The sequence below is a fragment of the Vibrio sp. KUL70 genome (genome assembly GCF_059725515.1).
The window spans coordinates 2,995,613-3,110,955 of record NZ_AP045834.1 but is presented as its reverse complement, the minus strand read 5'-3'; the positions used below and the strand labels follow the sequence as shown (position 1 = coordinate 3,110,955).

Genomic DNA, 115,343 nt, shown 5'->3' with positions numbered 1-115,343 from the left:
TGCACTATTCATCAATACCCATCTCCTTCAACTCAGAGAGGATCTTTTCCGGCCAGAAGGCGAAAAAACGATGATCAAACTCAGTACCATTCTTCTTTTCGATAATCCGAAGTGTTCCCCTACGATCTTCATTGGTTTCAAACCACCCTTTATGAATTAAAGGGCTCAATTGACTCTTGTATTGACGCCGCAGTCGTAGCTGCTTAACAAACTCTTGTTTGTGGATAAGCCACTGGACGTCATCACCATCCTGCCGCCAGTAACCAAACTTTGACGGTCTGCTTGTACAGAATTCAGGAAGCTTATTTTCCCAATGGCTAATCGCTTGTTTCAAAGCACTCAGAACCTCATACGTTTCTTGATTGTGCTGGTGTCCTCTGTGAGCTAACCAACGACTAAAAACGCTATATACAGAATACAGCGACTCTTCTTCAGGCCATGGCACTAACTGGTTTCGTGACGCAACAGACAACGCAACACCAACCAGGACAAAGCGCTTCAAGACCCGATGAACCTGGCCGGAATAATTGCTTTTAGACCAATGCTGCCTCAGCGTTTCGATTTCACGCTGTAAGACAACATCCAGATCGGGCTTATCTGAAATAAGCGTCATCCAAGCCGTGAACAAAGTGCCAAAGTACTTTTGAGTCTGCTTTTCCAAGTGCTCAGCAAACTGAGATGGTGAGGAAAATCGGTGTAGATCCGCAAAACAACCGAAACGCTCTTCCGCTGGAATTTCGATAACTCGAATGAGCTGACCTGCTTTCACTTGATAACCAGAGGACTCCATCAGCTCTGTCAGGCCAACCTCTCCATTGCTCAATGTCAACGTTCGCCAATTGGCAATATTCGCCAGGCCGCCTGTTTCTGTGGCTCGCAGCTTCCCACATCCGTTTACGATTTGATAAGCCGCAGAACTGGCTTCTTCCGCCGAGCACAACCCTAGCTCATCTAACACAAGCAACATGTCGTGATGTTCTGATGCAACCGCCTCAATACCGTTAGCGGTTGTTTTCCAAGACTTGATATAAGACTTATCAGCATAAACAGACGCCGCAACAAACGATGTGACAGATTTCCCCGACGAAGACGGCCCCATGATATGAAATGCCGCACTTTCCATTCCAACAGGCTTGAGAAGCGGCGCGGCCAACGCAACACCAACAGAAAATATGAGCAGAGGATTGCCGACCAACAAAGAACCGACTTCACTTTGCCATTCCGCTAAGCTGCCTTCTGCCAAACAGAGTGAATCAGCCATACCACCAGAAAAGTAGTAAGACTCATCTGACCGTCCGAAACTTTTCTCCGGAGTAACGAACACCTTGTTATGCCAACCTGTTCTTGTGACACAAAAGGCCGTTTCTGCCGCTTTGAGCTCTTCCCGCAAATAGCGCTGGACCATACTCCATGCAGTTTGCTCAGGTTCTAGCCAAAAACCGGTATCAAACAATTCATCTCTTAGCTGATAGTTGGTCCCTCCCATAATCTTTCTGGCAGGCACTATCATTCGGATCATCTGCCTGTCCATATTGATTATTTCAATGCAAGCACTGAACCCTGACTTCCGATCAGGCGAACGCGTTCTAGCAAGAACTTTGACCGAAGAGCTTAACGAACGCCAGCCTCGCTCACGGCAGAAATACTGTAGTTGATCATGATGATGACGAAACTTCATATGACCTCCCTATCACAGGCTCAGCAGCCACTTCTGCACGTCTTCAACACGAAATCTCACACTTCGAGCACCAGGCGATAAATTCACTGGAGAAGGAAAAGAACCATTTTTCACATAACGGCGAATGGTTGCCTGAGACAACTGAGTTAACTGACAAACTTCTTGATAGCTTAATAGCTGATTTGATTGTTTTTGTTCGGTCATAACTACTCCTGATAGCTAATGGATAATCAAGAAATAGTTTGCAAGGTGAGCAACGCAAAGGCGCGCGGTGCTCAGGCCCATTTTGGGCAGTTTGGCGTGAAAATATGCCTGTCGAATTCGTAGTTTAGGGTTACAGAAGCAGATAATGAGGCGGTAACGTGAGTAGGCATTGCTTCACTGTTATTCACCAAGCCACAAAGCGCTATGCGTTAAGCTATTCATCATGGTTAACGCATAGTGCATAGTTACTAGAGACTCTCTTTCACATGTGAAAGTAGCAAAACATGATGCTTTGAACGGACAAAACAACTAAGTGTACCGCTTTTGTTCGGTACACCTAAAACGGTACAGCCAAACCAACCACCTGACTCAAATTATTGTTATAAAACACTTTCTTTAAATTATCCCGTTATCAAACTGTACCGATTTGACGAAAACGGTACACCTCCCTCATCCAAAGCAATCACTACACCCCTTTCTTCTCGCTTTTTTGACCCAAGCACTCGCCACTACACACCAAACCCGCTAAGATACAAAAATTACAATTTGTAGGTTTTGTGAGTCATATGAAAGCAACCAAGATAGACCCTCAACTTCTTGAAAAAGCAACGAGTCTCTTTGCTGAATTAGGTTTACCGATTGAGCAGGCCATCAACGTATTTCTAGCAAAGTCCGTTCAGGCCAAAGGCTTTCCGTTTTCTGTTGCCCTCGAAAATGAAGCAGAAGCGCAGGAGGCCTCACACAGCCAAGCACAAAACAAAATCAGCAATGCCGAGATAACCGAAGCTATCCAAGACCTGGTTGAGCACGCTCTACCACAGAGTGAAATAGAAAACCTCACCCAGCTAACCTATTGTCGCAACACCTTCGGGTTGTCATTCCCGGTGCTTAAACTGGCTAAATCACCACGGCCAGAAGACATTCGCAGTGCAGCCAAAGATGCCAAAGAGCGCAACCGCTACTCCACCACGAAAGTGGCCCAGCGAGATGAAAAAACTTACGTGATTTGCACCCAATGGACAGACAGGCACCGCAATGCGTTTTGTCGTTGGCAAGCCATCTTTAGCTAGCACGCAAAAAAACAACCAAAAAAAACACTGATTTTTAACGATTTAACTATATTTAGGCAGTATCAATGAACTTACAAGACAAAGAACAAAGCGCCAAACTCTCCAGTGCTATTTGGCGTATGGCAGACGACCTATGGGGTGATTTCAAACACACCGACTTTGCACGAATCATCCTGCCCTTTTTGCTACTGCGTCGTATTGAATGCGTGTTGGACCCCACCCGTGAGGAAGTGCGCAAGTTCTATCTGGCCGAGAAACAATCGGGCATTGACCTTGGTTTAGTGTTGCCAGAAGTCGCGGGATTCGCCTTTTACAACACCAGTGAATACAGCCTCGAAACCTTAGGCGCTTCAGATACAGGCGACAACCTAGAACACTACATCAGCCAGTTCAGCAAAAACGTTCGTACCATCTTTGATGAGTTCAAATTTGGTCAAACCATAGAAGACCTGGAAAAAGCCAAGCTGCTCTACCGCATGGTGAGCTACTTTGCCAATCTCGACCTACATCCTGATGTGGTGTCTGATCGCGTATTGTCAGATGCCTATGAAGAGCTGATTTTCAAGTTCGCCAGCTCGGTTAATGAAAAGGCGGGGGAATTTATGACCCCACGCGATGCCGTGCGTCTTGCCACCAAACTGGTACTGGCGGCAGATGAAGATATCTTTAGTGAAAAGGGCGTGATCCGCACCATCTATGACCCAACCTGTGGCACGGGCGGCTTCCTTTCCGATGCTATTAGCCAAATTGAAGAGATGGGCAGCAGCGCCAAAGTGGTGCCTTTTGGTCAAGAGCTCGACCCCGCGACTCATGCCATGGCGCTGACGAATATGATGATCCGTGGCTTTGATGCCAACAACATCAAGCAAGGTAATACCCTATCAGACGATCAATTACGTGCCGACAAGTTCCACTACGGCCTAGCCAACCCGCCATTTGGCATTAAGTGGGAAAAAGCTAAAAAAGAAGTGGAACGTGAGCACAAACAGCTCAAATACGCAGGGCGTTTTGGGCCTGGTCTGCCGGGTATCTCTGATGGCTCCATGCTGTTCTTGCTGCACTTGGTATCAAAAATGGAAACACCGGAAAATGGTGGTGGCCGTGTGGGCATTGTACTTTCTGGCTCACCATTATTTACTGGCGACGCAGGCTCAGGCCCATCAGAAATCCGCCGCTGGCTGCTCGAACAAGACTTGGTAGAAGCGATTGTTGCACTGCCAACCGATATGTTCTTCAACACCGAAATAGGTACCTACATCTGGATTTTGTCTAACCATAAAGAGCCAAGACGCAAGAACCAAGTACAACTGATTAACTTGGCGGGTATCTGGACGCCCATGCGTAAAAAGCAAGGAGATAAGCGCAAGTACCTCAGCGATGAACAGATTGACGATATTGTGCGTGCTTACGATGGCTTTGAAGCTAGTGACTACTGTAAGCTCTTTCACACTACTGACTTTGCCTACCGAAAAGTGACCATTCAACGTCCGCTGCGCGCCAAACTCAACATCACTGAGGATGGTATCGCTCGGCTGAAAAGCTTAGCAGCGTTCCAAAAGCTCAAACCAGAACAACAAACTGCTTGGATGCAACACCTCACTGATAACCTTGGCCTCCGGCCATATGAATGGGCGCGTTTGGCAGCGAAACACAATCACAATAAAGGTGACTTTGGTAAGTGCCCGAAGGCACTGGCTACGGCCTTAACTACGCACTTTATGTTGATAGATCCGCAATTCGAGCCAGCACTGGATGAAAAAGGCCAAAAAATTGCTGATCCAAAACTCAAAGACACCGAAAGCATTCCCTTTGATCGTGATGTTGAAGATTACTTTACACAAGAGGTGCTGCCACATGTACAGGATGCCTTTATCGATCACTCAGTACGTGATGAAAAAGATGGCGAAGTGGGCATTGTCGGTTATGAAATTAACTTTAACCGCTATTTCTATCAGTACGTGTCGCCACGTGAGTTGAGTGTAATTGACAGTGAGCTAAAGGCATGTGAAGTACGCATTCAGGCACTACTCAATGAGGTGGCTGAATGATCACACCTTATCCAAACTATGTTGGTAGCGATATTAAGTGGGTTGAGGCTGTACCTGCGGATTGGAAATCAGTTCCTTTCTACACTGTTGCCTCTGAATCAAAACTGTCAAATAAGGGCATGATAGAAGATAACCTTTTATCGTTGAGCTTTGGCCGTATTAAGCGAAAAAGTATTGATACAAAAGGTGGGCTTCTACCTGCATCATTCGAGACTTATCAGATAGTTAATGAAAATGACATTATTTTTAGACTAACGGATTTACAGAATGATAAGCGCAGTCTTCGCTCTGCCCAATGTATGGAACGAGGCATTATCACGTCGGCATACGTTGCGGTCACCCCAAACGCGATTAGGCCAAGATATCTTCATTATTTGATGCGAGCATATGATGAAAGCAAGGTTTTTTACAACCTTGGGGCAGGCATGCGTCAATCTCTTAAATATGACGAATTAAAGCGCTTGCCTATTTTATTGCCACCTGAATTAACGCAACAAGCGATTGAAAAGTTCCTCGACCGCGAAACCCAGCGCATCGACAGTCTGATCGAGGAAAAGCAGACCTTTATTAAGCTGCTCAAAGAAAAACGCCAAGCGCTGATCAGCCATGTGGTCACTAAGGGGCTTAACCCCAATGTGGAGATGCAGGATTCTGGTATCGAGTGGATTGGGCAAGTGCCGAAGCATTGGAGTGTCGTGCAACTAAAACGCCTTATTGATTCAATCGAACAAGGCTGGAGCCCTGAGTGTTTAGCTACCCCAGCCAAAAACGAAAGATGGGGAGTGCTAAAGTCTGGTGCAGTTAATGGGGGTGTTTACAGTCAAGATGAAAATAAAGAGCTTCCTGAAACACTATCTCCAAGACCAGAAATCGAAGTAAAGGTTGGCGATCTCATAATGTCTCGAGCCAGTGGTTCAAGAGAGTTAATAGGCTCTGCGGCTTATGTCTACGCGACAAGAGAACGACTAATGCTCTCAGATAAGTTATTCCGGCTACATTGCAAAGAAGACGTGGACGCTGAGTTCGTAGCAATTGCTTTAGGCTCATTTCCATTGCGACGCCAAATTGAGCTTGCTATTGGCGGTGCTGAAGGCTTAGCAAACAACCTATCGCAAGCAAATATTAAAAAACTACTTATTCCTAAACCACCAAAAACTGAGCAGGAAGCGATTACTTCTCACATAAAGTCAGTAAGTTCAAAAATTGAAGATTTAATTATTGAAACAAATAACTCTATTGCTCTTTTAAAAGAACGTAAGACTTCCCTTATCAGCGCAGCAGTAACAGGGAAAATCGACGTCAGGGAGACGGTGTAATGGCAGCACATCATGAAGTGCATTTTGAACAATATATTACCGAGCAGTTGGTGAGCAATGGCTGGAAAGAAGGCCATTCCAGCCACTATGACCAGCAGCGCGCTATTTACCCGCAAGATGTTATGGATTGGGTAAAGGCCACCCAACCTGATGCCTGGCACAAACTGAATAAACTGCATGGTGCGAATGCCGAGCAGGTGCTACTGGAGCGCTTAGAAAAAGCACTTGCCAGTAAAACAGGTGGCACCATTAATGTGTTGCGTAAAGGCTTTACCATTGCAGGCTGCGGCACCATTGCCATGGGCCAGCGCAAACCCGAAGATGCGCGTAATGAAGAGCGTATTGCCCGTTATGAGCACAACATTTTGCGCGTGGTGCGCCAACTGAAATATTGCCCGACCCGCGAGTGGGAAATTGACTTGGTGTTCTTTATCAACGGCCTACCCGTTGCCACCGCCGAGCTAAAAACCGATTTCACTCAGTCGATAGAATCAGCGATAGCGCAGTACAAGCAAGACCGTTTGCCCATTGACCCAAAAACCAAGCGCAAAGAGCCGCTGTTAACCTTTAAACGCGGTGCTGTGGTGCACTTTGCTATGTCAGATACTGAAATTGCCATGGCGACCAAACTGGCGGGAGAAAATACCTATTTTCTGCCCTTCAATAAAGGCCATGATGGCTCTAGCTCTGATTTGCCCGTGCATATCAACTTGCCCGGTGAAGATGGAGAGTATCCGGTCAGCTATTTCTGGCAAGAAATCGCCCAAAAAGATAACTGGCTGCGTATCTTCTACAGCTTCGTGTATGTCGAAACCAAAGAAGTCGCCGATAGCAATGGCAAGGCTGCGCGTAAAGAGACGCAGATTTTCCCCCGTTACCATCAGCTTGATGCGGTAAACAAGATGATTGACGATGCCCGCCAGAACGGTGCAGGCATGCAGTATCTTTGCGAGCACAGCGCTGGCTCAGGCAAAACCTCCACCATCGCATGGACAGCCCATGATTTGATTCGTTTACGCAGCACCGATGGTAAAGCGGTCTTTAAATCCGTGATCATTGTGACCGACCGCACCGTGCTGGATTCGCAGTTGCAAGATGCGGTGCAGCAGCTAGATCATCAATATGGGGTGATCAAGGCGATTGACCGCGAAAAGAGTAGCGAGTCGAAATCAAAACAGCTGACAGAAGCACTGCTAACAGGCACGCCGATCATTGTGGTGACGATTCAAACCTTCCCATATGCATTAGAGGCAATTCTGACCAATCAATCTTTGGCGCAAAGTAACTTTGCGGTGATCATTGATGAGGCTCATACCTCGCAAACTGGCTCTACCGCCAAAGGTTTACGCGCAGCGCTTACGCTAAACCTGAGCCCTCAAGAGTTGGAGCAAATGAGTATTGAGGACATTCTTACTAAGGTGCAAGAAGCGCGTGCCATGCCCAAGAACGTCTCGCACTTTGCTTTTACAGCAACACCCAAGCACAGCACTAAGATGCTGTTTGGTCGCCCGAAAGACCCTAGCCAGCCAGTGTCAGATGAAAACAAACCAGAATCGTTCCACCTCTACACCCAACGTCAGGCCATTGATGAGGGCTTTATTCTCGATGTGCTGGAGAATTACACCCACTACGATACGGCTTACAAAATTGGTGAGAACAATCTGGATGAGAAGCGCGTAGACAGCAAACAAGCCCGTCGCGCTTTGGCTCGTTGGATGTCACTGCACCCAACCACTGTCAGCCAAAAAGTCGAATTCATTATTGAGCACTTCAAAGCCAATATCGCTCACCTTCTGGAAGGTGAAGCCAAAGCCATGGTGGTCACATCTGGCAGGCCGCAGGCGGTGAAATACAAGCTTGCCTTTGATAAGTACATCAAAAAGCATGGTATCGAGGGTATTCAAGCCTTGGTTGCCTTCTCAGGCAAAGTACCCGGTAAAGACTTGGGTGATGAAGACAACCAAGACCCACTGGGGATTGATTTCGACAAAGAGTACACAGAGTACAACTTAAATCCCGACACACATGGGGCTGATCTGCGCCACGAGTTCGAGAAAACCGAATATCGCGTCATGCTAGTCGCCAACAAGTTCCAAACAGGCTTTAACCAACCCAAACTGGTTGCCATGTATTTGGATAAGAAGATCTCAGATGTAGAAGCGGTACAAACCCTGTCCCGCTTAAACCGCACCTACCCAGGCAAAGACACCACTTACGTGATTGATTTTGCTAATGAGCCGCAGACCATTCTCAATGCGTTCAAAAAGTACGACAAAGGCGCACAACTCAACGAAGTGCAAGATGTAAACGTCATCTATGACATCAAAGAGATTCTGGATGAGCAAAGCATCTACAACCATCAAGATTTAGAGTTGTTTAAGCAAGCACGCGGTAAATCGATTCTCGGCCAAGCACCCGACAAAAAGTCACACGCGCACAAAAAGCTGCTTGCTGCCACACAATGCCCTACCGATGTGTTCAACGTTAAGCTGAAAGAGCTGGTTGATGCCGCAAACCATTGGGATCAGCAATACAACAAAGCGCACCTTGCTGGCGATGAGAAAGCAGCGAACTATGCAGAGTCGCAACGCAGTGAGTTCACCAAGCAGCGTGAAGCTCTGATGCGTTTTAAGTCAGATTTGGCTCGATTTGTGAAGCACTACAGCTATATGGCGCAATTGATTGAGTTTGGTGATCCTGAACTGGAAAACTTTGCCGCGTTTGCCCATTTGCTTTCGCGTAGATTGAAAGGGGTAACACCAGAAAACATCGACCTCAGTGCACTGGTGCTAGAAAAGTTCAAAATTAAGTATGACAAAGAGCCGACTCCAGAAGCGATTAATCAGGTACTTGAGCCTATCCGGCCCAACTACAACGACCCAACCGACCGTGAACAGGCATTTCTTGCCGATATCATTCGCCGCCTAAACGAACTCTTTGGTGATGTCGGCGATGAGCCAGGCCGCCGAAACTTTGCCAACGGTACGATAACCCGTGTAACGGAAAACCCGATTGTGGTTGAGCAGGTAGAAAAGCACGACAAGTCGATAGCCCTCAAAGGCGACTTGCCTCAAGCGGTGAAGCAAGCCGTTGTACAAGCTCTGCTCAAAGAAGGTGATATCGCCCGAACGCTACTCAAAGACCCACAGGTAATGGCAAGTTATGTTGAGCTAATTTTTGACATGATGAAGCAAGGTACAGAACAGGTGGAGGCGAAATGATGAATACTGCGTTTCGAGTATTACTTACTTTCAATGCAACATCACTACTAGTGATTATCTTTGCAGTACAAAAAGGGTACTCACTCGGATATTTCTTTGGTGATTTAGCTTGCTTCGATTGGATAGCAGCACTTCCGAACGCAGTATCATATTTACTCTATTTTCTTATCCCAGTTTTATCGACTGGATTGAGTATTTGGCTGAGTAAATACTTGGGGAGAGACGAGTTTAAAGCGGGTGAAATAGCAAGTATTGAGCATGCCAATAACAGCTTCCTGCCAAGTTATTTAGGTTACTTTTTTGTTGCATTGAGCATTGGTAACTGGGAAACCTTGTGGTTTGTTTATGGAGTTTTGTTTGTTTTTACTCTCTTATCGCAAGCACTCTATTTTAATCCATTGTTTTTACTATTTGGTTATGAGTTTTATAACATTACAACCAAAAACGGAACAGCCATTTTTCTGATTAGCCGAGAGCGCTACAAGAAGCCAGATGACATCCAAATACCATTGGCTTATCGAATCAATAATTACACATTTATCGAGCGAGGATAATGATGGACCATGTACTGGCACATATAAAAACTAGAGCAAAAAAACGCATTTTCAAATTGGTTTCTGATCAATCTCTTTTTGACGGAGTCGCAGTCGACTTAAATGCGTGTGTTCCTTACAACCCAGATCATAACCTTGATGAAGATTCATGGTTTAAAATTGAAGGCTTTAGTCAAAAAGAGTTTTGTATTGAGCTACTAAAAAAAGACTATGATTCAAAAGACTACGATGATTTAACCAAAGATAACTTCTCAAAGATTGCCTACTTATTTGCAGTTCAAGGTAATGATTTTTATTTTCAAAAAATCACTCCAAGCCTATTTGTAAAACGCAAAACGCTCGTTTTTGGTGAAGTAGCAGAGATAGAGAAAAGCCAAACACGTTTAGTGATAAACGCTTTACCAGATGCTCTGTACTTTAAAGCGGCAGATACCTTGATATTCAAAAATCTGGCAACAATATCGAGCATTTTTAAAGGCATTGATGAGTTATACAAAGAAGCAACAAAAGAAGAGGTTGAGCAGTTTTTAGATGCACAGTTTATAGAGCTCGGTAACGACTACAACGTAGATAGCGTCTCAAAACCCAATAGAAAACGTATTGGCCTTGCTATGGCAACACTTGATGCTATGTCTGCTGATGATAAAGCCAACATGCTTGATTATATCGACGGTTACTGCGGTGAACAGAAACTTAAATTCGATAAAGAAAATCAGAAGTTTGAAATATCTAATGACGATGAGTTGAAGTTACTGCTTTATGGCATTGAACAACGCTTTTATACGACCCCATTTGGCAAAGAAAAAAGGCTCGCTAACTCTGTAACCGCTATGGATAAAAAATAGCCCCTTATAAGTAACGTAAGAAGGTTGACTCAATGACCAAAAACACCCCACAAGCTCCGCATGGTGAATTTGTCCTGTTTACCAGTGCCGATGGTAGAACTCGCGTAGAGTGCCGCTTTGAGTCAGATACCTTGTGGCTTTCACAAGCAATGATTGGAGAGCTCTATGGTAAGGCAAAGGCGACTATTAGCGAGCATATTAAAAATATCTTTGCTGAAGGTGAATTGGACGAAAATTCAGTTGTTCGGTTATACCGAACAACTGCGGCTGATGGTAAGTCATACAACGTTCAATACTTTAGCTTACCACTAGTATTAGCTGTTGGTTACCGCGTCCGTTCAAGCCGTGGTACTCAATTCCGCCAATGGGCAACACAAACCTTGGAAGAGTATCTGATCAAAGGCTTCGCAATGGATGACGAGCGTCTGAAAAACCCGCCCGTTGGCCATTCTGCGGTTCCTGACTACTTTGACGAGATGCTCGAACGCATTCGCGACATTCGAGCCAGTGAGCGTCGTGTTTATCTGCGAGTCAAAGAAATCTTTACCATGGCAGCCGATTACGAGCCATCCAACCAAGAAACTAATCGCTTCTTTCAAACCATTCAGAACAAGCTGCATTATGCCTGTACGCACATGACGGCTGCTGAGCTGATTGCTAGCCGTGTGGATGCCAGTAAGCCAGATATGGGATTAACCAGTTTCAAAGGTGACGAAGTACGCAAAACAGATGTTACCATTGCCAAAAACTACCTGCGCGAAGATGAGATTAAAGAACTCAATCGCATCGTCAATATGTGGCTCGATTTTGCTGAAGATCAGGCGCTTCGCCGCAAGCAGGTATTCCTACAGGACTGGGCCGATAAGCTAGACCAGTTTCTAAGTTTTAATGATCGGGACGTATTAAGCGGAGCGGGAAAAATCTCCAAAAAGGATGCTGATAATAAGGCGAAATTGGAGTTTGATCGCTTTGCTGAGCAACGCCGCCGTTTAAAAGAATCCGAAGGTGCACTTGCTAATATTGCAGCCCTCAAGGCAATACTCAAAAAAGACAAATAACGCGACTAACTAAGTTGAACCAGCCATGGTACCGACATCAATGTCGGTACCATCGTTCTCAGGTCTGTCATTTATCCTGCCAAAACACCATCTAAAAACCACTTTGAGGTTTCAACTGGCTGTCTCATAAAATTAGCGTATCGAAAAGCAACCTTAAAACGACCTTATGACCTTTATCAGCTCAACTTACTGGCGCTGCGTTCAATAAATCCTATGGGTTTTAACATCTAAAAGTTCATCAGCCTGCAAGTTCTACAAAACAGGCCACATCCCACAATAATCTAGAAATTTACCGTCACAATCCCATCAGAAGAAATAATGGACGTTCAGGTCCCACAATGATTGGACTATTATTCCCTACATCCCCGCCAAAACAATAAAGCGACGAAAATAATCCTTAGCTACGTCCCACAAAGATAGGTATCTGGAAAGCACAAGGATAGGTCCCAGGAGAGGAATCGCTGCCATGCTTGCCAGTGAGCGGTGGGACACGAGGAAAATTACGCACCCCAAAAGGGCAATTTCAGATGCGTAAGTAACAGTACGTTTGCGCTACCTTGAGCAAAACAAACAAGGAGCCACTATGACTGTATTAAATGAACATTCCGCCGCCTATCAATGGCATCAACGAGCCCAGCAGCGACACCCCGAAAGTGAACAAGAGTGCTTTGAACTAGCGCTTTGCCAATCACTAAAAGCCCTTGCTGATATCGAGAACTTTGCAATGCAGGAGCCCTATCTACTTGAGTTTTTAGCCAGTTGCTACGCTAACCAGTTTTGGCGAATCCATCGAGCCTATAAGGACACTTCACCAGGCCGCTACGGCTGCCGTGTTCGTGTTCGCAACCATCGCTTTGAAGCAGCTTGGTACTACAACTGGTATCTCAGTGCTAATCAAATGTCACTGCGAAACAACAAAGAACAGCGTGTTCGCTCAAAGCATTTAGCCAAAGGCAAAGGCTTTCGTTACCCACCTGGCCGCTTTTCAAAAGCCAACGCGGAATGGGAATCCGATCTTATTGAGTACACAGAAGATGCCTTCGCACTGATCCGCGAAGTGCGGCATGAAATCCTCACCATCAAACAAAAAGCGCAAATCTGTACAAAACGACTTCACAAGCTTCGTGAACACTTTCAAAAAATGGAGAAGCAGAATGGCTAAGAAAACCACGCCAAATGTTGGCATCACAAACTATTGCGGAGAGTTAGACCTGTCAGATTTTGATATTGCACTGCCAGAACAATCACCGCTGCCAGCATTAATCAAAGACTTACCTATTTATGTCACCGATGAGTCTAAGAAGCTAATGGTTGCGGCCAAAGACCTTAAAGGTCGATTAGAGGAGTTGAGCAAAGCTTTAGCAACTGAGTACGATGTAGAGCACCCTATGCGATATACATTCAAAGTGAAAAATTCAAAAGGTTTACCGAAGATCACTTGGTATCGCCTCATTCTTTATCGCTATCCAAAAAAAGAACTCGAAGAAAAAGAAGTATCCGATGCCGTTTTGCGACGTTTTTCAAACGCAATGAGCTGGGAGATCCCGCTGTATTTGCATTTGCTCGATGAGTTAGAAAAGCTCGATCAGCGAGTCATCCGCATGAGCACACTAACTAAAGCAGTTAAAGATCTCACCAAAGCCATAGAAAAATATAATACTTAATGTATTTGCTTGCTCCATTCCTCTCGGCATGGAGCTTTTCCGCTTGAGCTTGCATTTTCAAAATCGGTGGTAAAATTTAGGTAGTAGACACTTAGGAAAGCTAAGCTAAAGATAAACAAATGATCGAGGAGGTCTTATGGAACTTTGGATATGGTTGTGCGGCTTACTATTGACGGTAGCGGCTGTAGGTGGCGTCTTCTGGTACGCAGGGCGGGAGAAGTAGAACTAAGCGTTATCTGACTTATCCAACTCTTGCTTGAGCTGAGTGATGAGTGCTTGTTTTTCCTTTTCATTAAGCTGTTCTATTAGGCAAGCCAGCTCAGCTGAACTATCAGAGTCAGAGAAGAAAAACGCAACAGGCACACCAAGCTCCTGAGCAAGCTTTTGTAGCGTACCGATATCGGGCATATGACGCCCTTTTTCATAATGATTCATACGGCCACTCGCTGAACTTGGGTCCATACCCAAACGGATACCAAGCTCCCTCTGGCTGATACCAACGCGATTTCTTGCCTGTTTAAGGCGCTGTGGAAATGGATTTGTTTTAGACAAGTGAGAATCATCATCAACCTACGATGCTTAGATTTTCTAAGTTTTAATTATACCTGTATACTTAGGAAAACTAAGTACAAAATGGAGACTAAGATGAAAACACTAAAAAAGTTCGCACTATTTTTTTGCGTTTTTTGTCTTGGTGCGTTAGTGACTGTATATCAAAGCTGGGGAGTGATGTTGATGGCCTTCCCAAGCGTTATTTGGCTACATAAGCCTTTGGTTGTTATCCACACAAATAAGTACATCGCGTTGTTATTTTGGTTTGTACTCTTTTATATAAACTGGCTATTCGCCACTGCCGCCGCCCTCACCTATTTCTTTATTCATGTCTGGCATTTGCACCAACAGAACATTCCGCTCAATGACTCGTATTGCACCAAGCGAACGCCTCGCCGCATCAACCCAAGTACAGGTTTGTTGATGAAGAACAGGCACTTTGATATCGCAGGTAATGCTTATGGCTGGAAGAATGATTGATATGGCTAGGTGATGATCACTTTCGCTCCTACTGGGAAGGATCGTAATAACAAAATGATCCACGATCCATAGCAAAGCCCCCCGAACAATAACTGATGAGTTTAATGATCAAAAGATATCTCCTGCTTATCCACAATGAGTCAACTTGGTGATCAACCGATAAATAACTGCAAAATCAAATTGTTTTGAAAAGGAAATTTCTCATGAAATCGAAGGCTAGGTTCACTCAGTTATCGTTACTCATTTTGCTCACTGGATGTGCCTCTACATCAACTCCTATCCAATATGACAACAGCCACAGACGTGCTCATAACATTGCTCATGCAGGTGGGCTCTACCAAACAGAAGACAAAGTCATTCCAATGAGAGACTTTGAGGCATTTAAGCTCGCGAAAGCTGCCGCAGGAAATACATTGTTGCTCACGTCTTCAGTAGGTGCGGGACTTGAGTTAAGTGAAGGACTAGGCCTTGGTTTGCTAACGTCATTGCTGGAACAGCCTGATACCGCTTCGCGAAACAGCATTATTGCTTGGATGCCTATACAAGAAGCGACATTCGCTCGAGATGCACAGCAAAAGTTGCTCTACCACTTCAACGCAGCCATCGAAACCGTGCTTCAAGAACAATCTATTAACTATGAGCGCACGAATGGCAATTCAGAACAAAAGATAGAGTTCTACTTTCATAGTGCAGACTACCAATGTCCAAAATACCAAGCTGGTATGACAAACCAGGACCTATGCTATATCACCGCAGAAGTTTTCGAACCGAGAAGAACGATGTCACCGCCTTTCGTCAACGATGGACAGGAAAGTTTTGCATTTGAATCCAACCATCACGTCTACTACCAGAGATTTAGAATTTCGCCAGGCAAGAATAGTAACATCCCTTCTGATGCACTTTATGCTGCTATTAGTAGTAAGTTGCCCGATTGGATCTTCATTTATATAGCAAAAGGGAAGATTCACTTTGGTAAGGAAACGATAATCGCACCTTACCTGCTAGAGAGTGGAAAACCTCTCTTGTTTGTCGTTGCTGAAGAGAAAGATAGTGAAAGCTGATCCGGTTTCCCACCATTCCCACTTTTCCCATCCTGATCTATGATGGAAGTCATCTTGGGAAGTAAGAATTTGACCATAAATTGCAATTTGGTCCCCAATCGGTCCCCAAGACGTCGCGCGAGGCCAGCTATTATGGGAAACTTCACTTTCTGTATCGGTAAATAAAAACTAGGGTGAGCATGGCTCGCCCTTTTTATGAGGAAATATCCATGATCCACATTATTACGGGCAGCACGCTCGGCGGGGCTGAATACGTTGGTGATCACTTAAATGATCTCCTCGAAGAACAAGGTCAGACGATCACGCTCCACAATCAACCTGAGTATGCATCGATCCCGCAGCAAGATACTTGGTTGATCGTGACATCAACCCATGGTGCAGGTGAATTCCCAGACAATATCAAGCCATTCATTGCCGATCTGACCGAGCAAACACCTCAACTCGATAAGGTTCGTTTTGCTGTGATTGCGATTGGTGATTCAAGCTACGATACCTTCTGCGCTGCAGGCCAAGCCGCCCATGAGTTATTAACAAATCTTGGCGCACACGCGATTTCTGACTGTTTTACCATCGATGTATTGGAGACTCCGGTACCCGAAGACGCTGCAGAAGAGTGGTTTAACGATCATAGTGAGCAGTTTTAGAGCTCAATCATCGATAAAAAAGCGGCTTTCGCCGCTTTTTTTGTACCCAAAACCACCAGCTGTGAATAACTTTTACCAATGAAATGGCACTTTTTTCTCATTTATTGCCATTTTTCTTGTGGATAAGATCATAGAAATACAGTGATTAACCTATAGTTATCCAAATAACAACTTAAGATCACTTTTTGGGGTGTGTATAAGTAGCCTTTTTGATCCCAGCTAATCCTCATCCTGATCAAAATTAGATCACACCATTTGATCCAAAAAAGATCCATGATCTTGTTGATCATTTTTGAGTTATCCACAGAACCTCTCGATCCTAATAATAGATCCAATAAAAGATCTCTTTAAAGATCTTATCTATATTAATTAAAAATAGCGTTCCTGAAAAATTCCAAAAACGTTTTCTCGCGCTATGAAAACAGGTAGAATATCGCTCCTTTTTATCTGTCTAGAAATCGTTTGAATACCTGAGGTCGGTTCATGCTTTATCACGAAAAATTTGACGTCATCGTAGTCGGTGGCGGCCATGCAGGAACGGAAGCCGCACTCGCATCTGCGCGTACTGGTCAAAGTACGTTACTCCTTACTCACAATATCGATACCCTGGGACAAATGTCTTGTAACCCAGCGATTGGTGGTATTGGTAAGGGACACTTAGTAAAAGAAGTCGATGCAATGGGTGGATTAATGGCTCAAGCCATTGATCATGCAGGTATTCAATTCCGTACTCTTAATGCTTCTAAGGGACCAGCGGTTCGTGCTACACGCGCTCAAGCTGACCGTGCCCTGTACAAAGCGTACGTTCGCAGCACCTTAGAAAACACACCAAACCTGACTCTGTTCCAACAGTCAGTGGATGATTTGATCGTAGAACAGGATCAAGTCGTCGGTGTTGTGACGCAAATGGGACTAAAATTCCATGCCAAGGCTGTGGTATTAACGGTTGGTACATTCCTAGGCGGTAAGATCCACATCGGTATGGAAAGTTCATCCGGTGGTCGCGCGGGTGATCCACCATCGATCGCCTTGGCTCAGCGTCTGCGTGATCTTCCTTTCCGTGTTGATCGCCTAAAAACGGGTACGCCACCGCGTATTGATGCTCGTAGCGTCGATTTCTCTGAACTTGAGGTTCAGCATGGTGACAACCCGACACCTGTTTTCTCATTCATGGGTAACCGTGCGCAGCAGCCACGCCAAATCCCGTGTTATATCACGCACACTAACGAATCTACTCATGAAGTGATTCGCAACAACCTAGACCGTAGCCCAATGTATGCGGGTGTGATTGAAGGTATCGGCCCACGTTACTGTCCTTCAATCGAAGATAAGGTGATGCGTTTCGCAGATAAGAACAGCCACCAGATTTTCATCGAACCAGAAGGCCTAACCACGCACGAGCTATACCCTAATGGTATCTCGACCAGTTTGCCGTTCGATGTTCAGGTGCAGATTGTTCGCTCAATGAAAGGTTTCGAGAATGCACACATCGTGCGTCCAGGCTACGCAATTGAGTACGATTTCTTTGACCCACGTGATTTAAAACAGACTTACGAGACCAAGTTTATCAAGGGTCTGTTCTTTGCGGGTCAAATCAACGGTACCACGGGTTACGAAGAAGCGGCGGCGCAAGGTTTGATGGCCGGTTTGAACGCAAGTCTGTTTACTCAAGGCAAAGAGGGTTGGAGCCCACGTCGTGATCAGGCTTACATGGGCGTATTGATTGACGACCTATCAACCATGGGTACTAAAGAACCGTACCGTATGTTTACTTCGCGTGCTGAATACCGTCTGTTACTGCGTGAAGACAACGCCGATATCCGTTTGACGGAGAAATCTCGTGAACTAGGTTTGATTGACGATGCGCGCTGGGCGCGTTTCAACGAGAAAATCGAGAACATGGAAAAAGAGCGTCAGCGCCTGAAAGAGACTTGGATTAACCCGAAATCTGAAGACATCGATGCACTTAACCAGATCCTAAAAACACCAATGTCGCGTGAAGCGAGCGGTGAAGATCTTCTGCGTCGTCCAGAAATGACGTATTCACAACTGACGGCTCTGGATCGTTTTGCTCCAGCTCTAGATGATCAACAAGCTGCAGAACAGGTTGAAATCCAAGTGAAATACGAGGGTTACATTCAGCGTCAGCAAGATGAGATCGAAAAATCGCTGCGCCACGAAAACACCAAGCTGCCTGTTGATCTTGATTACAGCCAAGTGAAAGGTCTATCCAACGAAGTGGTGCTTAAATTGTCGACGGCGAAGCCAGAGTCGATTGGTATTGCTTCTCGAATTTCAGGTATTACGCCGGCTGCAATTTCTATCCTGCTGGTTTACTTGAAGAAACATGGCCTACTGAAGAAAGGTGAGGAAGCATAATGAGCGCACTACGCGAAAAACTGGATCACCTGATCAGCCAGACCGACCTAGAAGTATCAGATAAACAACGTGGCCAACTGGTTGGTTACGTTGAACTGCTTAATAAATGGAACAAGGCGTATAACCTAACGTCGGTTCGCGACCCGATGGACATGATGGTGAAACATATCTTAGATAGCATCATTGTCAGTACTCACTTACAGGGCAAGCGTTTTATTGATGTCGGTACGGGCCCAGGCCTTCCTGGTATCCCACTCTCAATTATGAATCCTGATTGTGAGTTTTTCTTGTTGGATAGCCTTGGAAAGCGTATTCGTTTTATCAAGCAAGTCGTACATGAACTGGGTATCGACAACGTGACGCCTGTTCAAAGTCGCGTTGAAGAGTTCCAGCCAGAAGAAAAGTTTGACGCTGTGCTCAGTCGTGCGTTTGCATCAATGACAGACATGGTTGAGTGGTGTCATCATTTACCTAAAGAGCAATCCGGTGTATTTTTGGCTCTTAAAGGACAACATCCTAGAGACGAAATGGACCAGTTACCGAGCTGGTGTTCAGTAACTGACATCAAAGCTTTGCAAGTTCCAGAGCTTGATGGAGAGCGTCATCTAGTAACGTTATCGCGTCAAGGATAATCAGCGAGGCCATAGTGGGTAGAATTGTAGCAATTGCCAACCAGAAGGGTGGTGTAGGAAAAACAACAACTTGCATTAATTTGGCTGCCTCTATGGCCGCCACAAAGCGCAAAGTTTTGGTTGTCGATCTCGATCCACAGGGTAATGCCACTATGGCAAGCGGTGTCGACAAGTATCAGGTTGAAGCAACTGCTTACGATTTATTGGTTGAAGACACACCTTTTGATGAGGTAGTTTGCCGAAGTACGTCGGGAAACTACGATCTCATCGCAGCCAACGGTGATGTTACCGCGGCTGAAATCAAACTGATGGAAGTGTTTGCGCGTGAAGTAAGGCTTAAGAATGCCCTTGCGTCAGTTCGTGATAACTATGATTTCATCTTTATTGATTGCCCCCCTTCTCTAAACCTTCTTACAATTAATGCGATGGCTGCGGCGGACTCTGTTTTGGTTCCGATGCAGTGTGAATACTTTGCGTTAGAGGGTTTAACTGCTTTGATGGATACCATCAGCAAACTGGCAGCTGTTGTGAATGAGAATCTGAAGATCGAAGGCTTACTTCGTACTATGTATGATCCTCGCAACCGCTTGTCGAATGAAGTATCTGATCAACTCAAGAAGCATTTTGGTAGCAAGGTCTACCGAACTGTGATCCCTAGAAATGTACGTCTTGCTGAGGCTCCAAGTCATGGCAAACCAGCGATGTACTACGACAAATACTCCGCTGGAGCAAAAGCCTACTTGGCGCTTGCGGGTGAGATGTTACGTCGTGAAGAAGTCCCAGTTTAAATCAAACCAAAGGAATTCGCTCAATGTCTAAACGTGGTTTAGGAAAAGGGCTAGATGCATTGCTTGCAACTAGCTCAATGGCTCGTGAAAAACAGCAAGTTGCTTCTCATAGTCAGGCGCTCTCTGCCGATGGTGAGTTAACTGAGCTTGCGATTGGCAGCTTGAAGCCAGGTGTCTATCAGCCACGTAAAGACATGGCGCCAGACGCGCTTGAAGAGTTAGCGGCGTCGATCCAATCTCAAGGTATCATCCAGCCGATCGTTGTTCGTCCACTGTCGCAAGATCACTATGAGATCATTGCTGGTGAGCGTCGTTGGCGTGCAGCCCGTCAAGCTGGCCTAAAGCAAGTGCCATGTTTGGTGAAAAAGGTTGAAGATCGCGCGGCAATCGCGATGGCTCTGATTGAGAACATTCAGCGTGAAGACTTGAATGTCATCGAAGAGGCGCAAGCGCTAGAGCGTCTACAGAACGAGTTTGAGCTAACGCATCAGAAGGTCGCTGAAGTGATTGGTAAATCACGTACTACAGTGAGTAACTTGTTGCGCCTCAACCAGCTAGCAGCGCCAGTTAAAGAGTTAGTGGTGACTAAGCAGCTTGAAATGGGGCATGCTCGCGCATTGTTGGCGCTTGAAGGTGAACTGCAAGTGGAGACAGCGAACACCGCTGCACGCAAGCAATTGACGGTCCGCCAGATCGAACAACTTGTCAAAAAGTGTCTAAAACCAGAGGTTGAAGCGGAAACTCAGCCGCAAGACCAAGAAGCCATCGAACTTTCACGAAGACTGACGGAAAAATTGCAAGCAAACGTTACAATTGTCCGAACTGGTACAGGTAAGTCAAAAGTGACGATTACACTTGATGAGCCTCACAAATTAGAGCAACTTATTGCCAAGCTTGAGGACTAAATGAGATAATTAACTTAGGTCAATAATGTAATAAACAATAATTTTCGTACGAAAGTTGTCGGTTTGTATACAAAAATGTAAATGATTGCTGCGTTTTTATTGCAATCAGTTTGGCTGAACGTATAATTTTCGCCAATTTCTCAGCACGCTTTTAAGCGGTGGTAAGTGGGCTTAAAAGAGGAACGAATACATGGTAGCGGCGTTAGCAAGACCAGGACGAGTGCTTGCAAAGCAAATGTTATTGATCGAGCTTAGCGCGGTTATATTAGTGGCGGTGGGGTTAGGTTTAGCTGTTAATCCTGATTGGGGTTTTGCTTCACTGGTGGGTGGCGGTATTTTTGTCATTGCCAATGTGGTGTTTTGTGTGTGTGCTTTTCTCTTTTGTGGGGCGCGTGCGACAAAACTGGTTGCAGCGTCGTTCTATGCAGGCGAAGCATTAAAAATCTTAATCACAGTTTTACTATTCTCTATTGTCTACATGTATATGCAGGTGGAATTAATTCCCCTCAAACTGACCTATTTACTGGCTCTCGGTATTAATATCTTTGCGCCAGTGCTTTTCATTAACAATAAGAAATAGGACGAGTTATGGCTGCGGCAACAGCATCCGGATACATTGAACACCACTTACAGAACCTGTCTTTAGCCAAGCTAGGTTTTGTAGAGGAGACAAGTTTCTGGAACGTACATATAGACAGTCTGTTCTTCTCTGTACTAACTGGTGCGTTATTCCTTTGGGTATTTCGCTCAGTAGCAAAGCAAGCAACAGCAGGTGTACCTGGTAAGCTTCAGTGTTTTGTCGAAATGGTAGTGGAATTCGTTGGTGACAACGTTAAAGAAACTTTCCATGGTCGCAACCCGCTGATCGCTCCACTAGCACTGACTATATTCTGCTGGATTATCTTAATGAACTTGATGGACCTAGTGCCTATTGATTTCTTACCATATCCTGCAGAGCATTGGCTAGGTATCCCATACCTGAAAGTGGTTCCTACAGCTGATGTTAACATCACCATGGCAATGGCTTTGGGCGTTTTCGCTCTGATGATCTACTACAGCATCAAAGTGAAAGGGCTTGGCGGGTTTGCTAAAGAATTGGCTCTACACCCATTCAATCACCCAATTATGATTCCATTCAACTTGGTACTTGAGGTAATTTCGTTACTAGCGAAGCCACTATCTCTAGGTATGCGTTTGTTTGGTAACATGTTTGCGGGTGAGGTTGTATTCATTCTTATCGCAGCGATGCTACCGTGGTACTTACAATGGGTAGGTGCTCTACCTTGGGCTATCTTCCACATCTTGGTTATTTTGATTCAAGCATTTGTTTTCATGATGTTGACAATTGTTTACCTATCAATGGCCCATGAAGATAGTGATCACTAAAAAAAATTTTTAAGCTTTATTCTAACTATTAATGTTAATCGGAGAACGTAAATGGAAACTGTACTAAGTTTTTCAGCAATTGCTGTTGCTATTATTGTTGGTCTTTGTGCCGTAGGTACTGCAATTGGTTTTGCAATTCTTGGTGGTAAATTCCTAGAAGGTGCTGCACGTCAACCTGAAATGGCTCCTATGCTTCAAGTTAAGATGTTCATCATCGCAGGTCTACTGGATGCGGTTCCAATGATCGGTATCGTAATCGCACTTCTATTCACTTTCGCAAACCCATTCGTTGGTCAACTAGGTTAATCACTTTTAACTTCAGACAAACTCCGGTTTGTCATTGATTAACACTAAGTCCGAATAGAGGGGTAGCTGTTGTGAATATGAACGCAACTCTGCTAGGTCAAGCGATTGCTTTTTCTATGTTTGTTTGGTTCTGCATGAAATATGTATGGCCACCAATCATGCAAGCAATTGAAGAGCGTCAGAAGAAAATTGCTGACGGTCTACAAGCAGCTGAACGTGCTGCTAAAGATTTGAACCTGGCACAAGCCAACGCTTCTGAACAACTGAAAGAAGCGAAGCGCACTGCAACTGAGGTTATTGATCAGGCAAATAAGCGTAAAGCACAAATTCTAGACGAAGCTCGTGAAGAAGCTCAGGCAGAACGCCAGAAGATTCTTGCTCAAGCCGAAGCTGAACTTGAAGCTGAACGTAAACGTGCACGTGATGACCTGCGCAAACAAGTCGCAACTCTGGCAATTGCTGGTGCTGAGAAAATCCTTGAACGTACTATCGACCAAGAAGTACACAAAGATGTTCTTGACAACATTACTGCAAAACTTTAATGCAAGGGGCTGAATATGTCTGATTTGACTACAATCGCACGCCCCTATGCTAAAGCAGCCTTTGACTTTGCGGTTGAGAAAGGTGAGCTAGACCAATGGGGTCAAATGCTTACTTTCGCAGCCGAGGTCGCAAAAAACGATGATATTGTTAGCCTACTGAACAGTTCAACAACTGCCAGCAAGCTAGCTGAAATTTTCATTGTAATCTGCGGCGAACAATTTGATGCACATGGCCAAAACTTTATCAAAGTGATGGCAGAGAATGGCCGACTTAAGGCTCTTCCAGATGTATGTCACGAGTTCTTCGCTCTGAAAAAAGAGCACGAGAAAGAGATCGACGTTGAAGTAACTTCAGCAGTAGAACTTTCTAAAGAACAACTGGCAGATATCAGCAGCAAATTGGAACAGCGCCTAGAGCGCAAAGTTCAGCTGAATTGCAGTATAGATGAGACTCTACTTAGTGGAGTTATTATTCGAGCCGGAGACCTAGTCATCGATAACTCAGCTCGTGGTCGTCTAGACCGCCTGAGCGATGCATTGCAGTCTTAATGGGGATTGGAGCATGCAACTTAATTCCACGGAAATTAGCGATCTAATTAAACAACGTATCGAATCTTTCGACGTTGTTAGTGAAGCTCGCAACGAGGGTACTATCGTATCGGTAAGCGATGGTATTCTTAGCATTCACGGCCTAACGGACGTGATGCAAGGTGAAATGATTGAACTACCGGGTGGCCGCTACGCGCTAGCACTTAACTTGAACCGTGATTCGGTTGGTGCTGTTGTAATGGGCCCATATGCTGACCTTCAGGAAGGCATGAAAGTTACAGGTACTGGCCGCATTCTTGAAGTGCCAGTAGGTCCAGAACTACTTGGTCGTGTTGTAAACACACTAGGTGAGCCAATTGATGGTAAAGGTCCTATCGAAGCGAAACTGACTTCGCCTGTAGAAGTAATTGCACCAGGTGTAATCGACCGTAAATCGGTAGACCAACCTGTACAAACTGGTTACAAGTCTGTTGACTCAATGATCCCAATCGGTCGTGGTCAGCGTGAGCTAGTAATCGGTGACCGTCAGACTGGTAAAACAGCGATGGCGATCGATGCGATTATCAACCAAAAAGATTCTGGTATTTTCTCTATCTACGTAGCAATCGGTCAGAAAGCATCGACTATCGCTAACGTAGTTCGCAAACTAGAAGAGCACGGCGCGCTAGAAAACACTATCGTTGTTGTTGCATCTGCTTCTGAATCTGCAGCGCTACAATACCTAGCGCCATACGCAGGTTGTGCGATGGGTGAGTACTTCCGTGATCGCGGCGAAGACGCACTGATTGTTTATGATGATCTATCTAAGCAAGCGGTAGCTTACCGTCAGATCTCGCTACTACTTAAGCGTCCACCAGGCCGTGAAGCATTCCCAGGTGATGTATTCTACCTTCACTCTCGTCTACTAGAGCGTGCTGCTCGTGTAAGCGAAGAGTACGTAGAAAAGTTCACTAACGGTGAAGTGAAAGGTAAGACAGGTTCTCTAACTGCTCTTCCTATCATCGAAACACAAGCTGGTGACGTATCTGCATTCGTACCGACGAACGTAATCTCGATTACCGATGGTCAGATCTTCCTACAAACTGAGCTATTCAACGCGGGTGTACGTCCAGCTGTTGACCCAGGTATCTCAGTATCTCGTGTAGGTGGTTCAGCGCAGACTAAAATCATCAAGAAGCTATCTGGCGGTATCCGTACAGCTCTAGCACAGTACCGTGAACTTGCGGCATTCGCACAGTTCTCGTCTGACCTTGATGAAGCGACTAAGAAGCAGCTAGACCACGGTCAAAAAGTTACAGAACTAATGAAGCAGAAGCAGTACGCTCCAATGTCTGTATTTGACCAAGCACTAGTAATCTTCGCTGCAGAGCGTGGTTACCTTCAAGACGTAGAGCTTTCTAAGCTTCTAGACTTTGAAGCTGCTTTACTATCGTATGCTCGCAGTCACTATGCCGATCTTGCAACGCAGATCGACAAAACGGGTGTTTACAACAATGATATCGAAGCTGAGCTGAAGAAGCTTGCTGACGATTTCAAAGCAACCCAGACCTGGTAATTGGTGGGTGGCCTTAGGGTCACCTCATACCATTAACGGAGAGTAACGATGGCCGGCGCAAAAGAGATACGTAATAAAATCGGTAGTGTTAAAAGCACACAGAAGATTACGAAAGCAATGGAAATGGTAGCAGCTTCAAAAATGCGTCGTTCTCAAGACGCAATGGAAGCTACTCGTCCATATGCAGAAACAATGCGTAAAGTGATCGGTCATTTGGCTAACGGTAGCCTTGAGTATAAGCATCCTTATCTTGAGGAACGTGAAGCCAAACGTGTTGGTTACATCATCGTTTCTACAGACCGCGGTCTATGTGGCGGCTTGAACATTAACTTGTTCAAGAAAGCTATGTTAGACATGAAAGACTGGTCTGAGAAAGGTGCTGACGTTGAACTGGCAATTATCGGTTCAAAAGCAACAGCATTTTTCAATAACAGCGGCGCGAAAGTGGCGGCTCAAGTTTCTGGCCTAGGCGATAGCCCAAGCCTTGAAGACTTGATCGGTTCTGTAAGCGTAATGCTGAAGAAATATGATGAAGGTGAATTGGATCGCCTGTTCGTAGTGTTCAACAAGTTTGAAAACACTATGGTACAAGAACCAACGATCGATCAATTACTTCCTTTGCCTAAATCGGATAGCGAAGACATGCAGCGCGATCATGCTTGGGACTACATTTATGAGCCTGAGCCAAAACCACTACTAGATGCACTATTGGTTCGTTACGTCGAATCTCAAGTGTACCAAGGTGTGGTAGAGAACCTTGCTTGTGAGCAAGCGGCTCGAATGATTGCAATGAAAGCTGCAACAGACAACGCTAGCGACCTAATTGATGACTTAGAACTTGTGTACAACAAAGCCCGTCAAGCGGCAATCACACAAGAACTTTCTGAGATCGTTTCAGGCGCATCAGCGGTTTAATCGCTTTTCGGTTAAAGCTTAGGTAAAACTAAATAGTTAGAGGATTAACGATGGCTACAGGTAAGATCGTACAGATCATCGGTGCAGTAGTCGACGTAGAGTTCCCACAGGGTGAAGTACCACGTGTATACGACGCTCTGAACGTTACTGAATCTAAAGAACGTCTAGTTCTTGAAGTTCAGCAACAACTTGGCGGTGGCGTAGTTCGCGCAATCGTAATGGGTAGCTCTGATGGTTTACGTCGTGGTTTGACAGTAGAAAATACTGGCGCGCCAATCTCAGTACCAGTAGGTACTAAGACCCTAGGTCGTATCATGAACGTTCTAGGTGACGCGATTGATGAGTGTGGTGAAATCGGTGCAGAAGAGCACTACGCAATTCACCGCGAAGCGCCTAGCTACGAAGAGCAGTCTAACGAGACAGCACTTCTAGAAACAGGTGTTAAAGTAATCGACTTGGTTTGCCCATTCGCTAAGGGTGGTAAAATCGGTCTATTCGGTGGTGCAGGTGTAGGTAAGACCGTTAACATGATGGAACTTATCAACAACATCGCACTTCAGCACTCTGGCCTATCTGTATTTGCAGGTGTAGGTGAGCGTACTCGTGAAGGTAACGATTTCTACTTTGAGATGCAGGAAGCAGGCGTTGTAAACGTTGAAAAACCTGAAGAATCTAAAGTAGCGATGGTTTACGGTCAGATGAACGAGCCACCAGGAAACCGTCTACGTGTTGCACTGACTGGTCTAACAATGGCAGAGCGTTTCCGTGACGAAGGTCGTGACGTTCTACTATTCGTAGATAACATCTACCGTTACACGCTTGCAGGTACTGAGGTATCAGCACTTCTAGGCCGTATGCCTTCTGCGGTAGGTTACCAACCTACACTAGCGGAAGAAATGGGTGTTCTACAAGAGCGTATCACGTCAACTAAGCAAGGCTCTATCACGTCTGTACAGGCGGTATACGTACCTGCGGATGACTTGACTGACCCATCTCCAGCAACAACGTTCGCGCACTTGGATGCAACGGTTGTACTTAACCGTAACATCGCAGCTATGGGTCTATACCCAGCGATCGACCCGCTAGATTCAACTTCACGTCAACTAGATCCACTAGTAGTTGGTCAAGAGCACTACGATATCGCTCAAGGTGTACAACGTACACTTCAGCGCTATAAAGAGCTTAAAGACATCATTGCTATTCTAGGTATGGACGAGCTATCTGAAGAAGATAAGCAAGTTGTATCTCGTGCTCGTAAGATTGAGAAGTTCCTAACTCAGCCTTACCACGTAGCGGAAGTATTTACAGGTGACCCAGGCGTTTACGTACCTCTTAAAGAGACTCTACGTGGCTTCAAAGGTCTACTAGACGGTGAATACGATGACATTCCAGAGCAAGCGTTCATGTACTGCGGTACTATCGACGAAGCTATTGAGAATGCTAAGAAGCTATAAGGCTAACTAGGAGGCGATATGGCAGCAATAACCTTTCACCTAGACGTAGTAAGTGCAGAGAAAAAACTTTTCTCTGGCCTTGTTGAGACGTTTCAGGTGACCGGTAGCGAAGGTGAACTTGGTATTTTCCATGGTCACACACCGCTGCTGACCGCTATCAAGCCTGGTATGGTGCGTATTGTTAAGCAGCACGGCCACGAAGAAATTATTTATGTTTCTGGTGGTATGGTAGAAGTTCAGCCTGGTACAGCGACTGTACTGGCTGATACAGCTATCCGTGGTGAAGAGCTAGACGCAGCAAAGGCGGAAGAAGCTAAGCGCAAGGCTGTGGAGAATATCCAAAATCAGCATGGCGACATGGACTTCGCACAAGCGGCCGGTGAACTGGCTAAAGCCATTGCTCAGTTACGAGTTATCGAACTGACAAAACAGCGTCGTTAATTTTACAGAAATTATCGATACTGAGATAAAGGCGACCTAAGGGTCGCCTTTTTGCGTTTTTAGATAAGCCATATGCGGTACACCAATCGTAGCAAGTAACTGGTCATCCTAGCTTGTTAAAACGCTCGATAACTTCGTTAGAAATTTTGACTGTAGAATAGCTACTTATCGAAAATTTCTGCCTCGTTCTCAAGCTTTTTTCCTGCGCTATTTATGATCACTTACTTACTGTGATTGGTCTTAAATCATCAGATTATTTAATTTGTTAGCGAAAAACGGTTACAATATCGTCTTAACTAAAATAACGTCAGATAGGTTGTTCCAATGAATTTCAGCGCGGTTATCCTCGCGGCGGGTAAAGGCACCCGCATGTACTCAAACACACCAAAGGTGCTGCATACCCTTGCGGGTAAGCCGATGGTTAAACATGTTATCGATACTTGTAACGGCTTGGGTGCACAAAACATCCACCTTGTTTACGGTCACGGTGGCGATCAGATGAAAGCGACTCTTGCTGAAGAACAGGTTAACTGGGCGCTACAAGCGGAGCAACTGGGTACTGGTCACGCAGTCGATCAAGCGTCAGAACACTTTGCTGATGATGAGAAAGTACTGGTTCTTTACGGTGACGTTCCACTGATCTCAGCTGAAACCATTGAAAACTTATTAGATGCACAACCAACTGGCGGCATTGCGCTGCTAACTGTTGTTCTGGATAATCCAACAGGTTACGGCCGTATTATTCGTAAGAATGGTCCAGTGGTTGCTATCGTTGAGCAGAAAGATGCAACAGACGAGCAGAAACTGATTAAAGAGATCAACACCGGCGTTATGGTCGCGACGGGTGGCGATCTTAAGCGTTGGTTGTCTGGCCTGAGCAATGACAATGCACAAGGCGAGTACTACCTGACTGACGTTATCGCAGCGGCTCACGATGAAGGTCGTGCGGTAGAAGCGGTACACCCGAACAGCCCTATCGAAGTTGAAGGGGTTAATGATCGTTCTCAGCTTGCTCGTCTAGAGCGCGCTTACCAAGCTGAGCAAGCAGACAAACTGCTAAAGCAGGGCGTTATGCTACGTGACCCAAGCCGCTTCGACCTACGTGGTGAACTGCAGTGCGGTATGGACGTTGAGATCGATGTTAACGTAATCATCGAAGGTAGCGTAAGCATTGGCGATAACGTGACTATCGGCGCTGGCTGTGTACTGAAAGATTGTGAGATCGACGACAATACTGTGATTCGTCCATACAGCGTAATTGAAGGCGCGACGGTTGGTGAAGACTGTACGGTTGGTCCATTTACTCGTCTACGCCCTGGTGCAGACATGCGTAACGACTCACACGTGGGTAACTTCGTTGAAGTGAAGAATACGCGTCTAGGTGAAGGCTCTAAGGCGAACCACCTGACTTACCTTGGCGATGCAGAGATTGGTCAACGCGTTAACGTTGGTGCCGGTGCTATTACTTGTAACTATGACGGTGCAAACAAGTTCAAGACCATCATTGGCGATGACGTGTTTGTTGGCTCTGATAGTCAGCTGATTGCTCCTGTTACGATTGCTAGTGGTGCGACGGTGGGAGCTGGTTCAACGGTTACTCGTGATGTCGCTGAAAGCGAACTGGTGATCAGCCGTGCTAAAGAGCGCAAGATTGCTAACTGGCAGCGTCCAGTGAAGAAAAAATAGTCACATCGATTATTGAACAATAGATATATGAAAGAGCCAGTTACATGTGTAGCTGGCTCTTTTTATTGTGCGCTGCTCGTAATATCAATCGTCGACTAAAATTGCTCTCTTCAGATTGATAAAATGCTTGATGACTGCGTTAGAACTTTTTGATACCTACTTACAATGGTCCTTCAAAGCTCTGTGGTACTTTTCGCTCTAGGCTTTTATCTATTTCAAATCGCTGATCAGACTAGTCTTGGTTATCTTCTGCCACCACGCGCGAGTTATCTGGCGTAGAGAAGTGTTGAGACAGCTCTTTGTTTGAGAAGATGTAACCAAACCATAAGCCACCTAAACAGATCACGATAGCAACACCGGTCACACTCAATGCTTGGCTTGCCATTGCTGCAACCAGTGCACTCGCTAGGCTGCTGATACAGATCTGTAAGCTGTTCTGTAGGCCTGCAGCTGTCGCTGGGCTCTGTTTAGCAACTGATAACGCACGGTTTACTACGATTGGGTAAAGTGCGCCATTTGCCACTGCAATTAGACAGAATGGTGCGAGCAGTGGCCAGATTGATGTTAGTTCCCACTGTGATGCGATAAAGATAAGCATTGCTGCCACACTGAACAGGCCCACTAAGTTGCGCAGTACTACACCATCACCGTACTTCTTCACTGCTTGCTTACCAAAGTAGCCACCCGCCATAAATGCGATCGTTTGTGGGATGAAGCTCAGGCCAATATCTTTTGCTTCATAACCTAGCTGAGCCATGATTTCTGGCATACCCGTTAGGTAAGCAAAGAAAGCGGCCGATGCTGAAGCGAACATCAGTACATTACCCAAGTAAGGTTTAGATTTAACTAGCGCCTTAATATCAGATTTAATAGAGGTTTGTTTTACCTCTGGTTGTTCTTTTGGTTGAGCCATAGTGGTTGTAACCAATAGTGCGCCCATTAGCGTTAGAGTAATGAAGATGCTGTGCCACCCAAAGTTATCCGCCAGAAGCACACCCAGTTGGGGCGCCAGCGCTGGAGATAGCGCTACCAAAGGCATGATGGTGGCAAAAATTTGTTGGCTGCTGCTTTGTGAATAGCGCTTGATGACCATCGCTTGCCAGATCACAGCAGGAGCACACACACCGATTGCTTGGATAAAGCGCAGTGTCAGTAGTTGCCAAACCTCGGTGCTAAAAGCCAAACCAAATGATGCTGCGGTAAACAGAACTAGACCAACCGCTAGCGTATTGCGGTGACCGTATTTATCACTCGCTAATCCCCATAGCAGTTGACCCATAGCCATACCGCCAAGGAACACAGTAAGAGATAGTGCGATCTGTTCAGGACCGGTTGCGAAATCGATCTCCATCGCCTTAAATGCAGGTAGATACATATCGGTCGCGATAAAACCTAGCATTGAAAGTACTGCAAGGTAGACCAATTGAAATTTAGAAATATTCATAAGATGCCATTACGCTGTTGTAGTGATGTTTTTATCATCAAAAAAATTGTTTGATATACAGGGGTGAAGGTCCCTGTTTATTTATGCTGACATTCTATTTTTCGGATCTGATAAAATAAAACGCTAAAATATGTGGTTATCAATCAAAAAATTTGAAGGCTTATGTTCTCTAAATCATCGTTAGAAATGCTCGATACTGTGGCGAGGTTGGGAAGTTTTACGGCTGCGGCAGAGCAACTGCACAAGGTGCCATCAGCGATCAGCTACGGGGTTCGTCAGATAGAGCAAGAACTTGGTGTGCTGTTGTTTAAGCGCCTGCCGAGAAAGGTTGAGCTGACACCTGCCGGAGAGGTGTTCATCGAAGAGGCACGCTCTCTGTTGCGCCAGATGGAGGAGGTCAGTGCCCAGACTAAGCGAGCAGCCCGAGGTTGGAAAAAGACTCTGCGCTTAACCTTAGACAACGTGGTTAAGCTCGACAAAATGAAACCGATGATTGAAGAGTTTTATGAGACTTTTGATTTTGCTGAACTGCAGATCAACATGGAGGTGTTCAACGGCTCTTGGGAGGCGATCGCTCAAGGGCGTGCCGATATTGTGATTGGTGCTACTTCTGCAATTCCTGTTGGTGGTGACTTTGAAGTCAAAGAGATGGGGACGCTCGATTGGGCGTTTGTTATGTCGCCCAGCCACCCGTGTGTGCGAGAGCAGAACCTTGATGAAACCTTTGTCAGTCAGTTCCCAGCCATCTGTTTAGATGACACCTCGAGCGTGTTGCCCAAGCGTCATACGGGTCACTACTCCAACCAAAGACGCTTGCTACTGCCTAATTGGTACAGTGCTATTGAATGCCTTAAGAATGGAGTGGGGGTCGGCTATATGCCACGCCATATTGCTGCCCCTATCATTGAGCAAGGCTTGCTGGTGGAGAAAATACTGCCGGAGCCGAGCCCTCTTAGTCAGTGCTGTCTTGTGTGGCGCAAAGACGATAATCATAAGTTGATCGAGTGGATGGTGAATTACTTGGGATCCAGTGATCAATTGCATCGAGATTGGCTGGATCATCGCAAGGCGATCTAGTTGAACGATCTTTATAGTTACGATCAAAAAGAGCGAGTCAATGCTCGCTCTTTTTATTAAATAACCACTGTTAGGACAAGAAGAACTTGTAAGAAGGGTTATCGGTTTCATCTTTGCATTGATAGCCAAGTTCACGCAGGTGAGTTGAGAATTGTGCGAGGTCGTCGTCACTCAACTCAAACCCACACAGAACACGACCATAGTCAGCGCCGTGGTTACGGTAGTTAAACAGGCTAATGTTCCAGTGTGTGCCTAGCGTATCGAGGAACTTGATCAGAGCACCTGGGTATTCTGGGAACTCAAAGCTGTACAAGCGCTCTTTCAATGGCTTGGATGGCTTACCACCAATCATATAGCGGATATGCAGCTTCGCCATCTCATCATCTGATAGGTCGACCACCGGATAGCCGCCCTCACGAAGATCAGAGATGATGTTATCGAGCTCTTCCTGACCACCATTGAGACGTACACCGACGAAGATGTTCGCTAGGCTGTCGTCGTTATGACGGTAGTTAAACTCTGTCACAGCACGGCCGCCGATGATATTACAGAACTCGAGGAAAGCGCCTTGGCGTTCTGGAATTGTCACCGCAAGCAAACCCTCGCGCTTCTCACCCAGTTCACAACGCTCTGACACATAGCGCAGACCATGGAAATTGGTATTCGCACCAGACAGTACTGTCGCCAGTTGCTTGTCTTGCAGTTGGTTCTGCTCAGCAAACTTCTTCAAACCAGCCAGAGCAAGAGCACCGGAAGGCTCGGCAATCGCACGAGTATCCTCAAAGATGTCTTTTACTGCTGAGCAGATCTCATCGCTAGAAACGGCAATATGGCCATCGATGTACTGCTGGCATAGGCGGAAGGTCTCTTCACCAATGCGCTTAACTGCAACGCCATCGGCAAACATGCTGACCTGATCCAGTACTACTGGCTCACCGGCATCTAATGCTGCTTTGAGGCAAGAGGAGTCCTCTGGCTCTACCGCGATCACTTTGATTTCTGGCATTAACTGCTTAATCAGCACTGCAACACCAGCGGCTAGACCACCACCACCAACGGGTACAAAGATATAATCAAGATGACCATTCTGTTGCAGCATCTCCATACCCATGGTGCCTTGCCCTGCAATCACTAATGGGTGATCGAAGGGAGGTACAAAGGTATAGCCGTGCTCCGCTGAAAGGCGTTCTGCTTCAGCCTTCGCTTCATCAAAGTTGCTGCCGTGCAGAACCACGTTGCCACCGAAACCACGTACCGCATCCACTTTGATGTCTGGGGTGGTTTTTGGCATCACAATCGTGGTCTGAATGCCTAGCTTAGAGCCAGACAGAGCCATGCCTTGAGCATGGTTACCTGCTGATGCTGCAATCACACCGGCGGCTTTCTGTTGCTCAGAAAGACTGGATACCATGTTATAGGCACCACGCAGCTTGAACGAGTGAACCGGCTGACGGTCTTCACGTTTAAGCTGAACCTGGTTACCGATACGTGCGCTTAGGCGTGGCATCTCTTGCAGCGGTGTAACGATAGCTGCTTCATAAACTGGAGCTCTTAATATCTGGCGCAGGTAGTCTGCACCAGATTGTAAACGGGGCGTTGAGGTGTCATCACTCATAGATTAGCCCTCAAGTTTCGACTTATCGCGCACTGCGCCTTTATCGGCACTGGTTGCCATGCTTGCGTATGCTTTAAGAGCAAATGACACTTCGCGTTGGCGGTCTGCTGGTTTCCAGCCAAGCTCATCCTGTTTCGCACGACGAGCAGCAAGCTCTTCTTCTGGAACGTCTAGTGAGATAGAACGGCTCGGGATATCGATAGTGATGATATCGCCATCTTGAACAAGGCCAATAGTACCGCCACTTGCTGCTTCTGGAGAGGCGTGACCAATAGATAGACCAGACGTACCACCAGAGAAACGACCGTCCGTTAGCAGTGCACAAGATTTGCCTAGGCCCATAGACTTCAGGTAAGTCGTTGGGTACAGCATCTCTTGCATACCAGGGCCACCTTTGGGACCTTCGTAACGGATTACAACCACTTCACCCGCTTTCACTTTGCCACCTAGGATACCTTCTACCGCTGTATCTTGGCTTTCGAATACGATCGCTGGACCTTGGAACTTAAGGTTCTCTTCATCCACACCTGCCGTCTTAACGATACAACCGTCAACCGCGATGTTTCCAGATAGAACGGCTAGGCCACCCTCTTGGCTAAATGCGTTCTCTTTAGAGCGGATACAACCATCGGTGCGGTCGTCATCTAGGCGGTCCCAGCGGCAGTCTTGAGAGAAAGCTTGAGTGGTACGGATACCTGCAGGGCCTGCACGGAAGAACTTGAGAACGTCTTCGTTCTCAGTTTGCATGATGTCGTATTCAGCAAGCTGTTGCTGCATTGTCATGCCAAGAACAGTACTTGTGGAACCATTGAGTAGGCCTGCGCGGTCTAGCTCACCCAGAATCGCCATCACACCACCGGCGCGGTGTACGTCTTCCATGTGGTACTTCTGGGTTGATGGTGCCACTTTACATAGGTGAGGAACGCGACGTGACATCTCATCGATGTCATTCATATCAAAGTCGATCTCACCTTCTTGTGCTGCTGCTAGCAGGTGAAGAACCGTGTTACTAGAACCACCCATTGCGATATCGAGTGCCATCGCGTTCTCAAAGGCTGCGCGGTTGGCGATGTTGCGCGGTAGTGCTGATTCATCACCTTGGTCGTAGTAGCGCTTAGTCAATTCAACAACACGCTTACCAGCGTTGATGAATAGCTGCTCACGGTCAGCGTGGGTCGCTAGCATAGAGCCGTTACCTGGCTGAGATAGACCTAGTGCTTCAGTCAGACAGTTCATTGAGTTTGCTGTGAACATGCCCGAGCAAGAGCCACAAGTTGGACAAGCTGAACGCTCGATCTGCTCACTCTGCTCATCTGAAACCGTTGGATCGGCACCTTGGATCATCGCATCAACAAGGTCTAGCTTGATGAGCTGATCAGAAAGTTTGGTTTTACCCGCTTCCATAGGGCCACCTGAAACAAAGATCACTGGGATGTTGAGGCGCATCGCGGCCATCATCATTCCTGGAGTGATTTTGTCACAGTTGGAGATACACACCATCGCATCGGCACAGTGTGCATTGACCATGTACTCTACAGAGTCCGCGATCAATTCACGTGAAGGCAGCGAGTACAGCATGCCGCCGTGACCCATCGCGATGCCATCATCGACGGCAATGGTATTGAATTCTTTAGCGATACCGCCTGCTTTTTCAATTTCACCCGCGACCAACTGACCCATATCTTTAAGGTGAACGTGGCCTGGAACAAACTGAGTGAATGAGTTTACAACTGCGATGATTGGCTTACCGAAGTCATCATCTTTTACACCCGTTGCACGCCAGAGGGCACGAGCACCCGCCATGTTGCGGCCGTGAGTTGTAGTTGCGCTGCGATATTTGATTTTTGGAGCCGAAGACATTTGCTACTTCCTTATAAATTACTGAGCTGAAGGTGCTTGTTCTGGGTAAACGTAATCCAACCAGCCCCACTTATCTTCTGTGGTGCCGTTGAACAGGCCAAAGTACAGGTCTTGCATGACTTTGGTGATTGGGCCGCGTTTACCACAACCGACTTCAATCTTATCAACTGTACGTACTGGCACGATCTCGGCTGCTGTACCTGTCATGAATATTTCATCCGCTAGGTAAAGCGCTTCACGTGCAATATTGGCTTCACGTACTTCATAGCCGCGATCACGGGCTAGAGTCATGATGCTGTCGCGTGTAATACCAGGCAGGATTGCGCTGGTTGCTGGTGGCGTTGTGATTACGCCGTCTTTCACGACAAAGATGTTCTCACCGGCACCTTCTGACAGGTAACCATCAACACTCAGTGCGATACCTTCATCGTAACCGTGACGACGAGCTTCACCACCAACCAGTAGTGATGATAGGTAGTTACCACCCGCTTTTGCTGCGGTTGGGATGGTATTAGGTGCTGCGCGATTCCAGCTTGAAATCATCGCATCTACGCCGTTTTCTAGTGCTTCTTCACCTAGGTACGAACCCCATGGGAAGGCGGCGATGATTAGGTCCATCTCAGTATTTTCTGGAGGACATACACCCAGGCCAACATTACCGACAAAACCAAGAGGGCGGATGTAGGCAGACTCCAGCTTGTTTTGACGCAGTGTTTCGCGTGTAGCTTCCATGATCTCCTCTTCCGTGTAAGGAATAGGGAAGCGGTAGATCTTGGCTGAGTCTTTTAGGCGCTTCGCGTGTTCTGGGTGACGGAAAATGATTGGGCCATTTGGCGTGTTGTAGCAACGAACCCCTTCAAATACTGAAGTGCCGTAGTGCATAGCATGAGTTAAGACGTGAACGTTCGCCTCAGCCCAAGGAACCATCTCGCCATTAAACCAAATGTAGTCTGCTGTTTTTGCTGTCATGTTTGCGCTTCCTTATGCACCAATCTTTTGTTGTAAGTTATTGTTTGGTAGTTCGTTACGGCTAATGGAAATCACATCTACAGTGCGTACATCCCATAGCTTTTCAATCTGATTAACCAAGAAAGAGATAGGGCGGTCGCTATCAACGATGATCTCAACACTCGCGATTTTGCTCTCATGGTTCTGCGTACCGGCAACCTGCTTAACGATGAAACCACGGTGACGAATAACACGAAGAACACGCTCTAATAGTACCGGCTTATCGTCGGCTTTGATGTCTAATAAATATCTTTCCATGTTACGTGTTCTCCAACATATCACTGTTTGATGCACCAGGTGGTACAAGTGGCCATACGTTCTCTTCCTCATCGATCAGGACATGCAGAAGGTACGCCGTTTTGCTCTCAAGCATCTCTTTGATGGCTGGCTCAACTTCTTCCTTCTTGGTGATGGTTTTGCCCGGAATATCGAAGGCTTTCGCGAGCATTACGAAATCAGGGTTGTCATCTAGGATGGTTTCACTGTGGCGACCATCGAAGAACAGCGATTGCCATTGACGAACCATACCAAGGCGCGAGTTGTTAAGTAGCACCATCTTCACTGGGATCTGGCGACGTTTAAGTGTCCCAAGCTCTTGAACATTCATCATGAATGAACCATCACCTGAGATAAGGATTGATTGATCATCTGGGCGAGCAACGGCTGCTCCCATCGCTGCAGGCAAACCAAAGCCCATGGTGCCTAAGCCAGCTGAGGTGATAAAGTTCTGCGGCTGACGAGGTTGAATGTGCTGCGCAGCCCACATCTGATGTTGACCAACGTCGGTCGAGACAATTGAGCTATCCGGCATCATGTCTGAAAGTTGCTTAAGCAGCAGTGGTGCGAAGATTAGTTCACCAGGGTGGTCATAGCGCCACTTAAATGTGCTGCGTAGGCTCTCGGAGTGGTGAACCCAAGGACTGATGTCTTGAGTCAGCTCTAACTGAGGAAGAATGGTGTTGATGTCACCACGCAGTGGAGCGTGAGCATGGCGAAGTTTGTGGATCTCTGCCGCATCGATATCGATGTGGATGACTTTTGCATGAGGAGCAAAGGTATCCAGTTTGCCCGTTACTCGGTCATCAAAGCGTGCGCCGACTACGATCAGTAGATCGGATTCTTGAACGACTAAGTTAGCCGCTTTGGTGCCGTGCATACCTAACATACCTAGGTAGTGAGGGTCATCACGCTCGATAGTACCCAAGCCTTTCAATGTGCTGACTGCTGGCATTGGGTTAAGACGCAAGAACTCACGTACAGAATCGGTTGCCTTTGCCAGTTGAACGCCACCACCCACATAAAGAACAGGGCGGGTGGCTTGAGAAAGGACTTGTTGTGCTGTCTCGATCGCTTCTTGTGGTGCTACAGGTATCGTTGGTGGTGTGAAAGAAGGAAGAACTTCTACCGGAGCTTCTGCAAGTTGGACATCTTTGGCGATATCAACAATAACTGGGCCGGGACGACCGGTTTTAGCCACTTCAAAGGCTTCTGCTAAGGTTGGAGCGAGGTCTTCAATGTCAGTAACTAGGTAGCTGTGCTTGGTACAAGAGAGAGACATACCGATCACATCCATTTCTTGGAAGGCATCAGTACCAATGTGGGAGCTAGCGACTTGGCCAGTAATGGCGACGAGGGGGATTGAGTCCATAAATGCATCGGCAAGGCCGGTGACTAGGTTAGTGGCGCCTGGACCAGAGGTCGCCATACATACTGCAACATCCTGAGTGGCTCTCGCCATTCCTATGGCGGCCATTGCAGCACCTTGTTCATGACGACATAAGATGTGTTCCACACCACCGTCGTACAATGCATCGTAGATTGGCATTATGGCACCACCTGGATAACCAAATACGGTGTCTATACCCTGCTGCTTCAAAGCGGATACGACTAATTCTGCACCTTTCATCGTAAATCCCCCTGGTTACCGGTATTTTGGTAACTATTTCTTTTGTTGCTGCACATCGTGTGCTCCCATTCTTCCTGTCTATCGGCGTAGCCGAAAATGCTTCAAAATATAAAAATCGAATCTATAAATTAGAAAAAACCCCCGGACTTGTCAGTGCGGGGGTTTTAAAAATCTGTGGCTATTTTTTATCCACACGCCCCCGCGTCGTCATAATAATGACCACGATAATCAGGTTAATCAGTGCGTATAGGCGTGTGTTTAGTGTCATAAAATTCGAGCTTTCTCGTCGATTGTCGTATGTAAAACCATCTATCTCTAGTGTTATCACAGAAAACTGTTTCATGACAAGCAAAATGTCATTCTTTTTTCACATTAAAAACTAATTCCACCAAGCTATATAACAACCTTATAGCTTTGGTGAGGAAAGAATACCCAGGCTGAATACTTTTAAATCAATAACAAAGGAAAGCTATGGGACTCGCAATTATTCATAGTCGCGCCAGCGTCGGTGTGGAAGCGCCTGCGGTCACCGTTGAGGTTCATATCAGCAACGGAATGCCAGGGTTCTCTTTGGTTGGCTTACCAGAGACAACGGTCAAAGAGTCGAAAGATCGCGTGCGCAGTGCAATCATCAATTCACGCTTTGAATTTCCGGCTAAACGTATCACAGTCAACCTTGCTCCTGCTGATCTTCCGAAAGAGGGAGGGCGGTTCGATCTGCCGATCGCTCTGGGTATCTTAGTCGCTTCTGAGCAGTTGCCAGAAAGTAAAGTATTGAGTCATGAGTTTATTGGTGAGCTCGCTCTGTCTGGCGAGTTGCGCACCGTCAAAGGAGTATTACCCGCAACATTAGCGTGTGATAAGGCAAGTCGTGCGCTGGTGGTTCCGCATGATAACGGTGAGCAAGCGGCTTTGGTTGGGCAGGGGGAACATAAATCTGCTCAGACATTATTGGAGGTCTGCGGCTACCTTTGTGGTCAGAATACATTAGATCTAAACGATGTATCTGAGCTGCGACATCAACCACATACCACTCGAGATCTGCAAGACATTATTGGTCAGCAGCAAGGTAAACGAGCGTTAGAGATCGCGGCGGCTGGCAATCATAACTTACTGTTTTTAGGTCCACCCGGTACGGGCAAGACCATGCTTGCCTCACGCCTTTGTGATTTATTGCCTGAGATGAGTGATGACGAAGCGATGGAGACGGCTTCTGTGGCGTCACTCACTCAGCAGGAGATCAATCAATACAACTGGAAGCAGCGTCCCTTTCGTTCTCCACACCATTCAAGCTCTATGGCGGCACTGGTTGGCGGTGGTTCTGTGCCAAGGCCGGGAGAAATATCGCTGGCTCACAATGGACTGCTGTTCCTCGATGAGATGCCTGAGTTTGAAAGGAAGGTGCTCGACTCATTGCGAGAGCCGTTAGAGTCTGGAGAGATCATCATTTCACGAGCTGCGGGCAAAACCCGTTTCCCTGCTCGGTTTCAATTGGTTGGTGCCCTCAATCCAAGCCCAACGGGCTACTATGAGGGCAATCAAGCGCGTGCAAACCCACAGATTATTTTGCGTTATTTGAACCGGTTATCAGGGCCGCTGTTAGATCGCTTTGATATGTCATTGGAGATCCCGCTACTACCCAAAGGCATGCTCGCCGAGGGGGGCGATCGAGGAGAAGGGACACAGGTCGTTAAGCAGCGTGTGGTTGACGCAAGGTCTACCATGGTCGAGCGCGGAGGAAAGCCCAATGCACTCTTGACCAGTCGTGAAATTGAAAAGTATTGCCCACTCGATAAGCAAGATGCTCAATTCTTAGAGACGGCGCTGCATCGGCTTGGATTATCAATTCGTGCTTATCATCGCATCATCAAGGTTGCTCGCACCATTGCAGATCTTGAAGGGAGTGAGCAGATTCAAAAGAAACACCTCTCAGAGGCGTTGGGGTATCGAGCAATGGACAGATTATTGAAGCAGTTGACGGCACAAGCGGTATAGCCAACAAATGCGGCTATACCTATGTGCTGGAATTAAAACTTGTAGTTCATACCAACTGAAACGATGTATTGGGACTCATCGTAGAAGGTAATGTTGGAATTGCTAGTGCCGTAGCCTGCTAATGAAATGAATGACCAGTTATCCCAGTTCATGAATTTGTCATATTCATAAGCGGCAAACAGGTTGATGTTGTCATCACTGCGAACCGTGTTGTTGAACAAAGAACTACCGGCATCGTAATCACGTTGATTATAACCTGCTGTTAACGCGTATTGGTGACGGCCAACTGATCCAAATAGGCTGACCTCAGCTCCGAGTTGGTCATAAGATTCGGCACTGCCATCGGCATCGCGAGACTGATAGATGATGGATGGTACTAGCATCAAACTGCGGCTCAGAGGCTGTCGATATTGGCCTTTCAAATAGAAGGTATCCGCATCACGCTTAAGTTCATCAGGAACATTATCTTGTTCAACATCTTTGGTGGCGTAGGCCATATCCAGTGAGAATGGTGAGCCAGCAATGCTGCTCAACTTCAAACGAAAGGCGTGGCCCTTCTCGTCAGTTTTCGAACGAGGGCCTGTGGTGTTGTATGGGTCAGCCCAGGTTTCACCGGACATGATGGTTGGTAGGATTGACGCATCAATCACCATTCCAGATTGCAGCTGATATTTGTAGCCCACTTCAAGTACAGCTGTACCTGTTGCGATATCGTCACGAGCGGTCCCTGTATAAACTTGATGATTTAAGCGTTCACCAAAGGTGTAAGCAACGCTGCCCAGTGGAGCGACTAAGAAAGAGCTTTCTGAAGACGCTTTCTTGTCCGTCGACGTGATGTTGTTATCGCCGTCGGTATTGAAGTTTGACGTAGAGGAGGTGATCCCAGCATTCAGGGAAATTTCACCGCTGATGCCTTGCTCGTCGGCAAGCTTGGCAAAGGCAGGGGTAGCAGCAATGCTCAAAGCTAAAAATGTGATTTTTAATTTCATTTGCGGGGCTCCTTGCCCAACCTGTTAGTGATTAATGAAAAGCGATGAATAGTCCAGATACTAAAAGGTTCCTGATTAATTTTTTATCAATGATGCTTTTTGAGCATAGCAAAGAAAAAGGAAGCCGAAGCTCCCTTTTATCAATGAGTTATTTCTTCAATAAGAAATTAACCAGTGCAAAATATTCATCAAGAGACTTGATACCTTGCGCATCGACTAGGTAACGGTTGTTAACCACAACGGCTGGTACGCCCGAAAGGCCGCTGTCTTTGAATGCTTTATCGAAGCGACGAACCATAGAGTCAACCGCAAAGCCTTTATAGGCTGCATCAAATTTCTTCGCATCAACACCCTCGTCTAGGAAGATTTGACGTAGCTCTTCTTCATCGCGAGGTGGCTTGTTCATGTTGTGAATGCGGTTAAACATTACAGGCACCATCTTATCTTCTACTTTTAGAGCGATCATGGTTGCGTAAGCTTTGCTCATTGGCTTGCCCATGGCGCCGCCCATGAAAGATACGTGGTTCTTCTGCAGCTTAACGCCTTCAGGAAGCTGTTTTTTTAGCTGCTGAATGATAGGTTCAAAGCTATTACAGTGTGGACAGTAGAATGAGAAGAACTCAGTAACAACTGGCTTTTTAGAAGGCTCTAGGTCTAGAACCTTGTAGTGTTCACCTTCGTTAAATTGCGCCGCATGAGCCGATAAGCTCAGCATAACCAATGAGAAAAATGCGAATAGCTTTTTCATTTATTCAATCTCCATTATGTTTGAATTTTTTGTTTGCTATCAGTGTTGCCTTACCACTGAGGCATTAACGAAAGTGGTGGCTCCTGTAGGGTAGCAATCTGCTCTTTACAAGCAAGTACTTGTTGCTCCCAGTATTTCGGGTCATTAAACCATGGAAATGCAATCGGGAAAGCAGGGTCTTGCCATCGCTTTGCTAACCATGCCATGTAATGCACCATACGTAGACCGCGCAGTGGCTCAATTAGTTTCAACTCTGCGCTGTTAAAGTCACAAAACTCTTGATAGGCCTCTAATAAGATATCGAGTTGCATCAGTTTATCTTGGCGTTCACCGTTGAGTAGCATCCATAGGTCTTGGATGGCGGGGCCATTGCGTGCATCATCAAGGTCGACGAACATCGGCCCGTCACGCCACAAAATATTACCAGGGTGGCAATCGCCATGCAGACGAATAATTTTACTTGATTCAGACCACTGCTCTTCTAGTGCTTTGATCAAGATATCTAGATCATTGAAGAATGCTGATTCGAGATGTGCAGGGATAAAGCTTGAATTCTCAAGGATTTTGCGTGGTTGATGCAGATACTCGTCGAGACTAATAGTCGGACGGTGCTGAAATAGCTTTTCCGAGCTCGCTTTATGAATACGCCCGAGAAAGCGACCGACGCCTTCCAGTTGGTCGAGGTTATCCACTTCGTACTGACGCCCTCCAACACTATCAAACAGCGCAAATAGATAGCCTTGATACTCATGCAGGGTTTGACCATTGATCTTAATCGGTGGTGCAACCGGAATCTCTTGTTCAATCAAGTCGAGTGCGAAATCATGCTCTTCTTGGATCTGTTCTTTAGTCCAGCGCTGCGGGCGATAGAACTTCACCACGTAGCGCTTGCGGTCCTCATCGCTAAATTGATAGACACGGTTTTCGTAGCTATTGAGCGCCAATAGGCCAGACTCGGCGCGAACGCCGATGCTTTCTAGCGCATACCACATGAAATCAGGCGTCAGGTTATCAAAGTTAAAAGCTTGTTCGGTCATAAGAATAAAAAAGGCTCATTACTGAGCCTTTTTCCATTGATTGGTTGAAATACCGAGCGGTGAACCGCTAGATATTAGAGCTTCTTGATAAAGCGGCTTTCAACTTCTATCGTAAACTCTTCATTGTTCGAGAGTATAAACTGAATTGTCGAAACTGGTGAGCTGAGTTTTTCTGGATCGGCTCCCAAGCTGATCGGCAGATTAAGCACTTCACCTGGATCTACAGCAACGGTCTGCTTACCGTACCAGATCGCCTCTGGTAGCCCACTTACACTTAAATCATACTCTTGAACTTGCTGAGTTTTGTTGATGATTTTGAGGGTGTAAGTGTTTTCAACAAAGCCCTGAGTGTTGATTCTGAACAGTTGGTTTCGGTCACGAAGCACGGTTAAACCCGCAGGGTCAACACTTGCGACCTGAACAAAGAACAAGCCAATCATCAGTAGCAACACGCCGCCGTAACCCAACAGCTTAGGTCGCATTACCTTAGTATTGTGGCCTTCTAGACGATGTTCCGTGGTGTAGTTGATCAGGCCTTTCTCGTAGCCCATGCGATCCATCGTTTGGTCACAAGCATCGATACAAGCGCCACAGTTAATACATTCATATTGCAGGCCATCCCGGATATCGATACCGGTCGGACAGACCTGCACACATAAATTACAGTCGATACAGTCACCTAAGCCCAGCGCTTTAGGATCGGCTTTGCGTGAACGAGGACCACGGTTTTCACCACGCTCAGTATCGTAGCCAACAATGAAGGTATCCTTATCAAACATCGCAGATTGGAAACGTGCGTACGGACACATGTGCACACAAACGATCGAACGCATCCAACCTGCATTGGCGTAGGTGCAGCCAGCGAAGAACAGAACCCAAAACACCGGCCAGAATGACGCATCGAAGGTAAAGAAACCAACCACCAGCTCTTTGACAGGAATAAAGTAGCCAACAAAGGTGAGGCCGGTTGCCAAGGCGATTGCCCACCAAGCAATGTGCTTAATCGTTTTGCGTAGTATCAGGTTCGGTGTCAGCTTACCTGAATCTTGCTTTCTACGCTTATTGGCTGAACCTTCTAATTTCTCTTCAAACCAGATGTACATAAAGGTCCAAACGGTTTGTGGACATAGGTAACCACACCAAACACGGCCTAAAAAGGTGGTAATAAAGAACAGACCAAAAGCAGCGATCATGAACAAAATCGCCAACAGGGTTAGGTCCTGAGGGTAGAGCGTGGTGCCGAAGAAATTAAACTGCTGATTACCAATATCGAGCAGTATTGCTTGTCGCTCTCCAAACGGTATCCACGGGATTAGCGCGAACAGAAGCAGTAGGAACCAGCCACCATAGCGGCGCAGCTGCTGGAATTTACCTTTGCTTTCACGCACGTAGATGCGGTTATTGGGGTTAAATCGATCTCCATTACCTTTATGTGTCTTGGGATTAAAGGTTTTAGGAGTCACATCTTTGATATCGATTTTATCCTGACTCATGGACTATCCTTTTGATGGTATAGGTACCCTTTCTTAGTGTGGGCACTTTATGACATTGCTTTTATTGAACTCTGCGGGAGAATCTTGCATACCGTAGCTTTGGTATATCACCGGACCCTATACACGCTACTCTTATTTTAGAAGATTCTTATGGGAGGCGATTATAGCGACAATACTGTTCTCATTTCTTTAACGCTATCAACCTTTAGCAACAAAACTCATAACAGTTGTGACGAAAAAATAGCGAACAGAAACAAAAAAGCGACCGCATGGCCGCCTTTAAATTGGTTGAGCTGAAACTGAGTTGAATTAGATGATGCCGCGGGCTTTTAGAATTGCGGTCTTGAAGTCGTCTTCCTGGTCTTTTTTTAGACCTGGGATCATCTCGTCTTTTTTGGCTGTTACGCATCTTGAGGTGGTAGATAAGCACATCATCGGTGAGATCTTCCAGTTTACCTTGGTAGCCCGCTTCTTTAGATAGCTTGATGATGAATTCAAGTAGATTTAACTCTTGGTCTTTCTGCCACTCAGGCTCCATTAGCTCGATCAGCTCTTCAATGCGATGGCATTTCATTTTCTATTCTCCACAAATTTTATAATGATTTGCAGTAAAGGTATCAAATCGGATACGGAATACCAATCCAACAGGCAAGAAAAAAGCGCAGTAAAAACTGCGCTTTTTGTTATGCAGCTTTAATGACTTTTGAAGAGCTAGACGTAAGCAGAGCAGTCTTTTCGACAAGAGTCATTGTTGGAGCCACGTTCTTAGCCGTTGGAGCAGCTACAAAGCCACTACGACGACGCATCGCACTACGGTTGGTGTGCGAAAACCTGACAGCTGTTGGTCGCATTGAGTTACCTAACGGTCAGGCATATCCATTGCCAATTTAATGGCCTGATCCAAAATGAGCTGCGCTTTAATTGCTTAAAGTTGGGCTCGTCTGGCTTTCGCCAATCCAATCATGAATCAGGATAATGATATGCGTGCATATCAATAACAGACTATCATCATCTGGTTGAACGATCGATGCTTGTTGGAAAAATTGCCGCCAATAACGGCTAAAATTGTGTGAGCAGTATATTTGAGTTTGAACCTCTTTCAGGCTTAAGATGGTGCTTTAAAGGAGGTGCATATGTCGTTCTTAAAGAAAACGCTAGCAAGTTTTGGTATTGGATCGGCGAAGGTAGATTCGGTACTCCAACAAGAAGTGCTTTACCCTGGCCGTAAAGCCAACATTATTGTGCACGTTTACGGTGGCTCCCAACCTCAAGAGATCGATAACATCGACCTCAACTTGTGCTGCCGTTACATCAAGGAAGTTCCAATTAACCCCGATAAACAAGATAGAGGTCAGACGCGTCGCGTCCATCAAACGTATTCATTGGCGAAGTGGAGCCTGCCTTATGCCTTCACTATTGAGCCAGGTGAAACTCGTGACTTTGAGTGTGAGTTTGATGTACCGCTCAATACGCCGGTGACTATTGGTGATGCGAAAGTGTGGCTGGAAACCGGGTTAGACATCGCGATGGCTATCGACCCATCTGATAAAGATGTACTCACGGTACGTCCTGACGAGCTGCTCGATGGTATCTTTAATGAGCTTGAGGCACAGGGCTTACGCATTCGACAAGTCGAGTGTGAGGCGGTGGATGGCTTTGAGTTGCCGTTTGTTCAAGAGTTCGAGTTTGTACCAACGACAGGGCCTTACCATGGTCGTTGGCGTGAGCTAGAAGTTGTGGCCCATCGCGATGAGCAAGAGCTGAAAATGTGGTTTGAAATAGACCGCAATCGTGATGGTGCTAAAGGCATGTTAGCGAGCCTGCTTGGTGTCGGTAAGCTCAAACGCCAGCTAAGCATTCCTCTTGATACCTCGCCACAACAGGCGGGTGAGATGGTGATTGAGTATTTGGAGAGTGTCTCTTAGTCTCTCAATCCGATGATGATACGGCCCATAAAATTTAAGCTTACACGTGTAAGCTTAATGTGTAATACTAGAGTAAATGTTCGGTTACGCTAGTAGGGTGCCCATGTCTGAAGCCAAAGTCAGTGAATACAGTGAAATAGAAGAGAGAGCCAACGCGATCACACACGGTCTGGGTGTGGTGTTAGGGATTGTTGGCTTAATCTTATTGCTCATCAAAGCCAATCAATTTGATGCTGACTCACTAACCGTAGCGAGCATGGCAGCCTACGGCAGTAGTATTATCTTACTGTTTCTGGCCTCAACCTTATATCATTCAATCACCACCGCGAAAACTAAGCGCTTGCTGAAAACCCTCGATCACTGCGCGATCTATTTGCTGATAGCAGGCAGTTATACTCCCTTCTTACTGGTCAGTTTAAGAACTCCGTTGGCCTTTGGCTTAATGGGCGTAATATGGGCGATAGCCTTAGTCGGTATCGTGATGAAAATTGCCTTTGTGTATCGCTTTAAGCGCTTGTCGTTAGTCACGTACCTAGCAATGGGATGGTTGTCGCTGATAGTGATTTATCAGCTAGCAAAGAGTGTGGAGTTGGGAGGTTTGATCCTGCTGGCTGTTGGCGGAATCATCTACTCTTTAGGAGTGATTTTCTATGTCGCTAAGCGCATCCCATACAACCATGCCATTTGGCATCTCTTTGTATTGGCAGGGTGCGCCTGTCATTTCTTTGCGATCTATCTATACGTTACGCCAGTTTAGCGAGCCAGAACCTCAATCACTTCTGCTTGGAGTTGGTATTGGTCCTGTTTTTCTACTGCTAGTTTAATCGATTTGCCTTCGGCACTGCTTTGTGGACGAAGGTAAGTTTCGGCCATACGCTTAATCGATTTCCAAGTATCTATTTGTTGCTCTGCTAACAGCTCTCCTGCTGTCGAGAGCACTTTAACCTTCAGTGAAACAAAGATGATTGGCTGGGTACCTTGGTTAGTGATCGCCGTTGGAATGACGAGTTTACCATCCTGATAGCTTGCTGTGCCCAATAGGATATCGACCCCAGACTTAGATAGTTGCAGGCTTGGTTTAGTATCGTTGAGCTTAATCGTGGTACTAGTAACGGTGGTCGCAACAGGAATCGCCGCGATGCTTGGCTTCGCAGGTACGCCCGAAGCCGTGACTTCAGATTCAACAACTTTGGTCGTCACATACTCCCATGTAAAGTCATCTTTAAGATTCACTTGTTTACCATCGGGTAGGGTGATCAGTTGATCGGCGAATGCAGTGCCGCTGAGTAGTGCGCTAGCCATCAATAGGTAAGATCGCATAGTGTTTTCCTTTTTAATGCTTAATTAACGACGCCAGAAAGCTGGGAAGAAGAGTACCAACAGGGTCAGAATTTCCAATCTTCCCATCAGCATGCCAAAGCTTAGCAGCCACTTAGCGGCATCTGGCAGAGGCGCAAAGTTTCCAGTTGGACCAATCACGCTACCCATGCCTGGGCCAACGTTGGCAACCGCAGTGATCGCGCCAGAAATGCTGGTGATGGGATCGAGCCCCATCGCACTTAATCCGCCGGCAATTAAGATAATAGTAATAAAGAACATCAAACCAAAAGCGACGAGAGAACGTACGATATCGTCGTTAACTGGGCGTTGGTTGTAACGTTGAACAAACACACCTGAAGGGTGGATCAGCTTCATCATCTGTTTGTGTAATAGTGTCATCGCGATCTGGAAGCGGAAGATTTTGATGCCGCCTGAAGTTGAACCGGAACAAGCCCCAGCCATCATTAAGAAGGCAAACAGAGTTGTTGGTAGAGTGCCCCAAGCGGTAAAGTCTTCCAACCCAAAACCGGTAGTTGTGACCACTGAGACGATATTGAACATTGAGACGCGTAGCGCATCCATCATGGTGTATCCATCACGAATAACTAGCCACATTGAAATTACAACACTTGAAGCCAGAAACAGGTAAGTAAAGCCTCGAACCTGAGCATCTTTGTAAAGTGGGTCCAGTTTGCGTCCACGCAGAGCACTGACAAACAGCAGGAAAGGCATGCCGCCTAGGAACATGAATAGGGTACCAACCCAGTGTGCACTGTTTGAGAAATGGTTCATCGAGCCGTCAGAGGTTGAGTAACCACCTGTCGAAAGCGTGGTAAAGGCGTGATTAATGGCGTCAAACATACCCATGCCAGCAAAGAGGTAGCTGATAAAGCACAACCCGGTAAGAACCAGATAGACAGCCACAATGTTCTTGGCCACGGTTTTTGCACGTGGGCTGCTCTTATCTGACCAATCTGAAGATTCAGTCTGGAACAGGCGCATACCACCGACGTTGAGCATTGGTAGTACGGCTACTGCCATGACGATAAAGCCTACTCCACCAAGCCATTGCAATATAGATCGCCACAGCAAGATGCTTGGTGCCATGCTATCCAATCCACTGAGTACCGTTGAGCCGGTAGTGGTAATCCCCGACATGGTCTCAAAGTAGGCATCGGTAAAGCTAATATGGTTGATGAATACAAACGGCAGTGCGGCAAATGCACTGGCGATTGTCCATACCAATGAGGTTATGAGGAACATGTCCCGCACGCCAAGTCTGAAGTGAGCAGTGCGACCAAGACTCAGGCAGATGAAGGCGATCACATGGGTGATCACTACTGATTGACCAAACTCTAGAAAGCCACCTGTCCCTGTAAAAAAAGCAACCAGAGTCGGCACATACATAAACAGGGCAAGCTTTGATAGCACTAACCCTATAACTAACAGAATGGGGCGTAAATTAACCATGATGTTTTACAGGTGCGCGCTTACAGGAAGAACGGACTCGGTTGGAATAGCGATTCGACGTCTGGAACGTATTTTTTATCAACTAAGAACATCACCACGTGATCATCCTGCTCAATCACAGTTCTATCGTGGGCAATCAGTACTTCTTCACCACGAACAATCGCACCAATGGTGGTGCCCGGTGGCAGTTTAATATCACCAATTGCTCGGCCCACAACCTTAGAGGTGGTTTCATCACCGTGGGCGATTGCTTCAATCGCTTCTGCAGCACCGCGTCGTAGAGACGACACGTTGACGATATCGGCACGGCGCACGTGAGTCAGTAACGCAGAAATGGTCGCTTGTTGTGGCGATATTGCAATATCAATCACACCGCCTTGTACGAGGTCGACATAGGCACCACGCTGAATCAGTACCATTACCTTTTTAGCGCCCATGCGCTTGGCCAGCATCGCTGACATGATGTTGGTTTCATCTTCATTGGTCAGCGCGATGAACACGTCTACTTGGTCGATGTTCTCTTCGGTCAGCAGCTCTTGGTCTGCCGCATCACCACAGAATACGATGGTGTTCTCAAGCTCTTCAGAGAGTTTCTCGGCACGGGTGTAGCTGCGCTCAATTAGTTTGATGCTGTAGCTCTGTTCAAGGCGTTTAGCTAAGCTGGCACCGATGTTACCACCACCAACAATCATCACACGGCGGTAAGGCTTTTCAAGGCGCTGCAGCTCACTCATCACCGAGCGGATGTGGTTACTTGCCGCGACGAAGAATACTTCATCATCGGCTTCAATGATGGTGGTGCCTTGAGGTCGAATTGGACGCCCTTGACGGAAAATAGCGGCTACACGAGTATCGATGTGCGGCATGTGTTCACGTAGAGCCGATAGCGCATTACCGACAAGAGGACCACCGTAGTAGGCTTTTACTGCCACTAGGCTTACCTTTTGCTCGGCAAAGCTGACTACTTGAAGTGCACCTGGATACTGGATCAGGCGTTCAATGTAGCTGGTCACTAGCTCTTCTGGCGCGATCAGGTGATCAACCGGAATCGCACCAGATTTAAATAGGGCTTCTTTTTCTTCTAGATATTCAGGGGAGCGGATACGTGCAATTCGGTTAGGTGTATTAAATAGAGAAAAGGCGACCTGACACGCGGCCATGTTGGTTTCATCCATATTGGTTACTGCAACCAACATGTCTGCATCTTGAGCCCCCGCTTCACGCAGGGTATTAGGGTGGCTAGCGTAGCCATTGACTACCCTAAGGTCATATTTGTCTTGAAGTTCACGCAGTCGGTCACCATCGCGGTCGACAATCGTGATGTCATTGTTTTCACCTACTAAGTTCTCAGCAAGGGTGCCGCCTACTTGTCCTGCACCTAGGATAATGATCTTCATAGCCTTTCTCTTATTATTTGTTATCTAACGTCTTGATGGTGATACATCATAACGAAACAGCGGCTAAGAACCTCTTCTTAGCCGCTGCATAATTACGCTTGTTTTACTAACACTGCGTAGTAGAAACCATCCATATCTTCTTCACCAGGTAAAATTTGACGACCTGGTTGTTCGATATCGGAGCCGACAAGAGTTGCGTTACTTGTGCGCTCAAGGAACGCTTTTACTTGCAGCACGTTTTCTTGTGGTGTGATTGAGCAAGTCGCATACACCATAGTGCCACCAGGCTTCAGTTGCCCCCACATCGCATCCATAATTTCACTTTGCAGTTCTGCTAGAGCCTCAATATCAGAAGCTCGACGCAGCCACTTGATATCAGGGTGACGACGAATAACGCCCGTTGCCGAACATGGTGCATCAAGTAGGATACGGTCAAACTGTTCACCACTCCACCACTCTTGTGGGTAGCGTGCATCACCACAGATTACGTCGGCACGCAGTTGAAGGCGCTCTAGGTTGTCGTAAACGCGGTCTAGGCGTTTAGCATCAGCATCGATCGCAACCACTTCAGTATCGTTAGTGTGCTCAAGGATGTGTGCTGTTTTACCACCTGGTGCAGCGCAGCAGTCTAGGATTAGTTCACCATCTTTGGGTGTCAGGTAATCAACCGACAGTTGCGCTGCGGCATCTTGTACCGATACCCAACCTTTATCAAAGCCAGGCAGTAGAGTGACATCGCAAGGTGCAGATAATTTTATGGCATCTGCTGCTTGTGAGTGCAGGGTGTATTCAATGTTTTCGTTTTTAAGTAGCTCGGCATACTCATCACGAGTGTGGTGCTGACGGTTTACACGTAGCCACATTGGAGCCTTGCTGTTGTTCGCTTCTACAAGTTGCTCCCACTGATCTGGGTAGCTCTCTTGTAGCATTTTTAGGATCCAGCTTGGGTGTCCGTATTTGCCAGCGTTGTGGCTCGTCGCCGCCTCATCCAATGCTTCTTGGTCGCGTAAGTAGTTACGCAATACCGCATTGATCAGGCCGCTAAGGTTTTGTCCACGCAGTGTTTTGGTTGCTTCAACTGTTTCACCGACCGCTGCGTGCGAAGGAATACGCATGAAGCTCAGCTGGTAAATACCAACCAGAATTAGGTGATGAAAAACACGTTTCTTGCCCTTTAATGGATTATCCATCAATTGATTGGCGATAGATTCTAGGCGAGGTAGATAGCGTAGAGCGCCGTAACATATCTCTTGCAGTAGAGCATGGTCTCGCGGGCGGATTGTTTTCTGAGCCGCAGGTAGAGCGTGTGAAAGAGAGTGGCCTTTATCGACAACTTGGAATAGGACATTGGCAGCAGCAGCGCGAACATTCATGGGGAATACCGACTATTTTATTGAATACATGAGGGCATCTCTGCCCTCGTAAAGGTTGTAGACTGTGTTACTTACAGTCGTGCAAGGGTTAGACGAGCAGTGTGCCCACTTCAAACCAGCTTGCTCTTGAGTTCAAGATATCTTGAACCGACATGGCTTTCTTGCCCGGAACTTGTAGCTGTTCTAGCACAAGAACACCTTGCCCTGTCGCTACGTAGATACCGGTTTTGTCAGCTTGTAGAATCGTACCTGCTGGCTTGTCTGACGTTTGTTCAGCCACTCGGCTTTGCCATACTTTGATACTGTTCTCAGCTGCTTCAAAATGACTCATTGGCCAAGGGTTGAAGGCACGTACACAACGCTCAATATGAGCCGCGTCGTCACTCCAGTTGATGCGCGCTTCTTCTTTGCTGAGTTTCTTCGCGTAGTTAGCGAGCTCGTCGTTTTGTTTTTCAGCGACAGCTGTGCCGGCTGCGATATCCGCTAAGCAGTCAACTAGCGCGTCTGGACCTAGGCCAGCTAGCTTCTCATACATAGATGCGCTAGTGTCTGTTGCTTCAATTGGTAGAGTCGCAATTTTTAGCATATCGCCAGTATCTAGACCAATATCCATCTGCATGATGGTCACACCTGTCTCTGCATCACCCGCCCAGATAGAGCGTTGAATTGGAGCTGCGCCACGCCAGCGTGGCAGGATAGAGCCATGGACGTTGATACAACCTAAGCGAGGGGTATCAAGCACTGCTTGAGGTAGTAACAAACCGTAAGCGACCACTACCATGATATCGGCATTGAGGTCAGCTAACTCTTGTTTAGCTTCATCCGACTTGAAGTTTTCCGGCTGGTAAACAGGGATATCATTTTCAACAGCAATGTTCTTTACTGGACTCGCCGTGAGTTTTTTACCGCGACCTGCAGGGCGATCGGGTTGCGTGTATACCGCAATAACTTCATGCTCCGAAGACAACAACGCCGCCAAGTGACGGGCGGCGAAATCCGGAGTACCTGCGAAGACAATTCTTAAAGACTGACTCAAGGTAGGCTTCCTTCTTATTAGGTTTTGCTAGCGCTTATTTTGCTTGTTTCTCGTTGAAACGCTTAATTTTCGCTAGTTTATCTTGAATACGTTTACGCTTTAGCGGCGATAGGTAATCAACAAATAGCTTGCCTTCTAGGTGGTCAAGCTCATGTTGAACACAGATAGCTAATAGATCATCAGCGTCGAAGGTGTACTCTTTGCCATCGCGGTCTAGCGCTTTCACAGTAACTTCTGCAGCGCGAGGCACCAGTGCTCGAGCACCAGGTACAGATAGACAGCCTTCTTCAATACCATCTTCACCGCGCTTCTCGATGATTTCTGGGTTGATCAGCACCATTGGCTCATCACGTGTTTCTGAAATATCGATAACAACAATACGCTGATGGAAATCAACCTGCGTTGCTGCAAGGCCGATACCCTCTTCGTCGTACATGGTTTCAATCATGTCATCAACGAACTTTTGGATCTCTGGGGTAACTTCTTTTACCGGTTTCGCCACAGTACGTAGACGATCATCCGGGAATGTTAATACTTGTAATACAGACATATATACTCGAAATATTGAACTGTGCCGAAACAGCTTAAACTTTGTTGGCTCAATTCTAGACATTTTATAGGCCAAATGACAGCATCCTGAAGGTAATTCTACGATTAGATGTCATATATTCAGACCAAGGAACCGAGGTCATGCGCCATTTTTTAACGAGGTTATCGCTAGTTTTCCTGTCACTGTCAGGTGCCGCTGTGGCTCAAGAATCTTTACCACAGCTCAGTATCAAGCAGGATGCTCCCAAGAGTTATATCGTTGAGAAAGGCGATACATTATGGGATATCTCAGAAATGTATCTCGATAGCCCTTGGCTGTGGCCGCGTTTGTGGCAAGTGAATCCGGAAATCGATAACCCTCATCTTATCTATCCAGGAGATAAGCTCTCATTGGTATGGCGTAATGGTCAGCCAGTATTGAGTGTAAAACCGATTATGAAGCTAAGCCCTAAGATTCGAGTTAGGGATAAAAAAGCGGTGCCTACGGTGAATGAAGGGTTGGTGTTGCCCTATCTTCAATCAGATCGATTGGTGACCCAAGCGGATATAGAGTCAGCGCAGCGTGTGTTGGGGACAAGTGATGGACGTAAGTTTCTAACCGCTCAAGATCGCTTGTTCATCTCTGGTCAGCAACAGCATCAGAAATGGGGAATCTACCGTGCAGTGGCAACCTATCAACGAACTCAGCCTGCTACCTCAATCGTGTCTTTACGCTTAGTCGCAACCGCGCAACTTAGCTCTGTTGATGATGAATTCAGTAGCTTAAAGGTTGACTCTCAGCTGCAAGAAATCCTGATTAATGATGTTGTTCTCCCTGAATTAGTCCTAGATAAGAGTAAGTTAACCACCACTTTTTATCCTTCTCCTACGGCGGCGGATCAATCTGCCAATATTGTCGGTTCTTTAGAAGGGGCCAAATTCAGTGCTAAAAACCAGGTTGTAGTGATAGATAGAGGGACTGATGATGACCTGCGTCAGGGCTCTATGTTCTCGCTTAGACAGCCAGGTGCAGTGGTCTATGGTCAGCAGGGCGAGTACAGTTATGACAACGATGCACTCGGTAATAAAGTTCAGCTTCCTAATACTGAAATCGGGAACTTAATGGTGATAAGGCCTTACCAGCACTTTAGCTTGGCGCTAGTAACTCAAAACAGCCAACCAATTAGTAATGAAACTTTGGCGGTATCGCCGTTAACTATGGTTTTAAATCATTCTGCTTCTGCGATCGAACCATAGGACTACCAGATGACTGAGCAAGAGTTGACGGCGTGGTTGAGGCTGAGCTTCGTTCCTAAGCTAGGAATGAAGCGCCTTAAACGCTTACTGGCTATCGACTCTCCACTTAATATTGTTAATTACTCACATGAGCAGCTTCAGGCGCTAGGTTTCTCCGATTCTCAAATTACCTATCTTAGATTCAAAACAGAGCCATTGGTTGAAGAGTGCTTATCGTGGCAAGCGAAAAGCGCCAACCATCATCTTGTTACTCACCAATGTGCCGCATATCCACCAAGCCTGCGCCAGATAGCCAGCGCACCTAGCACACTGTTTGTGCGCGGTAATATATCGACACTCAGTGACCCTCAAATCGCGATGGTGGGCAGTCGTAATGCCAGCCTAGAAGGACTGCAAACGGCCAAAGCATTTGCTCGAGAGTTTGCGCAGAGCGGTTTGATTGTGACTAGTGGCTTAGCGTTGGGTATTGATGGCTATGCGCATGATGGTGCTTTAGAAGGCGGCGGTGAAACTTTTGCAGTGCTAGGTTCGGGGTTAGATGCTATCTACCCAGCACGCCATCGTAAATTGGCACAGCGGATCGAAGAGCAGGGCGCGCTAATCTCTGAATTTCGCCCTTCGGCTAAACCTCGTCCTGAAAACTTTCCGCGTCGCAATCGTATTATCAGTGGCTTGTCGCTCGGTACACTGGTGGTCGAAGCGGCGGAAAAGAGTGGTTCATTGATTACGGCTCGCTACGCATTAGAACAAGGACGAGAAGTCTTTGCTTTGCCTGGTTCAATACATAATCCGACTAGCCGTGGAGGAAACAGTTTAATTAAGTCGGGCGCTTGCTTGGTTCAGAGTGCTCAAGATGTGCTTGTTGAAATAAAAAGTCTATTGGATTGGTCTATTGAAGTACAACCCAGTCTGTTTGAAGCGCCGATAACCGACAATGAAAATGAACAATTGCCATTTCCGCATCTGTTAGCTAACGTAGGGTTAGAGGCGACACCCGTTGATATTTTGGCACAGCGAACCCATATACCTGTGCATGAAGTCATGATGCAGCTCTTAGAGTTAGAACTTTTAGGGCATGTTGTTGCAGTTTCTGGTGGCTATATTCGAAAGGGGAGAGGCTAGCTATGATGATGGACATTCTGATGTACCTGTTTGAAACCTACATCCATAGCGATTCTGAATTGCAGGTGGATCAAGACGAGCTTGAAGAAGAGTTACTTCGAGCAGGGTTTCACCAAGACGATATTTATAAGGCTCTTCACTGGTTAGAAGATCTCGCGGCACTGCAAGAAACTGATAGCCAAGCGGCAATCTCGGTCTCTTCAAATACCTCTATGCGTATTTATACTAAGCGAGAGATGGCGCGTATTAACCTCGAGTGTCGTGGTTTTCTTCTATTCCTCGAGCAGATCAATGTATTGACCACTGAAATTCGTGAGATGGTTATCGATCGAGTGATGGGGCTTGAGACCAATGAGTTTGAGTTGGATGATCTCAAATGGATTATCTTAATGGTGCTGTTTAACGTACCGGGTAATGAGAGTGCTTACACGCAAATGGAAGAGCTGTTGTACACCAAAGAGCAAGGTATCTTGCATTAATACAGGCTTGTCATGAGTAGTAAGATCGATCATCAGCTTTTCTCGGCTCACGAGCATGCGTTAGAACATGAAGCTTGTCCACAGTGTGATGGAGAGCTGCAACTGCGCCACGGTAAACACGGCCCGTTTATGGGATGTAATCATTATCCTGAATGCGACTATATTAAGCCGTTGCATCAGAATGATGGGCATATCGTCAAAGAACTCGGTGTGCCTTGTCCAAAGTGCCAAAATGAATTGGTATTAAGGCAAGGGCGCTATGGCATGTTTATAGGTTGTAGTAGCTACCCAGAGTGTCATCACATCGAGTCACTTGACCAACCGAAACAAGAGCAGCAATCAGCCCCGCAAGTCGCCTGCCCAGAGTGTGGTAAAGGTCATCTTGTTGAGCGCAAGTCTCGCTATGGTAAACAGTTCTTTGCGTGTGACGACTACCCTAAGTGTAAGTTTGCCGTCAACCAGCCGCCGATTATAGGCCGCTGTGAAGTGTGCCAGTATCCGCTGCTGATGGAGAAGAAAACGGCAAAAGGCATCAAAAAGCAGTGTGCTGACCGAAAATGTCACCACATTCAAGAATAAGCATAAAAAAACGGCGCTCGATGAGCGCCGTTTTTATTGGATTTCTATTTACTGCATCTGCGCAGCAAAATCGTGGATCGCTGGGTAAGCCCTTTTATCCAAGATTTTAGCTAGACCGCAAAGCGTGCGTTGCAGTTCGGCATTGTAGTCAGCACTGACATTGATGTGACCCATCTTACGACCGGCACGTTTTTCTTTGCCATACCAGTGAACATGACAACCGGCCTGTGCCAAGATCGCGTTAGGCAGAGTGTCTTCACCCAGGATATTGATCATCGCAGTTGGGCGAATCAGCTTTGTGCTTCCTAGAGGCATGCCACATACAGCGCGAAGGTGATTTTCAAACTGACAAGTTTCAGCACCTTGCTGTGTCCAGTGACCTGAGTTATGAACGCGTGGGGCAATCTCATTAACGAGCAGGGCACCTTGAACATCAAAGAATTCAAGAGCAAGTACACCTACGTAATCCAAGCGTTCCGCAACCGCAGTGAACATAGTCTTAGCTTGTTCCTGTAACTCAACATCATCAATCGCTGTTGAAAGGCTCAGAACACCATTGGTATGAACGTTTTCAGCTAGTGGGTAAACTTGGATTTCACCATCTTTACCACGAGCACCGACCAAAGATACCTCACGATCAAATGGAACAAATTCCTCCGCAACAATCGCTTGGTTGTCGGTCGCCGCGATGCATTCTGCCATCTCAGTCCAAACGGTTTCTACTGCGTCTAGTGACTTAAGACGCCATTGGCCTTTGCCATCATAGCCACCGAGTGTGCTCTTAAGCACCATTGGTAGGCCAACATGCGAGATCGCGTGGTCAAAGTCTTCGCGAGAGTTGATCACTGCGTATTTTGCGTTTTTCACGCCCGCTTGGTCGAGCAGAGCTTTCTCAAGACGACGGTCGCCGCCAGCTTTGATTGCTTCGGTAGTCGGTAAGAACTTACCACTGCGCTCACACACTTCAAGCACATCATGAGGGATGTGTTCGAATTCAGCCGTAATCACATCCGCACGCTCAATCGCATTCTCTAAGCCATTGCCTAGAATCGCTTGCGTTAATGGGTGAACAATATTTTTGCTGCCAACATCAAAAGCAGAAATTTCAATATTCAGCGGTGCCCCAGCTAGGGACATCATGCGAGCAAGCTGGCCCGCGCCTAACACAAGAACATGCATGGGAATTAGTCCTCTGCAGGGTTTGGATTAGCTAGTACCGTTTCTGTTTGCTCAGAGCGGAATGCTTCTACTTTTGCCATCACATCTTCATTGTGCGTACCAATGATTTGTGCTGCTAGAATACCTGCGTTAGCTGCACCTGCTTCACCAATGGCTAGCGTACCAACCGCGATACCTTTAGGCATTTGTACGATAGAAAGAAGTGAGTCCATGCCTTTTAGAGCTTTAGACTGTACAGGTACGCCAAGAACAGGAACGCTAGTAAATGCTGCTGCCATACCCGGTAGGTGAGCTGCGCCGCCTGCACCTGCAATGATCACCTTAATTCCACGCTCTTTTGCACTCGTTGCGTAATCCGCCAGTAGTTGAGGAGTACGGTGAGCAGAAACCACTTTTGTTTCGTACGCTACGCCAAATTGATCCAACATGTCCGCTGCTAGCTTCATTGTTGGCCAATCAGATTTAGAACCCATGATAATACCGACAGTCATCTCAAACTCCTTCAGGTACGATTTGATTAAGTGATTAGATAATTTGCGCGCATTATACGGGTAAAATCACTCAAGGAAAACGTTTGCGTCGGTCAAAATTGCTAATTGATACATTTTATAAACAAATAGCTTTAGTAACAGTTAGTGATTATTTGTACACTTAACGAGTTTAATAGCAGATATAGATGAGGCAAACCGTGGACAACTTTCAGCATACTTTGCAGGCATTACAACAAGGTGAGGTGATCGCCTACCCAACTGAAGGTGTATTTGGTGTTGGTTGCGATCCTGACAACCCGCAAGCTATCCAGAAATTACTTGAACTTAAACAGCGCCCGATGGAAAAGGGCCTCATCCTAATTGCTGCCAGTTATGAACAGTTGCTTCCTTATATCGATGAAAGTCAGCTGACCCCTGAGCAATTGGCAACGGTAAAATCGACATGGCCAGGTCCTGTTACGTGGATCATGCCAGCCAGTGCACAAGTGACGGATTGGGTCAGTGGTCAATTCGATTCAATTGCGGTACGTGTAACCGATCACCCTTTGGTACAGAAGATGTGTAATGCGTTTGGAAAGCCGTTAACCTCTACCAGCGCAAACCTATCGGGTGAGCCGCCGTGTATGACCACTGAAGAGGTGAAGCAGCAGCTCGGTCATAAGCTGGTGGCCATTCTTGAGGGTGAAACGGGAGGCCGTGATAAGCCGAGTGAAATCCGTGATGCAAAGACTTCTCAAATATTAAGACAAGGCTAAACCCTGCATAAAGGAAGAAACATGTCAGCAATTGATAAAGATGCGGTAAAGCAGTTCTTGCTCAACTTACAAGATTCGATTTGCCAACAACTAGAACAAGCCGATGGTGTTGCGGCGTTTGAAGAAGACGCATGGCAACGTGAACCTGGTGAGCGTCTTGGCGGTGGTGGTCGTACGCGCGTTATGACTAATGGTGCCGTATTTGAGCAGGGTGGTGTGAACTTCTCTCACGTCGCAGGCAAAGAGATGCCAGCATCAGCGACCGCACATCGACCAGAGCTTGCTGGCCGAAAGTTTGAGGCAATGGGTGTTTCGTTGGTTATTCATCCTAAGAATCCATATATCCCAACCTCTCATGCCAATGTACGATTTTTCATTGCAGAGAAAGAGGGTGAAGCGCCTATCTGGTGGTTTGGTGGTGGCTTCGATCTGACCCCGTTCTACCCATTTGCTGAAGATTGCCAATCTTGGCACCAAACAGCGAAAGATCTATGTGCGCCATTTGGTGATGATGTGTATCAGCAGCATAAAGAGTGGTGTGATAAATATTTCTACTTGCCTCATCGTGATGAGACTCGTGGTGTAGGTGGCTTGTTCTTTGATGATTTAAATGAGTGGGGCTTTGAGAAGAGTTTTGCTTACATGCAAGCGGTTGGTGAGGGTTATACCCAAGCTTATCTACCAATTGTTGAACGAAGAAAAGAGACGCCTTACGGCGAACGTGAACGCGATTTCCAACTCTATCGTCGTGGCCGCTATGTTGAATTTAATCTAGTTTATGACCGTGGCACCCTATTTGGTCTACAAAGTGGTGGTCGTACCGAGTCGATTCTGATGTCGATGCCACCATTGGCACGATGGGAATATCGATATGAACCTAAAGAGGGTTCACCAGAGGCGCTACTGTACACAGACTATTTAAAACCTAGAGTTTGGTAAGACTTCCCTCCTTATAGGTATAGTGATAGGGTCATCATTCGATGACCCTTTTTCATAAGCTCTGTTAGGTAAGGATATGACACAGTACATAGATCGCTATGCCGTTTTTGGAAACCCAATTAGTCAAAGTAAATCACCATTTATTCATACGCTATTTGCTCGCCAAACGAACCAGCAACTTACCTATACATCTCAACAGCCTGAGCCAGGTGATTTTCTCATTGCAGCTAAAGATTTCTTTGGCAATGGTGGTAAAGGCTGTAACGTCACAGCACCGTTTAAAGAAGACGCATATCAATTTGCGGATCGTCTAACTGAGCGAGCTCAACTAGCTGGTGCCGTGAATACGCTTAAAAAGCTTGATGATGGCGAGATCATTGGTGACAACACCGACGGTGAAGGGCTAGTCCAAGACTTATTGCAACACCAAGTGGTATTAAAAGACGCTCGTATTCTGCTGCTTGGAGCTGGCGGTGCAGCAAGAGGCGTGATTAAGCCATTGCTTGACCACAATCCTCGTCAGTTAGTGATTGCTAACCGCACTGCTTCTAAAGCACAGCTACTCGCAGAAATGTTCACTTCCTTTGGTAATGTCTCAGGCATTGGACTTGATGAGGTGCATGAAGGCTTTGATGTGATCATTAACTCTACTTCTTCAGGGTTGAGTGGTGAACTTCCCCAAGTGTCCGCCGAGATATTCACACCAACAAGTACCGTTTATGACATGGTCTATGGTTCGGGACACACGGTCTTTAATCGCTGGGCATTGGATAATGGTGTCCACGCTGCTTATGATGGCCTAGGCATGCTGGTGGGTCAGGCGGCTGAAAGCTTTATGTTGTGGCGCGGTCTAAGACCGGGAACAAAGCAAATCCTCAGAGAATTAAGAAAGAACCTAGAGGCGTAATAATGAATCAGTCAATTTTGTTTCCTGATATCCAAACCTGGGATGCTGAGAATCAATGCGTCGTTTTCCCTGCTCAACAAAGTGGCGCACTTATTGAGTGTACTATTACTCTAGAAGAGCTAGGAAAATTGGCAGGACGTGAAGTAACAAATGAGCAAGCCATTGAGGTGTTCAGTGAGTTGCGTTTTGACTTAGAAGAACTAGCAGAAGAGCTAATAGAAGAAGAGGAGTTTAACTCCTCTGGTCAAATCGAGATTCAAGCGTCTTAAACTGGTCGAACTGAATCTAGATAGTCATTTTTGTTCTGAACATAGTTGTCGGCAGACTTCTGGAGAAAAGCACGTTCTTTATCTGTTAAAGGGCGTGCTTGTTTTACAGGGCTTCCCACATACAAATAACCACTCTCCAAAACTTTGTTTGGCGGAACTAAACTGCCAGCACCAATCATCACCTCTTGCTCTACGACAACATTGTCTAGAATGATCGCTCCCATTCCTACCAATACCCGATCTTGAATGGTGCAACCATGCAACATCACCTTATGGCCAACCGTGACATCATTACCGATAATCAAAGGGTAGCCGTCAGGGTTCTCCTTGTTTTTATGGGTGACATGAAGAACAGAACCATCTTGGATATTTGTACGTTGACCAATATGGATATGATTAACATCGCCTCTTGCTGCAACCAAAGGCCAAACACTAGAGTCGTCACCAATCTTGATATCACCAACTAATACTGCGGTTTCATCTATATAGACATCTTGGCCTATTTCCGGTGCGATACCTTTATAACTGCGTATAGAACTCATAAATCCTCCTTTATATAGCTAGCTTAAGAGCATTATTGGGTCTCTGACTAGGATAAATGGCCGTTTTTGAGTGTTTTTTATCCGAACAATCAAAAAACTAAAAAAAACGTAAAAAAGGGCTTGCCAATGTGATCGCAATCTCTATAATGCCACCTCGCTGACACGGGATGGCTTCGCAAGAAACCACAACGAATCAGCAAGTCAAATTAGCCAAGCTAAGCGCTTGAAAAAAGTTTTGAAAAAGTGGTTGACACTAAAACTTAAATCGCTAAAATGGCCGTCCGATTTGAGCGAAGCTCAAAAAGGAAAAGCTCTTTAACAATTTAAACCTATCAATCTGTGTGGGCACTCGTTGATGAATATCACTAAGTTTGTTTTCGCTTTTAAAAGCAAAGGCAAACACGAAACTTCGGTTTCAACTTGATTTCAATGAACTGAGTGACCAATTCGAATCGTAAGATTCGGCACAGTCAATTCAACATTACTTAGCTTTTTATTAAGCGAAGAGAATGTAATCAGTATTCATTGAGTCGACAAAATCTTAAATTGAAGAGTTTGATCATGGCTCAGATTGAACGCTGGCGGCAGGCCTAACACATGCAAGTCGAGCGGAAACGAGTTATCTGAACCTTCGGGGAACGATAACGGCGTCGAGCGGCGGACGGGTGAGTAATGCCTAGGAAATTGCCTTGATGTGGGGGATAACCATTGGAAACGATGGCTAATACCGCATGATGCCTACGGGCCAAAGAGGGGGACCTTCGGGCCTCTCGCGTCAAGATATGCCTAGGTGGGATTAGCTAGTTGGTGAGGTAATGGCTCACCAAGGCGACGATCCCTAGCTGGTCTGAGAGGATGATCAGCCACACTGGAACTGAGACACGGTCCAGACTCCTACGGGAGGCAGCAGTGGGGAATATTGCACAATGGGCGCAAGCCTGATGCAGCCATGCCGCGTGTATGAAGAAGGCCTTCGGGTTGTAAAGTACTTTCAGCAGTGAGGAAGGGGATGTCGTTAATAGCGGCATTTCTTGACGTTAGCTGCAGAAGAAGCACCGGCTAACTCCGTGCCAGCAGCCGCGGTAATACGGAGGGTGCGAGCGTTAATCGGAATTACTGGGCGTAAAGCGCATGCAGGTGGTTTGTTAAGTCAGATGTGAAAGCCCGGGGCTCAACCTCGGAACTGCATTTGAAACTGGCAAACTAGAGTACTGTAGAGGGGGGTAGAATTTCAGGTGTAGCGGTGAAATGCGTAGAGATCTGAAGGAATACCAGTGGCGAAGGCGGCCCCCTGGACAGATACTGACACTCAGATGCGAAAGCGTGGGGAGCAAACAGGATTAGATACCCTGGTAGTCCACGCCGTAAACGATGTCTACTTGGAGGTTGTGGCCTTGAGCCGTGGCTTTCGGAGCTAACGCGTTAAGTAGACCGCCTGGGGAGTACGGTCGCAAGATTAAAACTCAAATGAATTGACGGGGGCCCGCACAAGCGGTGGAGCATGTGGTTTAATTCGATGCAACGCGAAGAACCTTACCTACTCTTGACATCCAGAGAAGCCAGCGGAGACGCAGGTGTGCCTTCGGGAACTCTGAGACAGGTGCTGCATGGCTGTCGTCAGCTCGTGTTGTGAAATGTTGGGTTAAGTCCCGCAACGAGCGCAACCCTTATCCTTGTTTGCCAGCACTTCGGGTGGGAACTCCAGGGAGACTGCCGGTGATAAACCGGAGGAAGGTGGGGACGACGTCAAGTCATCATGGCCCTTACGAGTAGGGCTACACACGTGCTACAATGGCGCATACAGAGGGCGGCCAACTTGCGAGAGTGAGCGAATCCCAAAAAGTGCGTCGTAGTCCGGATTGGAGTCTGCAACTCGACTCCATGAAGTCGGAATCGCTAGTAATCGTAGATCAGAATGCTACGGTGAATACGTTCCCGGGCCTTGTACACACCGCCCGTCACACCATGGGAGTGGGCTGCAAAAGAAGTGGGTAGTTTAACCTTCGGGAGGACGCTCACCACTTTGTGGTTCATGACTGGGGTGAAGTCGTAACAAGGTAGCCCTAGGGGAACCTGGGGCTGGATCACCTCCTTATACGAAGATATTCACGATAAGTGTCCACACAGATTGATACGGTTTAGAAAGTAAAAGAGACGAAGATATCCCAATATCTTCAAGCAATTTGGTTCTGCTTTTTAAAGTGGAAGCAAACTTAGTGTCCCGTTCGTCTAGAGGCCTAGGACACCGCCCTTTCACGGCGGTAACAGGGGTTCGACTCCCCTACGGGATACCATTGGGTCGTTAGCTCAGTTGGTAGAGCAGTTGACTTTTAATCAATTGGTCGCAGGTTCGAATCCTGCACGACCCACCATTTCTTCTTTTAGAAATGACTCTCAAGATGGGGCTATAGCTCAGCTGGGAGAGCGCCTGCCTTGCACGCAGGAGGTCAGCAGTTCGATCCTGCTTAGCTCCACCATTCTTGAGGAATTCTTCTCCACGAGGAATTAAAACTAATGTGGGCGATTAGCTCAGTTGGGAGAGCACCTGCCTTACAAGCAGGGGGTCACTGGTTCGAGCCCGGTATCGCCCACCATCTTTAAGCGCATTAGTGATAGTGCTTTTAAAAATGGTTTTCATTAGCTAGTCATTAGCGAAAGAAACTTGCTCTTTAACAATTTGGAAAGCTGACTGATTTAAATAACAAGTTATTTAAATCAAATTAAAAGTTCTCAATGTTTATCCCTTCTTAGTTAATAAGAACGGTATAAACACAACACAAACACATTCAAGTGTCTTGTATTCAAAATTGAGTCCGGCAAACACGTAGTAAGAACTAACCCTTCTTATTACAACCAAAAACCTTGGTTGCTCGTTTGTCTTCACTGCCATTTGTCTTCACTTTTTAAAAGTGAAATCAAATAAGCAAGTGAAAGCAAATAAGTCATCAACTCGAAACTTCTTCGGGTTGTATGGTTAAGTGACTAAGCGTACACGGTGGATGCCTTGGCAGTCAGAGGCGATGAAGGACGTATTAACTTGCGATAAGCCCAGATTAGGTAGTAAAAACCTTTTGAGTCTGGGATTTCCGAATGGGGAAACCCACTTACATAAGTAAGTATCTTGTTGTGAATACATAGCAACAAGAGGCAAACCGGGGGAACTGAAACATCTAAGTACCCCGAGGAAGAGAAATCAACCGAGATTCCGAAAGTAGCGGCGAGCGAAATTGGATTAGCCCTTAAGCTTTTAATGATGCAGGTGAAGAGTCTGGAAAGTCTCGCAATAAAGGGTGATAGCCCCGTAACCGACACATCATAATCAGTGAAATCGAGTAGGGCGGGACACGTGATATCCTGTCTGAATATGGGGGGACCATCCTCCAAGGCTAAATACTACTGACTGACCGATAGTGAACCAGTACCGTGAGGGAAAGGCGAAAAGAACCCCTGTGAGGGGAGTGAAATAGAACCTGAAACCGTGTACGTACAAGCAGTAGGAGCACCTTCGTGGTGTGACTGCGTACCTTTTGTATAATGGGTCAGCGACTTATATTCAGTGGCAAGGTTAACCGTTTAGGGGAGCCGTAGGGAAACCGAGTCTTAACTGGGCGTTCAGTCTCTGGATATAGACCCGAAACCAGGTGATCTAGCCATGGGCAGGTTGAAGGTTGAGTAACATCAACTGGAGGACCGAACCGACTAATGTTGAAAAATTAGCGGATGACTTGTGGCTAGGGGTGAAAGGCCAATCAAACCTGGAGATAGCTGGTTCTCCCCGAAAGCTATTTAGGTAGCGCCTCGGACGAATACTACTGGGGGTAGAGCACTGTTAAGGCTAGGGGGTCATCCCGACTTACCAACCCTTTGCAAACTCCGAATACCAGTAAGTACTATCCGGGAGACACACGGCGGGTGCTAACGTCCGTCGTGGAGAGGGAAACAACCCAGACCGCCAGCTAAGGTCCCAAAGTATAGCTAAGTGGGAAACGATGTGGGAAGGCTCAGACAGCCAGGATGTTGGCTTAGAAGCAGCCATCATTTAAAGAAAGCGTAATAGCTCACTGGTCGAGTCGGCCTGCGCGGAAGATGTAACGGGGCTAAGCTATACACCGAAGCTGCGGCTGCATACTTTAGTATGCGGGGTAGGGGAGCGTTCTGTAAGCCGTTGAAGGTGGTCTGTAAGGGCTGCTGGAGGTATCAGAAGTGCGAATGCTGACATGAGTAACGATAAAGGGAGTGAAAAACTCCCTCGCCGGAAGACCAAGGGTTCCTGTCCAACGTTAATCGGGGCAGGGTAAGTCGACCCCTAAGGCGAGGCCGAAAGGCGTAGTCGATGGGAAACGGGTTAATATTCCCGTACTTCTTACAATTGCGATGGGGGGACGGAGAAGGCTAGGTGGGCCTGGCGACGGTTGTCCAGGTTCAAGTACGTAGGCGGAAAGTTTAGGTAAATCCGGACTTTCTTAACGCTGAGATACGATGTCGAGCCACTACGGTGGTGAAGTCATTGATGCCATGCTTCCAGGAAAAGCCTCTAAGCTTCAGATTGTAAGGAATCGTACCCCAAACCGACACAGGTGGTCGGGTAGAGAATACCAAGGCGCTTGAGAGAACTCGGGTGAAGGAACTAGGCAAAATGGTACCGTAACTTCGGGAGAAGGTACGCTCTTATCGGTGAAGTCCCTTGCGGATGGAGCTGACGAGAGTCGCAGATACCAGGTGGCTGCAACTGTTTATTAAAAACACAGCACTGTGCAAAATCGTAAGATGACGTATACGGTGTGACGCCTGCCCGGTGCCGGAAGGTTAATTGATGGGGTTAGACTTCGGTCGAAGCTCTTGATCGAAGCCCCGGTAAACGGCGGCCGTAACTATAACGGTCCTAAGGTAGCGAAATTCCTTGTCGGGTAAGTTCCGACCTGCACGAATGGCGTAATGATGGCCACGCTGTCTCCACCCGAGACTCAGTGAAATTGAAATCGCTGTGAAGATGCAGTGTACCCGCGGCTAGACGGAAAGACCCCGTGAACCTTTACTACAGCTTGGCACTGAACATTGACCCTACATGTGTAGGATAGGTGGGAGACTTTGAAACCGCGTCGCTAGATGTGGTGGAGTCGTCCTTGAAATACCACCCTTGTAGTGTTGATGTTCTAACGTTGGTCCCTGAATCGGGATTACGGACAGTGCCTGGTGGGTAGTTTGACTGGGGCGGTCTCCTCCCAAAGAGTAACGGAGGAGCACGAAGGTGGGCTAATCACGGTTGGACATCGTGAGGTTAGTGCAATGGCATAAGCCCGCTTGACTGCGAGAATGACAATTCGAGCAGGTGCGAAAGCAGGTCATAGTGATCCGGTGGTTCTGAATGGAAGGGCCATCGCTCAACGGATAAAAGGTACTCCGGGGATAACAGGCTGATACCGCCCAAGAGTTCATATCGACGGCGGTGTTTGGCACCTCGATGTCGGCTCATCACATCCTGGGGCTGAAGTCGGTCCCAAGGGTATGGCTGTTCGCCATTTAAAGTGGTACGCGAGCTGGGTTTAGAACGTCGTGAGACAGTTCGGTCCCTATCTGCCGTGGGCGTTGGAAGATTGAAGGGGGCTGCTCCTAGTACGAGAGGACCGGAGTGGACGAACCTCTGGTGTTCGGGTTGTCATGCCAATGGCATTGCCCGGTAGCTAAGTTCGGAATCGATAACCGCTGAAAGCATCTAAGCGGGAAGCGAGCCCTGAGATGAGTCTTCCCTGGCACTTTAAGTGTCCTAAAGGGTTGTTCAAGACTAGAACGTTGATAGGCAGGGTGTGTAAGCGCTGTGAGGCGTTGAGCTAACCTGTACTAATTGCCCGTGAGGCTTAACCATACAACACCCAAGGGGTTTTGATGGACTCAAAGATACAAACGCTTGAATGAGTTTGAGAGAACAGAAACAGCTTTCCAGATTACTTTTCTGAAAGAAAATCAGAGAAGAAAGAATTTGCTTGGCGACCATAGCGTTGTGGACCCACCTGATTCCATGCCGAACTCAGAAGTGAAACGCAATAGCGCCGATGGTAGTGTGGGGCTTCCCCATGTGAGAGTAGGACATCGCCAGGCTTTAAATTATGAACGACTTGTCAGCGACGACAAGTAGTCCACTGCGGAGTGGTAGTTCAGTTGGTTAGAATACCGGCCTGTCACGCCGGGGGTCGCGGGTTCGAGTCCCGTCCACTCCGCCACTTATTCGAGAGCCTCGCCCAGTGCGAGGTTTTTTCGAATCTACAGTATTGAAATTTTAGGGGTGTAGCTCCAATTGGCAGAGCAGCGGATTCCAAATCCGCGTGTTGGGAGTTCGAATCTCTCCACCCCTGCCATATCCAAGGCTCTAGTCGAAAGACTGGAGCCTTTTTCTTTGGCGGAAGAAAAGAGCAGCGGATTCTGCCACTACCAAAATCGCGCGTGTTGGGAGCTGGAGTGCCAGCCCAGCCGAATCTCTCCACCCCTGCCATATCCAAGGCTCTAGTCGAAAGACTAGAGCCTTTTTTCGTCTATGGCGTAAATCACGCCATTTCAGAATAGTGGGTCGTACGGTCTTGTCTTCAATTTTTTAGCGCTGTTTGTGAATACTGATGGTAGTGGGTGCAAGACTCAAAATTAACTTCGTAATGAGAATTGTTATTAATAATCTGTTACATTTTGCACAGGTTAATTTTAGAGTAGAACAGCATGGATATTTCTCGTCGTCAGTTTATTAAATCTTCTATTGCTATATCAGCGTTATCAATCTTACCTGCTTGTAGTGTTACTCAATCTGTCGATGCAAAAGGGCGATATGTATACGACCTAACGGCAGAGCCTGCAACAGCTGAGCTCGTGCCTGGATACACGACTAAAGTACTTGGCTTTGATGGGCAAATACCAGCACCTACCATTCGCTGCCGTCAAGGTGAGAAGGTTGTTATCCGCTTCACCAATAAGCTCGCAGAGCCAACCACAATCCACTGGCATGGCTTAAGAATCCCGATTGAAATGGATGGTGTACCTTTCCTAAGTCAGCCTCCAATCATGCCTGGAGAGACCTTTATTTATGAGTTTACTCCACCAGATGCGGGTACCTTCTGGTATCACCCACATATGAATAGTGTTAAACAGCTAGGAATGGGGTTAGTAGGGCTGATCATTGTTGAAGAGTCTCAGCCCGTTGCTTTTGATGAAGAGTTACCCCTGATGCTTAAACATTGGCATCTTGATAAGCAAGGACAGTGGAAGGATCTGATGATTCCAAGAATGAGTGCTCGTATGGGTACCCCTGGGGAATGGAGTAGTGTGAATGGTGTTCATGAGCCGAAATACCTGATTAAGCAAAACGCGACAACACGCCTGCGAATCGCTAATGTCGACAATACTATTACTTATCCTATTGCGGTCGAGGGTGTGGAGGCTTGGGTTATTGCTATTGATGGCAACCCTGTAAAGGCGCCTTATCGACTGACGAAACATAAGGTTGGTCCGGGCATGCGAGTGGATATTGGATTTGTGGCTCCGACTAAAGGTACCACTATAAATGTCTTGCAGATGAAAGGACGTTTTCCATTTTCATTATGTTCATTAGAAGTCGTGGACTCGAACTTGCCATCCGAGCAGGTATTACCTTCTTTACCACTCAACCCGGTTCCTAATCTAGATCTCGATAATGCTACTGAAATCGATTTTTTGTTTGAGTGGGAGGGGGCGATCAGTCCGGCAGGAAAAGATGGCAAGTCGATGCCTAAATTCTGGCTGACGAACAAGCGCGCATGGGAAGGGATGAGTAAGGGTAATATCCCTGAGCCACTTGCGACGTTAGAGCTTGGAAAGACATACATTTTCGATCTCAAGAACGTGACTCAGTATCACCACCCGATCCATATTCATGGCCATACCTTTACCGTACTAGAGCTAGATGGTAAGAAAGTCGGAGAGCCATTCCATACTGACACTGTTCTGCTTGGTAAGAATGGGAGTGCTAAGGCTGCTTTCGTTGCTGATAACCCGGGGCGCTGGATGTATCACTGTCATGTTATTGAACATATGAAGACAGGTTTAATGGGTTACATTGAAGTAAAGTGACAGCTGTAACGTTTTGATGTTGAAATGTGTCCAAGGAATTTATTCACAAATTTTCTCGAAAAAAAATTGAGTGAGGCTAGAATATCCTTAAGTCTTATGTGGGGGAATTATGGGTCAGTTTTCAATTTTGGGGTTTATCGCTATCGGCGGTGCATTTGGTGCATGTTCTCGTTATTTAATTTCTGAGTTGTGTGTGGTGCTATTGGGGCGTGGCTTTCCGTACGGCACTCTGACAGTGAATGTCGTCGGTTCATTTATTATGGGCCTACTGATCGCTGCATTCGAAAATGAGATGGTAGCAACCGAACCATGGCGTCAGATTATTGGGTTAGGCTTTCTAGGTGCATTAACGACATTCTCCACCTTCTCTATGGATAACGTGTTGTTGATGCAACAGGGCGCTTTTTTCAAGATGGGGCTTAATGTGCTACTAAATGTGGTATTGAGTATTTCTGCAGCTTGGATTGGCTTTCAGTTGCTAATTAAGAGTTAGTTCTCTAAATTCGTATCAAAATCACACAGGTCGGCTTGGTTTAACCAAGCCGATTTTATATACTAAATTCACTTGTCGGAGTGCCATAAGGCTGAGACCGTTCATTCGGGATCCGTTGAACCTGATCAGGTTAATACCTGCGAAGGGAACAAGAGAAGATATCCTTGCTGGAATTCTCTCTAGCAGACCTATCATCAAGCTAAACATTAGGCCGCTTTTGCCCAATTTGGGTATACCTATGTTCAGCCCCTCTTGTCGCATCTTTCCGCCAAGCATTTTTATCCGAATTTATTATCTAGAATAACGAAGCAAGGAAAAATGCTATGTCGAATCGCAAGCAAGCGAGACTGGAAGCAAAACAGTTTATTGAAACTCTCTCGGTACAACCGTACCCAAATTCAACCAAGGTTTACGTTGAAGGCTCTCGTGCCGATATTCGTGTCCCTATGCGCGAAATCTCTTTAGCCGATAGCCTAATAGGTGGCACCAAAGAAGCGCCGATCTTTGAGCCGAATGAGCCTATTCGCGTTTATGACACTTCGGGTGTGTACACCGACCCAGAGCATGAGATCGATCTTTATAACGGCTTACCGAAGCTGAGAGAGGGCTGGATTGAAGAGCGAGCCGATACCGAACTACTCGATGACGTGAGCTCGGTTTACACCAAAGAGCGCCTAGAAGATGAAACCTTAGATGAGCTTCGTTACGGCAATCTACCACGTATTCGACGTGCTAAAGATGGCCAATGTGTTACTCAAATGCATTATGCTCGTAAAGGAATCATTACCCCAGAAATGGAATATATCGCTCTGCGAGAGAACATGGGAAGGGCTCAGTACCGTGATGAAGTATTAACTCAGCAACATCCAGGTCAAAGCTTTGGGGCTAACCTGCCTAAAGACATTACTCCTGAATTTGTTCGCAGAGAGGTCGCTGAAGGTCGCGCAATTATCCCTTCCAATATCAACCACCCAGAATCTGAACCAATGATCATTGGTCGAAACTTCCTGGTAAAGGTTAATGCAAACATCGGCAACTCTTCCGTGTCATCTTCTATTGAGGAAGAGGTTGAGAAGCTAGTATGGGCAACTCGTTGGGGTGGCGATACCGTGATGGATCTCTCTACTGGGCGAAACATTCATGAGACGCGCGAATGGATACTGCGTAATAGCCCAGTGCCGATTGGTACGGTTCCTATGTATCAAGCTCTAGAAAAGGTTAATGGTGTTGCTGAGAACCTAAACTGGGAAGTGATGCGTGATACTTTGATTGAACAGGCTGAGCAGGGTGTTGACTACTTTACGATTCATGCCGGCTTACTACTTCGTTATGTACCTATGACTGCGAAACGTGTAACCGGTATCGTCTCGCGTGGTGGTTCAATTATCGCTAAGTGGTGCTTGGCTCATCATCAAGAAAGCTTTCTATACACAAACTTCAGAGAGATCTGTGAGATCTGTGCTAAGTACGATGTTGCTCTATCGTTAGGTGATGGCTTGCGTCCAGGCTCTGTTGCTGATGCTAATGATGAAGCGCAATTTGCCGAACTTCGCACGCTAGGCGAGTTAACTAAAATTGCTTGGGAATACGATGTTCAGGTCATTATTGAAGGCCCTGGTCATGTGCCTATGCATATGATCAAAGAGAACATGGACGAGCAGCTTGAACATTGCCATGAAGCGCCGTTTTATACTCTTGGTCCACTGACGACGGATATTGCACCGGGATATGACCATATAACTTCAGGCATCGGAGCGGCCATGATTGGTTGGTACGGATGTGCCATGCTCTGTTATGTAACACCAAAAGAGCATTTAGGCTTACCAAACAAAGAAGACGTTAAAACCGGTCTGATTACCTACAAGCTTGCCGCTCATGCTGGTGACCTAGCCAAAGGCCACCCCGGTGCACAAGTACGTGATAACGCTTTGTCAAAAGCGCGCTTTGAGTTCCGTTGGGAAGACCAATTCAATCTATCACTTGATCCTGAAACGGCGCGCGCTTTTCATGATGAAACCTTGCCACAAGAGTCAGGCAAGGTTGCCCATTTCTGCTCTATGTGCGGACCTAAATTCTGTTCGATGAAGATCTCGCAAGAGGTACGCGAATACGCCAAAGATACAGAGCAGGTTGCAGCTGACCAAGCGATATCGATCAAGATGCTGGATGATCCATTAGAGGGTATGCGTCAAAAATCGCAAGAGTTTCGTGAAACAGGGTCTGAGCTCTATCATCCAGCTACTACTGCAGAGGTCGCCGATTAATGAATAAAATCCTTATTCCGTCATCATTGATTGAGCTAACTGGCTTAGTTCAGCAGTGTTTGTTGTTGGCGAAAGAGCAGGGTTTTAGTATCGAAAATGTTGAGTTGGGTGTGAGCCCAACTCAATCGATACAGCTCATTCATGACCAACACACTACTAGCTTTTCAACTGACATTGTCTCTAATGTTGAGACTTCTAACGTCTCAGATTACAAGCTTTACTATCATTCTAGGCTAAGTGTTAGAGAGTGTCGTCATCAGGAGTCAACCGACATATTCATTGGTATTCCAGATAGAGACTCGAGAGATGCTCAAAATTCCAGTCAATTAGATATCTGGCGTCACCCTATAAATAATGAAGTTAGAGCACTTTCGGTTCCTCCACACCTAGCCATGCACGTGTCTCCAGAATTGCATTTGGCTTGGTTCGTGACTCTATCGATACTCGACTTTCCGATCGAGGATGCGTTAACTCTAGCGCGCGCGATGATGTCTCCGACAGAGGATGTTTCACGTGAAACATCGGCTTTTGATACTCGTACAATATCTTCAAATCATGTTGTTAAGGTATGGGCATTTGAGTTTAGTGCTTTTCCAACCCCTGTTCTTGAAGATGAACGTTTAGGTATTCAAGTTGGCTGGTCTGCTCAAGGCGAAAGCGTTAGTTTTGCCACACTGACCAAGCCTAGCCTAGGTCTGTATCCGGTTGTTGATGATGTATCGTGGATTGAACGTCTCTTACCTATGGGTGTCAATACCATTCAGCTTCGGATTAAGAACCCACAACAAGCAGATCTCGAGCAACAAGTGAAAAAAGCGATCGAATTGGGGCGTCAATACGATGCGCAAGTCTTCATCAATGATTATTGGCAACTAGCAATTAAGCATGGTGCTTATGGTGTTCACCTTGGCCAAGAGGATATCGAACAATCAAACCTTGCTCAGTTAAGCTCAGCCGGGGTTCGCCTTGGTTTATCAACACATGGCTACTACGAATTGCTACGAATCGTGCAGATTCATCCGAGCTACATCGCTTTAGGTCATATATTTCCAACGACGACTAAAGAGATGCCTTCTAAGCCACAAGGTTTGGTTCGTTTAGCTCTATATCAGAAGCTTATTGATACCATTCCATACGGCGCCTTTGGAGGGAGCACTAAGCAACAATTGGGTTTTCCAACAGTAGCAATTGGTGGCATCGATCAGAGCAATGCTGACCAAGTGTGGGAGTGTGGGGTATCGAGCCTTGCGGTTGTACGCGCAATTACTTTATCAAATGACCCACAGTCGGTGATCAACTTCTTTGCCAACCTAATGGGTTCGACGCAGGAAATGTCCACTAACAACAATCAAAGTGAACCGAGGGTTGCCTGTGCTGAATGATAGAGAGTTCCTGCGTTATCAACGTCAGGTGTCATTACCGGAAATTGGTGAGGATGGACAGGCACAGCTTGGTCAATCTCATGTTTTAGTTGTCGGTTGTGGCGGTTTAGGCAGTGCCGCTTGTTTGTATTTGGCAGCTGCGGGTATCGGCAAACTTGTGATTGTGGATGATGACATTGTTGAGAGCAGTAACTTACAAAGGCAAGTCATATATTGTGAACAAGACCTAGGCACGCCTAAGACCAGTGCAACGGCAAAGCAATTAGCGGAACTGAATCCTATGGTGCAAGTACGTACTATCAATAAGCGTTTAGAACCCAGTCAGCTTTCACTTGAGGTTATGTTGGCGGATGTGGTCTTGGACTGTAGTGACAACATGCCGACAAGGCAATTGATAAACCAAACCTGCTTTGAGCAAAACACCCCGCTTGTTTCTGCTGCCGCTATTGGATGGCAGGGCCAGTTTGCAGTATTTGACCACCAAGAGTCACAACAATCAGCTGCTTGTTATCGATGCTTGTATCCTTTTGATGAACTCATACAGACACAGAAGTGCAGCGAGTCTGGTGTTGTAGGTCCTGTGGTTGGGACTATGGGTAACTACCAAGCACTGGCCGCTATTCAAAAACTTGCGACAGGCAAATTCCACGTCAAAGCAAACGAACTGCACCTATTTGATGGTTTGAAAATGCAATGGCAGAAGCTAGCAATAACAAAAGATAGCAGCTGTCAGGTTTGTAGTTAGCACTGGGTTACAGGTTATAAAGAGAATTAAGAGCAATGACAATATTAGAACGAGCAAACCTTGAAGGGGCAAGTGAAAGTAGTGAGATGATAACAATCGTCATTAACGAACAGCCTCAGCAAATCGTTAATCAGAGCGATCTACAGAAAATTATTCATCAATTTGAGTTACCCGAAATGGGGTGTGTTTTCGCTATCAATAATACGGTGATACCTCGCGGTGAATGGGGTAGCACGTTACTTAGTGAGGGAGATTGCATCTCTCTGTTTCAAGCAATAGCAGGAGGATAACGACATGCTACATATCGGAGATAAGAAGTTTGAATCAAGACTATTTACCGGAACCGGAAAGTTCGCCAATAGCCACTTAATGGCTGAGGCGATACAAGCGTCAGGTTCTCAACTTGCAACTATGGCCCTCAAGCGTGTAGATGTTAACGATCAGCAAGACGACATCTTAAGACCCTTGGTTGAAGCTGGAGTCAGTCTACTACCAAACACTTCAGGCGCCAAAAATGCCAAAGATGCGGTGTTTGCTGCCCAGCTTGCTCGAGAAGCACTAGGAACCAATTGGTTGAAGCTAGAGATTCACCCTGACCCAAAATACTTAATGCCAGATCCTATCGAAACACTCGCAGCTGCAGAGCAGTTGGTTCGTGAAGGGTTTATTGTTCTACCTTATTGTCATGCTGATCCAGTGTTGTGTAAACGCTTAGAAGAGGTGGGGTGTGCCGCGGTAATGCCATTAGGAGCGCCAATCGGTTCGAATAAAGGCATCGTCTCCCATGACTTTTTAGAGATTATTATTGACCAAGCGAACGTTCCTGTTGTTGTTGATGCCGGTATCGGTGCACCTTCGCACGCTGCCCGTGCGATGGAAATGGGTGCAGATGCCGTATTAGTAAACACGGCTATCGCCGCATCGAACAATCCGGTTGCTATGGCGAAAGCATTCAAGTTAGCCGTTGAATCTGGTCGAATGGCGTATGAGTCTGGTCTGGCCGGCAAGGTCTCTCACGCAGTGGCTTCGAGTCCACTCACTTCATTCTTAGATGAGATGTAACAAATCGACGAGGATTAGCTATGAGTTTCGTGGACCAGTTTAACAAGCTCAATTGGGATGATATTTCGATGTCGATCTATGCCAAAACAGCGAGTGATGTTGAACGCGCATTGAATAAGCCAAAGCGTGATTTAGAGGACTTTAAGGCTCTTATCTCTCCTGCTGCAGAGCCTTATCTCGAGCAGATGGCACAGTTGTCGTATTCACTTACGCGCAAGCGCTTTGGCAATACCATGTCTTTGTACATACCATTGTACCTATCGAACCTATGTGCCAATGCATGTACCTACTGTGGCTTTTCGATGGAAAACCGAATTAAGCGCAAGACACTCAACCGCGATGAGATCTCTGCTGAAATCGATGCTATTAAAGCAATGAAGTTTGATAGCGTGTTGTTGGTAACCGGTGAGCATGAAACCAAAGTAGGGATGAAATACTTCCGTGAAATGGTGCCAATGATTAAGGACCAGTTTAACTACCTTGCGATGGAAGTTCAGCCTCTCGACCAGGAGCAATATGCAGAACTTAAAACTCTAGGCCTCGATGCTGTGATGGTTTATCAAGAGACCTATCATCCATCTACCTACGGCGAACACCATCTGCGTGGCAACAAAACAGACTTTGAGTATCGCCTTGATACACCTGATCGTCTGGCTAAAGCAGGCATCGACAAAATTGGTATCGGAGCTTTGATAGGGTTGGAGGAGTGGCGCACTGACTGTTTTTATGTTGCGGCACATTTGGATTATTTGGAGCGAACGTATTGGCAAACGCGTTATTCGATCTCATTCCCACGTCTGCGTCCTTGCGAAGGGGCTTTGCAACCTAAATCAGTGATGACGGACAAACAGTTGGTACAGTTGATTTGCGCTTATCGTTTACTCAATCCAGAAGTTGAGTTGTCATTATCGACACGAGAAGCCCCTGCATTTAGAGATAATGTGCTTCCTCTTGGTATCACTTCAATGTCTGCCGCATCGAAAACTCAACCTGGGGGCTATGCGATGGATGATGTTGAACTGGAGCAGTTTGAGATCAGTGATGAACGTAGTGCAGCTTCGGTAGAGGATATGATCCGTGCCAAGGGTTTTGACCCTGTATGGCGAGATTGGCACTCAGCATATTCTGGTTAATCAATATAGATAGTGTTTCACGTGAAACATAAATCAGAACAAACAAAACTTGATAGGTTACCCAAAACAAAAGGCTCTCAGATGGAGAGCCTTTTTATATATTTAGCAACAGTGGTGTTAGCTGTTTATGAGTGTGCTACTGGCAGAGTCGCTGCACGTAGCCACTCTTTCACATCACCTTCGACTAAAGGACTGATGTCATCCCACACTTTCTGATGGTAGTCGTTTAGCCATGCTAGTTCCGGACGCGTTAGCATATCGACATTGATGTTGCGCTGGTCGATAGGACAGCGTGTTAGTGATTCAAATGACAGAACAGGGAAGTCACCTTGAGTTGGCGTTTCAACCACGAGCTCTAGGTTCTCGATACGAATACCAAAGGCATCCGCTCTGTAGTAACCAGGCTCATTAGATAGCACCATACCTTCGGTTAGCGGTACATCAATTTGCTTCTTCGAAATGCTCGCTGGGCCTTCATGAACACTTAGGAAGTGACCTACGCCGTGACCTGTGCCGTGATCGTAGTCGTAGCCTTCAGCCCAAAGGTGCTGACGAGCTAGAGTATCGATCTGGTAACCACGTGTACCTTTCGGGAAGCGAGCGCGAGCCACACCAATATGACCTTTCAGTGCCAAAGTGAATTGCTTGATCATCTCTGGTGATGGTTGGCCGATCGCAATGGTACGAGTGATATCGGTTGTACCATCTAGGTACTGACCGCCTGAATCGACAAGGTAAAGGGTATTAAGCTCAAGTTTACCTGGTTCAGGTTGATTCTCATGATTGTAGTGACACATTGCTGCGTTACCACCGGCTGCAGAAATAGTATCAAAGCTTAAGTCCATCAGTGTTGGATCTTGCTGACGGAAAGCCTCTAACTTATCAGATAGCGTTGCTTCATCGTGTAGGTTACCTGCAGCAACTTCGGCATCTAACCAACATAAGAACTGAGTCATAGCAACACCGTCGCGAACATGACATGCTTTCATACCCGCGATTTCTACCGCATTTTTTGCCGCTTTTGGCATTAGGCATGGATCCGCTTTGCTGACTACATTAGCGCCCGAGTTTTGTAACACTAGCTTAAACCACGCATTACTGGTTGCTGGGTCCACAAGAACATTTTTGCCTGTTAGCACTTCTAAACGAGATTGAAGTGCTTCTGGGTGGTGAACAGTAACATCCGCTCCAACATGCGCAGCGAATTCAGCTGGGATGCGTGCTGGGTCTAAGAAGAACTCAACGCTAGAATCAGAATGAAGAATTACGTGAGACAGAAGAACAGGTAAGCGTGATACATCTAGGCCGCGAACATTGAGCAACCAACATATAGAGTCTAGTGCAGTGATAACGGCACTATCAGCTCCTGCTTTTTTTACAAGTTCTGCGATCTCGTGACGTTTGCTTTCGCTTGATTGACCAACTGCGTCTGTTGGCATTAGGCGTACTTCAGAAACAATAGGAGCAGGGCGGTCGCTCCACAGCTCATCGATAGGGTTGCTTTCCAAGATTTTAAGTTCAATGTCATTAGCTAGTTTAGCTTGGGCAACATCTAACCATGCTGAGTTGTGCATTCGAGGGTCTATAGCAACAGATGCACCTTGAGCCAGCTGTTCTTTGATCCAATCAAGAGCAGGCTCTTCAATCAGGTGACGATATTCGAAAAGTTCGGCAGGTACCTGTTTTCTCACTTGTACCGTGTAGCGACCATCGACAAACATTGCAGCTTTGTCTTTGGTGATAACAGCAGCGCCCGCAGAACCAGTAAAGCCTGTTAGCCAATGCAGGCGCTCATTGTGAGCCGGTACGTATTCACCCAAGTACTCGTCTTCGTGTGGGACAAGTAGGGCATCAATATTGTGTTTTGCTAGCCATTCGCGAATTGCATTCACGCGGCTTTGGGTATCGTTATGCATCTGTGTTTATTCCTTCAAATTATCGCTCCTTGATGCTCAGGTGTGGGTGTTGTATCCATCTGCTTGCAGCAAGACATGGGTCAACTGAACAAGGTCGATATATCAATTGAGCTGGAATACAACTGGCCATAGATGAGCCAAAAAGGACTATCAACAGCTAAGCTACTCATTTTATCGCAAGAGAGCAAACGGCGTACGTCATTTTTATCTAAGGTGTAGGGTTTTTTCTTTGATGATATCTCGCAACCAAGTCAGTGCTGGGTCATTCTCTCTGTCTCTATGCCAGAACAGAGTGTATGCCATCGGAGGAAACTCCAAGGGCAGTGGTACCACAACGAGATCCATCTGTTTTGCAACAAGATAAGTAAAATGACTCGGAGCGGTGAAGACAAAATCGGTGTAAGTACACAGACTTGCCGCACTGTTGAAATCGGGAACCGAGATGGCGATATCACGCTGTCGGCCAATGTCCGCAAGTTTATAGTCAAGCAACCAGCGATCGTTGCCATCGCATCTTACTTGAACGTGCCTTTGTGATAGATAGGTTTCCAGGTCCCAATTTTGTTCAAGCGCTGGGTGGTTACGCCTCAGAACACACATCTGAGCGTCTCGGTAGATCTCTTGTTCACAGATATCATCGGGTGGCAGCATGGTGAGCCGCGCGTCATTAATGTCGATGTCTTTCCCGGTTAAACCGATATCGAGTTCGCCAAGCTGAAGCTTTTTGAAAGTTTGCTCTGACCAAGCGTGCGTATTGATGTTGACGTGTGGTGCTTGTTGGAAAATGGCTGGCAGAAAGTGCGGTAGGATAAGTGGGTAGACACTCTCAACTGCGGCAATGTGGAAGCTGTGATCGCTATTGTAAGGCGTGAACGTTTCGGGTTGTGTCAGCACTTCAAGTTGGTTAATCAGGTTTTCCAAACGCGGCTTCAGAAATACCGCTTTGGGCGTCGGGCGCAGACCATGAGCGCTACGTGTAAATAGTGGGTCGTCGAATTGTTCTCTTAATTTTGCCAATGATTTACTGACTGCCGATTGACTAAGACAGAGCCGATGGGCTGTGCGGGTGACACTAAGTTCTTCAAGGAGAACCTGCAAGCAAACCAGCAAATTGAGATCAATTCGAGATAATTTTTCGAGATTCATAAGATTTTCCATATGGGAATAATGGTAATGAGTATAAGCCATTTTTGTTCATATCTTTAGTTGGTTATGATTCTCACCATCATTTATCAACTAGGAAAATCTCGTGTCTGTGCATTCATCCCCGAGTAAGTTGCAAGTAGCATTATTGGCAATGCTTGTTCTTTTTAGTCCATTGGCTATCGATATCTACTTACCAGCTTTACCTCAAATTTCAGAGACGTTCCACGTGGAACATGCATTAGCTCAAGACACCATTACCTGGTTCCTATTCGCGATGGGCGTTGGTCAACTATTTGCTGGCCCCCTAGCGGACAAATTAGGTCGCCGAACTGTTGCCCTTGGCGGTATCAGCATCTATGCAGTGAGCGCTTGCTTGGCGTGGGCCGCTCAGTCTATTGATATGATGTTGATGGCTCGACTGCTTCAAGGATTGGGGGCGTGTGCAACCTCCGTTGCTGCGTTTGCAACAGTTCGCGATCTATTTGGTCCTGAAAAAAGTGGCAAGATGATCAGCTACCTAAATGGTGCTATCTGTTTTATTCCAGCGTTGGCACCTATTTTAGGAAGTTGGCTAACCCAAGAGTTTGGCTGGCGATCCAATTTCAGCTTTATGGCTGGGTTTGCAGTGATTGTCGGTGCGATTCTGTTTTTCCAGATGAAAGAGACCAACCCTGCGACAGAGAAGGTTGCGGTATTTAAGTTTGAGCGTTACTGGTCAGTACTTAAAACGCCATCGTTTATCTTCCATGCTTCGTTGTGCTTGATGGCAATGGCTGTAATCTTAGCTTATGTAACATCTGCGCCAGTGGTGTTGATGGAAAACCTAGGCTTGAGCATGAACGAGTTTACTTTCTGGTTTGGTATTAATGCAGCGTTCAATATCATTGCGGCATTCACGGCACCTAAGTTCATGGATCGTTGTGGCACCTATAAGACACTGGTAGTGGGTATTCTTTTGTTGGGCTTAGCAGGCGTATTGATGTTGGTATTGGCAAACCAAGCGACAGCATTATCGTTTATGTTCCCAATCTTCTTATCTTCAGTTGGTTTTGCATGGATTCTTGGCGCATCTGCTGGTAAAGCATTAGAACCATTTGGTGATCGAGCGGGTACAGCCGCTGCGCTGTTAGGTCTGTTCCAGATGAGTGGTTCTGGCTTGTTGGTAGGTACTATGCAGCGACTGCAATTAGAACCACAAGTGATGATTGCATTGCAGATGTTCCTGATTGTTCCAGCACTATTTGTACTGTTTGGTAAGGCTGGAAAATCGTGGCATGGCGTCCTTAAGCAGGCGTAAGTCAATTGGATGACAAATTATACAGATGGACAGTTTCTCCATCGTTAAAACATGGTATATTTATCGTTCATTAAAATGTGAGTATCACAACGGATAATACTGTAATGTCATTAACAACCTACGAAATGGCACGTGTCTTAGAACAAATGGAAGACGCCCCTGAAAAGGTCATGTTTGGAAAATTGCTGAACGAGCTTGGTAACCAAAGTGGTGAGCGTATTCGCAGCGCTGCAAAGCAGGTTCCAATTAACACACTACGCGATATTGTGTTCCAATTTCAGAGTGTGATTGAAGACCGTAAAGGTGAACAAGTTCAACTGTTAGCAAAAGAGATGGTAGAGCAAGGCATTTCTGCAGAAGATCTACAGGCATTTCTGCAGAAGATCTACAGGCATTTCTGAACAAGTAATGGTGTGATGTTACTTGGTAAATAAAAAACCACTCGAATGAGTGGTTTCAGATTGCTGACGAACCCCACTTTTTGAAGTGGGGTTCTCTTTTTCGAGCGGCCGTAGGCCGCGATCGCGATATTTTTTTATTATGCGAAGTTTGGAAGAGCCCAACACTTAAATTGGCATCTAGACGCCATAATTTGACGTATTTGGGACATATTTAGCCCTATTTTTTGTAAATAGCTCACCACCAAGGCTATCTTCTTGATGTTTTGAGCGGCAGCTGCCAACCAACATTGCATTTGCACTTTCGAGAGCCCGCGGAAGCGGGCATAACGGTGACCATGGTGCTGCTTAGCGTCGGCGAAGCTCCGCTCTACCGTCTCACTTCTTCGCCTATACGTCTTTTTCCATAAGGTGAGAGCCGCATTTGGTTGGCTCTATCCATCGCGTCCGTATAGATATGTCTTGTAATGACTTTCTTTATATTTTTACTTTGCGTACAGTCATCTCTCATTGGACAGAACGCACACTCTTTCGGGTCGGAGTGATACTCACGATACGCATCTCTAGACGTTGTTTTATAGATGAGCTCTTGACCGTTAGGGCAGCGGTAACTGTCTCGCTCTCCATTGTAGATGAAGTGCTTTTTCTTGAACGCATTCTTTGTTCTCGATGGTCTGCGATAACCGAACACGCCTAAGATATTTCGACGCTCTAATGACTCAGCGACTGGCGCAGTGAAGTAGCCCGCGTCGAGTCCAACGGCGATTGGATTAAGGTTAAATTGCTCTAGGGTATAGTCCAGACGCTTCACATAAGGTTGAGAGTCATTGATATTACCTGCTGTGACATGGGTATCTAAGATAATGCCATGCTGTCCATCCACTGTACGGTGGTCGAGATAGAAGAAGCCTTGGGGCTTATTATCTCGAGTCATGAAGCCACTTTCCGGGTCGGTAGTACTCGTTTTGGTGCTCTTAGTTTTAGGCTCAGCGGTACGTGACTTTAGAGGTTTCTTACCCTCTTTCTCTCGGTCTAGCGCGACATCTTCATCGAGCATATCAAGATAAGCACTGGCGCGAACCTTAGTCACTTTGTTCGTGTGCTTATTTTTGTTGGCATTGGCTTTTAGGTGCGTGCTGTCAGTAAATAGTTCTTGGCCTGCGACCAAACCTTTCGCCATTGCCTGCTCTACGATATTGATAAAGATACGCTCAAACACATCGGTACCATTAAAGCGGCGAATACGGTTTTGGCTGAGTGTCGATGCATGGATAACTTTCTCTGTCAGTGACATACGCAGGAACCATCGATAAGCGACATTGACTTCAATCTCTTTCACGAGTTGTCGCTCGCTTTTTATTCCGAAGAGGTAACCAAGCAGGATGATTTTAAACAGGCGTACAGGGTCAACAGGTGGGCGACCGTTGTCTTTACAGTAGAGGTGAGCGACTTCATTACGGATAAACTCGAAGTCGATGGCTTTATCTATCTTACGAACTAAATGGTTCTGAGGAACGAGCTGTTCCATGGTGACCATTTCGAGTTCATATTGTTGAGGTGAAGGCTCTTGAAGCATAGTGAGATATCCATATTTCGATACCCCTATTAGATCAAAGGTCTAGCTTGAAAGCTAGACCTTTGTCAGCAGTCTGAAACCACTCGAATGAGTGGTTTTTTTGATCTTGAGGAGCAGTGGTTAGCCTCGGAATTGTCGTTTTAGGATGTGGTCTAGTGAGAATGGACCTGCACCCCATACAATCACAATCAGTATCATCAGCCCCCACAGTTGGTGGTCGTAGAAACCTTGCTCCCAAAGTACTGGGTAAGAGACGACTGCAATCACGTTGAAGGCGAATAAGACAACCGCCATAGGTCGACTTAATAAGCCTAATGCAATAAACACTGGAAGAATCAATTCGGCAGCTGTACCCAGATAAGCCGCCATTTCCCATGGAATGAGCGGGACTTGATATTCAAGCTCGAATAGAAACAGAGTGCTATCCCAAGTGGCAATCTTGGTCAGCCCAGAATTAAAGAAGACCCAAGCAACCCATAGGCGACAAAACAGCAGTAACGCTGGTACAAACAGGGCCTGGAACTTATCAACGAGGCTATCGTACTGAGCCATCATGTTGGTCACGGTGTCGTTATCCATTTTATTTCTCCTATTTACCGCTAATAGAAAATCCAGAGATGATATTGAGCGCCAAGACATCATTAAGATGGGCTAGCAGTGTTGGGTCGATATCAGCGAACATTTGTTGGGCTTGGAAGGCTTGCAGAAGCTGAAAGACTTCTGACGTCACGATATGAGGCTCCAAGGTATGGTTATTTATTTTCTGTAAGACAGCAAATTCCGGTTGGGCGATATTGAGTCCGTCGAGTTGGTTATTGATGATGGCTTGTTCTAAAGTCAGCACTTGATAATCGAAGTTGAGCAAGACAATGTCTGGAAGCAAGTGAAACACCAACTCAGCATGATGATGCTCTGGAATTGCAGAGAGAGCCGCCAGTGGATATTGTCCTGTCGTCGCTGGTTTTGATTCGGCACGCATTAGCGCATCTTTGTGCCACTCGTACTGAATCATGTTTGTCAGGTAAGGAGCGGCTTCGACAACCGCTGGAAAGTGCTTAACGACCTCATCAAAGCCTTCTCCGTACTCTGTTATATCACCCGATTGAGGTGGCGTACTAAGCACATGATGACGTGCCAATTGGGCGAAACACTCTTCACCAACCAAGGCTTGGACAAGAGGATAGGTAGCCGCAAGTACATCACTCACACCAATAACATAGTTGTTACGATAGATTTGTAGCCTCTGGCTATCTGAGAAGTGATCGCTAACGACCTGACACAGTGAATCATCACCTCGATAACGGAGCGCATCACCAAATGCTTGTTGTATTTCAGCTAAGAAACTCATGATGCTTGGCCTCGTAATGACTCTGCACTTTGATAGTGATGCAGTAGGTGGCTGGCTTTTTCAGCTTCATTAAGCAACACCTCAGGCTCTGGGATATCTAGGTCCCATTCGATCAATGTATGCCGCGCGCCGTGTGTCATAAGCCATTGTTTGTAGAGTTGCCACACTTCATTACAAACCGGCTTACTGTGGGTGTCTATCCATATCTCACCATCTTCTAGCTGCTTCTTAGTAAAACCAGCAAGGTGGATCTCGTCCACTGCATCGGCCGGAATTCCCTCGAGGTAGTCGTCACAACTGAGTTGATGATTAAACGAAGAGACAAAAATATTGTTGAAGTCGAGCAGCAATCGGCACTCAGTTCGTTTTTGAACTTCAGCAAGGAACTGCCACTCTGGAATTGTCGAGTGTTTGAATGCCAGATAGCTCGAAGGGTTTTCAATCAGCAAGGGCCTTTGCAGAGCATCCTGAACCTCGAGTACATTGCGACAAAACACATCGAGTGCTTCTTCGGTATAAGGCAGTGGCAATAGGTCATTGAAATGATAGCCACCGGTTTGGCTCCAACTTAGATGGTCTGATACTAAAAATGGCTGAATGTCGCTGATTAGGCGTTTGAGCAGGAACAAGTGCTCCTGACTGATACGCTCCACAGAACCCAGTGATAAACCTACGCCATGGCAGCTAATCTCATGGTCCTGTCGAATCGCCCTGAGTTGTTCAGTTGCTTTTGCATGTGGGGAGAAGTAATTCTCACTGTGGATCTCTAACCAGTCGACCTTATTAGAGTTGTGGCTAAAATAATCTAAGTGAGGTGTTCTTAAACCCACGCCTGCCAGCGGGTGTAGAGGATGAGCCACAGGTATTCTCCTTAGGTGGGTGGAACAATCCAGGTGAGCTGATGAGCATGCTCACCTGGTTGATAGCGGGTATTACGAAGATTGAGTACTACCGCCAGCAAGCTTGTCACAAAGCCCTTTAGGTACGACAACGAATGCATCGCTTTGGTTATCTTCTTTTGCTGTACCAGCACATGAGCTTGTTTTAGTCGCACAGTCATTTTGACCAGCTTTAGACACGCCATAACACTTCTCTTTCGCTGCCGCTTCTGCCGGAGCTGAAGTTAAAACAGTACCACCAAACGCTAGTACACTTGTGATTGCAGCGGTTACAGCAAGATTAGAATTTTTCATAGTCATTCCCTCTAGACTTAATTGTTATTTACATTGAGCAGGTTAAGGTTTTGTTAACTTGCTTAGTAAAAAGGATAGGAAGAACGAAGAAATAATTTCAAAACAACCGAAGAAATATAGAAGTAAGTGATGCATTAAGGGGTAAGGTTATGATTATTAATAGCTTATTTTTGGATGTTTTTTCTTCTTATTCTCCTAAACTGCGCACTGTGTTTAGGTTATAATCAACTTTTATGTATAAATACCCAGTAGTGAGCAAACCCAAATGATTGATCCTTCGCTTTTACTCGATGGCCTCAACGACAAGCAGCGTGAGGCAGTGGCTGCACCCTTAGAAAATTTGCTGATCTTAGCGGGAGCAGGCAGTGGTAAAACGCGAGTGCTGGTGCACCGTATCGCATGGCTGCAAACCGTAGAGCAGGCATCGCCGTTTTCGATTATGTCGGTGACCTTTACCAACAAAGCGGCCGCTGAAATGCGTGGTCGTATTGATGAGCTGATGATGGGTAGCTCTTCAGGTATGTGGAACGGCACCTTTCACGGGATTTGCCACCGTGTTTTACGCGCTCACTACTTAGATGCAAAATTACCAGAAGACTTCCAAATCATTGACTCTGATGATCAGATTCGTCTATTGCGCCGCTTGATTAAAGCGCAAAATCTCGATGAGAAGCAGTGGCCAGCGAAACAGGCTTCTTGGTGGATCAATGGCAAGAAAGATGAAGGCTTACGTCCAAGCCACATCGATTCCTACAATGACCCAGTCACCAAGACCTGGCTTAAGATCTATGCCGCGTATCAGGAGGCGTGTGATCGTGCGGGCTTGGTCGATTTTGCTGAGATCTTGCTGCGTTGTCATGAACTTCTGCGTGATAAGAAGCACATTCGTGAACACTACCAAGCGCGTTTCAAGCATATCTTGGTCGACGAATTTCAAGATACCAACAACATTCAATACGCATGGCTGCGCATGATGGCAGGTCCTGACTGTCGAGTGATGATCGTCGGCGATGATGACCAATCAATCTACGGCTGGCGCGGTGCTAAAATTGAGAATATCCAAAAGTTCTTAGATGAGTTTCCAGGTGCCTCCACCATTCGTTTGGAACAGAACTACCGCTCTACCAAGACCATTTTGCAAGCATCGAACGAATTGATTTCGAATAATACTGAGCGTATGGGTAAAGAGCTGTGGACAGATGGTAACGATGGTGAGCCTATCTCGGTTTATTCGGCTTACAACGAGCTCGACGAAGCTCGCTTTACGGTGAGCAAAATCAAAGAGTGGCAAGATAAGGGCGGTGCTCTGAATGATACGGCGATGCTTTATCGTAACAACGCCCAGTCTCGTGTACTTGAAGAAGCTTTGATTCAAGGTGGATTGCCTTACCGTATCTACGGCGGCATGCGATTCTTCGAACGTCAGGAGATCAAAGATGCACTGAGCTATCTGCGATTGATGTCTAACCGCAATGATGACGCAGCCTTTGAACGTGTGGTGAATACGCCAACGCGCGGTATGGGTGATAAAACCCTAGAGACCATTCGCTTTGCAGCGCGTGACCGTGGCGCGACGATGTGGCAGGCGAGTATCGCACTTCTTGAAGAACAGGTTTTGGCGGGCAGAGCTGCGGGGGCATTGAGCCGATTTATCGAGCTTATCAACGCACTGGAAGACGATACTCACGAGATGAGCCTGCATGAACAGACTGACCACGTGATTAAGTCGTCTGGCTTGTTTGCTATGTATGAGCAAGAAAAAGGCGAGAAATCGAAGGCACGTATTGAGAACTTGGAAGAGCTTGTGACGGCGACTCGTCAATTCGAGAAGCCGGAAGAGGCCGAAGAGATGAGTCTGTTAACGGCATTCTTGACCCACGCAGCACTGGAAGCGGGTGAAGGTCAGGCTGATGAGTTTGATGACGCTGTTCAATTGATGACTCTGCATAGTGCTAAAGGTCTTGAGTTCCCAATGGTGTTTATGGTTGGTGTCGAAGAAGGAATGTTCCCGAGTCAGATGTCTGCCGAAGATGCGATGCGCTTGGAAGAGGAGCGTCGTCTCTGCTACGTAGGTATGACGCGTGCAATGGAAAAGCTCTATATCACCTACGCAGAAATGCGTCGCCTGTATGGACAAGACAAGTACCACAAGCCATCGCGATTCATTCGTGAACTGCCTGAAACTTGTCTTGATGAAGTACGAATGAAAGCACAGGTGAGTCGCCCAGCAAGCAGTGGTCGCTTTGGACAAACCGCAGTCAAAGAGAACTTCAACGAAACTGGTTTTAGCTTAGGTTCACGTGTTAAACACCCTAAGTTTGGTGAAGGTACCATTATCAACTTTGAGGGCAGTGGTCCACAGAGCCGAGTTCAGGTGGCCTTCAATGGTGAAGGGATCAAATGGCTGGTGACTGCTTACGCTCGTTTAGAGAAGCTAGGCTAAACGCTAGACAGATTTGAAAGAGTTGATGAAAAGCTGCCTTTGGGTGGCTTTTTTGTGAGCGATACTTAGGTTGAGTGTCCAGAAAGGCGATAAACAGCAGATAAAGAAAAACCCCGAGAGCTTGCGCTCATCGGGGTCTATAGTCTTACTCGCAGCAATCCGGCTACTAAGTGTGCTCCATGCATCTAATCCATGATAGTGTGCTGTTATCCTTCAGCGTATTCCTTTCGTCGCCTTCCTAGCGGTGTCCTTGATCTTATCCTGATCTGCCAACAATCCTCGTTAGCGCGCGTCACTTGTTCCTTGAGCGGTGTCCCTTACATCATCCTGATGTTCAGTCCTTTCCTCGTCCAGAGGTGTCCATTGTCTTTCCTTAGTAGCAACCATCCTAGTTACTATTGCGTCCATTCAATGTCCAATTTCGCTATCCGTGCCGATTATTCATCCTGAGTAATCGAATCTTCATCCTGAAGATAACCAAGTCCTTGGTGTTTTCCTGTTCCGTGTCAGCATCCTTCCGACACCATTCATATTACCGATCCCCAATTTATCAGCAATGGTCGAAACTCAAATTTCTTACAGTAATATTGATGGTAAAATATACGTATTGTTTTATTTCAATTGCTTAGGTTCTGTTGTTACTAGTTTTCTTAGTTAAATATCGATATATACTCACTGCTTTGTAAGAGATCTCTCACAAATCAGCGAGTAAAAAGGCGTAATAACCGACTATTTACCTATCGCTGCACCTTCACGACGAGGGTCTGCTGCCCCCTCTAAACCATCTTTCGTGATGCGAATAGCGTGTAAGCCAGAGTTAAGATCGCGAATATTGACTTCAAATCCCATCTTTTCTAGCTCAGGTTTGAAGTTTTCGGCTGAGGTGCCTTTTTCTAGGTCTAAGGTGCCAAAACGATTTAGGAAGTGTGGTTGGTTGATCGCTTGCTGAATATCCATATCCCACTGTGTGTGAGCGATGATTGTCTGCGCAACATAACCTATGATGCGGCTGCCACCCGGAGAGCCAATCGCCATGTAAGGCTTGTCATCTTGCATAATGATGGTTGGCGCCATCGAAGAGCGTGGACGCTTGCCCGGTTCTAGGCGGTTAGCAATAGGCTTACCATCGTTATGAGTTTTGAATGAGAAGTCGGTTAATTCATTATTAAGTAGGAAGCCTCTCACCATTAAGCGCGAGCCAAACGCATTCTCAATCGTAGTGGTCATGGACACGACATTGCCATCGCTATCGACGATATTGAAGTGGCTGGTGGAAGGAAGCTCAATCGAGATATCTTGGCTTCTTTGCATCGCGTGATCCCAAGGTGGGGTACCTGATGGCGCGCTTTCCAATGCCTTTCCTGCAGTGATGAGCTGCGCACGTTCTTTAAGGTAGTCAGTGTTTACTAACCCTTGAGTTGGCATTGGTACGTAATCTTGGTCTGCCATGTACATACCACGGTCTGCAAAGGCTAGGCGAGAAGCGTCTGCTAACACTTGCCAAGATTTTGCATCGTTTGGTCCCCAAGATTTGAGATCAAACTGCTCGGTCATCGCTAAGATTTGACCGACGGTGAGGGCACCTGAACTTGGTGGTCCCATGCCACAGATATCGTAGCTCTCATAAGCGGAACATACTGGTTCGCGTTGCTTGATGGAGTACGCGTCGAAGTCTTTTTGCGCTAAGACACCGGGGTCCCCCTTGGCGGTTTGTACTGTTTTGATGATATCAGCAGATATTTCACTTTGATAAAACGCTTTGGCACCGTTTTTAGCAATGGCCTCTAGTGTTGCGGCGTACTCTGGGTTTTTAAGAAGAGTTCCTGCGCTCTTTGGGCTGCCATCGGCATTAAAAAAATAAGCTTTAGTGGTGGCAAAGCGGCTAAGGCGCTGTTGATCATTGGCAATCAATGTCGCTAAGCGCGGGCTGATGGTAAAGCCTTTTTTCGCTAACTGAGCGACGGGCTCTATCAATGATGCCCACTCCAACTTGCCGTATTTCTGGTGAGTATCCCATAACAATTGAACAGTACCCGGTGTGCCCACCGAACGGCCACCAACAACGGCATCGTAAAATTTAAGGGGCTTTCCATTTTCGTCTTGGAACAGGCGAGGTGTTGCATCTAGTGGTGCAGTCTCGCGGCCATCGTAGGTCTTTAGCTGTTTGGCTTCGTTATCAAAATAGACAAGGAAGGCACCCCCACCAATTCCAGACGATTGTGGTTCAACCAAGCCAAGCATTAGCTGCACCGCAACCATGGCGTCTACTGCGTTACCACCACGCGCAAGTACGTCAGCGCCTGCTTGTGTTGCCAATGGGTTGGCTGCTGTGACCATCCAATCGTTGGCTTTGACGAGTTGCTTGGTTTCTAAACCACTACTTTGTTCTGGAGCGACGGAATCGGCAGCTTGATTTGCCCAACTGACGTGAGAGGCAAAAAGTAGGGTAGAAGTGGCGAGGGTTGTTAGTTTTGTTTTCCACTGCATGATCTTCTCCTTTTCATATGCAGAGCTAGATTGGCAGTGGAAACGATATTTAGCCAGTACGTTGTTAACGAATTGTAATCTTGATTCTAATTTAGGCGATCAATGATGAAGCTGATTGCCATAAGATACTTAAACCTATCATGCTAAATAGTACACCACACAAGCCGTCAATATAGACGGTCGCTTCATGCAGCTTTTTCTGAAGTGCTTTAGTAGAAAGCATCCAAGCCAATAGTGAGAACCAAAATAGCGATAGACCAAACAGGATTAGTAGCGCAAAACCTTTGCCAGACAGAGACATATCTGCAGGGACTAAGCTCGACATCAAGCTGATAAAAAACACTAACGCCTTTGGATTGAGGATGTTAGTGGCAAAGCCTTTAGAGAAAGCCTTACGTTTGTTGGTCAGAATAAGATCTTTAGAGTTGAGCGCTTGATTGTCGTCATCATGGCTTTGAATCGTTGCCCATGTCGCTTTAAGAGCACCGTAGCCTAAGTAAAGTAAGTAGCTACCACCGGCTAACTGGATAATCGCAAATAGAGTTGGTTGCTGGTGGACCAGGTAACTGATACCCGTCAGGCTCAGCAGTGAGTGAAGTAAGATCCCGCACGATAAACCTAGCGCGATGTATAAACCTGTCTGCCTACCGTGGCGCGTGGCATTTTGGACCACAAGCGCAAAGTCTGGGCCGGGGCTCATTAAGGCAATAAAATGAATTGAGGCTAGGGTGATAAGGATGGTGATTTCGTTCATTGTCTAATCTCGATAACGCTTAGCTAGATTCTAACTGTTGTTGGTATATGGGTTAGCTTACCTAGATCTCACACAGAGCAATTGTAAATAATCAACACTTAGCTAATTTGTGAGGGCGGAACGCCAAAGGTTGTCTTGAACGCCTTTGAAAAGTGAGCTTGGTCGTAGAAACCAACCTGATGCGCTACTTCAGTACCACACACTCCTGATTTGATGAGCCTCATGCTCTGCTCCATACGCAAACGACTTAGCCAAGCGTAAGGTGTCATGCCCATTTTGTTCTTAAAGTGGCGTTGGAACTGCGTGGTTGATAGGTCACATAGTTCAGAAAGCTGTTCTAAACGTACTGGTTGGTCGAGGTTTTCCATTAAGTACTCTTTCAGTGTTTCGATAGATTGATTACCTAATTGAGTTTCGGTTTTGGATCCAAACTTGGCATAACGATCCACAATCGTCGAAAACCCTTCAAAAGGGAGACAATCTTGGGCGAGTTGACTGATATTTTGATTGATGAGCAAGCCATGCAGGTTGCGCAGTTGTGAAAAAGTGGCGTGATCAGAAAGGATCAGCTCCGAAAAGCTCAATGTGTGACCGTTTTGGTCGGGATCCGCAAGATCTTGAAACCATTGAGGAGATACTGAGAACACGCTTACCTGATAGCCTGAATCCAGTTTTGAGTGACCATCATGCAGCTCATCTGGTGGCATAATCACGACCTGACCCGCTCCCACATGATGGCTAGTCCCCTTATAGATGAATTTTTGCTGCCCTTGGGTAATCAAACCAATGTGAAAGTCCAAATGATAGTGGCGCTGAAAGGCAAACTCTTGGTATTGAGCTTGGATCAGGCTGATATCTTCAGTGGGGGTTGAGTAGTAGTGGACTTTATCCATGGTGTAAAAAAGCTTGGTTAAATTATCATCAATCCAACCAAGCTTATCTCTGTATTTCTAAATTGTCTTGTAAAAAACGATCACATCACTGTTGAGTGCGTTTGCTTTTTTTGTTGTGGCGCAGCCCATCAAAGCTGAAGATCACCAGTGCGCCCCAAATGAAGGCAAAGGTGACGGCTTTATCTGTCGTAAAGGCTTCGCCATAAATGAGAACCGCTAACAAGAACATCAAGCTTGGGCCTATGTACTGGAAAAAGCCGAGTGTCGATAGCTTGAGTCGTGTTGCAGCGCCAGTAAAACACAGCAGAGGTAAGGTTGTAACGATACCAGCAGCGATCAGCAGCAGGTTGAGCGCTGCTGGGTTCGCCGCTAAGTCCGATGTTGCACTATCCGCGATAAACAGCAGGTAGATGGCAGCAGCAGGTAGCATCACTAAGGTCTCAATAAACAGGCCGGTTTGTGCTTCGAGGCTGACTTTCTTTCTTAACAAGCCATAGAAACCGAATGAGAAGGCGAGAGCAATCGCTACCACAGGGATAGAACCGAACGCGACAATTTGAATTAAAACACCAATCGTGGCTAAGCCAACCGCAAACCACTGTAGCTTTCTGAGACGCTCGCCCAAAAAGATCATACCAAGTACCACATTAATTAACGGGTTGATGTAATACCCTAGACTGGCGTCGAGCATGTGGTTGGCGTTGACCGCCCAGATGAAGATTAACCAGTTGGCACCGACCAATAGAGAGGTGGCAACCAAATAAGTCATTTTCGGCTTGGAGGTCAGTGTGTCGCGAACATTTCGCCAGCTGCGGCCAAGGTGTAGTAGGAAAGCGAGTAAGAAAAAAGACCAAACTACACGGTGACTCAGGATCTCTAACGGAGAAACCTCACTTAACGATTTGAAATATATAGGCGCAATGCCCCACATCGTATACGCCCCAATCGCAAGCAAAATACCTTGGCGTGTACGCTGTTGTTGTTCTGGTGTCATGAATTATCTCTGGCACAGAGTGCTTATGAATAAGATTTATAAAGAGAGTTGGTCAGTATAGGAGCGTTAGACTGTTTCACCTAATAATTTGCGGTTTTATTCACCACCATTCCCCTCTACAATGTGTCGCCTCGCTTTACTGCTGAGCGAGCTTATTTAACCCCGCGATTAGGATACCCAATGACCGCTACTTTGATTGCAGAACAAACCACCAATACCACCATCAGCGCTCAAAGCGTGCTTGAGGAGGTGTTCGGCTATCAAGAGTTCAGAGATGGTCAGCAAGAGGTGATCGATATGGCGGTGTCCGGGCAAGATAGCTTAGTGATTATGCCAACCGGTGGTGGTAAGTCGCTCTGTTACCAGATTCCCGCGTTAGTGCGTGAGGGGCTCACATTAGTTATCTCGCCACTGATTTCGCTCATGAAAGATCAAGTGGACCAACTCAAGGCCAATGGTGTGGCGGCGGAGTGCATCAACTCCTCAATGCCACGTGAAGAGCTAATTTCCGTCTTCAATCGCATGAACTCAGGCCAATTAAAGATGGTCTACGTTTCACCTGAGCGCGTATTGATGCGTGATTTCATTGAGCGCCTGCAAGGTTTACCATTATCGATGATCGCGGTGGATGAAGCGCACTGTATCTCACAATGGGGTCATGACTTCCGCCCAGAATACGCATCACTTGGTCAGCTTAAACAGTATTTTCCTCATGTCCCTTATATGGCATTGACGGCAACCGCCGACGATGCGACACGTAAAGACATTATTCAGCGCTTGCAGCTGGTGGATCCTCACACCCACTTAGGCAGCTTTGACCGTCCTAATATCCGCTATAACCTGGTAGAGAAGCACAAACCGGTTTCTCAAGTGGTGCGTTACCTTGAAACCCAGCGCGGTAATTGCGGCATCATCTATTGTGGTAGCCGTAAGAAAGTAGAGATGGTTACCGAGAAGCTGTGTAATAACGGTATTCGTGCTGCGGGCTATCACGCTGGTATGGATACGGACGAACGCGCTTATGTTCAAGAAGCGTTTCAGCGTGATGATATTCAGATAGTCGTAGCGACCGTAGCCTTTGGCATGGGTATCAACAAACCCAATGTTCGTTTTGTGGTGCATTTCGACATCCCAAGAAACATCGAGTCCTACTATCAAGAGACGGGTAGAGCAGGGCGTGATGGTCTACCTGCCGAAGCGATGATGTTGTACGACCCAGCAGATATGGGTTGGCTACGCCGTATGTTGGATGAGAAAGATGACGGCCCGCAAAAGCAGGTCGAAACTCATAAGCTTAATGCGATGAGTGCCTTCGCTGAGGCGCAAACCTGTCGTCGTCAGGTACTACTTAACTATTTTGGTGAGTATCGTGAAAAGCCATGTGGCAACTGCGATATCTGCCTTGATCCACCCAAGCACTTTGATGCGACCGAAGAAGCGCAAAAAGCGTTGTCATGTGTGTATCGAGTAAACCAGTCCTTTGGTATGGGATATGTGGTTGAAGTGATGCGCGGTATGCAGAATATCCGCGTTCGTGACAATGGACATGACAAGCTTTCTACTTACGGTATTGGTCGTGACCACAGCCATGACTACTGGATCAGTATTTTCCGTCAGTTAATTCATAAAGGGTTGTTGTTCCAAAACATTACCCGCAATTCTACGTTACAGCTGACTGAAGAAGCGCGCCCGCTGCTACGCGGAGAAATGACACTAGAATTGGCAGTGCCACGTCTGGATACGGCTGCACGCAGCGCGAAGTCCGATAAACTCAGCAGTAAGAACTACGATAAGAAGTTGTTTGCTAAGCTGCGCAAGCTACGTAAGTCGATTGCCGATGAAGATGGCTTACCGCCTTACGTTGTCTTCAGTGATGCCACGCTGATCGACATGGCGGAAATTTTGCCAACCTCTTACGGTGAGATGCTAGCAGTGAACGGTGTTGGCCAGCGTAAACTTGATAAATATGCCGATCCGTTCCTTGATTTGATTCAAGAACACATTACTAACCACGGTTAAAGACACCGCCAATCTATAGATAGAGAAGTAAAATGGAATTTGGACTGAGAGAATATCTGGCTGAAGAAGGTCGACTGCTAATTACCACGCCAAGCTTTGACTTTGACACCTTTCCGGAATTAGGAGAGAAGCTCGTTGCGCTGCTTTCTGCCAGTGTGATTGAGAAGCAGTGGGATGCGGATATGCACTCTTGGCTGGTGGATTTTGAAGGGTGTCAGTTGTTCCTGAAGTCAGAACATTACAGCGAGTCAGTTTGGTTTGAGTCTCTGAGCCCAGAGGCGAGTCGAGAAGAGTTCGATTATCTGGCTTCTCTGTTTAAACGTGGCTTCTAATTCTACTCCCACGGAATCACTACTGAAATGAAGAAATGTTAGGGATAAACGTTTGCGTTTATTCCTCTTATTGCAGTCAAAATTGATTAATGTATAATCGCCCGCCGCTCAATAGAGCAAAGTTAAACAGATTTTTTATTCACATTATTGGTAAGAGCCTTGTTCATGATAAATGAATAAGTCACTCGATTTGGGTTCCCTCACCCCCAAACCAAACTAAAAAGGTACCGCATGAGTAACTTTACCCCTGCGCAACAGCGCAAAGCTCTAGCCCTGCTAGTTCTATTCCACCTGATCATTATTGCATCAAGTAACTACCTTGTTCAGCTGCCTTTCACCATCTTCGGTATGCATACCACATGGGGTGCGTTCACTTTCCCGTTTATTTTCCTAGCGACCGACCTGACCGTACGTATTTTCGGTGCTCAGTTAGCGCGTAAAATCATCTTCTTGGTGATGCTACCCGCACTAGCAGTATCGTATTTCTTATCGGTTGTGTTCTTCGAAGGTCAGTTCCAAGGCTTTGCACAGCTTGGCGAGTTTAACTTGTTTGTGGCTCGTATCGCAGCAGCAAGCTTTATGGCGTATCTGCTGGGTCAGATTCTTGATGTGCACGTATTTAACCGTCTGCGCCAACTGAAACAGTGGTGGATTGCACCAACATGCTCAACCTTATTCGGTAACGCAATTGATACCATCGCTTTCTTTGCGATTGCTTTCTATCAAAGCCCAGATCCGTTCATGGCTGAACATTGGACTGAGATTGCTCTGGTGGACTATGGCTTTAAGTTGGTGATCAGCTTAGGTCTGTTCGTACCGATGTACGGTGTACTACTGAACTACATCGTGAAGAAACTGACATCGGTTAACCCTAGCTTTAAAGCAACTGGCGTGAACGCTTAGGCGAAGTATTGAATCACTGTATCAACGGTGAATTAGATAAACAGAGGCCCTCGAATGTGAGGGCCTTTTTAGTATAAATCGCAATTAAGCCGGTTATGATTCAGCAATGGTTAGCGGCCAGCCAATGTCGGTTTGACGGTTGGCTTCAATCTCTAGCTCGGCTGCGGTAAGCGGATTACTCGCAAGCCACTGCTGATCGATAGTTACAGTTAAGTTATCGCCATCGGCAGAAAGCGTCACTTGTGGCTCAAGCTCTGGGTTACGACGGTGAGTTAACAGAATAGCCAGTCTCAACAAGCGCAGTACACGCTTAGCGCTGGTACCTGAAATTGCATGTTGCTCTGGTAATGATGTTAACTGCTCGCGGTAACGACGGCTTAGCTCGCCAAGGAAGTGCTTCTGTGCGCGAGTAAAGCCTGGCAAATCGAGATGCTGAAGTAAGTAAGCGCTATGCTCACCACCCTTTTTAAAGTCGATAGTGAGACCAATCTCGTGCAGTTTGGCGGCGGTTTGTAGCATGACGAGAGCTTGAGGCTCTGCAATCCACTCACTGCTACCAGCCTGTTGGTAAAGAGACTCAGCCAACTGAGAAACTTGCTCAGCGTACTGGGTATCCATCTGGTAGCGAGATTGAACACTCGCAATCGTACGTGCACGAATGTCATCTTGACGCAGCTCATCGACCATCTCATAGGCTAGGCCTTCACGCAGTGCGCCCCCGGCCAGTGTCATTGAGTCGATCTCAAGCAGTTCAAAAATCGCAATCAGAATAGAAAGGCCACTTGGGAATACCAAAGCGCGCTCTAGAGTGAGACCTTCGATCTCTAGTTCTTCTAAACGTTCGGCGATCATCGCTTGCTTTTGCAGACGCTTAAGCTTGGCATGAGTGATCACCTCATCCATGCCTTGCGCTAGCATGATCTCTTGCAAAGCTTGTACTGTGCCACTCGCACCCACACACACATCCCAACCTAGCTTGGTGTAGCTCTCTAGGATTGGCTCTAGTGTCGCTTTGGCAGCGTCAATTGCGTGCTCAAAGTTGCTTGCCGTCAGTTGGCGATCTTTAAAGTGGCGCTCCAACCATGTTACGCAGCCCATTTTCAGGCTAGTCAGTGCTTTGGCTGAGAAACCTTCACCGATGATCATCTCGGTACTCGCGCCACCAATATCGACCACTAAACGACGACCGCTGCCACCCGAGGTGTGCGCTACGCCTTTATAGATAGTCGCAGCTTCTTCTTCACCAGAGATAACGTTAATGTCGTGACCAAGGATCTGATTCGCTTTCTCTAAGAAAATATCCACGTTGGTTGCGGTACGCAGGGTCGCAGTACCGACAATGCGGATGTTTTCAGTAGGAATATCTTGAAGTCGCTCAGCAAAGAGACTCAAACAATCCCAACCTCGCTGCATAGCCTCTAAGCTAAGAGCATTATTTTCATCTAAGCCGGCAGCTAAACGAACTTTGCGCTTAATCTTAGCCATGGTTTGGACGCTGCCATCGATATGACGCACAACGAGCATATGAAAACTGTTCGACCCGAGGTCGATAGCAGCGTATAGCGGGGGTGACACTGTTTGAGTCATAGGCGTTTAAGCTTCCTTGTTATGACGCGGCTGGCGTGGACGACGGTTTTGGTTCGGCTTACGGTTACCGTTACGAGAAGCACCGTTGTTTGAGCGGCGCTGTTGCGGGTTACGCGTGCGCAGGCGCAATGGTGCTGGCAGATCTTCAATAAGTGCCGAAGCATCGTAGTCAGAAACTGGGATTGCGTGCTCAATGTACTCTTCGATTGTTGGAAGGTTAATTGCGTAATCTTCACAAGCGAAACTGATTGAGTGACCACTTGCACCAGCACGGCCAGTACGACCGATACGGTGAACGTAATCTTCACAATCGTCCGGTAGGTCGAAGTTGAATACGTGAGTTACTTGAGGAATGTGTAGGCCACGTGCCGCAACGTCGGTTGCAACCAGTAGGTCAACTTCACCTTTAGTGAATTGCTCAAGGATTTTTTCACGCTTCTTCTGAGGTACATCACCCGTTAGTAGGCCAACACGGTGACCATCAGCGGCTAGGTGACCCCATACCGACTCACACTTGTGCTTAGTATTAGCAAAGATGATTGCACGCTCAGGCCACTCTTCTTCGATCAGCGTTTGCAGCAGTGCCATCTTGTGTTCATTTGATGGGTAGAACAGCTCTTCTTTGATGCGGTGACCTGTCTTACGCTCAGGCTCAACCACAACATGCTCAGGGTTGTGCATGTGCTCAAACGCCAACTCTTGTACGCGGTAAGAAAGCGTCGCAGAAAACAGCATGTTCAGGCGATCTTTTGGCTCAGGCATACGACGGAACAAGAATCGGATGTCTTTAATGAAACCAAGATCGAACATACGGTCCGCTTCATCCAGTACAACTGCTTGGATGTGGTTTAGGTTAAATACCTTTTGCTTGTAGAAGTCGATGATACGGCCTGTAGTACCGATCAGAACGTCTACACCGTCTTCTAGCTTAGCTAACTGCTTATCGTAGCTCTCGCCACCGTAGGCAAGTGCCGCTTTAATACCAGTACTTGCGATAAGAGGCTCAGCATCGTTAAAGATCTGAATCGCTAGCTCGCGCGTCGGAGCCATAATAATTGCACGAGGCTGATTTGGCTTACGACCTTCGTGTTCAGGCGTATTTAGCAGGTGGTTAAAGGTAGCAGTAAGAAACGCGAGCGTTTTACCAGTGCCCGTTTGGGCCTGGCCTGCGATGTCTTGGCCGGTGAGCAGTACCGGCAGCGCCAAGGCTTGAATCGGGGTACAATATTCGAACCCTTTTTTCTCCAATCCTTCAATGACTTGGGCGTTTAAATCCAAATCGGCGAACTTTTGCTCTGTGATATGCGTCTTTTTCATAGCTATAGAATATCAGCTTAAGCTTGCAATACGAAAGTAAATACATTCCAATAGGGCATCTATTTACTGGTTATCATCCAACCAGTTCTAAAAAACACATTGGAGTGGAAGATGAGTGATAAGATTTTGCAGCTTACTGATGAAGGTTTTGATAACGACGTAATCAACGCTGCAGGCCCGGTTCTTGTTGATTTTTGGGCAGAATGGTGTGGTCCATGTAAGATGATCGCGCCGATTCTTGATGAAATCGCCGACGAGTACGAAGGCAAGCTCACTATCGGTAAACTGAATATCGACCAAAACGCGGGTACACCACCTAAGTTTGGTATCCGTGGTATTCCAACGCTACTTCTTTTTAAAGATGGTGGCGTAGCAGCAACTAAAGTTGGTGCTCTGTCTAAGACTCAACTAAAAGAGTTCCTAGACGCGAACCTATAATAGGCAAGCAATAAAAAGAAACCGTGCAGTTAACAAATGCACGGTTTTGTTTTTTCTAAGCTATAGACTAGGCTTAGTTTTAGTGATAATTTATCGCACGTTAATTGAACAAATTTCTCTTCTTGGTCGATCCTGTGACCGAATCCCTCTTAACTAGAAAACAGATCTTATTTTGACTAAACAAGCATCCACCACAATGAATCTTACAGAACTGAAGAACAGACCTGTATCTGAACTTGTTAAACTTGGCGAAAGCCTAGGCCTAGAAAACCTAGCTCGTCTAAGAAAACAGGACATTATCTTCTCTATCCTTAAAGCACACGCGAAAAGTGGTGAAGACATCTTCGGTGATGGTGTTCTAGAAATTCTGCAAGACGGTTTTGGTTTCCTGCGTAGCGCAGACAGCTCATACCTAGCTGGTCCTGACGACATTTACGTATCGCCAAGTCAGATTCGTCGTTTCAACCTACGTACTGGTGACTCAATTGCCGGAAAGATTCGCCCACCAAAAGATGGCGAACGTTACTTTGCACTGCTTAAAGTAAATACGGTAAACCACGACAAACCAGACAACGCTCGTAACAAAATCCTATTTGAAAACCTTACCCCTCTGCACGCTAACGAGCGTATGGTTATGGAGCGCGGTAATGGTTCTACTGAAGACATCACAGCACGTGTACTAGATCTTGCATCACCAATTGGTAAAGGTCAGCGTGGTCTGATTGTTGCTCCGCCTAAAGCGGGTAAGACAATGTTGCTTCAGAACATTGCACAAAGCATTGCTCACAACCACCCAGAGTGTGAGCTAATGGTACTTCTTATCGATGAGCGTCCAGAAGAAGTAACCGAGATGCAACGCCTAGTTAAAGGTGAAGTAGTTGCATCGACTTTCGATGAGCCAGCATCTCGCCACGTACAAGTTGCAGAAATGGTTATCGAGAAAGCGAAACGTCTTGTTGAACACAAGAAAGACGTTGTTATCCTACTTGACTCTATTACTCGTCTAGCACGTGCATACAACACCGTAGTACCTTCATCAGGTAAAGTACTGACTGGTGGTGTGGATGCCAACGCGCTACACCGTCCTAAGCGTTTCTTCGGTGCGGCACGTAACGTAGAAGAGGGGGGGAGCTTGACTATCCTAGCAACAGCACTGGTTGATACTGGTTCTAAGATGGATGAAGTTATCTACGAAGAGTTCAAGGGTACAGGTAACATGGAAATCCACTTGAACCGTAAGATCGCTGAGAAGCGTGTTTTCCCTGCAATCGACTTCAACCGTTCAGGTACTCGTCGTGAAGAACTACTGACGAAGAACGATGAGCTGCAGAAGATGTGGATCCTACGTAAGATTGTTCACCCAATGGGCGAAATCGATGCAATGGAGTTCCTAATCGACAAGCTCGCGATGACAAAGACCAACGATGAGTTCTTTGATGCAATGCGTCGTCAATAAGTTTGATATCGTTATCTAGAACGCTTATGAAGCGCTGCCACTGGTAGCGCTTTTTATTTGCATTTTTGGTGAGTAGATTGCAGAATAACCAAAAGTGTTACAAGGAAGTTAAAATGCAACATGGACTGTTGTCTTCAATACTCCTGTCTACTTCACTGTTATTTACACCTGTCAGCACATCATTCGCGACAGAGATGTCTCCTCAAACAGTCGAAATGTGGCTGGAGAATGACCAAGTAAAACAAAAGACCTCAGAGTTTCTAGAATTAGTGATGCGCGATGAAGTGAATTCGTTGCGATTTGCCCTTGAACGTCTTACCTTTCCCCAGCAAGAGGTGGCTCGTTACCAATTGCTCAAAAAGATAGAGCAGCTAGATATAGCTCTTACCTCCAAGATGTCGATCTTTGTAGAGCAACAGCTGGCTATTACACCCACTTACCAAGTTTTAGAACGTGGGGATGGTTATGAATTTACGGTTCCGGCATTCAACTATCCATCCATTGCTAGTCGTCTTATCAAACAGTTCCGCGAAGACCAAAGTACCTTGGTGTTTGTATTAAATGCGGAAAATAAAGATCTCGATTTAAGGTCGTGGCTCTCAGGGGGAGAGCATCAAGTTCAAACGCGTGAAGCATTACTGGTTCGTGAGCTTGATAGTTTGTCTCCAGAGGCGGTCAATTACCTAACGAAACAGTTGACCGAGTCGCCAATCGTAAGCTGGCTGCCATCAACCGAAGTGGTAGTGCGCTTGGCGCAAGTTAGCGAAGACCCTAAGGTCTATCAAATCCTATGGAAGATGAAAGCCGACTATCATAGCCAAGCGGAGCTCGTGCGCTTAGCACAAAGTAAAGAACCTTTCGCATTAGAACAGGTGATGGCAGCGACTAAGAACCCACGTCTAAAAGAAGAAGCGATCACCTTACTCACAAGAGTGAACCCACTTTCGGAAGAGGTAAAAGCATTTCTAGTCTCTCGCATGGCGATAGCAGACGACGCTTCGTTGGTCGCACGTGAGTTAGCCAAACAAGGCCACACAGGGTGGTTACAAGACTTAGTTAATGACAACCCACAAGTGAAAAGCTCTGTAATCCAGAAGGTGCTACCGTAACTGGGTTTTAGCTCGCAATAACCTTACTAAAAAGGGGGATCTCAGGATGCCCCTTTTTGATATACTGCTTGCAGATTAATCAGCATTAGAAGCCCTATGAGTTATAAGGATTTACGCGACTTTATCGATCACCTTGAAGGGATTGGTCAGCTAAAGCGCATTTCTCACCCTGTCGACCCCGATTATGAAATGACAGAGATCAGCGATCGTACATTACGCGCTGGTGGTCCTGCATTGCTATTCGAAAACCCAATTGGCTATAACATGCCTGTGTTGACCAACTTATTTGGTACACCAGAGCGTGTCGCTATCGGTATGGGGCGTCAGGATGTTAAAGAGTTACGCGAAGTAGGTAAGTTACTGGCTTATCTTAAAGAGCCAGAGCCGCCTAAAGGTTTTAAAGATGCGATAGAAAAAATCCCAGTCTTTAAACAAGTCTTAAATATGCCAGCCAAGCGCCTGCGTAAAGCGCCGTGCCAAGAGATAGTATGGCAGGGTGATGAGGTGGATCTCGATAAAGTACCGGTAATGAGCTGTTGGGCAGATGATGTCGCGCCACTACTAACTTGGGGCTTGACGGTTACTCGTGGGCCAAATAAAAAACGCCAAAACTTGGGTATCTACCGTCAACAGAAGATAGGTAAGAACAAGATCATCATGCGTTGGCTTGCTCACCGAGGTGGAGCACTCGATCTTCGAGACTGGATGGAGACAAATCCAGGTAAGCCATTCCCAGTATCAGTTGCTTTTGGCGCAGATCCAGCCACCATACTAGGAGCTGTAACACCAGTGCCAGATACGCTCTCTGAGTACGCGTTTGCTGGTCTGCTGCGTGGTAGCAAAACGGAAGTGGTTAAATCGATTAGCAACAATCTAGAGGTGCCAGCCAGCGCAGAGATTGTGATGGAAGGCTATATCGACCCGAATGAGTTTGCTGATGAAGGTCCATATGGTGATCATACGGGTTACTACAATGAGAAAGAAAAACACCATGTGTTTACCATTACTCATATCACCATGCGTAAAGACCCTATTTATCACAGCACCTACACAGGCCGTCCGCCAGATGAGCCTGCAGTATTAGGTGTGGCGCTGAACGAAGTGTTCGTGCCAATTCTGCAAAAGCAGTTCCCTGAAATAGAAGATTTCTACCTACCGCCTGAAGGATGTTCGTACCGAATGGCAGTAGTGACCATGAAGAAACAGTACCCGGGTCATGCAAAACGCGTGATGATGGGGGTATGGTCTTTCTTACGTCAGTTCATGTACACCAAATTTGTACTGGTATGCGATGAGAGCGTTAATGCGCGAGATTGGTCTGAAGTCACCGCTGCGATGGCTGAGCATATGAGCCCTAAGCGTGACACACTGATGATTGAGAGCACGCCTATTGATTCTCTCGACTTTGCATCTCCCGTTGTGGGCTTAGGCTCTAAGATGGGACTGGATATCACCAAGAAGTGGGATGCCGAGCTTGAACTATCTCCTGAAGCTTCTTTTGTCAGTGAAGACAAGCCGGTATGCGAGCAAGCGCTAAAACAGCTCATGCAAGCTCATCCAGAAATCATCGATATTCATCTGCAGAACGACAATAGCAGCATGGTCGTGGTTTCGATTGAGAAAGCGAAGGCGCATCACGCAAAAGAAGTGATGGAGACCATCTGGCAGCAGTTTGTTGATAACAAGTTCGTGATTGTGTGTGATGGCGACGTTAATGTTTGTGATTGGAACGATATTATCTGGGCGATCACCACGCGAATGGATCCGGCGCGCGATACGGTTTTTGAATCACAACCATCTTCACTGTCTCGTATGGGATTGGATGCGACGAATAAGATTCAAGGTCAAGAGTGTCGACGTGAGTGGGGCTCCCCCATTACAAAAGATCCAAAGATTGTCGAAAAAGTTGATAGTATCTGGGAACAACTAGGAATCTTATGAGCTACCAAGTAGTCTTGTATCCAGAAAATATCACCTTCGATATAGAAAAAGGGCAAACGGTGTTGGATGCTGCGCTCAACAGCAACATTAACTTCCCTAACCGTTGTCAAGTCGGCGCTTGTGCGATGTGCATGTGCAAAAAACTAGAAGGGCAAGTCAGTTACCACCTTGAGCCAATGCTTACAGAGAAAGAGCAGCAACAAGGGTGGATCTTCGCTTGCCAAGCAATAGCAGAAAGTAATTTAGTCCTGACCTTTGCTGATTAAAGGTCTGTGAGAGGAATAGCATGACAATTAAATGTAAAGTGAAGTCTATCGAGCCGTTGGCGTGTAACACGTACCAGATTCTACTTCACCCAGAAACCCCAGTAGCCTTTAAAGCTGGTCAATACCTTATGGTAGAGATGGGCGAGAAAGATAAGCGCCCATTCTCAATCGCAAGCAGCCCTTGCCGTCACGAAGGTGAACTAGAGCTACATATCGGTGCCGCAGAACATAACGCTTACGCACTCGAAGTAGTAGAAGCTATGCAAAAAGCGCTAGCAGAAGATGGAGATATCGCGATTGATGCGCCTCACGGTGACGCTTGGGTAAAAGAAGAGAGCGATCGTCCACTATTACTAGTAGCTGGTGGTACGGGTTTCAGCTACGTACGTTCTATTCTTGATCACTGTATTGCCCAGAATAGCCAAAAAGAGATTCACCTATACTGGGGTGCGAAAGATGAGCGCCAGCTTTACGCGAAAGCAGAACTAACTGAGATTGCAGAAAAGCACAGCAATGTTCATTTTGTGCCAGTAGTAGAAGACGCACCAGCAGCATGGAGCGGTCAAACAGGGAATGTGTTAGAAGCTATCAACCATAACTTTGAGTCTTTAGCTGATTACGACATCTATATTGCAGGTCGTTTTGAAATGGCAGGCGCTGCAAGAGAGCAGTTTACTGAGAAAAAAGATGCGAAACGCGAGCATATGTACGCTGATGCCTACGCATTTATCTAATTAAAAGCGTATTATTTCGTTCAAAAAGAGAGCAGAAATGCTCTCTTTTTTTGGTTTTGATGAACTATTAGGCAGTTAACCCCTGTTTATTCAATTTTTATGAAAAAGTAGTTGCCAAGTTCTTAGGTATCTCTATAATGCCGCCTCACTGACACGGCAGGCGCCACAAGGCTTCAGCAGTAATCAGTAAGACGAAAATTCGAAAGAAATTAATTTTCAAAAAGTGTTTGACACTGAATGTTAATTCGCTAGAATGGCCGTCCACTTTGAGAGGTAAGCCTCAAAAAAGTAAAGCTCTTTAAAAATTAGAACCTATCAATCTGTGTGGGCACTCGTTGATGAATATCAAAAAAGAAACTTCGGTTTCAACTTGATTTCAATGAACTGAGTGACCAATTAAGACTTCGGTCTTAGCACAGTCAATTCACAGTCACTATTCGTAAGCTTTTTGCTAAAACGAATGGGGAATGTAATCAGTATTCATTGAGTCACAAAATCTTAAATTGAAGAGTTTGATCATGGCTCAGATTGAACGCTGGCGGCAGGCCTAACACATGCAAGTCGAGCGGAAACGAGTTATCTGAACCTTCGGGGAACGATATCGGCGTCGAGCGGCGGACGGGTGAGTAATGCCTAGGAAATTGCCTTGATGTGGGGGATAACCATTGGAAACGATGGCTAATACCGCATGATGCCTACGGGCCAAAGAGGGGGACCTTCGGGCCTCTCGCGTCAAGATATGCCTAGGTGGGATTAGCTAGTTGGTGAGGTAATGGCTCACCAAGGCGACGATCCCTAGCTGGTCTGAGAGGATGATCAGCCACACTGGAACTGAGACACGGTCCAGACTCCTACGGGAGGCAGCAGTGGGGAATATTGCACAATGGGCGCAAGCCTGATGCAGCCATGCCGCGTGTATGAAGAAGGCCTTCGGGTTGTAAAAGTACTTTCAGCAGTGAGGAAGGGGGTGTCGTTAATAGCGGCATTTCTTGACGTTAGCTGCAGAAGAAGCACCGGCTAACTCCGTGCCAGCAGCCGCGGTAATACGGAGGGTGCGAGCGTTAATCGGAATTACTGGGCGTAAAGCGCATGCAGGTGGTTTGTTAAGTCAGATGTGAAAGCCCGGGGCTCAACCTCGGAACTGCATTTGAAACTGGCAAACTAGAGTACTGTAGAGGGGGGGTAGAATTTCAGGTGTAGCGGTGAAATGCGTAGAGATCTGAAGGAATACCAGTGGCGAAGGCGGCCCCCTGGACAGATACTGACACTCAGATGCGAAAGCGTGGGGAGCAAACAGGATTAGATACCCTGGTAGTCCACGCCGTAAACGATGTCTACTTGGAGGTTGTGGCCTTGAGCCGTGGCTTTCGGAGCTAACGCGTTAAGTAGACCGCCTGGGGAGTACGGTCGCAAGATTAAAACTCAAATGAATTGACGGGGGCCCGCACAAGCGGTGGAGCATGTGGTTTAATTCGATGCAACGCGAAGAACCTTACCTACTCTTGACATCCAGAGAAGCCAGCGGAGACGCAGGTGTGCCTTCGGGAACTCTGAGACAGGTGCTGCATGGCTGTCGTCAGCTCGTGTTGTGAAATGTTGGGTTAAGTCCCGCAACGAGCGCAACCCTTATCCTTGTTTGCCAGCGAGTCATGTCGGGAACTCCAGGGAGACTGCCGGTGATAAACCGGAGGAAGGTGGGGACGACGTCAAGTCATCATGGCCCTTACGAGTAGGGCTACACACGTGCTACAATGGCGCATACAGAGGGCGGCCAACTTGCGAGAGTGAGCGAATCCCAAAAAGTGCGTCGTAGTCCGGATTGGAGTCTGCAACTCGACTCCATGAAGTCGGAATCGCTAGTAATCGTAGATCAGAATGCTACGGTGAATACGTTCCCGGGCCTTGTACACACCGCCCGTCACACCATGGGAGTGGGCTGCAAAAGAAGTGGGTAGTTTAACCTTCGGGAGGACGCTCACCACTTTGTGGTTCATGACTGGGGTGAAGTCGTAACAAGGTAGCCCTAGGGGAACCTGGGGCTGGATCACCTCCTTATACGAAGATGTTCACGATAAGTGTCCACACAGATTGATGGTTTTGAAGCGAAAGCTTCGAGCTATTATTGCTCTTTAACAATTTGGAAAGCTGACTGATTTAAATAACACAGTTATTTAAATCAAATTAAAAGTTCTCAATGTTTATCTGCTCTTATTTATTAAGAACGGTATAAACACAACACAAACACATTCAAGTGTCTTGTATTCGAATCAATGTTTACATTGATTCACCATTGAGTCCGGCAAACACGTAATAAGAATTAACCCTTCTTGTTACAACCAAAAACCTTGGTTGTTTACCATACATAAGACCTCTTCGGGTTGTATGGTTAAGTGACTAAGCGTACACGGTGGATGCCTTGGCAGTCAGAGGCGACGAAGGACGTATTAACTTGCGATAAGCCCAGATTAGGTAGTAAAAACCTTTTGAGTCTGGGATTTCCGAATGGGGAAACCCACTTACATAAGTAAGTATCTTGTTGTGAATACATAGCAACAAGAGGCAAACCGGGGGAACTGAAACATCTAAGTACCCCGAGGAAGAGAAATCAACCGAGATTCCGAAAGTAGCGGCGAGCGAAATTGGATTAGCCCTTAAGCTTTTAATGATGCAGGTGAAGGCTCTGGAAAGTGCCGCAATAAAGGGTGATAGCCCCGTAACCGACACATCATAATCAGTGAAATCGAGTAGGGCGGGACACGTGATATCCTGTCTGAATATGGGGGGACCATCCTCCAAGGCTAAATACTACTGACTGACCGATAGTGAACCAGTACCGTGAGGGAAAGGCGAAAAGAACCCCTGTGAGGGGAGTGAAATAGAACCTGAAACCGTGTACGTACAAGCAGTAGGAGCACCTTCGTGGTGTGACTGCGTACCTTTTGTATAATGGGTCAGCGACTTATATTCAGTGGCAAGGTTAACCGTTTAGGGGAGCCGTAGGGAAACCGAGTCTTAACTGGGCGTTCAGTCTCTGGATATAGACCCGAAACCAGGTGATCTAGCCATGGGCAGGTTGAAGGTTGAGTAACATCAACTGGAGGACCGAACCGACTAATGTTGAAAAATTAGCGGATGACTTGTGGCTAGGGGTGAAAGGCCAATCAAACCTGGAGATAGCTGGTTCTCCCCGAAAGCTATTTAGGTAGCGCCTCGGACGAATACTACTGGGGGTAGAGCACTGTTAAGGCTAGGGGGGTCATCCCGACTTACCAACCCTTTGCAAACTCCGAATACCAGTAAGTACTATCCGGGAGACACACGGCGGGTGCTAACGTCCGTCGTGGAGAGGGAAACAACCCAGACCGCCAGCTAAGGTCCCAAAGTATAGCTAAGTGGGAAACGATGTGGGAAGGCTCAGACAGCCAGGATGTTGGCTTAGAAGCAGCCATCATTTAAAGAAAGCGTAATAGCTCACTGGTCGAGTCGGCCTGCGCGGAAGATGTAACGGGGCTAAGCTATACACCGAAGCTGCGGCTGCATACTTTAGTATGCGGGGTAGGGGAGCGTTCTGTAAGCCGTTGAAGGTGGTCTGTAAGGGCTGCTGGAGGTATCAGAAGTGCGAATGCTGACATGAGTAACGATAAAGGGAGTGAAAAACTCCCTCGCCGGAAGACCAAGGGTTCCTGTCCAACGTTAATCGGGGCAGGGTAAGTCGACCCCTAAGGCGAGGCCGAAAGGCGTAGTCGATGGGAAACGGGTTAATATTCCCGTACTTCTTACAATTGCGATGGGGGGACGGAGAAGGCTAGGTGGGCCTGGCGACGGTTGTCCAGGTTCAAGTACGTAGGCGGAAGAGTTAGGTAAATCCGGCTCTTCATTAACGCTGAGATACGATGTCGAGCCACTACGGTGGTGAAGTCATTGATGCCATGCTTCCAGGAAAAGCCTCTAAGCTTCAGATTGTAAGGAATCGTACCCCAAACCGACACAGGTGGTCGGGTAGAGAATACCAAGGCGCTTGAGAGAACTCGGGTGAAGGAACTAGGCAAAATGGTACCGTAACTTCGGGAGAAGGTACGCTCTTATCGGTGAAGTCCCTTGCGGATGGAGCTGACGAGAGTCGCAGATACCAGGTGGCTGCAACTGTTTATTAAAAACACAGCACTGTGCAAAATCGTAAGATGACGTATACGGTGTGACGCCTGCCCGGTGCCGGAAGGTTAATTGATGGGGTTAGACTTCGGTCGAAGCTCTTGATCGAAGCCCCGGTAAACGGCGGCCGTAACTATAACGGTCCTAAGGTAGCGAAATTCCTTGTCGGGTAAGTTCCGACCTGCACGAATGGCGTAATGATGGCCACGCTGTCTCCACCCGAGACTCAGTGAAATTGAAATCGCTGTGAAGATGCAGTGTACCCGCGGCTAGACGGAAAGACCCCGTGAACCTTTACTACAGCTTGGCACTGAACATTGACCCTACATGTGTAGGATAGGTGGGAGACTTTGAAACCGCGTCGCTAGATGTGGTGGAGTCGTCCTTGAAATACCACCCTTGTAGTGTTGATGTTCTAACGTTGGTCCCTGAATCGGGATTACGGACAGTGCCTGGTGGGTAGTTTGACTGGGGCGGTCTCCTCCCAAAGAGTAACGGAGGAGCACGAAGGTGGGCTAATCACGGTTGGACATCGTGAGGTTAGTGCAATGGCATAAGCCCGCTTGACTGCGAGAATGACAATTCGAGCAGGTGCGAAAGCAGGTCATAGTGATCCGGTGGTTCTGAATGGAAGGGCCATCGCTCAACGGATAAAAGGTACTCCGGGGATAACAGGCTGATACCGCCCAAGAGTTCATATCGACGGCGGTGTTTGGCACCTCGATGTCGGCTCATCACATCCTGGGGCTGAAGTCGGTCCCAAGGGTATGGCTGTTCGCCATTTAAAGTGGTACGCGAGCTGGGTTTAGAACGTCGTGAGACAGTTCGGTCCCTATCTGCCGTGGGCGTTGGAAGATTGAAGGGGGCTGCTCCTAGTACGAGAGGACCGGAGTGGACGAACCTCTGGTGTTCGGGTTGTCATGCCAATGGCATTGCCCGGTAGCTAAGTTCGGAATCGATAACCGCTGAAAGCATCTAAGCGGGAAGCGAGCCCTGAGATGAGTCTTCCCTGGCGCTTTAAGCGTCCTAAAGGGTTGTTCAAGACTAGAACGTTGATAGGCAGGGTGTGTAAGCGCTGTGAGGCGTTGAGCTAACCTGTACTAATTGCCCGTGAGGCTTAACCATACAACACCCAAGGGGTTTTGATGGACTCAAGACATACAAACGCTTGAATGAGTTTGAGAGAACAGAAACAGCTTTCCAGATTACTTTTCTGAAAGAAAATCAGAGAAGAAAGAATTTGCTTGGCGACCATAGCGTTGTGGACCCACCTGATTCCATGCCGAACTCAGAAGTGAAACGCAATAGCGCCGATGGTAGTGTGGGGCTTCCCCATGTGAGAGTAGGACATCGCCAGGCTCCTATTTACTTTCATTTTTTAGAAAAATGAAAACAAAATAGCGACTTTGCTTAGTTACTAAGCAAGTCACCATAAAGTTCTAATCTTTTTTAGAGTTTTATGTTGACTTACAGAGTCAATCGCGTATTATACGCATCCGCTTCAACGCTAAAGCGTTGATAGCAAAGCTCTTTAATAATTTAAACCTATCAATCTGTGTGGGCACTCGTTGATGAATATCAAAAAAGAAACTTCGGTTTCAACTTGATTTCAATGAACTGAGTGACCAATTAAGACTTCGGTCTTAGCACAGTCAATTCACAGTCACTATTCGTAAGCTTTTTGCTAAAACGAATGGGGAATGTAATCAGTATTCATTGAGTCACAAAATCTTAAATTGAAGAGTTTGATCATGGCTCAGATTGAACGCTGGCGGCAGGCCTAACACATGCAAGTCGAGCGGAAACGAGTTATCTGAACCTTCGGGGAACGATAACGGCGTCGAGCGGCGGACGGGTGAGTAATGCCTAGGAAATTGCCTTGATGTGGGGGATAACCATTGGAAACGATGGCTAATACCGCATGATGCCTACGGGCCAAAGAGGGGGACCTTCGGGCCTCTCGCGTCAAGATATGCCTAGGTGGGATTAGCTAGTTGGTGAGGTAATGGCTCACCAAGGCGACGATCCCTAGCTGGTCTGAGAGGATGATCAGCCACACTGGAACTGAGACACGGTCCAGACTCCTACGGGAGGCAGCAGTGGGGAATATTGCACAATGGGCGAAAGCCTGATGCAGCCATGCCGCGTGTATGAAGAAGGCCTTCGGGTTGTAAAGTACTTTCAGTTGTGAGGAAGGGGGTAGCGTTAATAGCGCTATCTCTTGACGTTAGCAACAGAAGAAGCACCGGCTAACTCCGTGCCAGCAGCCGCGGTAATACGGAGGGTGCGAGCGTTAATCGGAATTACTGGGCGTAAAGCGCATGCAGGTGGTTCATTAAGTCAGATGTGAAAGCCCGGGGCTCAACCTCGGAACTGCATTTGAAACTGGTGAACTAGAGTACTGTAGAGGGGGGGTAGAATTTCAGGTGTAGCGGTGAAATGCGTAGAGATCTGAAGGAATACCAGTGGCGAAGGCGGCCCCCCTGGACAGATACTGACACTCAGATGCGAAAGCGTGGGGAGCAAACAGGATTAGATACCCTGGTAGTCCACGCCGTAAACGATGTCTACTTGGAGGTTGTGGCCTTGAGCCGTGGCTTTCGGAGCTAACGCGTTAAGTAGACCGCCTGGGGAGTACGGTCGCAAGATTAAAACTCAAATGAATTGACGGGGGCCCGCACAAGCGGTGGAGCATGTGGTTTAATTCGATGCAACGCGAAGAACCTTACCTACTCTTGACATCCAGAGAAGCCAGCGGAGACGCAGGTGTGCCTTCGGGAGCTCTGAGACAGGTGCTGCATGGCTGTCGTCAGCTCGTGTTGTGAAATGTTGGGTTAAGTCCCGCAACGAGCGCAACCCTTATCCTTGTTTGCCAGCGAGTAATGTCGGGAACTCCAGGGAGACTGCCGGTGATAAACCGGAGGAAGGTGGGGACGACGTCAAGTCATCATGGCCCTTACGAGTAGGGCTACACACGTGCTACAATGGCGCATACAGAGGGCAGCCAACTCGCGAGAGTGAGCGAATCCCAAAAAGTGCGTCGTAGTCCGGATTGGAGTCTGCAACTCGACTCCATGAAGTCGGAATCGCTAGTAATCGTAGATCAGAATGCTACGGTGAATACGTTCCCGGGCCTTGTACACACCGCCCGTCACACCATGGGAGTGGGCTGCAAAAGAAGTGGGTAGTTTAACCTTTCGGGGAGGACGCTCACCACTTTGTGGTTCATGACTGGGGTGAAGTCGTAACAAGGTAGCCCTAGGGGAACCTGGGGCTGGATCACCTCCTTATACGAAGATATTCACGATAAGTGTCCACACAGATTGATACGGTTTAGAAAGTTAAGAGACGATATTGGGTCTGTAGCTCAGCTGGTTAGAGCGCTCGCCTGATAAGCGGGAGGTCGGTGGTTCAAGTCCACTCAGACCCACCACTATCTTTTCCCAGAGATAGCGGTCAATATCGATTTCGTTGGGGCTATAGCTCAGCTGGGAGAGCGCCTGCCTTGCACGCAGGAGGTCAGCAGTTCGATCCTGCTTAGCTCCACCATCTTTAAGCGCATTAGCGATAGTGCTTTTAAAAATGGTTCATTTCTTTAAATAGAAAGCGAATCTGCTCTTTAACAATTTGGAAAGCTGACTGATTTAAATAACACAGTTATTTAAATCAAATTAAAAGTTCTCAATGTTTACTTTTCGAAGTAAACACAACACAAACACATTCAAGTGTCTTGTATTCGATTCAAATCTAATTTGAATCACCATTGAGTCCGGCAAACACGTAATAAGAATTAACCCTTCTTGTTACAACCAAAAACCTTGGTTGTTTACCATACATAAGACCTCTTCGGGTTGTATGGTTAAGTGACTAAGCGTACACGGTGGATGCCTTGGCAGTCAGAGGCGACGAAGGACGTATTAACTTGCGATAAGCCCAGATTAGGTAGTAAAAACCTTTTGAGTCTGGGATTTCCGAATGGGGAAACCCACTTACATAAGTAAGTATCTTGTTGTGAATACATAGCAACAAGAGGCAAACCGGGGGAACTGAAACATCTAAGTACCCCGAGGAAGAGAAATCAACCGAGATTCCGAAAGTAGCGGCGAGCGAAATTGGATTAGCCCTTAAGCTTTTAATGATGCAGGTGAAGGCTCTGGAAAGTGCCGCAATAAAGGGTGATAGCCCCGTAACCGACACATCATAATCAGTGAAATCGAGTAGGGCGGGACACGTGATATCCTGTCTGAATATGGGGGGGACCATCCTCCAAGGCTAAATACTACTGACTGACCGATAGTGAACCAGTACCGTGAGGGAAAGGCGAAAAGAACCCCTGTGAGGGGAGTGAAATAGAACCTGAAACCGTGTACGTACAAGCAGTAGGAGCACCTTCGTGGTGTGACTGCGTACCTTTTGTATAATGGGTCAGCGACTTATATTCAGTGGCAAGGTTAACCGTTTAGGGGAGCCGTAGGGAAACCGAGTCTTAACTGGGCGTTCAGTCTCTGGATATAGACCCGAAACCAGGTGATCTAGCCATGGGCAGGTTGAAGGTTGAGTAACATCAACTGGAGGACCGAACCGACTAATGTTGAAAAATTAGCGGATGACTTGTGGCTAGGGGTGAAAGGCCAATCAAACCTGGAGATAGCTGGTTCTCCCCCGAAAGCTATTTAGGTAGCGCCTCGGACGAATACTACTGGGGGTAGAGCACTGTTAAGGCTAGGGGGGTCATCCCGACTTACCAACCCTTTGCAAACTCCGAATACCAGTAAGTACTATCCGGGAGACACACGGCGGGTGC

Annotated in this window: 94 protein-coding genes, 8 tRNA genes, 8 rRNA genes, 1 pseudogene and 1 riboswitch (1 of these 112 cut by a window edge); of the genes and pseudogenes, 74 read left to right on the top strand and 37 right to left on the bottom strand. The window is 46.7% G+C overall.

Annotation, left to right across the window (positions count from 1 at the left end):
• Positions 1 to 4 precede the first annotated feature (4 nt).
• Both AC6I7V_RS14040 and AC6I7V_RS14035 read right to left on the bottom strand, forming a co-directional pair.
• A complete protein-coding gene (locus tag AC6I7V_RS14040; protein WP_498011069.1) occupies positions 5 to 1,678 on the bottom strand; it encodes a DUF927 domain-containing protein in 1,674 nt (557 codons plus the stop codon).
• Positions 1,679 to 1,690: 12 nt separating this feature from the next.
• Positions 1,691 to 1,882 (bottom strand): helix-turn-helix transcriptional regulator, encoded by a 192-nt coding sequence (locus AC6I7V_RS14035; RefSeq protein ID WP_025630236.1) that lies wholly within the window; start codon positions 1,880 to 1,882, stop codon positions 1,691 to 1,693.
• Positions 1,883 to 2,448: 566 nt separating this feature from the next.
• Between AC6I7V_RS14035 and AC6I7V_RS14030 the strand changes: the two genes are divergently transcribed.
• The 9 genes from AC6I7V_RS14030 to AC6I7V_RS13990 all read left to right on the top strand — a co-directional run bounded on the left by AC6I7V_RS14030 (position 2,449) and on the right by AC6I7V_RS13990 (position 13,658).
• A complete protein-coding gene (locus AC6I7V_RS14030; protein ID WP_025768936.1) occupies positions 2,449 to 2,952 on the top strand; it encodes a type II toxin-antitoxin system RelB/DinJ family antitoxin in 504 nt (167 codons plus the stop codon).
• Between the two features lie 65 nt (positions 2,953 to 3,017).
• The gene (locus AC6I7V_RS14025; protein ID WP_498011068.1) at positions 3,018 to 5,000 is read left to right on the top strand and encodes a type I restriction-modification system subunit M; all 1,983 of its coding nucleotides are present in this window, start codon (positions 3,018 to 3,020) and stop codon (positions 4,998 to 5,000) included.
• On the top strand, positions 4,997 to 6,316 hold the full coding sequence (locus tag AC6I7V_RS14020; protein ID WP_498011067.1) for a restriction endonuclease subunit S domain-containing protein: 1,320 nt from the start codon (positions 4,997 to 4,999) through the stop codon (positions 6,314 to 6,316). Before AC6I7V_RS14025 ends, AC6I7V_RS14020 begins: the two co-directional genes overlap by 4 nt.
• Positions 6,316 to 9,537 carry a type I restriction endonuclease subunit R gene (locus AC6I7V_RS14015; protein ID WP_498011066.1) on the top strand — a complete coding sequence of 1,074 codons (3,222 nt, stop codon included), beginning with the start codon at positions 6,316 to 6,318 and terminating at the stop codon, positions 9,535 to 9,537. Before AC6I7V_RS14020 ends, AC6I7V_RS14015 begins: the two co-directional genes overlap by 1 nt.
• Positions 9,534 to 10,091, top strand: a complete 558-nt coding sequence (locus tag AC6I7V_RS14010) for a KwaA family protein (protein ID WP_138938555.1) — start codon at positions 9,534 to 9,536, stop codon at positions 10,089 to 10,091. The genes AC6I7V_RS14015 and AC6I7V_RS14010 overlap by 4 nt, the downstream gene beginning before the upstream one ends.
• A gap of 2 nt (positions 10,092 to 10,093) precedes the next feature.
• Entirely contained in the window at positions 10,094 to 10,936 is an 843-nt protein-coding gene (locus AC6I7V_RS14005) for a hypothetical protein (protein WP_064489088.1), read from the top strand.
• 32 nt (positions 10,937 to 10,968) lie between these two features.
• On the top strand, positions 10,969 to 11,994 hold the full coding sequence (locus AC6I7V_RS14000) for a virulence RhuM family protein (RefSeq protein WP_238974913.1): 1,026 nt from the start codon (positions 10,969 to 10,971) through the stop codon (positions 11,992 to 11,994).
• A 583-nt stretch (positions 11,995 to 12,577) separates the two neighbouring features.
• Positions 12,578 to 13,156, top strand: coding sequence for a conjugative transfer protein MobI(A/C) (mobI, locus tag AC6I7V_RS13995; RefSeq protein ID WP_498011065.1), 579 nt, complete (start codon positions 12,578 to 12,580; stop codon positions 13,154 to 13,156).
• On the top strand, positions 13,149 to 13,658 hold the full coding sequence (locus AC6I7V_RS13990; RefSeq protein ID WP_025768928.1) for a hypothetical protein: 510 nt from the start codon (positions 13,149 to 13,151) through the stop codon (positions 13,656 to 13,658). The genes mobI and AC6I7V_RS13990 overlap by 8 nt, the downstream gene beginning before the upstream one ends.
• Before the next feature lie 225 nt (positions 13,659 to 13,883).
• Here AC6I7V_RS13990 and AC6I7V_RS13985 read toward each other — a convergent pair whose 3' ends face one another.
• Entirely contained in the window at positions 13,884 to 14,210 is a 327-nt protein-coding gene (locus tag AC6I7V_RS13985; protein ID WP_000047752.1) for a helix-turn-helix domain-containing protein, read from the bottom strand.
• Positions 14,211 to 14,303: 93 nt separating this feature from the next.
• Between AC6I7V_RS13985 and AC6I7V_RS13980 the strand changes: the two genes are divergently transcribed.
• The 17 genes from AC6I7V_RS13980 to glmU all read left to right on the top strand — a co-directional run bounded on the left by AC6I7V_RS13980 (position 14,304) and on the right by glmU (position 29,933).
• On the top strand, positions 14,304 to 14,690 hold the full coding sequence (locus AC6I7V_RS13980; protein ID WP_498011064.1) for a hypothetical protein: 387 nt from the start codon (positions 14,304 to 14,306) through the stop codon (positions 14,688 to 14,690).
• A 203-nt stretch (positions 14,691 to 14,893) separates the two neighbouring features.
• On the top strand, positions 14,894 to 15,751 hold the full coding sequence (locus AC6I7V_RS13975) for a hypothetical protein (protein ID WP_498011063.1): 858 nt from the start codon (positions 14,894 to 14,896) through the stop codon (positions 15,749 to 15,751).
• 209 nt (positions 15,752 to 15,960) lie between these two features.
• Positions 15,961 to 16,395 (top strand): FMN-binding protein MioC, encoded by a 435-nt coding sequence (gene mioC / locus AC6I7V_RS13970; protein WP_498011062.1) that lies wholly within the window; start codon positions 15,961 to 15,963, stop codon positions 16,393 to 16,395.
• Positions 16,396 to 16,878: 483 nt separating this feature from the next.
• On the top strand, positions 16,879 to 18,774 hold the full coding sequence (mnmG, locus tag AC6I7V_RS13965; RefSeq protein WP_255229556.1) for a tRNA uridine-5-carboxymethylaminomethyl(34) synthesis enzyme MnmG: 1,896 nt from the start codon (positions 16,879 to 16,881) through the stop codon (positions 18,772 to 18,774).
• A complete protein-coding gene (gene rsmG, locus AC6I7V_RS13960; RefSeq protein ID WP_498011061.1) occupies positions 18,774 to 19,406 on the top strand; it encodes a 16S rRNA (guanine(527)-N(7))-methyltransferase RsmG in 633 nt (210 codons plus the stop codon). The genes mnmG and rsmG overlap by 1 nt, the downstream gene beginning before the upstream one ends.
• A 14-nt stretch (positions 19,407 to 19,420) precedes the next feature.
• Positions 19,421 to 20,194, top strand: a complete 774-nt coding sequence (locus AC6I7V_RS13955) for a ParA family protein (protein ID WP_032548633.1) — start codon at positions 19,421 to 19,423, stop codon at positions 20,192 to 20,194.
• Positions 20,195 to 20,217: 23 nt separating this feature from the next.
• Positions 20,218 to 21,099 carry a ParB/RepB/Spo0J family partition protein gene (locus tag AC6I7V_RS13950; protein ID WP_498011060.1) on the top strand — a complete coding sequence of 294 codons (882 nt, stop codon included), beginning with the start codon at positions 20,218 to 20,220 and terminating at the stop codon, positions 21,097 to 21,099.
• 190 nt (positions 21,100 to 21,289) lie between these two features.
• Complete coding sequence (locus AC6I7V_RS13945; RefSeq protein WP_032548635.1) at positions 21,290 to 21,679, top strand: F0F1 ATP synthase subunit I; 390 nt, start codon at positions 21,290 to 21,292, stop codon at positions 21,677 to 21,679.
• Positions 21,680 to 21,687: 8 nt separating this feature from the next.
• Positions 21,688 to 22,485 carry a F0F1 ATP synthase subunit A gene (gene atpB / locus AC6I7V_RS13940; RefSeq protein WP_032548636.1) on the top strand — a complete coding sequence of 266 codons (798 nt, stop codon included), beginning with the start codon at positions 21,688 to 21,690 and terminating at the stop codon, positions 22,483 to 22,485.
• Positions 22,486 to 22,536: 51 nt separating this feature from the next.
• On the top strand, positions 22,537 to 22,791 hold the full coding sequence (gene atpE / locus AC6I7V_RS13935; protein WP_010319963.1) for a F0F1 ATP synthase subunit C: 255 nt from the start codon (positions 22,537 to 22,539) through the stop codon (positions 22,789 to 22,791).
• A gap of 71 nt (positions 22,792 to 22,862) precedes the next feature.
• Positions 22,863 to 23,333 carry a F0F1 ATP synthase subunit B gene (gene atpF / locus AC6I7V_RS13930; protein ID WP_032548638.1) on the top strand — a complete coding sequence of 157 codons (471 nt, stop codon included), beginning with the start codon at positions 22,863 to 22,865 and terminating at the stop codon, positions 23,331 to 23,333.
• Positions 23,334 to 23,348: 15 nt separating this feature from the next.
• Positions 23,349 to 23,882: a F0F1 ATP synthase subunit delta gene (gene atpH, locus AC6I7V_RS13925; protein ID WP_255229558.1), complete on the top strand. Its 534-nt coding sequence runs from the start codon at positions 23,349 to 23,351 to the stop codon at positions 23,880 to 23,882.
• Between the two features lie 13 nt (positions 23,883 to 23,895).
• Entirely contained in the window at positions 23,896 to 25,437 is a 1,542-nt protein-coding gene (gene atpA / locus AC6I7V_RS13920; protein ID WP_032548640.1) for a F0F1 ATP synthase subunit alpha, read from the top strand.
• Between the two features lie 48 nt (positions 25,438 to 25,485).
• Complete coding sequence (gene atpG / locus AC6I7V_RS13915) at positions 25,486 to 26,352, top strand: F0F1 ATP synthase subunit gamma (RefSeq protein ID WP_255229559.1); 867 nt, start codon at positions 25,486 to 25,488, stop codon at positions 26,350 to 26,352.
• Positions 26,353 to 26,402: 50 nt separating this feature from the next.
• The gene (gene atpD / locus AC6I7V_RS13910; RefSeq protein WP_255229560.1) at positions 26,403 to 27,806 is read left to right on the top strand and encodes a F0F1 ATP synthase subunit beta; all 1,404 of its coding nucleotides are present in this window, start codon (positions 26,403 to 26,405) and stop codon (positions 27,804 to 27,806) included.
• Positions 27,807 to 27,824: 18 nt separating this feature from the next.
• Positions 27,825 to 28,247, top strand: coding sequence for a F0F1 ATP synthase subunit epsilon (locus AC6I7V_RS13905; protein WP_032548643.1), 423 nt, complete (start codon positions 27,825 to 27,827; stop codon positions 28,245 to 28,247).
• A 324-nt stretch (positions 28,248 to 28,571) separates the two neighbouring features.
• Positions 28,572 to 29,933 carry a bifunctional UDP-N-acetylglucosamine diphosphorylase/glucosamine-1-phosphate N-acetyltransferase GlmU gene (glmU, locus tag AC6I7V_RS13900; RefSeq protein ID WP_255229561.1) on the top strand — a complete coding sequence of 454 codons (1,362 nt, stop codon included), beginning with the start codon at positions 28,572 to 28,574 and terminating at the stop codon, positions 29,931 to 29,933.
• A 232-nt stretch (positions 29,934 to 30,165) separates the two neighbouring features.
• Here the strand turns inward: glmU and punC are convergent, their stop codons facing one another.
• Positions 30,166 to 31,377, bottom strand: coding sequence for a purine nucleoside transporter PunC (punC, locus tag AC6I7V_RS13895; protein ID WP_498011059.1), 1,212 nt, complete (start codon positions 31,375 to 31,377; stop codon positions 30,166 to 30,168).
• Positions 31,378 to 31,539: 162 nt separating this feature from the next.
• Here punC and punR point away from each other — a divergent pair, with 162 nt between their 5' ends.
• Positions 31,540 to 32,454 (top strand): DNA-binding transcriptional activator PunR, encoded by a 915-nt coding sequence (gene punR / locus AC6I7V_RS13890; RefSeq protein ID WP_255229563.1) that lies wholly within the window; start codon positions 31,540 to 31,542, stop codon positions 32,452 to 32,454.
• Between the two features lie 70 nt (positions 32,455 to 32,524).
• On the opposite strand, the gene ilvA is transcribed toward punR, so the two are convergent.
• The 5 genes from ilvA to ilvG are packed head-to-tail and all read right to left on the bottom strand — an operon-like array spanning position 32,525 to position 38,843.
• A complete protein-coding gene (gene ilvA / locus AC6I7V_RS13885; protein WP_255229564.1) occupies positions 32,525 to 34,069 on the bottom strand; it encodes a threonine ammonia-lyase, biosynthetic in 1,545 nt (514 codons plus the stop codon).
• 3 nt (positions 34,070 to 34,072) lie between these two features.
• Positions 34,073 to 35,929 carry a dihydroxy-acid dehydratase gene (gene ilvD, locus AC6I7V_RS13880; RefSeq protein ID WP_150896020.1) on the bottom strand — a complete coding sequence of 619 codons (1,857 nt, stop codon included), beginning with the start codon at positions 35,927 to 35,929 and terminating at the stop codon, positions 34,073 to 34,075.
• 18 nt (positions 35,930 to 35,947) lie between these two features.
• Positions 35,948 to 36,898, bottom strand: coding sequence for a branched-chain amino acid transaminase (locus AC6I7V_RS13875; RefSeq protein ID WP_255229565.1), 951 nt, complete (start codon positions 36,896 to 36,898; stop codon positions 35,948 to 35,950).
• A 12-nt stretch (positions 36,899 to 36,910) separates the two neighbouring features.
• Entirely contained in the window at positions 36,911 to 37,195 is a 285-nt protein-coding gene (ilvM, locus tag AC6I7V_RS13870; RefSeq protein WP_032548651.1) for an acetolactate synthase 2 small subunit, read from the bottom strand.
• Position 37,196: 1 nt separating this feature from the next.
• Positions 37,197 to 38,843, bottom strand: coding sequence for an acetolactate synthase 2 catalytic subunit (gene ilvG / locus AC6I7V_RS13865; protein ID WP_498011058.1), 1,647 nt, complete (start codon positions 38,841 to 38,843; stop codon positions 37,197 to 37,199).
• Positions 38,844 to 39,314: 471 nt separating this feature from the next.
• Between ilvG and AC6I7V_RS13860 the strand changes: the two genes are divergently transcribed.
• Positions 39,315 to 40,838: a YifB family Mg chelatase-like AAA ATPase gene (locus AC6I7V_RS13860; RefSeq protein WP_498011057.1), complete on the top strand. Its 1,524-nt coding sequence runs from the start codon at positions 39,315 to 39,317 to the stop codon at positions 40,836 to 40,838.
• Between the two features lie 32 nt (positions 40,839 to 40,870).
• On the opposite strand, the gene AC6I7V_RS13855 is transcribed toward AC6I7V_RS13860, so the two are convergent.
• From AC6I7V_RS13855 to AC6I7V_RS13830, 6 genes and pseudogenes are all read right to left on the bottom strand, one after another.
• Positions 40,871 to 41,827, bottom strand: coding sequence for a DUF2860 domain-containing protein (locus AC6I7V_RS13855; RefSeq protein ID WP_498011056.1), 957 nt, complete (start codon positions 41,825 to 41,827; stop codon positions 40,871 to 40,873).
• Positions 41,828 to 41,975: 148 nt separating this feature from the next.
• A complete protein-coding gene (locus AC6I7V_RS13850) occupies positions 41,976 to 42,575 on the bottom strand; it encodes a thiol:disulfide interchange protein DsbA/DsbL (protein WP_261882296.1) in 600 nt (199 codons plus the stop codon).
• A gap of 50 nt (positions 42,576 to 42,625) precedes the next feature.
• Positions 42,626 to 43,612, bottom strand: coding sequence for a serine/threonine protein kinase (locus tag AC6I7V_RS13845; protein WP_498011055.1), 987 nt, complete (start codon positions 43,610 to 43,612; stop codon positions 42,626 to 42,628).
• 74 nt (positions 43,613 to 43,686) lie between these two features.
• Positions 43,687 to 45,105 carry a cytochrome c oxidase accessory protein CcoG gene (gene ccoG, locus AC6I7V_RS13840; RefSeq protein WP_255229571.1) on the bottom strand — a complete coding sequence of 473 codons (1,419 nt, stop codon included), beginning with the start codon at positions 45,103 to 45,105 and terminating at the stop codon, positions 43,687 to 43,689.
• Positions 45,106 to 45,414: 309 nt separating this feature from the next.
• A pseudogene (locus AC6I7V_RS13835) lies at positions 45,415 to 45,679 on the bottom strand (YihD family protein).
• 109 nt (positions 45,680 to 45,788) lie between these two features.
• Entirely contained in the window at positions 45,789 to 45,956 is a 168-nt protein-coding gene (locus tag AC6I7V_RS13830) for a hypothetical protein (protein WP_261882293.1), read from the bottom strand.
• Between the two features lie 282 nt (positions 45,957 to 46,238).
• Between AC6I7V_RS13830 and AC6I7V_RS13825 the strand changes: the two genes are divergently transcribed.
• Positions 46,239 to 47,030 (top strand): sporulation protein, encoded by a 792-nt coding sequence (locus tag AC6I7V_RS13825; protein ID WP_152469486.1) that lies wholly within the window; start codon positions 46,239 to 46,241, stop codon positions 47,028 to 47,030.
• Between the two features lie 103 nt (positions 47,031 to 47,133).
• The gene (gene trhA / locus AC6I7V_RS13820; protein WP_152469485.1) at positions 47,134 to 47,787 is read left to right on the top strand and encodes a PAQR family membrane homeostasis protein TrhA; all 654 of its coding nucleotides are present in this window, start codon (positions 47,134 to 47,136) and stop codon (positions 47,785 to 47,787) included.
• On the opposite strand, the gene AC6I7V_RS13815 is transcribed toward trhA, so the two are convergent.
• The 6 genes from AC6I7V_RS13815 to def all read right to left on the bottom strand — a co-directional run bounded on the left by AC6I7V_RS13815 (position 47,784) and on the right by def (position 54,176).
• Positions 47,784 to 48,350 (bottom strand): DUF3157 family protein, encoded by a 567-nt coding sequence (locus AC6I7V_RS13815; protein ID WP_498011054.1) that lies wholly within the window; start codon positions 48,348 to 48,350, stop codon positions 47,784 to 47,786. The genes trhA and AC6I7V_RS13815 overlap by 4 nt on opposite strands.
• A gap of 24 nt (positions 48,351 to 48,374) precedes the next feature.
• Positions 48,375 to 49,820 carry a TrkH family potassium uptake protein gene (locus AC6I7V_RS13810; protein ID WP_498011053.1) on the bottom strand — a complete coding sequence of 482 codons (1,446 nt, stop codon included), beginning with the start codon at positions 49,818 to 49,820 and terminating at the stop codon, positions 48,375 to 48,377.
• A 20-nt stretch (positions 49,821 to 49,840) separates the two neighbouring features.
• Positions 49,841 to 51,217: a Trk system potassium transporter TrkA gene (trkA, locus tag AC6I7V_RS13805; protein ID WP_032548662.1), complete on the bottom strand. Its 1,377-nt coding sequence runs from the start codon at positions 51,215 to 51,217 to the stop codon at positions 49,841 to 49,843.
• Between the two features lie 92 nt (positions 51,218 to 51,309).
• Complete coding sequence (rsmB, locus tag AC6I7V_RS13800; protein WP_261882289.1) at positions 51,310 to 52,590, bottom strand: 16S rRNA (cytosine(967)-C(5))-methyltransferase RsmB; 1,281 nt, start codon at positions 52,588 to 52,590, stop codon at positions 51,310 to 51,312.
• 88 nt (positions 52,591 to 52,678) lie between these two features.
• The gene (gene fmt / locus AC6I7V_RS13795; RefSeq protein ID WP_498011052.1) at positions 52,679 to 53,626 is read right to left on the bottom strand and encodes a methionyl-tRNA formyltransferase; all 948 of its coding nucleotides are present in this window, start codon (positions 53,624 to 53,626) and stop codon (positions 52,679 to 52,681) included.
• 34 nt (positions 53,627 to 53,660) lie between these two features.
• Positions 53,661 to 54,176: a peptide deformylase gene (def, locus tag AC6I7V_RS13790; RefSeq protein WP_255229577.1), complete on the bottom strand. Its 516-nt coding sequence runs from the start codon at positions 54,174 to 54,176 to the stop codon at positions 53,661 to 53,663.
• A 140-nt stretch (positions 54,177 to 54,316) separates the two neighbouring features.
• Between def and AC6I7V_RS13785 the strand changes: the two genes are divergently transcribed.
• From AC6I7V_RS13785 to AC6I7V_RS13770, 4 genes are read left to right on the top strand one after another with little or no spacing between them, the layout of a single operon-like run.
• On the top strand, positions 54,317 to 55,411 hold the full coding sequence (locus AC6I7V_RS13785; protein ID WP_498011051.1) for a LysM peptidoglycan-binding domain-containing protein: 1,095 nt from the start codon (positions 54,317 to 54,319) through the stop codon (positions 55,409 to 55,411).
• 9 nt (positions 55,412 to 55,420) lie between these two features.
• On the top strand, positions 55,421 to 56,533 hold the full coding sequence (gene dprA, locus AC6I7V_RS13780; RefSeq protein ID WP_498011050.1) for a DNA-processing protein DprA: 1,113 nt from the start codon (positions 55,421 to 55,423) through the stop codon (positions 56,531 to 56,533).
• Between the two features lie 2 nt (positions 56,534 to 56,535).
• Complete coding sequence (locus tag AC6I7V_RS13775; RefSeq protein WP_032548670.1) at positions 56,536 to 57,012, top strand: DUF494 family protein; 477 nt, start codon at positions 56,536 to 56,538, stop codon at positions 57,010 to 57,012.
• 12 nt (positions 57,013 to 57,024) lie between these two features.
• Positions 57,025 to 57,591, top strand: a complete 567-nt coding sequence (locus AC6I7V_RS13770; protein WP_498011049.1) for a DNA topoisomerase family protein — start codon at positions 57,025 to 57,027, stop codon at positions 57,589 to 57,591.
• Positions 57,592 to 57,639: 48 nt separating this feature from the next.
• Here AC6I7V_RS13770 and AC6I7V_RS13765 read toward each other — a convergent pair whose 3' ends face one another.
• Together AC6I7V_RS13765 and purE are read right to left on the bottom strand one after the other, a co-directional pair.
• A complete protein-coding gene (locus AC6I7V_RS13765) occupies positions 57,640 to 58,770 on the bottom strand; it encodes a 5-(carboxyamino)imidazole ribonucleotide synthase (protein ID WP_261882284.1) in 1,131 nt (376 codons plus the stop codon).
• Between the two features lie 5 nt (positions 58,771 to 58,775).
• Positions 58,776 to 59,261 (bottom strand): 5-(carboxyamino)imidazole ribonucleotide mutase, encoded by a 486-nt coding sequence (gene purE / locus AC6I7V_RS13760; RefSeq protein WP_032548673.1) that lies wholly within the window; start codon positions 59,259 to 59,261, stop codon positions 58,776 to 58,778.
• A gap of 197 nt (positions 59,262 to 59,458) precedes the next feature.
• On the opposite strand from purE, the gene tsaC reads away from it, so the two are divergent.
• From tsaC to AC6I7V_RS13740, 4 genes are all read left to right on the top strand, one after another.
• A complete protein-coding gene (gene tsaC, locus AC6I7V_RS13755) occupies positions 59,459 to 60,016 on the top strand; it encodes an L-threonylcarbamoyladenylate synthase type 1 TsaC (RefSeq protein WP_261882283.1) in 558 nt (185 codons plus the stop codon).
• Positions 60,017 to 60,037: 21 nt separating this feature from the next.
• Positions 60,038 to 60,955 carry an oxygen-dependent coproporphyrinogen oxidase gene (gene hemF / locus AC6I7V_RS13750; protein ID WP_498011048.1) on the top strand — a complete coding sequence of 306 codons (918 nt, stop codon included), beginning with the start codon at positions 60,038 to 60,040 and terminating at the stop codon, positions 60,953 to 60,955.
• Positions 60,956 to 61,031: 76 nt separating this feature from the next.
• Positions 61,032 to 61,862 (top strand): shikimate dehydrogenase, encoded by an 831-nt coding sequence (gene aroE, locus AC6I7V_RS13745; RefSeq protein ID WP_255229584.1) that lies wholly within the window; start codon positions 61,032 to 61,034, stop codon positions 61,860 to 61,862.
• 2 nt (positions 61,863 to 61,864) lie between these two features.
• Positions 61,865 to 62,131: a DUF1488 family protein gene (locus AC6I7V_RS13740; RefSeq protein ID WP_032548677.1), complete on the top strand. Its 267-nt coding sequence runs from the start codon at positions 61,865 to 61,867 to the stop codon at positions 62,129 to 62,131.
• Here AC6I7V_RS13740 and AC6I7V_RS13735 read toward each other — a convergent pair.
• Positions 62,128 to 62,673: a gamma carbonic anhydrase family protein gene (locus AC6I7V_RS13735; protein ID WP_498011047.1), complete on the bottom strand. Its 546-nt coding sequence runs from the start codon at positions 62,671 to 62,673 to the stop codon at positions 62,128 to 62,130. The genes AC6I7V_RS13740 and AC6I7V_RS13735 overlap by 4 nt on opposite strands.
• A 543-nt stretch (positions 62,674 to 63,216) precedes the next feature.
• Between AC6I7V_RS13735 and AC6I7V_RS13730 the strand changes: the two genes are divergently transcribed.
• The 17 genes from AC6I7V_RS13730 (at position 63,217) to thiH (ending at position 77,840) form a co-directional block, all read left to right on the top strand.
• Positions 63,217 to 64,768: ribosomal RNA gene (locus tag AC6I7V_RS13730) — 16S ribosomal RNA — on the top strand.
• Positions 64,769 to 64,891: 123 nt separating this feature from the next.
• A tRNA-Glu gene (locus AC6I7V_RS13725) sits at positions 64,892 to 64,967 on the top strand.
• A gap of 2 nt (positions 64,968 to 64,969) precedes the next feature.
• Positions 64,970 to 65,045 (top strand) — tRNA-Lys (locus AC6I7V_RS13720).
• 29 nt (positions 65,046 to 65,074) lie between these two features.
• Positions 65,075 to 65,150, top strand: a tRNA-Ala gene (locus tag AC6I7V_RS13715).
• A 41-nt stretch (positions 65,151 to 65,191) separates the two neighbouring features.
• A tRNA-Val gene (locus AC6I7V_RS13710) sits at positions 65,192 to 65,267 on the top strand.
• Between the two features lie 378 nt (positions 65,268 to 65,645).
• Positions 65,646 to 68,536 (top strand): 23S ribosomal RNA (locus AC6I7V_RS13705).
• A gap of 117 nt (positions 68,537 to 68,653) precedes the next feature.
• Positions 68,654 to 68,769, top strand: a 5S ribosomal RNA gene (gene rrf / locus AC6I7V_RS13700).
• The 16S, 23S and 5S rRNA genes sit together here with 6 tRNA genes alongside, the layout of an rRNA operon.
• Positions 68,770 to 68,814: 45 nt before the next feature.
• Positions 68,815 to 68,891: transfer RNA gene (locus AC6I7V_RS13695), tRNA-Asp, on the top strand.
• Positions 68,892 to 68,949: 58 nt separating this feature from the next.
• Positions 68,950 to 69,026, top strand: a tRNA-Trp gene (locus tag AC6I7V_RS13690).
• A gap of 352 nt (positions 69,027 to 69,378) precedes the next feature.
• Complete coding sequence (locus tag AC6I7V_RS13685) at positions 69,379 to 70,761, top strand: multicopper oxidase domain-containing protein (RefSeq protein ID WP_498011046.1); 1,383 nt, start codon at positions 69,379 to 69,381, stop codon at positions 70,759 to 70,761.
• A 109-nt stretch (positions 70,762 to 70,870) separates the two neighbouring features.
• Positions 70,871 to 71,254, top strand: coding sequence for a fluoride efflux transporter CrcB (gene crcB, locus AC6I7V_RS13680; RefSeq protein ID WP_255229588.1), 384 nt, complete (start codon positions 70,871 to 70,873; stop codon positions 71,252 to 71,254).
• 66 nt (positions 71,255 to 71,320) lie between these two features.
• A riboswitch (TPP riboswitch) is annotated at positions 71,321 to 71,419 on the top strand.
• A 158-nt stretch (positions 71,420 to 71,577) separates the two neighbouring features.
• A complete protein-coding gene (gene thiC / locus AC6I7V_RS13675) occupies positions 71,578 to 73,518 on the top strand; it encodes a phosphomethylpyrimidine synthase ThiC (protein ID WP_498011045.1) in 1,941 nt (646 codons plus the stop codon).
• Positions 73,518 to 74,900, top strand: a complete 1,383-nt coding sequence (locus AC6I7V_RS13670; RefSeq protein WP_498011044.1) for a thiamine phosphate synthase — start codon at positions 73,518 to 73,520, stop codon at positions 74,898 to 74,900. Before thiC ends, AC6I7V_RS13670 begins: the two co-directional genes overlap by 1 nt.
• The gene (locus tag AC6I7V_RS13665) at positions 74,890 to 75,645 is read left to right on the top strand and encodes a HesA/MoeB/ThiF family protein (protein ID WP_498011043.1); all 756 of its coding nucleotides are present in this window, start codon (positions 74,890 to 74,892) and stop codon (positions 75,643 to 75,645) included. The genes AC6I7V_RS13670 and AC6I7V_RS13665 overlap by 11 nt, the downstream gene beginning before the upstream one ends.
• Positions 75,646 to 75,680: 35 nt before the next feature.
• Positions 75,681 to 75,935 (top strand): sulfur carrier protein ThiS, encoded by a 255-nt coding sequence (gene thiS, locus AC6I7V_RS13660; protein WP_498011042.1) that lies wholly within the window; start codon positions 75,681 to 75,683, stop codon positions 75,933 to 75,935.
• Positions 75,936 to 75,939: 4 nt separating this feature from the next.
• Positions 75,940 to 76,707: a thiazole synthase gene (locus AC6I7V_RS13655; protein ID WP_498011041.1), complete on the top strand. Its 768-nt coding sequence runs from the start codon at positions 75,940 to 75,942 to the stop codon at positions 76,705 to 76,707.
• 20 nt (positions 76,708 to 76,727) lie between these two features.
• Positions 76,728 to 77,840 carry a 2-iminoacetate synthase ThiH gene (gene thiH / locus AC6I7V_RS13650; RefSeq protein ID WP_255229594.1) on the top strand — a complete coding sequence of 371 codons (1,113 nt, stop codon included), beginning with the start codon at positions 76,728 to 76,730 and terminating at the stop codon, positions 77,838 to 77,840.
• A 125-nt stretch (positions 77,841 to 77,965) separates the two neighbouring features.
• Here the strand turns inward: thiH and AC6I7V_RS13645 are convergent, their stop codons facing one another.
• Complete coding sequence (locus tag AC6I7V_RS13645; RefSeq protein WP_498011040.1) at positions 77,966 to 79,756, bottom strand: aminopeptidase P family protein; 1,791 nt, start codon at positions 79,754 to 79,756, stop codon at positions 77,966 to 77,968.
• Between the two features lie 204 nt (positions 79,757 to 79,960).
• On the bottom strand, positions 79,961 to 80,902 hold the full coding sequence (locus AC6I7V_RS13640) for a LysR substrate-binding domain-containing protein (protein WP_255229596.1): 942 nt from the start codon (positions 80,900 to 80,902) through the stop codon (positions 79,961 to 79,963).
• 151 nt (positions 80,903 to 81,053) lie between these two features.
• On the opposite strand from AC6I7V_RS13640, the gene AC6I7V_RS13635 reads away from it, so the two are divergent.
• Together AC6I7V_RS13635 and tsrA are read left to right on the top strand one after the other, a co-directional pair.
• The gene (locus AC6I7V_RS13635) at positions 81,054 to 82,199 is read left to right on the top strand and encodes a multidrug effflux MFS transporter (protein WP_255231784.1); all 1,146 of its coding nucleotides are present in this window, start codon (positions 81,054 to 81,056) and stop codon (positions 82,197 to 82,199) included.
• 104 nt (positions 82,200 to 82,303) lie between these two features.
• Positions 82,304 to 82,600 (top strand): H-NS-like global regulator TsrA, encoded by a 297-nt coding sequence (tsrA, locus tag AC6I7V_RS13630; protein ID WP_498011039.1) that lies wholly within the window; start codon positions 82,304 to 82,306, stop codon positions 82,598 to 82,600.
• Between the two features lie 137 nt (positions 82,601 to 82,737).
• On the opposite strand, the gene AC6I7V_RS13625 is transcribed toward tsrA, so the two are convergent.
• The 5 genes from AC6I7V_RS13625 to AC6I7V_RS13605 form a co-directional block, all read right to left on the bottom strand.
• Positions 82,738 to 84,173, bottom strand: a protein-coding gene (locus tag AC6I7V_RS13625; RefSeq protein WP_498010782.1) for an IS1182 family transposase whose coding sequence is annotated in 2 segments (ribosomal slippage) — positions 82,738 to 83,000 and positions 83,000 to 84,173 — 1,437 coding nt in all. Because the reading frame shifts where the segments join, the coding sequence is not laid out codon by codon here.
• Positions 84,174 to 84,293: 120 nt separating this feature from the next.
• The gene (locus AC6I7V_RS13620; RefSeq protein WP_498011038.1) at positions 84,294 to 84,752 is read right to left on the bottom strand and encodes a DoxX family protein; all 459 of its coding nucleotides are present in this window, start codon (positions 84,750 to 84,752) and stop codon (positions 84,294 to 84,296) included.
• A 10-nt stretch (positions 84,753 to 84,762) separates the two neighbouring features.
• Entirely contained in the window at positions 84,763 to 85,524 is a 762-nt protein-coding gene (locus tag AC6I7V_RS13615) for an HvfC/BufC N-terminal domain-containing protein (protein ID WP_498011684.1), read from the bottom strand.
• Complete coding sequence (gene bufB / locus AC6I7V_RS13610; protein WP_498011037.1) at positions 85,518 to 86,381, bottom strand: MNIO family bufferin maturase; 864 nt, start codon at positions 86,379 to 86,381, stop codon at positions 85,518 to 85,520. Before bufB ends, AC6I7V_RS13615 begins: the two co-directional genes overlap by 7 nt.
• A 72-nt stretch (positions 86,382 to 86,453) precedes the next feature.
• Positions 86,454 to 86,714, bottom strand: coding sequence for a BufA1 family periplasmic bufferin-type metallophore (locus tag AC6I7V_RS13605; RefSeq protein ID WP_255229599.1), 261 nt, complete (start codon positions 86,712 to 86,714; stop codon positions 86,454 to 86,456).
• 265 nt (positions 86,715 to 86,979) lie between these two features.
• Between AC6I7V_RS13605 and uvrD the strand changes: the two genes are divergently transcribed.
• Positions 86,980 to 89,157 carry a DNA helicase II gene (gene uvrD, locus AC6I7V_RS13600; protein ID WP_261882271.1) on the top strand — a complete coding sequence of 726 codons (2,178 nt, stop codon included), beginning with the start codon at positions 86,980 to 86,982 and terminating at the stop codon, positions 89,155 to 89,157.
• A gap of 729 nt (positions 89,158 to 89,886) precedes the next feature.
• Here uvrD and ggt read toward each other — a convergent pair.
• The 4 genes from ggt to rarD form a co-directional block, all read right to left on the bottom strand.
• Entirely contained in the window at positions 89,887 to 91,644 is a 1,758-nt protein-coding gene (ggt, locus tag AC6I7V_RS13595) for a gamma-glutamyltransferase (RefSeq protein ID WP_498011036.1), read from the bottom strand.
• Between the two features lie 91 nt (positions 91,645 to 91,735).
• Positions 91,736 to 92,398 carry a LysE family translocator gene (locus tag AC6I7V_RS13590; protein ID WP_498011035.1) on the bottom strand — a complete coding sequence of 221 codons (663 nt, stop codon included), beginning with the start codon at positions 92,396 to 92,398 and terminating at the stop codon, positions 91,736 to 91,738.
• Between the two features lie 98 nt (positions 92,399 to 92,496).
• Positions 92,497 to 93,291 carry a helix-turn-helix domain-containing protein gene (locus AC6I7V_RS13585; protein ID WP_498011034.1) on the bottom strand — a complete coding sequence of 265 codons (795 nt, stop codon included), beginning with the start codon at positions 93,289 to 93,291 and terminating at the stop codon, positions 92,497 to 92,499.
• Between the two features lie 85 nt (positions 93,292 to 93,376).
• Positions 93,377 to 94,285: an EamA family transporter RarD gene (gene rarD / locus AC6I7V_RS13580; protein ID WP_498011033.1), complete on the bottom strand. Its 909-nt coding sequence runs from the start codon at positions 94,283 to 94,285 to the stop codon at positions 93,377 to 93,379.
• A gap of 180 nt (positions 94,286 to 94,465) precedes the next feature.
• Here rarD and recQ point away from each other — a divergent pair, with 180 nt between their 5' ends.
• The 3 genes from recQ to AC6I7V_RS13565 all read left to right on the top strand — a co-directional run bounded on the left by recQ (position 94,466) and on the right by AC6I7V_RS13565 (position 97,539).
• Positions 94,466 to 96,304, top strand: coding sequence for an ATP-dependent DNA helicase RecQ (recQ, locus tag AC6I7V_RS13575; RefSeq protein ID WP_498011032.1), 1,839 nt, complete (start codon positions 94,466 to 94,468; stop codon positions 96,302 to 96,304).
• Between the two features lie 32 nt (positions 96,305 to 96,336).
• Complete coding sequence (locus AC6I7V_RS13570; protein WP_032552265.1) at positions 96,337 to 96,636, top strand: DUF3630 family protein; 300 nt, start codon at positions 96,337 to 96,339, stop codon at positions 96,634 to 96,636.
• A 231-nt stretch (positions 96,637 to 96,867) separates the two neighbouring features.
• Positions 96,868 to 97,539 (top strand): 7-cyano-7-deazaguanine/7-aminomethyl-7-deazaguanine transporter, encoded by a 672-nt coding sequence (locus AC6I7V_RS13565; RefSeq protein ID WP_498011031.1) that lies wholly within the window; start codon positions 96,868 to 96,870, stop codon positions 97,537 to 97,539.
• Positions 97,540 to 97,632: 93 nt separating this feature from the next.
• Here the strand turns inward: AC6I7V_RS13565 and gppA are convergent, their stop codons facing one another.
• Together gppA and rhlB are read right to left on the bottom strand one after the other, a co-directional pair.
• The gene (gppA, locus tag AC6I7V_RS13560; RefSeq protein WP_498011030.1) at positions 97,633 to 99,126 is read right to left on the bottom strand and encodes a guanosine-5'-triphosphate,3'-diphosphate diphosphatase; all 1,494 of its coding nucleotides are present in this window, start codon (positions 99,124 to 99,126) and stop codon (positions 97,633 to 97,635) included.
• Positions 99,127 to 99,132: 6 nt separating this feature from the next.
• The gene (gene rhlB / locus AC6I7V_RS13555; RefSeq protein ID WP_498011029.1) at positions 99,133 to 100,443 is read right to left on the bottom strand and encodes an ATP-dependent RNA helicase RhlB; all 1,311 of its coding nucleotides are present in this window, start codon (positions 100,441 to 100,443) and stop codon (positions 99,133 to 99,135) included.
• A gap of 111 nt (positions 100,444 to 100,554) precedes the next feature.
• Between rhlB and trxA the strand changes: the two genes are divergently transcribed.
• The 13 genes from trxA to AC6I7V_RS13490 all read left to right on the top strand — a co-directional run.
• Complete coding sequence (gene trxA, locus AC6I7V_RS13550; RefSeq protein WP_032552270.1) at positions 100,555 to 100,881, top strand: thioredoxin TrxA; 327 nt, start codon at positions 100,555 to 100,557, stop codon at positions 100,879 to 100,881.
• A 196-nt stretch (positions 100,882 to 101,077) separates the two neighbouring features.
• A complete protein-coding gene (gene rho / locus AC6I7V_RS13545) occupies positions 101,078 to 102,337 on the top strand; it encodes a transcription termination factor Rho (protein ID WP_032552271.1) in 1,260 nt (419 codons plus the stop codon).
• Positions 102,338 to 102,450: 113 nt separating this feature from the next.
• Positions 102,451 to 103,446 carry a hypothetical protein gene (locus tag AC6I7V_RS13540; protein WP_498011028.1) on the top strand — a complete coding sequence of 332 codons (996 nt, stop codon included), beginning with the start codon at positions 102,451 to 102,453 and terminating at the stop codon, positions 103,444 to 103,446.
• 96 nt (positions 103,447 to 103,542) lie between these two features.
• Positions 103,543 to 105,387 carry a 4-hydroxy-3-polyprenylbenzoate decarboxylase gene (gene ubiD / locus AC6I7V_RS13535; RefSeq protein ID WP_498011027.1) on the top strand — a complete coding sequence of 615 codons (1,845 nt, stop codon included), beginning with the start codon at positions 103,543 to 103,545 and terminating at the stop codon, positions 105,385 to 105,387.
• A complete protein-coding gene (locus tag AC6I7V_RS13530; protein WP_032552274.1) occupies positions 105,384 to 105,653 on the top strand; it encodes a 2Fe-2S iron-sulfur cluster-binding protein in 270 nt (89 codons plus the stop codon). Before ubiD ends, AC6I7V_RS13530 begins: the two co-directional genes overlap by 4 nt.
• Positions 105,654 to 105,673: 20 nt before the next feature.
• Positions 105,674 to 106,387: an NAD(P)H-flavin reductase gene (fre, locus tag AC6I7V_RS13525; protein WP_150895980.1), complete on the top strand. Its 714-nt coding sequence runs from the start codon at positions 105,674 to 105,676 to the stop codon at positions 106,385 to 106,387.
• Positions 106,388 to 106,887: 500 nt separating this feature from the next.
• Positions 106,888 to 108,442 (top strand): 16S ribosomal RNA (locus AC6I7V_RS13520).
• A gap of 329 nt (positions 108,443 to 108,771) precedes the next feature.
• Positions 108,772 to 111,664, top strand: a 23S ribosomal RNA gene (locus AC6I7V_RS13515).
• A 118-nt stretch (positions 111,665 to 111,782) separates the two neighbouring features.
• Positions 111,783 to 111,898: ribosomal RNA gene (gene rrf, locus AC6I7V_RS13510) — 5S ribosomal RNA — on the top strand.
• Between the two features lie 374 nt (positions 111,899 to 112,272).
• Positions 112,273 to 113,829: ribosomal RNA gene (locus tag AC6I7V_RS13505) — 16S ribosomal RNA — on the top strand.
• 66 nt (positions 113,830 to 113,895) lie between these two features.
• Positions 113,896 to 113,972: transfer RNA gene (locus AC6I7V_RS13500), tRNA-Ile, on the top strand.
• A gap of 40 nt (positions 113,973 to 114,012) precedes the next feature.
• Positions 114,013 to 114,088: transfer RNA gene (locus AC6I7V_RS13495), tRNA-Ala, on the top strand.
• A 308-nt stretch (positions 114,089 to 114,396) separates the two neighbouring features.
• Positions 114,397 to 115,343, top strand: a 23S ribosomal RNA gene (locus AC6I7V_RS13490); it runs 1,947 nt beyond the window's last position.

Bases quoted from the DNA above. Each gene is read 5' to 3' on its own strand.
- mnmG (WP_255229556.1), top strand. From the start codon at position 16,879: ATGCTTTATCACGAAAAATTTGACGTCATCGTAGTCGGTGGCGGCCAT.
- AC6I7V_RS13855 (WP_498011056.1), bottom strand. From the start codon at position 41,827: ATGAAATTAAAAATCACATTTTTAGCTTTGAGCATTGCTGCTACCCCT.
- AC6I7V_RS13905 (WP_032548643.1), top strand. From the start codon at position 27,825: ATGGCAGCAATAACCTTTCACCTAGACGTAGTAAGTGCAGAGAAAAAA.
- atpH (WP_255229558.1), top strand. From the start codon at position 23,349: ATGTCTGATTTGACTACAATCGCACGCCCCTATGCTAAAGCAGCCTTT.
- AC6I7V_RS14005 (WP_064489088.1), top strand. From the start codon at position 10,094: ATGGACCATGTACTGGCACATATAAAAACTAGAGCAAAAAAACGCATT.
- rho (WP_032552271.1), top strand. From the start codon at position 101,078: ATGAATCTTACAGAACTGAAGAACAGACCTGTATCTGAACTTGTTAAA.
- rarD (WP_498011033.1), bottom strand. From the start codon at position 94,285: ATGACACCAGAACAACAACAGCGTACACGCCAAGGTATTTTGCTTGCG.
- dprA (WP_498011050.1), top strand. From the start codon at position 55,421: ATGACTGAGCAAGAGTTGACGGCGTGGTTGAGGCTGAGCTTCGTTCCT.
- trhA (WP_152469485.1), top strand. From the start codon at position 47,134: ATGTCTGAAGCCAAAGTCAGTGAATACAGTGAAATAGAAGAGAGAGCC.
- AC6I7V_RS13735 (WP_498011047.1), bottom strand. From the start codon at position 62,673: ATGAGTTCTATACGCAGTTATAAAGGTATCGCACCGGAAATAGGCCAA.
- punC (WP_498011059.1), bottom strand. From the start codon at position 31,377: ATGAATATTTCTAAATTTCAATTGGTCTACCTTGCAGTACTTTCAATG.
- AC6I7V_RS13950 (WP_498011060.1), top strand. From the start codon at position 20,218: ATGTCTAAACGTGGTTTAGGAAAAGGGCTAGATGCATTGCTTGCAACT.
- ilvA (WP_255229564.1), bottom strand. From the start codon at position 34,069: ATGAGTGATGACACCTCAACGCCCCGTTTACAATCTGGTGCAGACTAC.
- AC6I7V_RS13775 (WP_032548670.1), top strand. From the start codon at position 56,536: ATGATGATGGACATTCTGATGTACCTGTTTGAAACCTACATCCATAGC.
- AC6I7V_RS13685 (WP_498011046.1), top strand. From the start codon at position 69,379: ATGGATATTTCTCGTCGTCAGTTTATTAAATCTTCTATTGCTATATCA.
- AC6I7V_RS14025 (WP_498011068.1), top strand. From the start codon at position 3,018: ATGAACTTACAAGACAAAGAACAAAGCGCCAAACTCTCCAGTGCTATT.
- AC6I7V_RS13845 (WP_498011055.1), bottom strand. From the start codon at position 43,612: ATGACCGAACAAGCTTTTAACTTTGATAACCTGACGCCTGATTTCATG.
- AC6I7V_RS13605 (WP_255229599.1), bottom strand. From the start codon at position 86,714: ATGAAAAATTCTAATCTTGCTGTAACCGCTGCAATCACAAGTGTACTA.
- atpE (WP_010319963.1), top strand. From the start codon at position 22,537: ATGGAAACTGTACTAAGTTTTTCAGCAATTGCTGTTGCTATTATTGTT.
- rhlB (WP_498011029.1), bottom strand. From the start codon at position 100,443: ATGAAAAAGACGCATATCACAGAGCAAAAGTTCGCCGATTTGGATTTA.
- AC6I7V_RS13740 (WP_032548677.1), top strand. From the start codon at position 61,865: ATGAATCAGTCAATTTTGTTTCCTGATATCCAAACCTGGGATGCTGAG.
- thiC (WP_498011045.1), top strand. From the start codon at position 71,578: ATGTCGAATCGCAAGCAAGCGAGACTGGAAGCAAAACAGTTTATTGAA.
- trkA (WP_032548662.1), bottom strand. From the start codon at position 51,217: ATGAAGATCATTATCCTAGGTGCAGGACAAGTAGGCGGCACCCTTGCT.
- AC6I7V_RS13975 (WP_498011063.1), top strand. From the start codon at position 14,894: ATGAAATCGAAGGCTAGGTTCACTCAGTTATCGTTACTCATTTTGCTC.
- AC6I7V_RS13655 (WP_498011041.1), top strand. From the start codon at position 75,940: ATGCTACATATCGGAGATAAGAAGTTTGAATCAAGACTATTTACCGGA.
- gppA (WP_498011030.1), bottom strand. From the start codon at position 99,126: ATGACTCAAACAGTGTCACCCCCGCTATACGCTGCTATCGACCTCGGG.
- ubiD (WP_498011027.1), top strand. From the start codon at position 103,543: ATGAGTTATAAGGATTTACGCGACTTTATCGATCACCTTGAAGGGATT.
- AC6I7V_RS13620 (WP_498011038.1), bottom strand. From the start codon at position 84,752: ATGGATAACGACACCGTGACCAACATGATGGCTCAGTACGATAGCCTC.
- AC6I7V_RS13635 (WP_255231784.1), top strand. From the start codon at position 81,054: ATGCTTGTTCTTTTTAGTCCATTGGCTATCGATATCTACTTACCAGCT.
- tsrA (WP_498011039.1), top strand. From the start codon at position 82,304: ATGTCATTAACAACCTACGAAATGGCACGTGTCTTAGAACAAATGGAA.
- thiS (WP_498011042.1), top strand. From the start codon at position 75,681: ATGACAATATTAGAACGAGCAAACCTTGAAGGGGCAAGTGAAAGTAGT.
- AC6I7V_RS14015 (WP_498011066.1), top strand. From the start codon at position 6,316: ATGGCAGCACATCATGAAGTGCATTTTGAACAATATATTACCGAGCAG.
- atpB (WP_032548636.1), top strand. From the start codon at position 21,688: ATGGCTGCGGCAACAGCATCCGGATACATTGAACACCACTTACAGAAC.
- AC6I7V_RS13980 (WP_498011064.1), top strand. From the start codon at position 14,304: ATGAAAACACTAAAAAAGTTCGCACTATTTTTTTGCGTTTTTTGTCTT.
- mobI (WP_498011065.1), top strand. From the start codon at position 12,578: ATGACTGTATTAAATGAACATTCCGCCGCCTATCAATGGCATCAACGA.
- AC6I7V_RS13990 (WP_025768928.1), top strand. From the start codon at position 13,149: ATGGCTAAGAAAACCACGCCAAATGTTGGCATCACAAACTATTGCGGA.
- ccoG (WP_255229571.1), bottom strand. From the start codon at position 45,105: ATGAGTCAGGATAAAATCGATATCAAAGATGTGACTCCTAAAACCTTT.
- AC6I7V_RS13850 (WP_261882296.1), bottom strand. From the start codon at position 42,575: ATGAAAAAGCTATTCGCATTTTTCTCATTGGTTATGCTGAGCTTATCG.
- AC6I7V_RS13765 (WP_261882284.1), bottom strand. From the start codon at position 58,770: ATGCATGTTCTTGTGTTAGGCGCGGGCCAGCTTGCTCGCATGATGTCC.
- AC6I7V_RS13785 (WP_498011051.1), top strand. From the start codon at position 54,317: ATGCGCCATTTTTTAACGAGGTTATCGCTAGTTTTCCTGTCACTGTCA.
- AC6I7V_RS14035 (WP_025630236.1), bottom strand. From the start codon at position 1,882: ATGACCGAACAAAAACAATCAAATCAGCTATTAAGCTATCAAGAAGTT.
- rsmB (WP_261882289.1), bottom strand. From the start codon at position 52,590: ATGAATGTTCGCGCTGCTGCTGCCAATGTCCTATTCCAAGTTGTCGAT.
- ilvM (WP_032548651.1), bottom strand. From the start codon at position 37,195: ATGGAAAGATATTTATTAGACATCAAAGCCGACGATAAGCCGGTACTA.
- mioC (WP_498011062.1), top strand. From the start codon at position 15,961: ATGATCCACATTATTACGGGCAGCACGCTCGGCGGGGCTGAATACGTT.
- fre (WP_150895980.1), top strand. From the start codon at position 105,674: ATGACAATTAAATGTAAAGTGAAGTCTATCGAGCCGTTGGCGTGTAAC.
- AC6I7V_RS13825 (WP_152469486.1), top strand. From the start codon at position 46,239: ATGTCGTTCTTAAAGAAAACGCTAGCAAGTTTTGGTATTGGATCGGCG.
- atpD (WP_255229560.1), top strand. From the start codon at position 26,403: ATGGCTACAGGTAAGATCGTACAGATCATCGGTGCAGTAGTCGACGTA.
- AC6I7V_RS13590 (WP_498011035.1), bottom strand. From the start codon at position 92,398: ATGAACGAAATCACCATCCTTATCACCCTAGCCTCAATTCATTTTATT.
- atpA (WP_032548640.1), top strand. From the start codon at position 23,896: ATGCAACTTAATTCCACGGAAATTAGCGATCTAATTAAACAACGTATC.
- AC6I7V_RS14040 (WP_498011069.1), bottom strand. From the start codon at position 1,678: ATGAAGTTTCGTCATCATCATGATCAACTACAGTATTTCTGCCGTGAG.
- def (WP_255229577.1), bottom strand. From the start codon at position 54,176: ATGTCTGTATTACAAGTATTAACATTCCCGGATGATCGTCTACGTACT.
- AC6I7V_RS13570 (WP_032552265.1), top strand. From the start codon at position 96,337: ATGGAATTTGGACTGAGAGAATATCTGGCTGAAGAAGGTCGACTGCTA.
- glmU (WP_255229561.1), top strand. From the start codon at position 28,572: ATGAATTTCAGCGCGGTTATCCTCGCGGCGGGTAAAGGCACCCGCATG.
- ggt (WP_498011036.1), bottom strand. From the start codon at position 91,644: ATGCAGTGGAAAACAAAACTAACAACCCTCGCCACTTCTACCCTACTT.
- crcB (WP_255229588.1), top strand. From the start codon at position 70,871: ATGGGTCAGTTTTCAATTTTGGGGTTTATCGCTATCGGCGGTGCATTT.
- hemF (WP_498011048.1), top strand. From the start codon at position 60,038: ATGTCAGCAATTGATAAAGATGCGGTAAAGCAGTTCTTGCTCAACTTA.
- AC6I7V_RS13640 (WP_255229596.1), bottom strand. From the start codon at position 80,902: ATGAATCTCGAAAAATTATCTCGAATTGATCTCAATTTGCTGGTTTGC.
- AC6I7V_RS14030 (WP_025768936.1), top strand. From the start codon at position 2,449: ATGAAAGCAACCAAGATAGACCCTCAACTTCTTGAAAAAGCAACGAGT.
- AC6I7V_RS13670 (WP_498011044.1), top strand. From the start codon at position 73,518: ATGAATAAAATCCTTATTCCGTCATCATTGATTGAGCTAACTGGCTTA.
- recQ (WP_498011032.1), top strand. From the start codon at position 94,466: ATGACCGCTACTTTGATTGCAGAACAAACCACCAATACCACCATCAGC.
- rsmG (WP_498011061.1), top strand. From the start codon at position 18,774: ATGAGCGCACTACGCGAAAAACTGGATCACCTGATCAGCCAGACCGAC.
- punR (WP_255229563.1), top strand. From the start codon at position 31,540: ATGTTCTCTAAATCATCGTTAGAAATGCTCGATACTGTGGCGAGGTTG.
- trxA (WP_032552270.1), top strand. From the start codon at position 100,555: ATGAGTGATAAGATTTTGCAGCTTACTGATGAAGGTTTTGATAACGAC.
- AC6I7V_RS13945 (WP_032548635.1), top strand. From the start codon at position 21,290: ATGGTAGCGGCGTTAGCAAGACCAGGACGAGTGCTTGCAAAGCAAATG.
- AC6I7V_RS13830 (WP_261882293.1), bottom strand. From the start codon at position 45,956: ATGCGACCAACAGCTGTCAGGTTTTCGCACACCAACCGTAGTGCGATG.
- AC6I7V_RS14020 (WP_498011067.1), top strand. From the start codon at position 4,997: ATGATCACACCTTATCCAAACTATGTTGGTAGCGATATTAAGTGGGTT.
- thiH (WP_255229594.1), top strand. From the start codon at position 76,728: ATGAGTTTCGTGGACCAGTTTAACAAGCTCAATTGGGATGATATTTCG.
- AC6I7V_RS13565 (WP_498011031.1), top strand. From the start codon at position 96,868: ATGAGTAACTTTACCCCTGCGCAACAGCGCAAAGCTCTAGCCCTGCTA.
- AC6I7V_RS13585 (WP_498011034.1), bottom strand. From the start codon at position 93,291: ATGGATAAAGTCCACTACTACTCAACCCCCACTGAAGATATCAGCCTG.
- AC6I7V_RS13810 (WP_498011053.1), bottom strand. From the start codon at position 49,820: ATGGTTAATTTACGCCCCATTCTGTTAGTTATAGGGTTAGTGCTATCA.
- purE (WP_032548673.1), bottom strand. From the start codon at position 59,261: ATGACTGTCGGTATTATCATGGGTTCTAAATCTGATTGGCCAACAATG.
- AC6I7V_RS13540 (WP_498011028.1), top strand. From the start codon at position 102,451: ATGCAACATGGACTGTTGTCTTCAATACTCCTGTCTACTTCACTGTTA.
- AC6I7V_RS14000 (WP_238974913.1), top strand. From the start codon at position 10,969: ATGACCAAAAACACCCCACAAGCTCCGCATGGTGAATTTGTCCTGTTT.
- AC6I7V_RS13815 (WP_498011054.1), bottom strand. From the start codon at position 48,350: ATGCGATCTTACCTATTGATGGCTAGCGCACTACTCAGCGGCACTGCA.
- AC6I7V_RS13645 (WP_498011040.1), bottom strand. From the start codon at position 79,756: ATGCATAACGATACCCAAAGCCGCGTGAATGCAATTCGCGAATGGCTA.
- AC6I7V_RS13860 (WP_498011057.1), top strand. From the start codon at position 39,315: ATGGGACTCGCAATTATTCATAGTCGCGCCAGCGTCGGTGTGGAAGCG.
- AC6I7V_RS13530 (WP_032552274.1), top strand. From the start codon at position 105,384: ATGAGCTACCAAGTAGTCTTGTATCCAGAAAATATCACCTTCGATATA.
- AC6I7V_RS14010 (WP_138938555.1), top strand. From the start codon at position 9,534: ATGATGAATACTGCGTTTCGAGTATTACTTACTTTCAATGCAACATCA.
- ilvG (WP_498011058.1), bottom strand. From the start codon at position 38,843: ATGAAAGGTGCAGAATTAGTCGTATCCGCTTTGAAGCAGCAGGGTATA.
- uvrD (WP_261882271.1), top strand. From the start codon at position 86,980: ATGATTGATCCTTCGCTTTTACTCGATGGCCTCAACGACAAGCAGCGT.
- AC6I7V_RS13770 (WP_498011049.1), top strand. From the start codon at position 57,025: ATGAGTAGTAAGATCGATCATCAGCTTTTCTCGGCTCACGAGCATGCG.
- ilvD (WP_150896020.1), bottom strand. From the start codon at position 35,929: ATGTCTTCGGCTCCAAAAATCAAATATCGCAGCGCAACTACAACTCAC.
- aroE (WP_255229584.1), top strand. From the start codon at position 61,032: ATGACACAGTACATAGATCGCTATGCCGTTTTTGGAAACCCAATTAGT.
- AC6I7V_RS13875 (WP_255229565.1), bottom strand. From the start codon at position 36,898: ATGACAGCAAAAACAGCAGACTACATTTGGTTTAATGGCGAGATGGTT.
- atpG (WP_255229559.1), top strand. From the start codon at position 25,486: ATGGCCGGCGCAAAAGAGATACGTAATAAAATCGGTAGTGTTAAAAGC.